106 protein-coding genes, 4 tRNA genes and 2 pseudogenes (2 of these 112 only partly in view) are annotated in these 115,343 nt (G+C 53.7%); 64 read left to right on the forward strand and 48 right to left on the reverse strand.

The window, feature by feature from the left end; genetic code table 11:
- The 3 genes from pglZ to ACXUPB_RS10350 form a co-directional block, all read left to right on the forward strand.
- Positions 1–1,453, forward strand: the 3' portion of a protein-coding gene (gene pglZ, locus ACXUPB_RS10340; protein ID WP_472956544.1) for a BREX-1 system phosphatase PglZ type A. Its footprint begins 1,178 nt before the window's first position; only the last 1,453 of its 2,631 coding nucleotides appear in the window; its start codon lies off the left edge, out of view; it ends in the stop codon at positions 1,451–1,453.
- A gap of 113 nt (positions 1,454–1,566) precedes the next feature.
- Positions 1,567–3,639: a protease Lon-related BREX system protein BrxL gene (gene brxL / locus ACXUPB_RS10345; RefSeq protein ID WP_472956546.1), complete on the forward strand. Its 2,073-nt coding sequence runs from the start codon at positions 1,567–1,569 to the stop codon at positions 3,637–3,639.
- A 289-nt stretch (positions 3,640–3,928) separates the two neighbouring features.
- Positions 3,929–4,339: a transposase gene (locus ACXUPB_RS10350; RefSeq protein ID WP_082072580.1), complete on the forward strand. Its 411-nt coding sequence runs from the start codon at positions 3,929–3,931 to the stop codon at positions 4,337–4,339.
- Positions 4,340–4,446: 107 nt separating this feature from the next.
- Here ACXUPB_RS10350 and ACXUPB_RS10355 read toward each other — a convergent pair whose 3' ends face one another.
- Complete coding sequence (locus ACXUPB_RS10355) at positions 4,447–5,322, reverse strand: LysR family transcriptional regulator (RefSeq protein ID WP_035558489.1); 876 nt, start codon at positions 5,320–5,322, stop codon at positions 4,447–4,449.
- A gap of 138 nt (positions 5,323–5,460) precedes the next feature.
- On the opposite strand from ACXUPB_RS10355, the gene ACXUPB_RS10360 reads away from it, so the two are divergent.
- Genes ACXUPB_RS10360 through ACXUPB_RS10370 form a run of 3 tightly spaced genes read left to right on the forward strand, consistent with a single transcriptional unit; the run spans position 5,461 to position 9,190 of the window.
- Positions 5,461–6,342: a HalD/BesD family halogenase gene (locus ACXUPB_RS10360; RefSeq protein WP_035558486.1), complete on the forward strand. Its 882-nt coding sequence runs from the start codon at positions 5,461–5,463 to the stop codon at positions 6,340–6,342.
- Positions 6,343–6,395: 53 nt separating this feature from the next.
- Complete coding sequence (locus tag ACXUPB_RS10365) at positions 6,396–7,670, forward strand: M24 family metallopeptidase (protein ID WP_035558483.1); 1,275 nt, start codon at positions 6,396–6,398, stop codon at positions 7,668–7,670.
- A gap of 29 nt (positions 7,671–7,699) precedes the next feature.
- Entirely contained in the window at positions 7,700–9,190 is a 1,491-nt protein-coding gene (locus tag ACXUPB_RS10370; RefSeq protein ID WP_472956733.1) for a CoA-acylating methylmalonate-semialdehyde dehydrogenase, read from the forward strand.
- Between the two features lie 57 nt (positions 9,191–9,247).
- Here ACXUPB_RS10370 and ACXUPB_RS10375 read toward each other — a convergent pair whose 3' ends face one another.
- The 14 genes and pseudogenes from ACXUPB_RS10375 to ACXUPB_RS10440 all read right to left on the reverse strand — a co-directional run bounded on the left by ACXUPB_RS10375 (position 9,248) and on the right by ACXUPB_RS10440 (position 22,367).
- Positions 9,248–10,090: a nitrilase-related carbon-nitrogen hydrolase gene (locus ACXUPB_RS10375; protein ID WP_179915169.1), complete on the reverse strand. Its 843-nt coding sequence runs from the start codon at positions 10,088–10,090 to the stop codon at positions 9,248–9,250.
- A gap of 97 nt (positions 10,091–10,187) precedes the next feature.
- Positions 10,188–11,072, reverse strand: coding sequence for a glycine betaine ABC transporter substrate-binding protein (locus ACXUPB_RS10380; RefSeq protein ID WP_179915168.1), 885 nt, complete (start codon positions 11,070–11,072; stop codon positions 10,188–10,190).
- Between the two features lie 42 nt (positions 11,073–11,114).
- Entirely contained in the window at positions 11,115–11,846 is a 732-nt protein-coding gene (locus tag ACXUPB_RS10385) for an ABC transporter permease (protein WP_035558475.1), read from the reverse strand.
- A 2-nt stretch (positions 11,847–11,848) separates the two neighbouring features.
- Positions 11,849–13,009 carry an ABC transporter ATP-binding protein gene (locus tag ACXUPB_RS10390; RefSeq protein WP_035558471.1) on the reverse strand — a complete coding sequence of 387 codons (1,161 nt, stop codon included), beginning with the start codon at positions 13,007–13,009 and terminating at the stop codon, positions 11,849–11,851.
- 42 nt (positions 13,010–13,051) lie between these two features.
- Positions 13,052–13,717: an ABC transporter permease gene (locus ACXUPB_RS10395; RefSeq protein WP_179915167.1), complete on the reverse strand. Its 666-nt coding sequence runs from the start codon at positions 13,715–13,717 to the stop codon at positions 13,052–13,054.
- A gap of 681 nt (positions 13,718–14,398) precedes the next feature.
- Positions 14,399–15,082, reverse strand: coding sequence for an HAD-IA family hydrolase (locus ACXUPB_RS10400; RefSeq protein WP_179915166.1), 684 nt, complete (start codon positions 15,080–15,082; stop codon positions 14,399–14,401).
- A gap of 66 nt (positions 15,083–15,148) precedes the next feature.
- Positions 15,149–16,456, reverse strand: a complete 1,308-nt coding sequence (locus ACXUPB_RS10405) for a TRAP transporter large permease (protein ID WP_179915165.1) — start codon at positions 16,454–16,456, stop codon at positions 15,149–15,151.
- On the reverse strand, positions 16,453–17,076 hold the full coding sequence (locus ACXUPB_RS10410; RefSeq protein WP_179915164.1) for a TRAP transporter small permease: 624 nt from the start codon (positions 17,074–17,076) through the stop codon (positions 16,453–16,455). The genes ACXUPB_RS10405 and ACXUPB_RS10410 overlap by 4 nt, the downstream gene beginning before the upstream one ends.
- Positions 17,077–17,126: 50 nt before the next feature.
- Complete coding sequence (locus ACXUPB_RS10415; protein WP_179915163.1) at positions 17,127–18,134, reverse strand: TRAP transporter substrate-binding protein; 1,008 nt, start codon at positions 18,132–18,134, stop codon at positions 17,127–17,129.
- Between the two features lie 61 nt (positions 18,135–18,195).
- On the reverse strand, positions 18,196–19,287 hold the full coding sequence (locus tag ACXUPB_RS10420; protein WP_179915162.1) for a LacI family DNA-binding transcriptional regulator: 1,092 nt from the start codon (positions 19,285–19,287) through the stop codon (positions 18,196–18,198).
- Positions 19,288–19,379: 92 nt separating this feature from the next.
- Positions 19,380–20,042: pseudogene (locus ACXUPB_RS10425) on the reverse strand (NAD(P)-dependent oxidoreductase); the annotation flags it as partial.
- 14 nt (positions 20,043–20,056) lie between these two features.
- On the reverse strand, positions 20,057–20,482 hold the full coding sequence (locus ACXUPB_RS10430; RefSeq protein WP_179915160.1) for a PfkB family carbohydrate kinase: 426 nt from the start codon (positions 20,480–20,482) through the stop codon (positions 20,057–20,059).
- A gap of 28 nt (positions 20,483–20,510) precedes the next feature.
- Positions 20,511–21,323 (reverse strand): sugar phosphate isomerase/epimerase family protein, encoded by an 813-nt coding sequence (locus tag ACXUPB_RS10435; protein WP_246361683.1) that lies wholly within the window; start codon positions 21,321–21,323, stop codon positions 20,511–20,513.
- Between the two features lie 21 nt (positions 21,324–21,344).
- On the reverse strand, positions 21,345–22,367 hold the full coding sequence (locus ACXUPB_RS10440) for a LacI family DNA-binding transcriptional regulator (RefSeq protein ID WP_179915159.1): 1,023 nt from the start codon (positions 22,365–22,367) through the stop codon (positions 21,345–21,347).
- 255 nt (positions 22,368–22,622) lie between these two features.
- Here ACXUPB_RS10440 and ACXUPB_RS10445 point away from each other — a divergent pair.
- Both ACXUPB_RS10445 and ACXUPB_RS10450 read left to right on the forward strand, forming a co-directional pair.
- Positions 22,623–23,479 (forward strand): annotated as a pseudogene (locus ACXUPB_RS10445) (IS3 family transposase); the annotation flags it as partial.
- 336 nt (positions 23,480–23,815) lie between these two features.
- On the forward strand, positions 23,816–26,482 hold the full coding sequence (locus tag ACXUPB_RS10450; RefSeq protein ID WP_472956555.1) for a bifunctional acetate--CoA ligase family protein/GNAT family N-acetyltransferase: 2,667 nt from the start codon (positions 23,816–23,818) through the stop codon (positions 26,480–26,482).
- Between the two features lie 104 nt (positions 26,483–26,586).
- Here the strand turns inward: ACXUPB_RS10450 and ACXUPB_RS10455 are convergent, their stop codons facing one another.
- The 5 genes from ACXUPB_RS10455 to ACXUPB_RS10475 form a co-directional block, all read right to left on the reverse strand.
- Positions 26,587–28,080, reverse strand: a complete 1,494-nt coding sequence (locus tag ACXUPB_RS10455) for an MFS transporter (RefSeq protein WP_008958060.1) — start codon at positions 28,078–28,080, stop codon at positions 26,587–26,589.
- A 58-nt stretch (positions 28,081–28,138) separates the two neighbouring features.
- Positions 28,139–28,597 carry a universal stress protein gene (locus ACXUPB_RS10460; protein ID WP_008958059.1) on the reverse strand — a complete coding sequence of 153 codons (459 nt, stop codon included), beginning with the start codon at positions 28,595–28,597 and terminating at the stop codon, positions 28,139–28,141.
- A gap of 72 nt (positions 28,598–28,669) precedes the next feature.
- Complete coding sequence (locus tag ACXUPB_RS10465; protein ID WP_179915157.1) at positions 28,670–30,262, reverse strand: MFS transporter; 1,593 nt, start codon at positions 30,260–30,262, stop codon at positions 28,670–28,672.
- Between the two features lie 238 nt (positions 30,263–30,500).
- Complete coding sequence (gene narL, locus ACXUPB_RS10470; protein ID WP_008958057.1) at positions 30,501–31,169, reverse strand: two-component system response regulator NarL; 669 nt, start codon at positions 31,167–31,169, stop codon at positions 30,501–30,503.
- A complete protein-coding gene (locus ACXUPB_RS10475; protein WP_179915156.1) occupies positions 31,169–33,067 on the reverse strand; it encodes a type IV pili methyl-accepting chemotaxis transducer N-terminal domain-containing protein in 1,899 nt (632 codons plus the stop codon). The genes narL and ACXUPB_RS10475 overlap by 1 nt, the downstream gene beginning before the upstream one ends.
- Positions 33,068–33,243: 176 nt before the next feature.
- On the opposite strand from ACXUPB_RS10475, the gene ACXUPB_RS10480 reads away from it, so the two are divergent.
- The 3 genes from ACXUPB_RS10480 to ACXUPB_RS10490 all read left to right on the forward strand — a co-directional run bounded on the left by ACXUPB_RS10480 (position 33,244) and on the right by ACXUPB_RS10490 (position 34,701).
- The gene (locus ACXUPB_RS10480) at positions 33,244–33,813 is read left to right on the forward strand and encodes a hypothetical protein (protein ID WP_281662079.1); all 570 of its coding nucleotides are present in this window, start codon (positions 33,244–33,246) and stop codon (positions 33,811–33,813) included.
- 70 nt (positions 33,814–33,883) lie between these two features.
- Positions 33,884–34,276 (forward strand): hypothetical protein, encoded by a 393-nt coding sequence (locus ACXUPB_RS10485; protein WP_008958054.1) that lies wholly within the window; start codon positions 33,884–33,886, stop codon positions 34,274–34,276.
- A gap of 11 nt (positions 34,277–34,287) precedes the next feature.
- Positions 34,288–34,701, forward strand: coding sequence for a SirB2 family protein (locus ACXUPB_RS10490; RefSeq protein WP_035558440.1), 414 nt, complete (start codon positions 34,288–34,290; stop codon positions 34,699–34,701).
- 14 nt (positions 34,702–34,715) lie between these two features.
- Here ACXUPB_RS10490 and hmpA read toward each other — a convergent pair whose 3' ends face one another.
- The gene (hmpA, locus tag ACXUPB_RS10495) at positions 34,716–35,888 is read right to left on the reverse strand and encodes an NO-inducible flavohemoprotein (protein ID WP_179915154.1); all 1,173 of its coding nucleotides are present in this window, start codon (positions 35,886–35,888) and stop codon (positions 34,716–34,718) included.
- A gap of 158 nt (positions 35,889–36,046) precedes the next feature.
- Between hmpA and ACXUPB_RS10500 the strand changes: the two genes are divergently transcribed.
- Positions 36,047–37,258, forward strand: coding sequence for an NnrS family protein (locus tag ACXUPB_RS10500; RefSeq protein WP_179915153.1), 1,212 nt, complete (start codon positions 36,047–36,049; stop codon positions 37,256–37,258).
- 34 nt (positions 37,259–37,292) lie between these two features.
- On the opposite strand, the gene ACXUPB_RS10505 is transcribed toward ACXUPB_RS10500, so the two are convergent.
- Entirely contained in the window at positions 37,293–37,739 is a 447-nt protein-coding gene (locus ACXUPB_RS10505; protein ID WP_035558431.1) for an Rrf2 family transcriptional regulator, read from the reverse strand.
- 284 nt (positions 37,740–38,023) lie between these two features.
- Between ACXUPB_RS10505 and ACXUPB_RS10510 the strand changes: the two genes are divergently transcribed.
- Genes ACXUPB_RS10510 through moaA form a run of 9 tightly spaced genes read left to right on the forward strand, consistent with a single transcriptional unit; the run spans position 38,024 to position 49,074 of the window.
- Positions 38,024–41,836: a nitrate reductase subunit alpha gene (locus ACXUPB_RS10510; protein ID WP_472956561.1), complete on the forward strand. Its 3,813-nt coding sequence runs from the start codon at positions 38,024–38,026 to the stop codon at positions 41,834–41,836.
- Entirely contained in the window at positions 41,833–43,395 is a 1,563-nt protein-coding gene (narH, locus tag ACXUPB_RS10515) for a nitrate reductase subunit beta (protein ID WP_472956563.1), read from the forward strand. The genes ACXUPB_RS10510 and narH overlap by 4 nt, the downstream gene beginning before the upstream one ends.
- On the forward strand, positions 43,388–44,200 hold the full coding sequence (gene narJ / locus ACXUPB_RS10520; RefSeq protein ID WP_472956565.1) for a nitrate reductase molybdenum cofactor assembly chaperone: 813 nt from the start codon (positions 43,388–43,390) through the stop codon (positions 44,198–44,200). Before narH ends, narJ begins: the two co-directional genes overlap by 8 nt.
- A 13-nt stretch (positions 44,201–44,213) precedes the next feature.
- Entirely contained in the window at positions 44,214–44,897 is a 684-nt protein-coding gene (gene narI / locus ACXUPB_RS10525) for a respiratory nitrate reductase subunit gamma (protein WP_179915152.1), read from the forward strand.
- 39 nt (positions 44,898–44,936) lie between these two features.
- Entirely contained in the window at positions 44,937–45,758 is an 822-nt protein-coding gene (locus ACXUPB_RS10530; protein WP_472956567.1) for a peptidylprolyl isomerase, read from the forward strand.
- 35 nt (positions 45,759–45,793) lie between these two features.
- On the forward strand, positions 45,794–46,372 hold the full coding sequence (moaB, locus tag ACXUPB_RS10535) for a molybdenum cofactor biosynthesis protein B (RefSeq protein WP_035579129.1): 579 nt from the start codon (positions 45,794–45,796) through the stop codon (positions 46,370–46,372).
- Positions 46,369–47,631 (forward strand): molybdopterin molybdotransferase MoeA, encoded by a 1,263-nt coding sequence (locus ACXUPB_RS10540; protein ID WP_472956570.1) that lies wholly within the window; start codon positions 46,369–46,371, stop codon positions 47,629–47,631. Before moaB ends, ACXUPB_RS10540 begins: the two co-directional genes overlap by 4 nt.
- Positions 47,632–47,683: 52 nt before the next feature.
- Positions 47,684–48,088, forward strand: coding sequence for a putative zinc-binding protein (locus ACXUPB_RS10545; RefSeq protein WP_009286657.1), 405 nt, complete (start codon positions 47,684–47,686; stop codon positions 48,086–48,088).
- Complete coding sequence (moaA, locus tag ACXUPB_RS10550; protein ID WP_472956573.1) at positions 48,085–49,074, forward strand: GTP 3',8-cyclase MoaA; 990 nt, start codon at positions 48,085–48,087, stop codon at positions 49,072–49,074. The genes ACXUPB_RS10545 and moaA overlap by 4 nt, the downstream gene beginning before the upstream one ends.
- Positions 49,075–49,220: 146 nt before the next feature.
- Here the strand turns inward: moaA and ACXUPB_RS10555 are convergent, their stop codons facing one another.
- The gene (locus tag ACXUPB_RS10555; RefSeq protein ID WP_008958040.1) at positions 49,221–49,406 is read right to left on the reverse strand and encodes a hypothetical protein; all 186 of its coding nucleotides are present in this window, start codon (positions 49,404–49,406) and stop codon (positions 49,221–49,223) included.
- Positions 49,407–49,876: 470 nt separating this feature from the next.
- On the opposite strand from ACXUPB_RS10555, the gene ACXUPB_RS10560 reads away from it, so the two are divergent.
- Positions 49,877–51,406 carry a UxaA family hydrolase gene (locus ACXUPB_RS10560; protein WP_179915148.1) on the forward strand — a complete coding sequence of 510 codons (1,530 nt, stop codon included), beginning with the start codon at positions 49,877–49,879 and terminating at the stop codon, positions 51,404–51,406.
- A gap of 37 nt (positions 51,407–51,443) precedes the next feature.
- Positions 51,444–52,409, forward strand: coding sequence for a GntR family transcriptional regulator (locus ACXUPB_RS10565; protein WP_035558395.1), 966 nt, complete (start codon positions 51,444–51,446; stop codon positions 52,407–52,409).
- 27 nt (positions 52,410–52,436) lie between these two features.
- On the opposite strand, the gene ACXUPB_RS10570 is transcribed toward ACXUPB_RS10565, so the two are convergent.
- Genes ACXUPB_RS10570 through ACXUPB_RS10590 form a run of 5 tightly spaced genes read right to left on the reverse strand, consistent with a single transcriptional unit; the run spans position 52,437 to position 57,409 of the window.
- Positions 52,437–53,327: an NAD(P)-dependent oxidoreductase gene (locus ACXUPB_RS10570; RefSeq protein WP_179915147.1), complete on the reverse strand. Its 891-nt coding sequence runs from the start codon at positions 53,325–53,327 to the stop codon at positions 52,437–52,439.
- Positions 53,328–53,383: 56 nt separating this feature from the next.
- Positions 53,384–54,430: an Ldh family oxidoreductase gene (locus tag ACXUPB_RS10575; protein WP_472956576.1), complete on the reverse strand. Its 1,047-nt coding sequence runs from the start codon at positions 54,428–54,430 to the stop codon at positions 53,384–53,386.
- On the reverse strand, positions 54,427–55,941 hold the full coding sequence (locus ACXUPB_RS10580) for a tripartite tricarboxylate transporter permease (RefSeq protein ID WP_035558387.1): 1,515 nt from the start codon (positions 55,939–55,941) through the stop codon (positions 54,427–54,429). The genes ACXUPB_RS10575 and ACXUPB_RS10580 overlap by 4 nt, the downstream gene beginning before the upstream one ends.
- Positions 55,942–55,944: 3 nt before the next feature.
- Positions 55,945–56,415, reverse strand: coding sequence for a tripartite tricarboxylate transporter TctB family protein (locus ACXUPB_RS10585; protein ID WP_472956577.1), 471 nt, complete (start codon positions 56,413–56,415; stop codon positions 55,945–55,947).
- 13 nt (positions 56,416–56,428) lie between these two features.
- Positions 56,429–57,409, reverse strand: coding sequence for a tripartite tricarboxylate transporter substrate binding protein (locus ACXUPB_RS10590; protein ID WP_035558381.1), 981 nt, complete (start codon positions 57,407–57,409; stop codon positions 56,429–56,431).
- Between the two features lie 247 nt (positions 57,410–57,656).
- Here ACXUPB_RS10590 and ACXUPB_RS10595 point away from each other — a divergent pair, with 247 nt between their 5' ends.
- Positions 57,657–58,793, forward strand: a complete 1,137-nt coding sequence (locus ACXUPB_RS10595; protein ID WP_179915144.1) for an iron-containing alcohol dehydrogenase — start codon at positions 57,657–57,659, stop codon at positions 58,791–58,793.
- Between the two features lie 30 nt (positions 58,794–58,823).
- On the forward strand, positions 58,824–59,612 hold the full coding sequence (locus ACXUPB_RS10600) for an SDR family oxidoreductase (protein WP_472956580.1): 789 nt from the start codon (positions 58,824–58,826) through the stop codon (positions 59,610–59,612).
- Positions 59,613–59,745: 133 nt separating this feature from the next.
- Here ACXUPB_RS10600 and ACXUPB_RS10605 read toward each other — a convergent pair whose 3' ends face one another.
- Positions 59,746–60,618 (reverse strand): NAD(P)-dependent oxidoreductase, encoded by an 873-nt coding sequence (locus ACXUPB_RS10605; protein WP_472956581.1) that lies wholly within the window; start codon positions 60,616–60,618, stop codon positions 59,746–59,748.
- 282 nt (positions 60,619–60,900) lie between these two features.
- Between ACXUPB_RS10605 and ACXUPB_RS10610 the strand changes: the two genes are divergently transcribed.
- Complete coding sequence (locus ACXUPB_RS10610; protein ID WP_335598099.1) at positions 60,901–61,737, forward strand: DUF6694 family lipoprotein; 837 nt, start codon at positions 60,901–60,903, stop codon at positions 61,735–61,737.
- 101 nt (positions 61,738–61,838) lie between these two features.
- Here ACXUPB_RS10610 and ACXUPB_RS10615 read toward each other — a convergent pair whose 3' ends face one another.
- Positions 61,839–62,039, reverse strand: a complete 201-nt coding sequence (locus tag ACXUPB_RS10615) for a hypothetical protein (protein WP_008958028.1) — start codon at positions 62,037–62,039, stop codon at positions 61,839–61,841.
- Positions 62,040–62,207: 168 nt separating this feature from the next.
- Positions 62,208–63,590, reverse strand: coding sequence for a nucleotide 5'-monophosphate nucleosidase PpnN (ppnN, locus tag ACXUPB_RS10620; RefSeq protein ID WP_035558365.1), 1,383 nt, complete (start codon positions 63,588–63,590; stop codon positions 62,208–62,210).
- Positions 63,591–63,737: 147 nt separating this feature from the next.
- Between ppnN and ACXUPB_RS10625 the strand changes: the two genes are divergently transcribed.
- Positions 63,738–64,646: a LysR family transcriptional regulator gene (locus tag ACXUPB_RS10625; protein ID WP_179915140.1), complete on the forward strand. Its 909-nt coding sequence runs from the start codon at positions 63,738–63,740 to the stop codon at positions 64,644–64,646.
- Positions 64,647–64,671: 25 nt separating this feature from the next.
- On the opposite strand, the gene gcvP is transcribed toward ACXUPB_RS10625, so the two are convergent.
- Complete coding sequence (gene gcvP / locus ACXUPB_RS10630) at positions 64,672–67,566, reverse strand: aminomethyl-transferring glycine dehydrogenase (RefSeq protein WP_472956584.1); 2,895 nt, start codon at positions 67,564–67,566, stop codon at positions 64,672–64,674.
- 84 nt (positions 67,567–67,650) lie between these two features.
- Positions 67,651–68,040 carry a glycine cleavage system protein GcvH gene (gene gcvH, locus ACXUPB_RS10635; protein ID WP_008958023.1) on the reverse strand — a complete coding sequence of 130 codons (390 nt, stop codon included), beginning with the start codon at positions 68,038–68,040 and terminating at the stop codon, positions 67,651–67,653.
- Positions 68,041–68,366: 326 nt separating this feature from the next.
- Here gcvH and ACXUPB_RS10640 point away from each other — a divergent pair, with 326 nt between their 5' ends.
- On the forward strand, positions 68,367–69,773 hold the full coding sequence (locus ACXUPB_RS10640; protein WP_179915138.1) for an alanine/glycine:cation symporter family protein: 1,407 nt from the start codon (positions 68,367–68,369) through the stop codon (positions 69,771–69,773).
- Positions 69,774–69,899: 126 nt separating this feature from the next.
- Complete coding sequence (gene gcvT, locus ACXUPB_RS10645) at positions 69,900–71,012, forward strand: glycine cleavage system aminomethyltransferase GcvT (protein WP_472956587.1); 1,113 nt, start codon at positions 69,900–69,902, stop codon at positions 71,010–71,012.
- A gap of 97 nt (positions 71,013–71,109) precedes the next feature.
- On the opposite strand, the gene ACXUPB_RS10650 is transcribed toward gcvT, so the two are convergent.
- From ACXUPB_RS10650 to ACXUPB_RS10660, 3 genes are all read right to left on the reverse strand, one after another.
- Positions 71,110–71,976, reverse strand: a complete 867-nt coding sequence (locus tag ACXUPB_RS10650) for a murein hydrolase activator EnvC family protein (protein ID WP_472956735.1) — start codon at positions 71,974–71,976, stop codon at positions 71,110–71,112.
- A gap of 32 nt (positions 71,977–72,008) precedes the next feature.
- Positions 72,009–72,890 (reverse strand): acyltransferase, encoded by an 882-nt coding sequence (locus ACXUPB_RS10655; RefSeq protein ID WP_008958019.1) that lies wholly within the window; start codon positions 72,888–72,890, stop codon positions 72,009–72,011.
- A 118-nt stretch (positions 72,891–73,008) separates the two neighbouring features.
- Positions 73,009–73,905, reverse strand: a complete 897-nt coding sequence (locus ACXUPB_RS10660; RefSeq protein ID WP_472956588.1) for a LysR family transcriptional regulator — start codon at positions 73,903–73,905, stop codon at positions 73,009–73,011.
- A 165-nt stretch (positions 73,906–74,070) separates the two neighbouring features.
- Between ACXUPB_RS10660 and ACXUPB_RS10665 the strand changes: the two genes are divergently transcribed.
- Together ACXUPB_RS10665 and ACXUPB_RS10670 are read left to right on the forward strand one after the other, a co-directional pair.
- Positions 74,071–74,769 (forward strand): CoA transferase subunit A, encoded by a 699-nt coding sequence (locus tag ACXUPB_RS10665; RefSeq protein ID WP_035558347.1) that lies wholly within the window; start codon positions 74,071–74,073, stop codon positions 74,767–74,769.
- A gap of 78 nt (positions 74,770–74,847) precedes the next feature.
- A complete protein-coding gene (locus tag ACXUPB_RS10670; RefSeq protein WP_035558343.1) occupies positions 74,848–75,510 on the forward strand; it encodes a CoA transferase subunit B in 663 nt (220 codons plus the stop codon).
- A gap of 88 nt (positions 75,511–75,598) precedes the next feature.
- On the opposite strand, the gene ACXUPB_RS10675 is transcribed toward ACXUPB_RS10670, so the two are convergent.
- Entirely contained in the window at positions 75,599–76,366 is a 768-nt protein-coding gene (locus tag ACXUPB_RS10675) for a VOC family protein (protein ID WP_335598103.1), read from the reverse strand.
- 139 nt (positions 76,367–76,505) lie between these two features.
- The gene (locus ACXUPB_RS10680; protein WP_035558335.1) at positions 76,506–76,769 is read right to left on the reverse strand and encodes a GrxA family glutaredoxin; all 264 of its coding nucleotides are present in this window, start codon (positions 76,767–76,769) and stop codon (positions 76,506–76,508) included.
- Between the two features lie 177 nt (positions 76,770–76,946).
- On the opposite strand from ACXUPB_RS10680, the gene hybE reads away from it, so the two are divergent.
- Positions 76,947–77,372, forward strand: coding sequence for a [NiFe]-hydrogenase assembly chaperone HybE (hybE, locus tag ACXUPB_RS10685; protein WP_035558332.1), 426 nt, complete (start codon positions 76,947–76,949; stop codon positions 77,370–77,372).
- A 55-nt stretch (positions 77,373–77,427) separates the two neighbouring features.
- A complete protein-coding gene (locus tag ACXUPB_RS10690; RefSeq protein WP_472956591.1) occupies positions 77,428–78,201 on the forward strand; it encodes a 3-hydroxybutyrate dehydrogenase in 774 nt (257 codons plus the stop codon).
- 70 nt (positions 78,202–78,271) lie between these two features.
- Here the strand turns inward: ACXUPB_RS10690 and ACXUPB_RS10695 are convergent, their stop codons facing one another.
- Genes ACXUPB_RS10695 through ACXUPB_RS10705 form a run of 3 tightly spaced genes read right to left on the reverse strand, consistent with a single transcriptional unit; the run spans position 78,272 to position 80,549 of the window.
- A complete protein-coding gene (locus ACXUPB_RS10695; RefSeq protein ID WP_035558327.1) occupies positions 78,272–78,811 on the reverse strand; it encodes a response regulator transcription factor in 540 nt (179 codons plus the stop codon).
- A gap of 42 nt (positions 78,812–78,853) precedes the next feature.
- A complete protein-coding gene (locus tag ACXUPB_RS10700) occupies positions 78,854–80,125 on the reverse strand; it encodes an ATP-binding protein (RefSeq protein ID WP_035558324.1) in 1,272 nt (423 codons plus the stop codon).
- A gap of 7 nt (positions 80,126–80,132) precedes the next feature.
- Positions 80,133–80,549: a hypothetical protein gene (locus ACXUPB_RS10705; protein WP_008958009.1), complete on the reverse strand. Its 417-nt coding sequence runs from the start codon at positions 80,547–80,549 to the stop codon at positions 80,133–80,135.
- Between the two features lie 192 nt (positions 80,550–80,741).
- Here ACXUPB_RS10705 and pyrC point away from each other — a divergent pair, with 192 nt between their 5' ends.
- Complete coding sequence (gene pyrC / locus ACXUPB_RS10710) at positions 80,742–81,779, forward strand: dihydroorotase (protein ID WP_472956593.1); 1,038 nt, start codon at positions 80,742–80,744, stop codon at positions 81,777–81,779.
- A 15-nt stretch (positions 81,780–81,794) separates the two neighbouring features.
- On the opposite strand, the gene mtnN is transcribed toward pyrC, so the two are convergent.
- Both mtnN and folD read right to left on the reverse strand, forming a co-directional pair.
- Positions 81,795–82,502, reverse strand: coding sequence for a 5'-methylthioadenosine/S-adenosylhomocysteine nucleosidase (gene mtnN, locus ACXUPB_RS10715; RefSeq protein ID WP_472956595.1), 708 nt, complete (start codon positions 82,500–82,502; stop codon positions 81,795–81,797).
- Positions 82,503–82,540: 38 nt separating this feature from the next.
- Positions 82,541–83,413 carry a bifunctional methylenetetrahydrofolate dehydrogenase/methenyltetrahydrofolate cyclohydrolase FolD gene (gene folD, locus ACXUPB_RS10720; RefSeq protein ID WP_472956597.1) on the reverse strand — a complete coding sequence of 291 codons (873 nt, stop codon included), beginning with the start codon at positions 83,411–83,413 and terminating at the stop codon, positions 82,541–82,543.
- 256 nt (positions 83,414–83,669) lie between these two features.
- Between folD and ACXUPB_RS10725 the strand changes: the two genes are divergently transcribed.
- The 4 genes from ACXUPB_RS10725 to ACXUPB_RS10740 all read left to right on the forward strand — a co-directional run bounded on the left by ACXUPB_RS10725 (position 83,670) and on the right by ACXUPB_RS10740 (position 84,191).
- A tRNA-Pro gene (locus tag ACXUPB_RS10725) sits at positions 83,670–83,746 on the forward strand.
- Between the two features lie 91 nt (positions 83,747–83,837).
- Positions 83,838–83,914 (forward strand) — tRNA-Arg (locus ACXUPB_RS10730).
- A gap of 93 nt (positions 83,915–84,007) precedes the next feature.
- Positions 84,008–84,082, forward strand: a tRNA-His gene (locus ACXUPB_RS10735).
- A 34-nt stretch (positions 84,083–84,116) separates the two neighbouring features.
- Positions 84,117–84,191: transfer RNA gene (locus ACXUPB_RS10740), tRNA-His, on the forward strand.
- A 114-nt stretch (positions 84,192–84,305) separates the two neighbouring features.
- Here ACXUPB_RS10740 and ACXUPB_RS10745 read toward each other — a convergent pair.
- Entirely contained in the window at positions 84,306–86,885 is a 2,580-nt protein-coding gene (locus ACXUPB_RS10745) for an EAL domain-containing protein (RefSeq protein WP_472956599.1), read from the reverse strand.
- On the reverse strand, positions 86,885–87,685 hold the full coding sequence (locus tag ACXUPB_RS10750; RefSeq protein WP_472956600.1) for an ammonium transporter: 801 nt from the start codon (positions 87,683–87,685) through the stop codon (positions 86,885–86,887). Before ACXUPB_RS10750 ends, ACXUPB_RS10745 begins: the two co-directional genes overlap by 1 nt.
- Before the next feature lie 324 nt (positions 87,686–88,009).
- Between ACXUPB_RS10750 and ACXUPB_RS10755 the strand changes: the two genes are divergently transcribed.
- From ACXUPB_RS10755 to ACXUPB_RS10770, 4 genes are all read left to right on the forward strand, one after another.
- Positions 88,010–89,251 carry an NAD(P)/FAD-dependent oxidoreductase gene (locus ACXUPB_RS10755; RefSeq protein WP_472956602.1) on the forward strand — a complete coding sequence of 414 codons (1,242 nt, stop codon included), beginning with the start codon at positions 88,010–88,012 and terminating at the stop codon, positions 89,249–89,251.
- Between the two features lie 141 nt (positions 89,252–89,392).
- Positions 89,393–89,602, forward strand: a complete 210-nt coding sequence (locus ACXUPB_RS10760; protein WP_101147253.1) for a putative motility protein — start codon at positions 89,393–89,395, stop codon at positions 89,600–89,602.
- A 210-nt stretch (positions 89,603–89,812) separates the two neighbouring features.
- Positions 89,813–91,402 (forward strand): peptide chain release factor 3, encoded by a 1,590-nt coding sequence (locus ACXUPB_RS10765; protein WP_472956604.1) that lies wholly within the window; start codon positions 89,813–89,815, stop codon positions 91,400–91,402.
- A gap of 8 nt (positions 91,403–91,410) precedes the next feature.
- The gene (locus ACXUPB_RS10770) at positions 91,411–92,178 is read left to right on the forward strand and encodes a TatD family hydrolase (RefSeq protein ID WP_035558302.1); all 768 of its coding nucleotides are present in this window, start codon (positions 91,411–91,413) and stop codon (positions 92,176–92,178) included.
- 12 nt (positions 92,179–92,190) lie between these two features.
- Here ACXUPB_RS10770 and ygfZ read toward each other — a convergent pair whose 3' ends face one another.
- Positions 92,191–93,177 (reverse strand): CAF17-like 4Fe-4S cluster assembly/insertion protein YgfZ, encoded by a 987-nt coding sequence (gene ygfZ / locus ACXUPB_RS10775; RefSeq protein ID WP_035558300.1) that lies wholly within the window; start codon positions 93,175–93,177, stop codon positions 92,191–92,193.
- Positions 93,178–93,351: 174 nt separating this feature from the next.
- Between ygfZ and ACXUPB_RS10780 the strand changes: the two genes are divergently transcribed.
- The 7 genes from ACXUPB_RS10780 to ACXUPB_RS10810 all read left to right on the forward strand — a co-directional run bounded on the left by ACXUPB_RS10780 (position 93,352) and on the right by ACXUPB_RS10810 (position 101,073).
- Positions 93,352–93,549 carry a hypothetical protein gene (locus ACXUPB_RS10780; protein ID WP_035558295.1) on the forward strand — a complete coding sequence of 66 codons (198 nt, stop codon included), beginning with the start codon at positions 93,352–93,354 and terminating at the stop codon, positions 93,547–93,549.
- Entirely contained in the window at positions 93,549–93,956 is a 408-nt protein-coding gene (locus ACXUPB_RS10785) for an OsmC family protein (RefSeq protein ID WP_035558292.1), read from the forward strand. Before ACXUPB_RS10780 ends, ACXUPB_RS10785 begins: the two co-directional genes overlap by 1 nt.
- 36 nt (positions 93,957–93,992) lie before the next feature.
- A complete protein-coding gene (uvrB, locus tag ACXUPB_RS10790; protein ID WP_035558289.1) occupies positions 93,993–96,017 on the forward strand; it encodes an excinuclease ABC subunit UvrB in 2,025 nt (674 codons plus the stop codon).
- 4 nt (positions 96,018–96,021) lie between these two features.
- Complete coding sequence (gene nei / locus ACXUPB_RS10795; protein WP_472956607.1) at positions 96,022–96,843, forward strand: endonuclease VIII; 822 nt, start codon at positions 96,022–96,024, stop codon at positions 96,841–96,843.
- A gap of 219 nt (positions 96,844–97,062) precedes the next feature.
- On the forward strand, positions 97,063–98,568 hold the full coding sequence (locus ACXUPB_RS10800) for a fumarate hydratase (RefSeq protein WP_472956609.1): 1,506 nt from the start codon (positions 97,063–97,065) through the stop codon (positions 98,566–98,568).
- A gap of 112 nt (positions 98,569–98,680) precedes the next feature.
- Positions 98,681–100,099, forward strand: coding sequence for a cardiolipin synthase (gene cls, locus ACXUPB_RS10805; RefSeq protein WP_101147262.1), 1,419 nt, complete (start codon positions 98,681–98,683; stop codon positions 100,097–100,099).
- Positions 100,100–100,155: 56 nt separating this feature from the next.
- A complete protein-coding gene (locus ACXUPB_RS10810) occupies positions 100,156–101,073 on the forward strand; it encodes a LysR substrate-binding domain-containing protein (protein ID WP_008957993.1) in 918 nt (305 codons plus the stop codon).
- Between the two features lie 37 nt (positions 101,074–101,110).
- On the opposite strand, the gene ACXUPB_RS10815 is transcribed toward ACXUPB_RS10810, so the two are convergent.
- On the reverse strand, positions 101,111–102,205 hold the full coding sequence (locus tag ACXUPB_RS10815; protein ID WP_101147263.1) for a bifunctional nicotinamide-nucleotide adenylyltransferase/Nudix hydroxylase: 1,095 nt from the start codon (positions 102,203–102,205) through the stop codon (positions 101,111–101,113).
- 143 nt (positions 102,206–102,348) lie between these two features.
- Between ACXUPB_RS10815 and ACXUPB_RS10820 the strand changes: the two genes are divergently transcribed.
- The gene (locus tag ACXUPB_RS10820) at positions 102,349–103,248 is read left to right on the forward strand and encodes a YihY/virulence factor BrkB family protein (protein ID WP_472956611.1); all 900 of its coding nucleotides are present in this window, start codon (positions 102,349–102,351) and stop codon (positions 103,246–103,248) included.
- Between the two features lie 27 nt (positions 103,249–103,275).
- Positions 103,276–103,551: an acylphosphatase gene (locus tag ACXUPB_RS10825; RefSeq protein ID WP_472956613.1), complete on the forward strand. Its 276-nt coding sequence runs from the start codon at positions 103,276–103,278 to the stop codon at positions 103,549–103,551.
- 48 nt (positions 103,552–103,599) lie between these two features.
- Here ACXUPB_RS10825 and ACXUPB_RS10830 read toward each other — a convergent pair whose 3' ends face one another.
- Positions 103,600–104,538: a D-2-hydroxyacid dehydrogenase gene (locus ACXUPB_RS10830; protein WP_472956614.1), complete on the reverse strand. Its 939-nt coding sequence runs from the start codon at positions 104,536–104,538 to the stop codon at positions 103,600–103,602.
- A gap of 236 nt (positions 104,539–104,774) precedes the next feature.
- Between ACXUPB_RS10830 and ACXUPB_RS10835 the strand changes: the two genes are divergently transcribed.
- The 13 genes from ACXUPB_RS10835 to ACXUPB_RS10895 form a co-directional block, all read left to right on the forward strand.
- Positions 104,775–105,074 (forward strand): FmdB family zinc ribbon protein, encoded by a 300-nt coding sequence (locus tag ACXUPB_RS10835; protein ID WP_472956616.1) that lies wholly within the window; start codon positions 104,775–104,777, stop codon positions 105,072–105,074.
- Positions 105,075–105,139: 65 nt separating this feature from the next.
- A complete protein-coding gene (gene aspS / locus ACXUPB_RS10840; protein WP_472956618.1) occupies positions 105,140–106,921 on the forward strand; it encodes an aspartate--tRNA ligase in 1,782 nt (593 codons plus the stop codon).
- A gap of 76 nt (positions 106,922–106,997) precedes the next feature.
- Positions 106,998–107,561, forward strand: coding sequence for a crossover junction endodeoxyribonuclease RuvC (gene ruvC, locus ACXUPB_RS10845; RefSeq protein WP_472956737.1), 564 nt, complete (start codon positions 106,998–107,000; stop codon positions 107,559–107,561).
- Positions 107,562–107,673: 112 nt separating this feature from the next.
- Entirely contained in the window at positions 107,674–108,282 is a 609-nt protein-coding gene (ruvA, locus tag ACXUPB_RS10850) for a Holliday junction branch migration protein RuvA (protein WP_472956620.1), read from the forward strand.
- 67 nt (positions 108,283–108,349) lie between these two features.
- A complete protein-coding gene (gene ruvB, locus ACXUPB_RS10855) occupies positions 108,350–109,387 on the forward strand; it encodes a Holliday junction branch migration DNA helicase RuvB (RefSeq protein ID WP_472956621.1) in 1,038 nt (345 codons plus the stop codon).
- Positions 109,384–109,797, forward strand: a complete 414-nt coding sequence (gene ybgC / locus ACXUPB_RS10860) for a tol-pal system-associated acyl-CoA thioesterase (RefSeq protein ID WP_336273090.1) — start codon at positions 109,384–109,386, stop codon at positions 109,795–109,797. The genes ruvB and ybgC overlap by 4 nt, the downstream gene beginning before the upstream one ends.
- A gap of 58 nt (positions 109,798–109,855) precedes the next feature.
- Positions 109,856–110,551 (forward strand): protein TolQ, encoded by a 696-nt coding sequence (tolQ, locus tag ACXUPB_RS10865; protein WP_176302111.1) that lies wholly within the window; start codon positions 109,856–109,858, stop codon positions 110,549–110,551.
- 11 nt (positions 110,552–110,562) lie between these two features.
- Positions 110,563–111,000: a protein TolR gene (gene tolR / locus ACXUPB_RS10870; RefSeq protein WP_176302112.1), complete on the forward strand. Its 438-nt coding sequence runs from the start codon at positions 110,563–110,565 to the stop codon at positions 110,998–111,000.
- 13 nt (positions 111,001–111,013) lie between these two features.
- The gene (gene tolA, locus ACXUPB_RS10875; RefSeq protein ID WP_472956623.1) at positions 111,014–112,189 is read left to right on the forward strand and encodes a cell envelope integrity protein TolA; all 1,176 of its coding nucleotides are present in this window, start codon (positions 111,014–111,016) and stop codon (positions 112,187–112,189) included.
- Positions 112,189–113,475: a Tol-Pal system beta propeller repeat protein TolB gene (gene tolB, locus ACXUPB_RS10880; protein ID WP_336273088.1), complete on the forward strand. Its 1,287-nt coding sequence runs from the start codon at positions 112,189–112,191 to the stop codon at positions 113,473–113,475. The genes tolA and tolB overlap by 1 nt, the downstream gene beginning before the upstream one ends.
- 54 nt (positions 113,476–113,529) lie before the next feature.
- Positions 113,530–114,081 carry a peptidoglycan-associated lipoprotein Pal gene (gene pal, locus ACXUPB_RS10885; RefSeq protein ID WP_336273087.1) on the forward strand — a complete coding sequence of 184 codons (552 nt, stop codon included), beginning with the start codon at positions 113,530–113,532 and terminating at the stop codon, positions 114,079–114,081.
- Positions 114,082–114,161: 80 nt separating this feature from the next.
- On the forward strand, positions 114,162–114,962 hold the full coding sequence (gene ybgF / locus ACXUPB_RS10890) for a tol-pal system protein YbgF (protein ID WP_472956626.1): 801 nt from the start codon (positions 114,162–114,164) through the stop codon (positions 114,960–114,962).
- 70 nt (positions 114,963–115,032) lie between these two features.
- On the forward strand, positions 115,033–115,343 hold the beginning of the coding sequence (locus ACXUPB_RS10895) for a YciK family oxidoreductase (RefSeq protein ID WP_472956628.1). Its footprint extends 451 nt past the window's final position; only the first 311 of its 762 coding nucleotides appear in the window; its start codon is at positions 115,033–115,035; its stop codon lies off the right edge, out of view.

Consider the following 115,343-nt stretch of genomic DNA (forward strand, 5'->3'; position numbering starts at 1 on the left):
GTACCACGCTTACCAAACCGATCTATACCGTTTTGATACGGCTTATCGCCACTACGCGGTGGCTTCCGACGCGACCGGCGTTGAGCTGCTGAAAAACTTGGATACCGCCGTCGAGCGTTGTTACGACGAGTGGTTTTTGGGCCAGCTGACCCGCAACTGGAGTGAGCGTGTAGAGGCCGAGCAGCGGCTGACGCACTGGAAGCTGCCTAACATCCCTAATCAACAAAACTTCTACCGTGACTGGGTGCAACCTCAGTTAGCCGCTAGCCGCCAAAAACGCGTGGTCGTGGTGATTAGCGATGCCTTCCGTTATGAGGCTGCCGAAGAGCTGCGCGAGCGCATCAATGCCAAGCGTTACAGTGAAGCGACGTTGAAAAGTCAGTTGGGGGTAGTGCCTAGCTATACCACGCTGGGCATGGCCTCGCTGCTGCCGCACCGTGAGCTAAGCTATCAACCAGGCAGTGATACGGTGTTGGTAAATGGTCAATCAACTCAAGGTACCGCCAACCGCAGCAAACTCTTGAAGGAAGCGTTGGGTGGTGAGGCCATGGCGGTCACCGCTGATGAAGTGAAAGGGTGGTCTCGGGAAGAGGGGCGCGAAAAAATCAAAGGCGTCCAGCTTATGTACGTTTACCACAATGTGGTGGATGCCCGTGGGGATTCCGCTAACACCGAAAGCGAGACGTTTGCGGCGGTGGAAGATGCCATTGATGAGCTAGATCAGCTGACCCGCAAGATTTTGATGCACTTGAATACTAGCACGGTGCTGGTGACGGCAGACCACGGTTTCTTATTCCAACGTAGCGCCTTGGATGCCACCGATCGCACAGCGCTTACGGACAAGCCTGCCTCTGCGTTCAAAAGCAAAAAGCGCTATGTGCTGGGTGAATTGCTGCCTGATAACTCCAGCGTTTGGCATGGGCATACCCGCGATACCGCAGGCACCACCTGCGCCACCCAATTCTGGATACCCAAAGGCGCGCACCGTTTCCATTTTGTGGGCGGGGCGCGCTTTGTGCATGGTGGCATCATGCCCCAAGAAATCGTTGTGCCGGTGCTCACGATACAGCAGCTGCGTGGCGAAAAAGCCGAGAAACGCAGTACCCGCAAGGTCGAAGTAATCTCACCGAAGGCATCGTTGAAGATGGTCAATAACATTCAGCGCTTCGACCTGCTGCAAACCGAAGCGGTGAGTGAACGCTTGCGGCCTGTCACCCTTTCAGTCGCGATTTATGAAGGCAGTAACGTGGTCTCCAGTGAAGAGGTAATCACCTTCGATAGCGCCAGCGACAATATGAACGAGCGCATGAAGTCGGTACGCCTTTCGCTCTCGGGCACAGCGTTTGACCGTAAAAATGACTACTTCCTGGTGCTGCGCGATAAAGACTTAGGCACTGAGCGGGAGCGCTACCGCGTGGTGATTGACTTGGCGTTTACGGATGATTTCTTCTAAGCCAGTGATCGGCGCGGTGCAGGTATCCTCTTGTCAACTGTGAACGCGTTGCCAGTTAGCTTTCTCACACACAAAATTGTGCTCTTTTTTGCCGTTTAGGAGTGACCGTCTACATGGATTTCGAGCCATCTTCCGCTACGCAAGTGACTGATTCGCTCCACGACGCAGACCTGGACACGCTGCTCAATAGCCACTTTGCTGGCCGAGTGGTGCGCAAGGATCTAACTCAGCGTGTTAAAGAGGGCGCCAACGTGCCGGTGTACGTGCTGGAGTACCTGCTGGGCATGTACTGCGCGTCTGATGATGCGGAGGTGATTGCGAAAGGCCTGGAGAACGTCAAAGCGATTTTGACGAATAACTACGTTCGGCCTGATGAAGCGGAGAAGGTGAAGTCCATCGTTCGGGAACGGGGCAGCTTCAAGGTCATTGATCGTGTCACGGTGCGACTGAATGAGAAGAAAGACCGTTATGAAGCAGCGTTTAGCAACTTAGGCATCAAAGATGCTGAGATCTCCGCAGGCATCGTAAAAGAGAACGAAAAGCTGCTAGTAGGCGGTATTTGGGTCATCGCAACGCTAAGTTACTTCCATGAAGAGGGGCAGACAACATCACCATTCGGCGTCAGCCTGCTCAAGCCGATTCAAATGCCGCACATGAATATGGACGAGCTATTTGAAGGGCGGCGTGGGTTCACCAATTCACAATGGCGTGAAGTACTGATCCGCTCGATTGGCATGGAACCCGCTGAGCTAGACGAGAGCGTGCAGTGGCACTTGCTCGCCAGGATGATCCCGTTTGTTGAAAACAACTATAACGTTTGTGAGCTAGGGCCACGCGGCACCGGCAAAAGCCATATCTATAAGGAGTGCTCCCCCAACAGTATTCTGGTCTCCGGCGGGCAGACCACGGTGGCTAATTTGTTCTACAACATGAGCTCACGGCGCATTGGCTTGGTGGGTATGTGGGACTTGGTGGCGTTCGATGAAGTAGCGGGTATCTCGTTCAAGGATAATGACGGGGTGCAGATCATGAAGGATTATATGGCGTCTGGTTCATTCGCCCGTGGGCGTGAGCAGATGGAGGCATCGGCCTCGATGGTGTTTGTGGGCAATATCAATCAGAGCGTTGAGTCGATGGTGAAAACCAGCCATCTGTTGACACCATTCCCTGATGCGATGATCGATGCGGCGTTTTTTGATCGCTTCCATGCTTACATTCCCGGCTGGGAAATCCCCAAAATGCGGCCCTCGTTCTTCACTCAGCGCTATGGGTTTATCGTCGATTATCTGGCTGAATTTTTCCGCGAAATGCGTAAGCGCAGTTTTGCCGATGCGATTGATCGTTACTTTTCTCTGGGCGACAACCTCAATCAGCGTGACGTGATCGCGGTTCGTAAAACGGTGTCTGGCCTGCTGAAGCTAATGTCCCCCCATGGGGAGTACACAAAAGACGATGTACGGGAGTGCCTGGAATACGCCATGCAAGTGCGACGCCGGGTGAAGGAGCAGCTGAAAAAAATTGGTGGCATGGAGTTTTACGATGTCCATTTCAGCTACATCGACAAGGAGACTCTGGAAGAGCACTTTGTTTCGGTGAAAGAACAGGGCGGCGGTGGTCTGATTCCAGAAGGCCAAGGTAAGCCGGGCGTAGTGCATACTATTGGCCTAAGCGATAAAGGCATGCCGGGTGTTTACCGCATCGAAATGCAGGTAACCGCGGGAAGCGGCAAGCTGGCGATGTCGGGGCTATGGAACTCCACCGCAGCCAAAGAGCAGGTCAAAATGGCATTTGATTACTTCAAGGCCAATGCCAGTCGCATCAGTGGTGCCCGTAAGGTCATGGAGCATGATTTCCACCTCCATGTGGTGGACCTTCAAAATAGCGGTGTCCTGCGCGATTTGTCGTTAGCCAGTTTGGTGGCGTTTTCATCAGGCCTTGTCAGCAAGTCGACGCAAAGCCAAATGGTGGTGCTAGGCGATATGAGCCTGGGCGGAAGTTTAAAACCCGTTCAAAACCTTGCAGAGTGCCTGCAGGTCGCCTTCGATGCCGGCGGTAAGCGAGTCACCCTGCCGATGAGCAGCGCCATGGATATTTCCACCATCCCCGGCGAGCTATTTACCAAATTTCAGACTAGCTTCTATGCAGAGCCAATCGACGCAGTCGTGAAGGCGCTCGGAGTTGATTAAGGATAATCTATTCATTTACACCATGGATGCGTAGTGTATCTCTTGCACGTTTTCGTTCGGTTCTTAGCTCAAATAAAGCCGATGGAGTGACGATTACCGTGCTGCTCACGTTCTTCCAGGGCAAGGGCATCCAGTAGCTTATTCAGGCGAATGGGTAGCCCACGTAAATCCAGTTGATCTAGTGCTGTACGAACGTTCCTAGGCTTTGTACGAAAAGTCTTATCTGCTAACTTTTCCTATGCAATAGCCGCATAGGGGAAAACGATGGTCGGACGTTACGAGATATCTGATGACCTTCACTTTGTCACCCGGCCAACAGTCAGTGTCTCGCCACTTCATCTCTACCTTAGAAAGAATCCACCTGCCAGGTAGAACGGGTCGGCCCCGTAAGCGTAGTCGTTACATAGTGGCGGATAAAGGTTATGACAGCGATGAGCTACGCCGCTATTGTGACAGACACGGTATGAAGCCCGTGATAGCTCAGCGTAATATGCATCGAAGAGCCCGTCCTGGATTACCAAGGCGGTTTGATAAACATAAATATCGGCAACGCAATGCGGTAGAACGCTGCTTTGGTTGGCTGAAAGAGTTACAGCGAATCGCCACACGCTATGAAAAATTAGCCAGTAGCTTTAGAGCGATGGTATGCGTTGCGTGCATCGACCGTTGCTTGCGAGCCAACTTTTTGTACAAAACCTAGCTTTTCTTCCGCCGACTTCGCACAAATGCCATAACAATGGCTCGAAAATGTATGATGAAAATAATAGGGCTGAACGGTGGGGTACGTTGGAAATATAAACAAGTTTACTACGCGCCTAGATGTAGGCATTCAATGCCATTATGGTCAGTAACTGCTGCTTCTAGCGCTTGGCAAAATGCTTGAAAGGCTTCACTGGAATGGCCAGGGCGCTGGTGAAGCTCTATTTCCACATGCCCAAGATCAGGTAATCCATCGGCTTCTGTCACGATACGACAACCTGGCGGAACACTGCGCGGTGTCTTAACGGTTAGCGCAAGTCCATTTTGCACAGGGACATTAATGCCGGTCGGGGATTGGCTAATGTAGCGAAGCTCCCAGGGTTTTTCCTCACGTCCGAGTGCTGACAACGCATGCGCACGAAAAATGCAGCCTTCAGGGTTTAAGGCCAATGGAAGTATTGGCCATTGCGCCAACGGTACATGTTCAGCAATCACCCACACCATTGGCTCCCAACCGAGTAGTTGCCCTGATTGAGTGGGCTTATGTCTAACCGACAGCACGACATCCAACAACCCTTCCTGAAAGCGCTTCACCAGCGCGTCGCTGATATCACACTGTACCTCTAACTGAATATGGGGAAACTGTGCCGAAAAGCGGGGCAGCAGATCTGGCAAGTAGGTAGCCGCTTGTTCTTCAGAAGTGCCTAGTCGAATGATTTCGCCATGTGTCCCTCCTTTAAGTAAGTCTTTGGCTTCATCTTCTAACTTGAGTATGTGGCGTGCGTAGGGCAGCAAACGCTCTCCGGCGGCCGTTAGCAACACGCTGCGGCTAGTGCGCTCAAAGAGTGACTGCCGCATCTGATCCTCAAGGCGCTTTATTTGCAGGCTCATCGCCGATTGGGTTCGATGCAACACCTTACCGGCGGCGCTAAACCCTTGGCATTCCGCCACGGTGACAAAGGCGCGAAGTAAATCCGTATCCATAATTCATGAGCCTTTTAAATGGGTCGTATCTCAACTATTCATTTCTATTATGAGTCATCCATCACTACCCTGTCCAAAACGTTATTCAACGTGACCTTATTCACCAGATTATTCGTTAATTCGACAGGAGTATTTTTCATGCAAGCGACTGCGGTTGCTCCATCGGCGAATACATTAGATGGCCTTATCGATCTCAAAACGTATCCCATTGATGCGCTGGACAGTGAAACCGGACGTGCGTTAATCGCACAGTGTCGCAGTCAGCTAGGTGAAGATGGCTGCGTCGTGCTTAAAAACTTTGTTCCTGAGGAGGCTCTAGCACGTCTTGAACGGGAAACAGAGCGGCTGTCGCCGGATGCTCATTACAACCAAACGGAGACGAACCCGTATAACAGTGAAGGAGACCCTTCACTGCCGGCCACACATCCCAAAAATCGCTTTGACGATCGCACGAATGGTTTTGTGGCAGGGGATCGTATCGGTAGTGACACTATTATCCGACAAGTGTATGAAAATCCAGAATTTCAACGCTTTATCGGGGCCGTGGTGGGAATGGAAAAAATTCACCAGTACGCCGACCCGTTGGCGGACTTAGTGGTAAACGTGTTGCGTGAGGGCTGCCAGCACCCTTGGCACTATGACACCAACGAGTTCATTGTCACGATGATGACGCGTCAATCTCATGGTGGCGGCCGTTTCGAGTACGCGCCGGGGATCCGTAGCCCTGAAGGTGAAAACTTCGCAGACGTTGAGAAAGTCATCGACGGGGATCGCTCACAACTGAAAACCCTTGATCTTCAACCGGGTGACTTACAGGTGTTCTTTGGTCGCTACTCTCTCCACCGAGTGACGCCGGTTGAGGGAGATAAAGAGCGCCACACCGTCATTTTTGCCTACGCCAAAGAGCCAGGCTTTGTGGGTCGGCCGGAACGTGCTCAGCGTATCTTTGGCCGCATGGCACCAGTTCATGAACAAATCCTTAAAGACGGCATGCAGCGTAGCGATAGCCTAGCAGATTAGGAGTCGTTTAGACGTTCCCCGCGACTCCAACCAACCCTGAGGCGAGAGATACCATGAGTATTGTCGAAAGCGAAAACCTTACCGATAACGAACCTGATCAGATTCCAGTGGTGCCGTCGGCGCCGATGGGCAACGGCGATAGCATTCCCACCGCCTTTGATCCTAAACAGCTGCGCGCTGGGCGGCTTCAGCGTCTGCGTGCCATGATGGCGGAAGAAGGGTATGCAGCACTGGTGCTGTTTGACCCGAATAACCAGCGCTATGCGACAGGGTCGCGCAATATGTTTGGTTACTTCCTGCGTAACTCCACGCGATACGTTTATGTCCCGCTGGAAGGGCCAATTATTCTATTTGAGTATCCCGGTAGCGCGCACGTGTCCACTTGGCTTGAGACCATCGATGAGGCGCGCACCTCTAAGGTGGTGTGGTCAGCGGTGAATCAGCGCGATGGCATGTCGTCTGACCCCTTTGGTGTGGAAATTGCCGAATTGGTTAAGGAACACGGCAGGGGTAATAAGAAAGTGGGCCTTGACCGTTGCGCGCTTAATCTCGCGCGTGCATTAGAAGCACAGGGGCTTGATGTCTACGATTGCATGCAGGATACGTTGCACTGTCGTCGCATCAAAACGCCTGAAGAAATCGCTTGTTTGGCTCAGTCGATGGCCGCCAGTGAAGCCGCCGTGGCGGAAGTCGAAGCCGCGATTAAACCGGGCATCACTGAAAACGAGCTGTTTGCGATCATGTACGGCGAGGTGATCAGAGGCGGGGGCGAGTTTATCGAAACCCGTCTTCTCTCTTCTGGGCCGCGTACAAACCCTTGGTTTAATGAAGCCAGTGACCGCAAAATTCGCCCTGGCGAGCTGGTCGCACTGGATACCGACACCATCGGTTGCCACGGTTACTACTCGGATTTCTCGCGCACGTTCCACGTTGGTCCAGGCAAACCTTCGGCCTATCAGCGCGAAATATATCGCATGGCGTACGACCAGGTACACCACAATATGGGCTTGCTTAAACCGGGCATGAGCTACCGTGAAATTGCCGATAAAGCCTGGAAAATCCCCGATCGCTTTATCGACCGCCGCTACCCATCGATCATTCATGGGGTGGGGATGCATGGTGAAACGCCGCTGGTCGCGCACCATATGGATTTTGATAAGTTCTCCAAGGACGGTGTTCTAGAGCCAGGCATGGTGGTGTCGGTCGAAAGCTATATTGGCGAGGTCGGCGCGGCTGATGGTGTCAAACTCGAAGAAGAGGTATTGATTACCGAGACCGGTATCGAAAAGCTCTCACGCTATCCCTTCAACGACGAGCTGCTAAAATAAGGAAGTGTAATCCCGTGATTGATTCATCGCTGACGACTGTTCCCCACTGGATAGGAGGGAGCCCCGTAGAAGCAGCTCGTTACTTCCCCGTGGTAGATCCAGCCTTTGGTAAAACGGTGCGCCAAGTGGCAATGGCGGACACGCAAACGGTCAATTCAGCCGTGAAAATGGCGCTAACGGCGTATCCCACTTGGCGTGATATGCCGCCTAGCAAGCGCGTACAGGTCATGTATCGCTTCAAAATGCTGTTAGAGCGTGATGCTGAGGCGCTGTGTAAGCTGATTAGCGAAGAACATGGCAAAGTGTTGGAAGATGCCATGGGAGAACTCAAACGTGGCATTGAAAACGTCGAATACGCATGCGGTATTCCTGAGCTATTAAAGGGCGAGTATTCCCATAACGCTGGACCGGGTATTGATACGTGGTCAAACCATCAGCCGGTGGGGATTGTCGCGGGCATCACACCGTTCAATTTTCCCACGATGGTGCCGCTATGGATGTTCCCCATAGCGATTGCATGTGGCAACTGTTTTATTTTAAAACCGTCAGAGCAAGTGCCCTCCGTGGCGATCAAAATGGCGGAGCTACTTGAAGAGGCAGGCCTGCCCGCCGGTGTGTTTAGCGTCGTACAAGGAGACCGCGAAGCCGCCGATGCGCTCATCGAGCATTCAAAGGTTAAAGCGCTATCGTTCGTTGGTTCTACGCCGGTAGCCAAAGCAATATACGAGCGTGGTGCCAGCCTGGGTAAGCGCGTGCAAGCATTAGGTGGGGCGAAAAATCATGCGGTCATACTGCCTGATGCTGACCTTGAGAATGCGGCTAATACCTTGATTGGTGCCGCTTATGGTAGCGCTGGTGAACGCTGCATGGCGATTTCGGTGGTTGTTTGTGTGGGAAATCAAACCGCTGATGTGTTGGTAGACAAGATTGCTGAAAAAGCGAAGCATCTCAATATTGGACCCGGAACAGAGCCGGGGTTGGATATGGGCGCGTTGGTAAACCAAGCCCACCGTGATCGGGTGGCAGACTATATCGGTCAAGGCGAATCAGCTGGTGCAGTATTAAGACTCGATGGTCGCAAACATCCGCTAGTGGAAAACGCCCCTGGCTACTTTATGGGCGCGACGCTATTTGACCACGTCACTTCAGCGATGCGTATTTACCAAGACGAGATTTTTGGCCCCGTCTTGTGTGTCGTTCGCGTGGATGACTTTGATCAAGCCATTGAACTCATAAATGCTCACCAGTATGGAAATGGTACCTGCTTGTTTACCCGCGCTGGTGAAGCAGCACGCCGCTTCACCGATGAGGTTGAAGTCGGCATGGTAGGTATTAATGTGCCGCTACCCGTACCGGTAGCCTTTCATAGCTTTGGTGGGTGGAAAGAGTCACTGTTTGGCGACTTGCATGCCTATGGGCCCGACGCTGTGCGCTTTTACACTCGGCGAAAGGCAGTCTCACAGCGCTGGCCGACGGAAAGTGCCCAAGAGACGGCACAGTTTAGCTTTCCCTCCCACTGAACCTACCTTTCCCCCCTGCCCGCCGGATACTTACTCTGGCGGGTGAGTTGGCCGTTGCTAGCGATAACCCGCCATAAGCTCCCTGACCAGTGGTGTATCCGCATCACGATGTGTGGGTAATTCAAAGCGTGCTTTGGCAATCGCGGTACGGGAAAGATCCGCCATAATCAGCACTTCTTCATCGTCGGCTTGCGCAAGCGTCTCACCACCCGGGCCGAGAATGCGTGAGCCGCCCCAGAAGTGGCTGTCACCCTCCGGCCCAAAGCGGTTCGCCATAATGACCGGTGTGCCATAGGTCATGGCGTAAAACCGGGTATTCAATGCCCAATTTTCTTCATTGGAAAAGTCCTCACTAACGATGCCGCTAGCTGAGTTAATCGGCGCGCAAAGCACCGTCGGGCGAGCGAGCAGGGCGGCATGCACTAATGCTGGGTTCCATAAGTCGGCACAAATCAGCTGAGTGGCCGACCAGCCAGGGCAAATATCGGTATGCGTGAGTTCACTGCCATGGGTAAACCACTTGCCTTCTTCCAGCCCGCCATAGGTGGGCAGATTAAGCTTACGATGCACGCCCATTAGCTGGCCGTGCTGAAAGATGGCCAGCGCATTGTAGTACTCACCGGGGCTCGCCTCTTCGACAAAACCCATCACGACCTGCATAGAACCACAGGCATTGGCTAGCGTTTTAAGGCGTGGGTCTTCCAAGGGCATCGCCACCTGCATCACTTGGTTCGCTAGGCGATAACCTGTCAATGACAACTCGGGGAATACCAACAATTCCACCCCTTTACGCTTTGCCTCGGCAATTAGCGATAAATGGCGGTCGATATTGGCGTTCAACTCACCCAATGTTGTATTGATCTGCGCGGCACCGACGCGAAGCTTGTCTTGATAATGCATTGGCGTCTCCATTGAAAAAGCCGCTCAAATAGAGCGGCTTTGCTGTGATGTGATGGCAAGACACTATGCCAGCGCTATGAGCATGTGCCTAGCGGTGTTAGAGCAAATCATTCTCATCTAGGAAGCTCTCTGCCACGTCTTCGATTGACTCACGCTCAACGTCCACGCTGGCATTGAGTTCGGCCATCGTCGCGTCGTTTAAGAGTGCCGAGAGTTTATTCATCTGGTCGGCAAGCTCAGGATTAGCTTCCAGGGTTTCCGTACGCACCACCGGAGCGAGCGCATAAGACGGGAAAAAGCCTTGATCGTCTTCAAGAACATAAAAGTCAAAGGCAGGAATACGGCCGTCGGTGGCAAATACGAGGCCGACGTCGACTTCTTCATTGCGCAGTGCTTGATAGACTAAGCCTGTATCCATGCGGCTCACTTCGCTGCGACCAACACGAAAGTCGTAGGCTTCCATTAGCGGGCGCCAACCATCTTCACGGGCGTAGAACTCGGCATTGAGCGCAAAGGTTAGACCCTGCTCATTATTGACCGCGTCGGCCAGGTCAGAAAGCGTTTCAATGCCACTTTCCTCGGCGGCAGCTTCGCGCATGGCGAGCGCATAAGTGTTGTTGGCCTCCGACGGTTCAAGCCAGGTAAGGCCTTTCTCGGCGTCGAGTTCCTTGACCCGTTGGTAGGTTTCTTCAGGGCTTAGGCTTTCGCTGATGTCGTTGTAGTTGATCAGGGACGTGCCGGTGTACTCCCAATAAAGATCAATCTGACCATTTTCCTGCGCTTGGCGAAGAATGGCCGAGCCCATGCCAGAACGGCTATCAACATCGTAACCGAGGTTGTCCAGATACTGTGTCGTCATGGTGGCCAGTATCTGCTGCTCGGTGAAGTTCTTACCGCCAACGCTAATTTCGTTGGCGTTTGCGAGCGAAACGCTGCTCGCCAAGGCAATACTAGTCAGTGCTGTCGTAAATGTTTTCATCATCGAATCCTTCTTTTGTTAGAAAAGCTTCATGAGTGGCGGGGCTTAAGTGCGACCGGGATTGACCCCACGAGGGACAACTAGAAACGCAATAACCGCGATCAGCGCATCGACCACGATCGCTAACAGCGCGGTCGGAATGGCACCGGAAAGCATCATGACCGGGTCATAAAGATCAATGCCGGTAAAAATAAGCTCACCGAGACCGCCCGCACCGATCAAAAACGCCAGGGGAACAGTGCCCACATTGATCGTTAGTGCTGTGCGCATCCCTGCAAAAATTACGTAGAGGGCATTGGGCAGCTCGACTTTGAAAAGCCGTTGCATCGGTGACATGCCAATCCCCGCAGCCGCTTCCATGAGTGCTGGGTTAACTCCCTTCAATCCCGTATAGGTATTACGGGTAATGGGTAGTAGCGTGGCCACAAAAAGGCCAAAAACAGCCGGTACCGTGCCAATGCCTAAAAAGCTCATCGACAGCGCAAGCACGGCTAGGGTGGGGATAGTGGTCCCAACGTTGAGCACTTGCATGAGTGATTCGGCTACATTCGCCATTTTGGGGCGCGATAGAACAATACCCAGCGGAATGGCAAAGAGAATTGCCAAGCTACCGGACATCACCGTGAGCCAGATATGCTGAACCATCAAATACTGAACGTCAGGTAGATACCACAAAAACTCATCAATAACGCCGCTAGACTGGCTCCACACTCCGGCGAAAAAAATGGCCACCAGCACCAGTACCTTAAGCGCCCCTTTTATGGATCGAATAGGCATGGTTATTCCTTAATGGCCGCAGATGGCTTGCGATCATCCCCTTGGCGAGCGCGATAGCGTGCGCCTAGGTGGCTGGTCATGGCGCGCTGGGTTATTTGGCCGCACACCGTTCCTTCTTGGTTGACGCAGGGCAGCCAAGTTTGGTCGTGAGCAAACATCAAAGAGGCGGCTTTGCGTAGGTCATCGTCGAGATCAACAACCGCAGGAACAGCTTGGAAGTGATCGCGGCAATAGCCTTTAGTAGTGCGGGCGACGGAGCGGCTAATAATCCCGGCGGGCTGCTTCCGTTCATTCACCATCAAAATAGCGTTTTGATAACCGTAGTCGTCAATTTTCGCCAACGCTGTCTCTAACGTATCGCTTGGCAAGACGGTGCCGATTTCGTCGGTAACAATCTCACGCACTTTTACCAGGTTTAACCGCTTAAGCGCACGGTCTTCACCGAGAAAGGATTCCACAAAAGCGTTTTTGGGCGCCGCCAGCAAGTCATCGGGCGTGGAGTACTGAACCAGCTTCCCCTCACGGAAAACCGCTACGCGGTTGCCCATTTTGATAGCTTCATCGATGTCGTGGCTTACGAACATGATGGTTTTGTTGAGTTCCTGCTGCATTTTAAGGAACTCATCTTGAATGACGGCCCGGTTGATCGGGTCGATAGCCCCAAACGGTTCATCCATCAACATCACTGGCGGATCGGCGGCGAGTGCACGGGCCACCCCAATGCGTTGCTGTTGACCACCCGATAACTCACTGGGGAAGCGCTTAAGAAAGGCATCCGGCTCCAGCGCGATCATCGCCATCATTTCGCGTGCCCGTGCTTTGTATTTGGCCTTATCCCAGCCCAATAGCTTGGGCACAATGGTGATGTTTTCCTCGATGGTCATGTTGGGAAACAGACCAATTTGCTGGATCACATAGCCAATATTGCGACGCAGTGTCTGAGTATCGAGGCCGGTTGTATCCTCGCCATTGATAAACACTTTGCCAGCAGTGGGCTTAACGATCCGGTTGATCATCTTCAACGTGGTGGTTTTGCCGCAGCCCGATGGCCCCAAGAGGACACAGATTTCCCCTTCAGGCACTTCCATATCGATATGGTCAGCGGCCACCACCGCGCCTTTCGGCGTATCGAACACCTTGGTCAGGCTATCAAGTCGAATCATATGGGTGTCTCTTATAGTAGCAATTACATCAAGAAAGAGGCGTTAGGTCGCCGCAGCCTCACGGCTCATTCCTTTAGGGGTTAGGCGCTTTTGTAAATACAGTAGTGAATAGTCAACGATAATGGCCAGCAGACTCACAGCAATCGCGCCGACGATTAGCTGGCGTGGATCCGATTGAGAAATGCCCCGGCTAATAAAGGTGCCTAATCCACCGGCGCCGATGTAGGCGGCGATCGCCATGACGCCAATATTGAGCACTACGGCCGTGCGTACGCCAGCCATGATGACCGGGATGGCGAGTGGAATTTCAACCAAACGCAGGCGCTGATTGGGGTTCATGCCAATGCCTCGAGCGGCTTCTCGTAATGCCGGATTAACATTATTAATCGCCGTGTACGTGTTGCGGATGATAGGTAGCTGGGAGTACAGCAATACCGCGATCACAGCTGGCACATAGCCGATGCCATGCCCGATGAGCGATAAAACCGGAATCATGATGCCAAAAAGGGCGATTGAAGGGATGGTAACGATGATGGACGCTAGATAGAGCACACTTTGTGCGACACGCTCATTTTTAGTAATGGCGATGCCGATTGGCACTCCCGTCAAGGTGGCAATGCCAACGGCAACGCCAACAAGGGCAATATGCTCGACTGTGCGTGACAGCAGCAGACCTGCATTATTCAAGGCGAAGTGAAATAGCTCCAAACGCTGCCTCCTGATTATTAATAATTATATAAGAGCCGTTATAAAACTGCTCATGTACGCTAATGGTGGCTAGAGCGCAGTCCGTCAGGGCACACATCTCTTGATGTGTTTAGAACAAAAGTAGTTTAACAAAAGGGACGCGTGATTATTGAGTATTAGTATGATGATGGGTAATAGGCACAATCAGGGAGCGTAATAGTTAATTTTTATGAATCAGTGCACTTTACTTACGCTTCGGCTGTTCTAGTGGCTAAGCCCTTCAGTTTGATTGGGTGGCTAGGCTAAATTATTTAGTAGTGTTTTTTTTATTAATGAAAGCTGAACAACGGAATCTCTTTTTTGCTCCGATAGGGGCCGCATTCTTGGAAGTATAATCTTCACGCAAATATTCGCAGCGAACAGATTGAAGCGCAACAGCGAAAGGTGACTGGCCTTGGAGAGTAGGCATGTAGCACAGGCAGTTAGCCAATGAACAAGAACAGAGTAAGAGGCTCTGCTGAGCAGGGCGAAAGATTTTCCCCGCAAATTATTATCATGACTTATTGGTATGGCCTCTTTCGTTTGAAAACCATGCCGCTATATACCTAGTGCGTTTACGTCGCTACCAGAAAAATCCCAGCCAGCGCCCCGATCAAGCGTTGGCCGAAACCTTTATTGTAGACAGCAGGGTGGCGATGCATGTCAAAGCGGCTGAAGAGCGCTCTCCTTTGCGGTGAGCTGAACCACTGACTTGGGTAGCTCGCTGGCGTGATGGATGACGATGGCACCTTTCGGCGTCTCCTCCTCTTCGGGAAAGCGATTGAGGTGAATTACCTGCATGCCAGCGGCCAATCCAGCGACAACGCCGACGGTGGCATCGTCGATCACTATGCAGCGCTCGGGTGCTTGGCCCATGGCCTCGGCCGCCTGTAGATAGAGTCTCGGATCGGGCTTCCACACACCCAAGGTATAGGCGCTGAAGAGGTTGTTGCCGAAGTGCCGTGCCAGGCCAGCACTTTCCATGGCGCAGCGAATCTTTCGATCCGGGCCGTTGGAAACAACCGCTTTGGGGTGGGCGGCAAGGATTTCCAGAACCTCGGGTATTCCGTCGATGGGCAGCAGCTCGGCGCGCATACGTTGCTCCATCAGGCGGCGCATCTCACTCTCCATTGCCGGGAAGTGCTCTTCGTTCAGGGCACCGTGGCGCTCGCCAAGGCTGTCAACGATGGTACGAAAACGCACGCCGCGGAATTCTTCCATGTATTGACGGGCGGAGAAGGGCAGGCCGAAGGTCGGCAGAATATTGCCCATCACCTCGCCGAGAAGGATCTCGCTATCGACCAGAGTACCGTCGGAGTCGAAGAGCAGGCAGAGAGGTAAGGACATAGAGGTCTCACGATGTTGAACAATGTAGCGCCGGCTCACTTTAACAGCAACCGGCGTCGGGGTAGATCAGACGAAGTCCGGCACCAAGGCACGGGGGATCGCCAGAATTAACTGAGGGTAGACAATCAGCAGCAGGATCACCGCAAGCATCACTGCCAGATAGATCAACGTGGTACCAAGCGCTTTGAGCAGTGGAATACCACCGATCTTTGCCGAGATCATCAAGCACAGCCCGTAGGGTGGTGTAATGAGCCCAAGGCCCAGTGCCATCACGCCAATTACCCCAAACTGCACCGGATGGATGCCCGCTTGCATAGCTAACGGCTGGAAGATCGGTGCCATGATCGCCATGGCCGGTAGCGAATCCATGAAGGTGCCGATGAGCAGCATTACGGCAGTCATCACCAGTAGCAGTATTATCGGATCTGAGATGTTGACCCCAGCCATCAGCTTGGGTGGAATCTGGTAGAAGCTGATTAGGTAACCAAAAATCGCCGCTCCCACCAAGCTGAATAGCGATAGCGAGCAGAGCCTAACGGTCGCCGTGGAGGAATCCAAGACATCGCTGAACGTCAGCTCTCGATAGACAAGAAAACCTAGTGCCAGTGCATAGAGCACGGCAATCATCGCCGCTTCGGTGGGGGTGACAATACCCAACGTAATGCCGCCAATGATCACCACTGGAATGCCTGCTGCCATCAGACCGTCCTTACCTGAGTGCAGCAGCTGGCGGAAGGTGGCACGCGGTCGAATCGGTACGTTATAGCGGCGCACGTAGCCTAGGTTTAACAAGAGCTGGGCTACGCCGATCATGATCCCGGGTAATATGCCGCCGAGGAAGAGGCCAGCGATGGACGTGTTGGTCAAGGCACCCCAAACAATCATGTTGATTGAGGGAGGAATGATGATGCCCATCACCGACGAGGCTGCTGTGACGGCTACGGCGAAGTGTGTCGGATAGCCTTCGCGCTTCATGGCTGGGATTAGCACCGTGCCTATGCCTGCGCTGTCGGCAGTAGAGGAACCGGAAACGCCCGCGAACAGCATGCTGACCATGACGTTAACGTGGGCCAGGGCGCCCTTAAAGTGACCCACTAATAGCATGCACAGCGTGATCAAACGATCCGTGATACGTGCTGCATTCATTAAGTTACCGGCCAGCAGAAAGAGCGGAACGGCTAGTAGCACGAATGAGTCCATGCCGCTGTACATGCGCTGGAAGAGCACCCAAGTGGTCAGCCGCGGGTCGAGGAAGATTAGGCTGAACGAGGTAAGGATGAGCGCCATGGCGATGGGCACGCCTACCACGATGAGCACGGAGAGCAAGCCGAACAACAGCCAGGGCAATAGGAAAATCCAGTCGGCAGGCATCATGGGCGGGGCTCTCCCTGTTCAGTGTGTGTCTTACTTCTGGGGGCCGGCTCAAGGCTTTCCACGCTGTGACCAGACGCGCTGCTGACCTTCAGCGTCTCGATCTCGCTCGGCGTATTGAGTGACGCTTCCATGGCATCCAAGCCGTGAAGAAGTGTATGCAGTAGGCGCTGTATACTGAATAGCAGAATGAACACCCCACTGACCAAGAAGGTGGAGTAGACGTAGATCATTGATAGCCCCGAGGCGGTGGCGCTACGGCGCAGCCCGGATAGGGCAAATTCGTAGCCGTGGAAGACGAAGATAATACCGATGGCCAAACACGCCAGGTCGCGAATCACCCGGGTAGCGAGATCGGCCCGTGAGCCGTGGGGGAAGGCTTCAAGCACAAAGTGGTCGGCGTGAAGCACTCCCACTGCGGCGCCCAGCATTACCATCCACTGGAAGGCGAAGCGGCTGAATTCCTCGGTCCAATAGAGATTTGGCATGAACGCCAGATTTCGGCTGATCACCTGGTAGATGACCATTAATATGAAGCCGAACACTAGCGACAGCAGAATCCAGTGGAGCACACGCTCCAGAAACCGGTTGAGCTGTGCCAAGCCAGCGAGCAGTCGGGACATGGTGATTACCTATGGCAAGCGAGGCGCCGGCCAGGCCGGCGCCGGGTGGGTTATTCCGCGTTGATGATCATCTGGTGGTACTCGGTCAGTCCCATGTCGGCGATCACGCTCTCTAGCGGTCCCGCGACGGCTTCCATCATTTTCTCGCGATCCATTTCGTGCAGGGTGGCACACTCTTCAACCAGCAGGTCGAGCGCTTCGGCATCTTGTTCTAGTTGCACGCTGCGAGCGTAGCTAGCGGATTCGGTGGCAGCCTTCATAACCTGCTCTTGCTGGGATTCGTCGAGACGATCCCAGGTTGCCTGAGAGAGTGTCAGCAGTCGCACCGTAATATCGTGCTCGGAGAGGCCGATGTGTGGGGCAACTTCGTGAAAGCGCATGCGGTGAATCCACTCTGCTTCATTGAGCAGTCCGTCAATGGCGCCCAGTTGCAACCCGGTGTAGATCTCGCTCCACTGCATGACGGTGGGGTCCGCGCCGAGTGCCTCCCAAGCAGTGATCAGTGGTTGGGTGGGGTTCGTGCGGATCTTTAAGCCTTCGAGATCATCAAGGCTCTCCAACGGCTCGGTGCTAACGACCTGGCGCTTGCCGCCACCGTAGAAAGCCAATACGCGCACGTCGGTTTCCGCAGTGATCTGGTCAGCAATTGCGCGGCCCACTTCGCCGTCAAGCACCTGGCTCCAATGATCTTCATCACGATACAAAAAAGGAATCGAGAAAACGTTGGCGGTGGGAGAAAAGTCGGTGATCAGGCCGGGGTTGATGATCGACACGTCCAGTGCGCCAGCCATCTGCTGTTCAAACATTTCAGTCTCGTGGCCGAGCACTGAATTCCCCATGATCTGGACGCCCATCTCGCCATCGCTGGCCTCGGCAAGCAGCTCTTTGAAGCGCTCGGCGCCCAATTGGTAAGCGGTGTCTTCGGTACCGCCGTGGCCGAAGTGAAGATCTAAGGCCTGGGCCGTGCCAGCGAACCCTAGAGCGGCCGTCGCCAGCAGGGCGGAGCCTAACAATCCACGAGTTGAGGTGTTTTTTAGATCGATCCATTTCTTAGTCATAATTCTACCTTTTTGTTATCGCCGCTTTGAGCGGCGTTGAGTTGCAGCATGGGACAGAACGCTAGGCGTGAGTCCCAGCAGCACGGTTGGGCAGGGTTGAGTCTGACGTAGGCCTGGCGGCCCCGCAGGAGTCGCGAATCTGCAGTCGGGGCGCTAATACCACTTGCTCCCGTGCGCCTTCCGGGTTGGCGATGCGTCGCAGCGCTAAGCGTGCCGCCTCTTCGCCGATTGCATAAGGATGGGTGGCGATGCTGGTCAGTGACGGTTCGCTCAGGCTGGCTTCTTCGACGTCATCCGTGCCGATCACCGCGCAGTCGACGCCTGGCACTAACCCTAGGCGCTTCAGGCCAAGCATGGCACCGAAGGCCACCATGTCGTTGTGGCAAACGACCGCTGTGGGCGCTGGCGATTCAGCCATTAGCTGCGTAATCATGTCGACGCCATCGCGGCGAGTCACGGTGGAGCGCAGCAGGCGCTGGTAGGTGAGCTGATGGTGTTCTAATGATTCCCGGTAGCCTTGCCAACGCTCGCGGGTCGCCGAGTGCTCGCTGTGACCGCCAAGGAAGGCGATGCGTTGATGGCCCAGTCTCACAAGGTGATCCATGGCTTGGCAAACCCCTTGGTGAAAGTTGGCGCCAGCATAGTCGAAGGGCGGCTCGGCCACGTGGCGTAGTACCTGCACGCAGGCCATGCCCCAATTGTCGAGAGTGTCGATTAATCCTGGGTCGGTGCCCTCCGCTGGGCATAACAGGATGCCGTCGACGCTGTGTTCGCGCATGCGCTCCAAAAAGCGCTGTTGGCGCGCTGGTGAATCCTCGCTGTTGGCCAAAAAAGAGACATAGCCTTCGCGGTTCAGTGCGGCATCAATACCCGCCACCATAGCGCCAAAGAAGGGATTGGCGATGTCGTAAACTACCACTCCAAGTGTCGAAGTGCGGCTGCCGCGCAGGGCGGCAGCGCCGCGGTTATAGACATAGCCCAGCGCTTTGATGGAATGCTGCACTTTTAGACGGGTTTGCTCGGCGACCAATGGGCTCTCGCGCAATACCAATGACACCGTAGAGCGGGATACCCCAGCGTGGGCGGCGATATCCTTCAGAGTCACACTAGCAGTATCGCGCTGGTTCTGATGGGGTAAGGCATCAAGGTGCATGGTAGCTACCTGTATAGTTGTTTTTAGATTGATCTAAAAGTTAGCTGAGATGATGAGCTTCTACCAATCGTCTTTAGTCTAAGAGTGCCCAATTAAGCACCCCGGCGCGCCTCCCAGGCCTCTTCGTTGACTAGGCTAATAGGTCGGCTGCCGGATAGTGCCAAGGTGAGGTTGTCAACCGCCCGTTGAGCCATGGCGTCGCGGGTTTCGTGGGTCGCCGAGCCGATGTGCGGCAGCGCTACCACATTGTTCATGTGAGGTAGAGGTGACTCCTGCGACAGCGGTTCCCGAGTGTAGACGTCGAGGCCAGCGGCGCAGATGCGTCCTTCCTCCAGCGCCTCAATCAGCGCTGCCTCATCCACTACTGGGCCACGGGCAATATTGATCAGAATCGCCGAAGACTTCATACGGCTGAGCTCATGAGCGCCGATTAGATGATGGGTGGTGTCGGAGAGTGGGACAGTAACGCATACGAAATCGGACTCGGTGAGCAACTCGTCAAGTGTACGGCGTTCGGCGCCCAACTCTTCTTCCAGGGCTGGCTTGGGCGAGGCCATGGCGTAGCGCACCTGCATACCGAAGCCCAATGCGCCGCGCCGGGCCACAGCTGCGCCGATGCGCCCAAAGCCCACGAGGCCGAGAGTCTTGCCGTGTACGTCGCTGCCGAAGTGCTCAGGTCCGATACTCTTCTGCCAGTCGCCGCGCCTGACAAAGTCGGCCAGTTCCACAACCCGGCGGGCGGTGGCCATGATCAGCGTCTTGGGCCCGATCAAGCATGGTCTCGGCGAGCTCGCGGGCGCTCGATGAGAGCGCTGTCGGCGTCCGTCGGTGCCAAGTGGCTGGCGGCACTGCCACGGCGATAGTATTCCACGTGAGGATCTGCACCGCCTTGGGCAAGCTCCTTGAAGACAAGGCCTGTGGGGTGTTCGGGGTCGGTGCGCAGATGGCGGCAGTCGAGCCCCTCGGCCTCCAGGGCTTGGCGAATGAAAGGCCCAAAGCCATCGTCGCCGACCCGGCTCAACCAGCCCACATGAAAGCCTAGGCGGGCTAGGCCGATGGCCACGTTGGTGTCGGCGCCTGCAATGCGACGCTGAAAGTATTCGACGTTGGCCAGCTTACCGGGCGCTTCGGCGACGAGCATTGTCATTGCCTCGCCGAAAGCAAGAATTTCGGGAGCGGCATAAGGTCGAATCATGACGATCTCCTGTGTCGTGGGTGGAAAGTTAGAGGTGGCGCAGTCGCGACAATTGTTTAGCGGTAATGGTCGTCAAATCCTGACCCTGTAAGGGGTATTCGATAGCGCGGGGGACTTGAGTTGGTAAGTGGGCTAGCAACGTATGCCAAGCAGCGAGTTCACCATCGTCGGGCACGCTAGCTCTGAGGTGTCCTTGATCGGACACGACTCCCTTGCAGTGTAGATAGCGCACGAAAGGCCCCAGGCGCTGCGCCGCGGCCAACGGGTCATTGCCAGTCCAGTGCCAGTTGCCAATATCAAAGGTCATGCCTAGCGGGCAGCCCGCTGAAGCGGCGTCTTCCAAGCAGGCGGACAAGGGTTCCAACGTGCCGCCTTCGAGGGTCTGGTCATTTTCTATCAGTAGCGGCGGGGCGGCCGCGAGGCGTTCCCGCAGCGCTGCCCAATCGACCTGACTCCCACCGGGGTAGTGGCCCATGGGGATTTTGACCGCGCCCGCGCCAAGTTCGGTGGCCTCGATCAGTTGCTTATCCAGACACGTAGCGAACCGGTCGACCTCCCAGAGCCTTTCGGGTGCGGAGTAAACGATGGCAAGGCCTAGGTCGGCGCAGGCCTGACCTAGGCCGATGAAGTCCGCGAAGTCAGGCGGCAGCAGCTCACGGCGGATCTCTACGCCGTCGGCGCCAGCCGCGGCGAGCCACGACAGCACTGCGGTATGGCCGTGGGCAGCGATGGCCTCGTGGCCATAGGCAGAGGTGGCGACCAGGGTGGCGGGTGAATCTGTAGTGCCAGAAAGCAACAGTGGGAACGATACCATTCGAGAGCGAGAAAATTGAAGGGACATGAGGAGTCCTGAATGAGTGGATTAGCGGCAGGTAGAGCCACGTGGAATCAGACTGGCCTGAAAATGTACGCGGCGTGCTGGCATGGTGCGGCCACCGGTGTCACGGCGACGCATTAGGCACTCGACTGCAGCACGACCGATCGCCTCGGTGGGCTGGGCCAGCGTGGTGATGCCGGGGCCAACGAGTTCGCACCAGTCGAGCTCGTCGATGCCCAGCAGCCCAGTCTCGCCAAGTCGGGCGCCTAGGGAATGTAGTGCCCGGGTAGCGGCCAGGGTGGCGTTGCCGTTGGCACAGAGCAGCGCCTTGGGTAGCGTGCCGGGACGTGCCAAAAAGTTGCCGATAGCACGGTTCAGAGACTCAGTCTCGCCGAGTGTCTGGCAATGAACCTCACCGGCCAGGGCGCGCGCAGCGACCCCTTGCTGGAAGCGAGTAAGGCGTGCCTGGCGTGGACTGGCCAGGCCCGGGGGTTCGCTCAGGTAGAGCAGTTCTCCATAACCCCTGGCTTGGAGGTGGTCTAGGGCTAAGTCGAGCGCACGAGCGTTGTCTAGGCCCACCACTTCAGCCTCTACCTGGCTCAACTCTCGCTCAAGGAGGACTAGAGGGGTGCCCTGTTCAACCAGCGCCTGCAGTTCGCGGTCCAGGCTGCCGACAGCGTTCATTACCAGACCCTCTACTCGGTAAGAGGTGAGTAGGGCGAGATGTTCGCGCTCTAGTGCCGAGTCATTGTCGGTGTTGCAGACCATCAGTGAGAGGCCGCGCTCGCGGCAGGCTTGTTCCACACCGTGCATCACTGCCACCGAGAACGGGTTCCGAATGTCTGCCACAAGCATGCCTATGATCCGCGAGCGACCACCCTTGAGGCCACTGGCCATCCGGTTGGGGTGGTAGCCTAGGCGCTGGGCCGCGGCGGCGATGCTCGTCTGCAGGTTCGGAGATAGCCGCTCACGTTCTCCACTGAAGTAGCGGGAAACGCTGGTCTTGGAAGCCCCTGCCTCGCGTGCAACCTCAAGGATTGTCGCGTGTTGATGAGTAGGTGTTGTCATTTTATCTCTACTTATGGGACCGTTCCCATCGTAGGCTCCAGATGTTAATAAGGCAAATGCACGTTGTTTAAGTCGTTCGAATGAAATTAGGATTGCATCAGCGTCTTAATGGAGTATTAGCTCTGTCCTCTCACACGTGATAATGATAATCTCATTATTATTAATAGTTTATAGCTATGTAGCAAGGTAATCCCCCGAAAAACCAGGGTGCTCAGAAGTAGAATGTTCCGTAAGCTAAACGAAGGGAGATTCTGCATAAAAAAATCACGTTTTTCAGACAGCCAAATACTGTCGATCCTTAAGCAAGCCGAAGGCGGTGCCCCGGTTCCGGAGCTATGCCGTAAACACGGTATGAGCAGCGCGACCTTCTATTAAGTGGCGAGCTAAATTCGGCGGTATGGATGCGTCCATGGTGGCACGGCTGAAAGAGCTAGAGGATGAAAACCGACGGCTCAAGAAAATGTATGCCGAGGAACGATTGAAAGCGGATATCCTCAAGGAAGCGATCGAAAAAAGTGGTGAAGCCGTCTCGTCGCCGTGAGATGGCGCAGAAAGCCGTCATGGAAAAGCACGTCAGCATCCGCCTGTCCTGCTGGATGTTTAGCCTCAGTGAAAGTTGCTATCGATACCAAGCGAAGCTCAGCGGCGAGAACGATCAAATCGCCGACTGGTTGATCACGCTGACGCATAACCAGAGAAACTGGGGCTTTGGCTTGTGCTTCCTGCACCTGCGTCATGTGAAAGGCTTTCGTTGGAACCATAAGCGGGTCTACCGAATTTACCGCGAGCTGGAGCTGAATCTTCGGAACAAACCGAAGAAACGGTTAATCCGCGAGAAGCCTGAGCCTTTAAAGGTGCCCGAAACGATTAATGACAGCTGGCCTATGGATTTTATGCATGACCAACTGAGCGATGGTCGTCGCTACCGCCTACTGAATGTGACCGACGACTTTAACCGAGAAGGTCTTGGTATCGAAGTAGACATCTCGTTGCCCACTGAACGAGTTATCCGGGCGCTAGACCAGATCATTGAATGGCGTGGTAAACCACACTCTATTCGTTGTCACTACGGGCCAGAATATATCAGCGGTAAGTTATCGGCATGGCCTGAACTCTACTTTTGAAACCCTCTGAAAATAGGGGGATTACCATTGTCTTGGTTTCTCCTGTGAAGTTAAACCTTCTGTGAAGTTAAAACAGTATAAATGTCCTTGGCCTAGCTGCCTTACGCGATACACGATGACTTGACGGTCATCATGGTTCGTTTAAATAATTTCAAGTTAAATTTTATGTAGCCATCTCGGTATACTTTATTAGATAGTCGTCTTGATGTTTTTTCGATGCAAGGCGTGAGAACGGCGATTTAGCTGTAATATTTCTTCCTTAACTAACGTTGATGAACGCGCAGCATACCGCGCTGACCTGCCATTGCTAGACGGAGATGTTTAATGTCAATTCGCAATTTAGATGCGTTGTTTTCTCCCACCACGATCGCTTTGATTGGTGCCAGCAATCGCCCAGGCTCAGTAGGTGCTGTGCTGGCGCGTAACTTGTTTGATGCCGGATTCGAAGGGCCGATCCTGACCGTGAATCCAAGAGAGCGGGCTATCCGCTCGGCTCTCAACTACCACACGGTAAGTGAGCTGCCGCTAGCGCCTGACTTGGCCATTATTGCGACGCCACCAGATACGGTCCCCGGGCTTATTCGCGAGCTTGGGGAGCGTGGGTGCCGGGCTGCAGTGGTGATTACCGCGGGCTTCGGTGAAGGTGAGCATGCCGATGGCCAAGTGCTCAAACAGGCGATGCTTGATGCGGCAAAGCCTTACTTGATGCGCATTGTTGGCCCTAATTGCTTGGGGGTCTTGGCACCGCACCGGGGAATCAATGCCAGCTTTGCGCATATCATGCCCCAAAAGGGGAATGTCGCCTTTGTGACGCAGTCAGGCGCGGTGGCTACTTCTATCCTCGATTGGGCGTCAGCGCGGGGGGTCGGCTTTTCGCATGTGGTGTCCCTCGGTTCGATGAGCGATGTCGATTTCGGCGATATGCTCGACTACTTGGCCCTCGACCCCAAGACGCATTCCATTCTGCTTTATGTTGAGGCCATTACCGAGGCACGCAAATTCCTATCGGCGGCCCGCAAGGCCTCACGTAATAAGCCTGTGGTGGTGGTTAAAGCAGGGCGCAGCGATGCTGGCGCCAAAGCCGCACTGTCACATACTGGGGCGCTGGCGGGTGCTGATGCCGTTTACGATGCAGCGTTTCGGCGCGCAGGTATGCTGCGGGTCAATACACTTGATGAACTGTTTCAAGCCGCAGGCACCCTGGCCACCGGTATTCACGTTAAAGGCGACCGGCTAGCTATTCTCACCAATGGAGGGGGAATCGGTGTGCTGGCAGTGGATGAGCTGGCCGAGATGCAGGGTCGCTTGGCCGAGCTTTCTGAAGCAACGCTAGCGCGTTTGGATAGTGTGCTGCCACCCACGTGGTCGCATGCCAATCCGGTCGATATCCTCGGCGATGCGCCGGGGGAACGCTACACAAGCGCACTTGAAGCCTTGCTTAACGAGAAAGAAGCGGATGCGATTCTTGTTATGAACTGTCCCACCGCGGTCGCAGATAGCCTGGACGCTGCCCAAGCGGTGGTTGATACCCTGGGGTCGCAACGTCCGGCCGTTCTTACCTGCTGGCTGGGAGAAGGGGCGCCAGCTAAGGCCCGCCATTTGTTTGCGGCACAAAAAATTCCAACCTACGAAACGCCTGAGCAGGCCATCCGGGCCTTCTGGCACTTATCCAGCTACTGGCGAAACCAGCAAACGTTGATGGAAACGCCACCGCCCATTTCCACTGACGGTACCATCGATAAAGCCAGCGCGAACGCTATTATTGACCAAGTCCTTAAAGATGAGCGCAACGTGCTGACCGAGCCAGAGGCCTCGGCAATATTGTCGGCTTATGGGATTCCAACCGTCCCTGCCATTGCTGTGCATACACCTGAAGAGGCGAGTGAGGCAGCAAAGCAGTTGGGCTTCCCGGTCGTGCTGAAGATCCTCTCGCGTGATATTTCGCATAAGTCTGATAGCGGGGGCGTGCAGTTGAACCTGGCCTCGCCCGGTGCGGTGGCACAGGCGGCCGAGGATATGCTGGCGACGCTGCGCCAAGTGGCGCCTGAGGCGCGGTTAGATGGTTTTAATGTGCAGCCGATGATTCGTCGCCCTGGGGCGCATGAGCTGATTTTAGGTGTCGCGGAAGATAGCGTTTTCGGGCCGATTATTATGTTTGGCCAGGGAGGCACGGCAGTAGAGCTAATCGGTGACCGGGTGGTGGGTCTCCCGCCACTCAACCCGCTGCTAGCACAAGAAATGATCCAGGCGACACGTATCTCACGTTTGCTGCGCGGCTACCGTGACCGCCCTGCGGCCGACTTGGAAGCGATTTCTCTCACGCTCATTAAACTGTCACAGTTGATCAGCGATCTGGATCGCGTGGTTGAACTGGATATCAACCCGCTACTGGCCGATGCTACCGGAGTGATTGCCTTGGATGCGCGCATCGTGGTCAGGGCCGACCGTGAAGGGCGGCCTCCTTTTGCCATCCGACCCTATCCGCAGCAACTTGAGCAAACTATCGAAACACGCATTGGCCAGCATTATTCACTGCGCCCCATTCGTCCCGAAGATGAGGGTGCGCTGGTGGATATGCTTCGTCATTCCACGTCCGATGATGTGCGCCTACGCTTCTTTGCCGCCATCCGGCGGTTCGACCATGCCTTCGCCGCCCGGCTGACTCAGATCGATTATGATCGGGAAATGGCGTTTATTGCGATGCCACAAGGTAAACAGGAAATCGTGGGTGTTGTCCGTTTGTCTGCTGATCCCGACAAGGAAAAGGCGGAGTTTGCGATCATGGTGCGTAGTGACATGAAGGGCACCGGGCTTGGCTATCGGCTTATGCAGCAGATGATCGACTATGCGCGTGAAAATGGCCTTCAGCAGGTCTTTGCCGATGTTCTGCGAGAAAACCATGCCATGCGAGAAATGGCGAAAGAGTTTGGTTTCGTGGTCCAGTCAACCAAAGATGAAGCAGATACCGTCATGATTGTGCTTAATCTGTAACGCCGCTATCCGGCAACTGCCTGAGTTGGTAACCCAGGGAGCTATCTTGGTCATCTGCTCTGACACCCCGGGTTATGTGTGTTAATTAACGATGGTCTGAATGTTCAAGGTTTCGCATTCTGTAGCGCTTGTTCTTCGATGGCCCTATCGACTGAAGAGACATAGTACTCGTCGTCGAAAGCGCCTTCTGGTTCCTTGAGCCACACTAGGCAGATCACCCAACTGATGAAGGCACCCGTCGCGATGATGTAGAAGAACTGCGAGGGTGTGACAAACGTAAAGATGGTTAGGTAGACCACCGCGCCAACATTACCGTAAGCGCCCGCCATGCCCGAGATCTGCCCAGTGATGCGGCGTTTGATGGAGGGAATGATACCGAAGGTTGCCCCCTCAGCCCCTTGCACGAAAATCGAGGTGCCGATGGTCACCGCAATGGCCAGAATGAGTGGCCAACTCGAATTGAGCATGGCCATCAGCAAGAACCCAACGCTAATGCCAAACATGTAGCACAGCATTACGAAACGCCGGTTACCCATGCGGTCGGAAACCATGCCGCCCATGGGGCGTGCGACCAGATTGACGAAAGCGAAAGACGCCGCGATCAGGCCGGCCGTGGCGGCATTCAACCCCCAGGTCTCCTCAAAGAACATGGGCAGCATCGATACCACCGCCAACTCAGCGCCGAAATTGGCAAAGTAAGTGCTGTTAAGCGCGGCCACGCTGTTGAATGAGTACTTATCATCCTCAGGTACACCCTTGCGTAGAATCGGCAGATTGACCCGTAGGATTTGTACTATCTGATAAATGACGATCGCTACGATGGTGAGGTAAGCGATGACCGCACCAGTGACCGATAAATAGCCCATGTACTGGATGCGCCAGACCAGAATCGCGAGTACGCCGACCAGCGGGATTGTCCAGATAATCAGCTTGATCATATCGCCCCAGGAGCTCACTTCCATAGCGGCGGTTTTGCGTGGCTTGCGGTGGGCTTTAGCGTCCGGGCCATCGGTGATCGCGAACCAGTAGTAAACGCCGTAGGCTGCCATCACAATAGCGCTCTGGGCAATTGCCCAGCGCCAGCCATCGGGGCCGCCGTACATGCTCAAGGCGATGGTCGGCAGCGACATGGCCGCGACGGCGGAGCCGAAGTTACCCCAACCAGCGTAAAAGCCCTCGGCGAAACCGATGTCTTTCGGCTTGAACCACAGCGCGGTCATGTGGATACCGACCACAAAGCTGGCACCAATCGAACTCAGCACCAGGCGCGCCACCAGCAGTTGCGTCATGCTGTTACCGAAAGCGAACGCCAACGCCGGTAGCGCCATAGTGACCATGAGCACCGAGAACACCCGTCGCGGGCCGAATCGATCCAGCGCCATGCCGACGATGATGCGGGCGGGAATGGTCAAGGCCACGTTGCAGATGGCGAACAGCTTGAGATCATCCGTGGTCAGCCAGTCGACGCTCTTGAGCATGCTCGACGCGAGCGGCGCCATGTTGAACCACACGTAAAAGGTAATAAAGAAGGCAATCCAGGTCAGGTGCAAGGCCCGAATCTCGGGGCTGCGAAACTTGAATACAGCGGAAACTTTCATGGTCGTATCGTCCTGTGTCCCAAAGGTGGTTTGTACCAAAAAGAGGGGGAGGGGCTGTTCAAGGGCTGGGTAGGATCAACAAGGGACACTCGGCGCGCCGGGCCAGGAACGAGCTGACGCTGCCGAAAGTCATGTAGTCGAGTTCATCAACAAAATAAGTTAACGACTTGGCGATGATGCCGCCGTCCGGCTGATGGCTATGGCGGGCAATAACCAGTAGGTCTGGCGAGAGTTTGCGAGTGGCCTGCAGCAACATCTTGCGCGCATCCCCTTCGGCGAGAAGCTGCTCGGCCTGGAAGCCCTCGCCGATGGCGAATGCCACACCCTCTTGAAGGTGCCGTTTAACCTCATCGCGTTCCTGCTGAAAAAGCGTTTCGTTGCTATCGGTAGCGTCGAGTGGGTTCTCCACCACGCCGACCAGTACCAGCAGGGGTTGGTTACAACGGAACATAGTGACGACTTGAGCGAGTGCCAGCTTGGCGTTTCGCGAACCGTCATAGGCGATCATGATTTTCATGGTGTCCTCCCGCAGTGGGGTAGGGAGTGAAGACCCGGAGCTTGGCTCCGGGCGTAAAGAGGCAAGTTGTATTCAAGGGTTTTTGACGTAGGCACCCTTGCGTAGGTAGAACCACCAGTTGATGACCAGGCAGATGGCGTAGAAGACCGCAAAACCATACATGGCAAGTTCCGGTGTGCCGGCCTGGATTTGCTCGCCCATTACCCGCGGGGCGATAAAGGCGCCATAGGCAGCGACGGCTGAGGTCCAGCCAAGTACCGGGCCTTTCTGCTGCTGGTCGAAAATAACCCCGATGCTGCGGAAGGTAGAGCCGTTGCCGATGCCACTGGCGGCGAATAACACGATGAATAGCAGCAGGAATAGCCAGAAGAATTGATTTGGATCGGCGGCGTTGTAAGCCAGCATCATCACGTAGCCGGTGGCGATAGAGGCGACCACCATGACCGCGGAGATTATTTGGGTAACGATGGAGCCACCCACTTTGTCGGAGATCCATCCGCCCAGCGGACGGATCAGGGCGCCCACGAAGGGGCCTATCCAGGCCCAGGTTAAAGCGCTGGGCGCCTCTGGGTTAGCCACGCGAATCAGCGTGCCATCGGCAGTGGCTTCCATCATGTTGCCGAAGATCACGTTGATGGAGAGCGGCAGGGCTGCAGAGAAGCCGATAAAGGAGCCGAAGGTTAGAATGTAGAGGATGGTCATTGACCAAGTGTGCTTATTGGAAAATATCGCGAACTGCTTCTGAATATTGGGCTTGATGTCGCCTGGAATCAGGCGCAACAACACTAGAGTCAGAACAATGGTTAACGGCAGGGCAATCCACATATTAAGCCAGCCAAGTGCCAACATACCGACGATGGCGGTCACCAAGCCGACGCCGTAAAGCCCTAATATTTTGCCGAAAGCCGCCAGCGGCGAACCAGGGTTGGGCGTAATAGTGCGAAGATTGTTCATGCCGAACCAACCGGCGAACGCCAGCGGAATCAGAAAAACGAGCCAGATAAAGCCAGCATTCTGGATCCAGGTATCAGTTCCCGCTTCGATGCGACCAATCAAGGTGCCGCTGGCGCTTTGCAATTCCATCGGCGAACCGGCTATAGCGCCGAAAATGCCGACGGTCATTACCAGCGGGATGACAACTTGCATGGCGGTGACGCCGAAATTGCCGAGGCCTGCATTCATGCCCAGGGCGTAACCTTGCTGCTTGCTGGGATAAAATGTGGAGATGTTGCTCATCGAGCAAGCGAAGTTGCCACCGCCGATACCGGAAAGTAGCGCCAACGCCTGGAAAACCCAGAACGGCGTGTCTGGGTTCATCAAAGCGATACCAGTTCCTGCGGCGGGGATCATCAATAGCGCGGTGGTCAGAAAGATAGTGTTACGCCCGCCAGCGATGCGGATCATGAACGATGCTGGGATGCGCAGTGTGGCACCGGCTAAACCGGCAAGTGCGGTCAGGGAAAATAGCTGGTTAACCGTGAACGAAAAACCCAGGTTCTGCATCTGGGTGGTAATCATTCCCCACATCATCCAGACAGCGAATCCCATCAGCAGACTGGGAATGGATATCCATAGATTGCGGTTGGCAATGTGCTTGCCTTCCTGTTCCCAGAATTGGGCGTCTTCGACATTCCATTTCTCAATGTCGGCATTTCTCTTGCTCATGGCGGATTCCCCTTGGCTTCAAACCTTTCTGCGTTTGGCAGTTAGAAGGCAAGATACGCTTGCAAAGGGGATTGGGAAACTAAGAGAAATAACCTATAAATCAGCGACATACCTCTTGAGAGGTAGCCGCTGGAAAGCCCATGTTCATTGTTTTTAAAGACAAAAAATAGAGAGGGGGTAAGCGCGGGTCAGAGCAAAAGTATGCTGTGAGTCTTTGGAGGTAACCACACAGAATCGACTAGTGATCGATACCTTCCTGGACTGCCCAGACGGCGGCTTCGACACGCGAGCGTAAGTTGAGCTTTTTGAGCAGGTGCTTGACGTGAACCTTGACCGTGCCTTCGGTAATATCCAGCTTGCGCGCGATGAGCTTATTGGAGAGGCCGCCAGCAAGCTGTTGCAGAATTTCGCGTTCACGCAGCGTTAAGCTATGAATATCCGGGGTGGTGGGCGCATTGCGCTGATTACGCAGGGCTTCAGCGAGTAGGGCGGTCAGGCTTTCGCTGATGACCATGCGCCCCAAAGCAGCCTGACGCAGCTGGCGAACCATGTCTTCAGGCTCCATATCCTTTAACAGGTAACCGTCGGCACCGTTGCGCAGCGCAGCGACAACATCATCCTCATGGTTGGAAACAGTAAACATCACCACCCGGCCGCTATAGTTAGCTTCCCGTAGGCGGCGCAAGGCTTCTAAGCCATTGACGCCTGGCATGTTCAAATCAAGTAGAACCAGGTCAGGCTCAAGTTTGAGGGCCAGCGCAATGCCTTCTTCTGGGTCGCCCGTCTCACCAACCAATTCAAGGTCGTCTTCTAGTTCAAGCAGTTGAATCACGCCACGCCGTAGTAGCGGGTGGTCGTCGATAATCATCAGGCTGGCGGGTGTATCGTTGGCGGTGGTCAGCGTCATTAAGAAGTCCCTGTACCTAAGTGAGAGTCGGGGGCAGCCGTCACAGGCTGCTGCTGAATTAAGCGAGCGGTCAACGGCGTAAACACAATCTCAACACTGGTGCCGCCCGTGGGGCGATTGGCGATGCTCAGCTTCCCGTTCAGGGTAGTGGCACGGTCGCGAATGATCACCAAGCCGTAGTGCATCGGCGGCGAACTATCGTCTTCAAGGCCGATGCCGTCGTCTTCAATACGCACTAGCAGGCGAGCATCGGCGAAACGCACAGTGACCCCAGCCCAGTGGGCTTGGGCATGCTTGTGGGTATTGGCCAGCGCCTCGCGAATGATCTGCAGGACGTGAATTTCTTCATTGGGGTTAAGCAGATAAGGCGGCACATCGTAGTCAAGGTCGACCGCTACCCCCATGCGCTGGCTAAACTCCTCGATGGTCTGGCGCAAGGCAAACTGCAGCCCCGGTCCCTCAAGTTTGAGCCGGAACGTAGTGAGTAGCTCACGCAGTTGACGATAGGCGCTGTTCAAGCCGGTACGTAGTTCGTCGAATACCGCAGACTGCGCCTCGCGGGTTGCCTCTTTTTGCTGCATGCGTTCGAGACGGGCGACCTGCATCTTGAGATAAGAGAGTGATTGGGCTAGAGAGTCGTGCAGTTCGCGCGCAATGATGGTTCGCTCGTTGATCAACGTGACGTGCTGCTGCTCCTCGATACGCCGCTGCAGGTACACCGCCGTGGCGAGCTGGTCGGCTAACATGGTGAGCAGCCGACGGGTGCTATCGTTGAGCCGCTCCTGGGGATACCACACTTCTAAGGTGCCTAGTAGCGTATCGCCTACGCTGATAGGTAGCAGTAAGCATTGGGACCGGTTATTGGCCACTATTTCCAAGGGGCGGGGATCGATTAGGCAGGCGTGGCATTCCTGGTCACGGCAATACTCTGGTCGGGTACGCGAGTGGGTTTCTAAAACCGGCATTTCCCGTTGATCAAAAGGATCGTTTAGGGAAAGCCGTATCGGGCCAATATCCAGCAGCTTTTCAAGTTCGCGTAACATGGGCGCTGCGCTAGAGCAGAGATCATTACCGCCCCCATACAGCGAGCGGCTGGCATCGTGCATTACCCGCAGCGCCTGATTGCTGCGTTCAAGCTCCTGCTCCTTGCGCGACACCTTGTCTTCTAATGCGGCATAGCTTGTTGCCAACTCGGCAGACATCTTGTTAAAGGTGTGTCCCAACAATGCCAACTCGTCGCTGCCGCGAAGCTGTGAACGCGGCTTGAAGTTGCGCTGAGCCGCCTCGCGGGCAAGTACCATAAGCTGGCGTAAAGGCACTACCAGATTGAAGCGAACATCGTAGAGGGCTATCGAAACGACAATAGCGATCAGTACCAGGAAAAGCACTTGCATCATGCCTAGCAGTCGCACCTTGGCCTCGGTGCTCTGCTCCAGATAGGTCACTAGAATTTCGATGTCACTGACCATCGCCACGATCATCATTTCTAGCGTATCCAGGTCAAGCGCTGTGGCGGAGGGTGGTGTCTCTAATGCCGGGCGAAGCGTGTGCTGCCAGTAGACCTGAAGTTTCTCCAGTTGACGGCGGCGCTCATGGCTATCATCAGCAGGGATTGTTTGTTGTAGCGTTGTGCCATACAAACGCTGATCGAAGCTCGAAATCAGGCCGTCGAGTTGTTCTTCGCTGGCCCCCTCTGGGACATACGCCAGGCGCTGCAAGGCCCCCATGATCTGATAGGCATTCATGCGTAGTGAGCCAGCGACATTGATCGCGGCCGCATCGCCACGGCTGCTGTTAGACATTGCCATGGTCAGGGTGATGCTGATGAGTGCCATCCCGCTAATGGCAAGTAAGGACGCAATGATGCGAGCAACCAGGGAGCGCTGAAGTAATTTCATGGCATTTCCGATAGCGCGGAAGAGGTAAGGGAGTGTGGCACTGTCTGCATTTCGATACGAGGGCTATTCCTTTGGGGATAGCTGGCCTACCTCCGATGTTTTTTGACCTACACCCGGTATTTGCCGACAATTCTGGCATGTCTTCCGATGCCTTTATACCTTTGCTGGGAAACGCCATGCCGTCATCTGTGCCGCCTCCCACGTTGAAGGCATCAATACAGCCAGTTGATGGTTATCAAATGCTGGTCGCTATGCTGTTAATGCCACTGGCAAGCGCTTTAGCGGTGGCTAGCTGGACACTTTATGCCCTGCTCGCAAAACAACCAATCTATGTGCTGATACCGCTGTGTAGTGGTGCCCTGCTGGTGTGGCCGGCTTTGTATATCGCCAGGCTAGGTGACACTTGCCGCTTGGTGCAGTGGCTATTACTGGGGCTAGCGTTGGTGCTGGGCGGGTTTGGGATGGCAAGCCAGCCGTGGGAATTTCTGCTGGTGGGCGTTGGGCTCGGATTAGGAGGCGCGGTGATTGCTACCGGTATCGCCCACGCCAAAGGCTGGATGCCTGGTCGTTGGGTGCATCTTTGTGTGGGGCTTTGTCTTGCCTTAGCGGCAGGGGTAGGGCTTTCCTTGCGGATGGTGCCCCTGGTCGTCCAAGCCTATGGTTGGCGCGCAGCGCCATTCAGTCTGCTGATCCCACTGTTGATGATAATGCTGCTGCTATGGCTTTTTGTAGAGTCACCCGAGTAACGTCATCTACTAGTCTCACCTACTGATTCTTAACTACTGATTCTTAACTACTAGCGATAAGGCTCCTTTTATGACTATAGCGACGTTTGCCGATTTACTGCAGGAAGCACGTAAACAACCTAAGCCCCAGCGACTGCTGTTTGTGTTCGTTCGCGCAGAGCTGCCTGATTTCCCTGATGCTGACCAGCGGCGCCGCTTCGAACAGGGTGAAGGGGGTGTGTTGGTGCCTGTGGTATGCGTAGACAAGTCGATGGAGGCGCTGAGCAGCATGGCTGCTTTGGTCGAGGAGTCTCGCCGTACCGAGATTGAATGGGATCTAGTCTTCGCTGCAGCCATGGACGACCCAGAAGATGATACCGAGGTTGAACGGCAGCTCCAGCGTATGATGGAGTCGCTGCAAATGGGTAATATCACCGCCTATCTTGCCTTCGATCACCACGGCAATGCGGTTAACGTCGGCTAGGGACGGTTACCATGGAGCACTATTTCCTCATCAAGCACCTGCACATGACGGCCGCTGCGCTGAGCATCACGCTCTTCGTAGTGCGCGCCTGGTGGTCGGTGCAGGAAAGCCCGCGACTCAACGCCCGTTGGGTCAAGGTATTGCCCCATCTCATCGACACGGCCTTGCTGGGGCTTGGGGTGACCTTGATGGTATTGCTTTCCGTATGGCCCTGGCAGCTTCCTTGGCTTGGCGCCAAGTTACTGGCGCTGCTGGCCTATATCGGTATTGGCACCATTGCGATTAAGCGCGGGGCAACGCCAACGGTGCGAGCCTTGGCAGCATTAGTGGCGTTGGCCATCTTCGCCTATATGATGGGGGCCGCTATTTGCCACAGCCCGCTTTCCTGGTTGGCATGGGTTAGGGCAATAAACCCTAAGCTCTAACCAGGGGACAGGTGTCAGGCTGCTTCGAGAGGGCGCGATGGGCCAAAGTGCTCGAAGTGGCGGCGATCCTCATCGACACCCAATTCAGACAAAGCACTATTGATTGCCGTCATAAATCCTTGGGGACCCACAAAATAGCAGCGTGTCTTAAGGTCTGGTAGGTAGTGAGCTAATAAACTGCGGTCGATACGACCAATATGCTCGGCTTCGTTGCCGCGCTCATGAATGCGGACAGCCTGAAGGTGTTCAGGGTACTCGCTCTCTAGCGCTTCTAATTCGCCTTTAAAAGCATCATGCTCGGCATCCAAGGCGGCGTGTAGATAGATGACCTGCCGCCCAAGTGACAAGGCATGGCGAGCCATGGGGAGCAGGGGCGTTTGCCCAACGCCGCCGCTGGCAAGCAGCAGAGGCTCGTCACCTTCAATCAGTGTGAGGTCACCTGCTGGCGGTAACAGTTCCAAGGTGTCGCCGGGTTGTAAGACATCGTGGAAATGGCGGCTGACTTGGCCCTGTTCTTCGCGTTTGATCGAGATTCGATAGCTTTGGCCATTTGGCGTGTCTGAGAGGCTGTAATGCCGATAAACCCGCTCGCCATTAATGGTTAGACGTACACCGATATACTGACCTGGCTCGTGATCAGCCACGCGCTCCCCATCCTCGGGCTCAAGAATAAAAGAGCGAATTAAGGCACTTTCCTGCTGGGTGCTGGCGATCTTGAAACGACGTGTACCGCGCCAGCCGCCCGGACGCTGCTCAAACTCACGATAGCGCTGGTCTTCGAGGTCGATCAAAAGAGCGGCGAGCTCGTTATACAGAGCGCCCCAGGCGTCGGCGATTTCTGGTGTCACGGCATCACCGAGTACTTCGCCAATCGCCGCCAGCAAACATTCACCGACGATAGGGTACTGTTCAGGGAGAATGCCTAGCGAGATGTGTTTACTGACCACAACATCCAGCGTGGCCCGCGCCTGAGCTGGGTTGCTGCGTAGTTGGACATAGGCCAAAACAGCGTTGGCCAGGGCACGGGGCTGACCACCGCTTTGCTGATGAACCTCATTAAAGAGCGGTTTGACCTCTGGGTAGCGGGTAAACATTAGCGGATAGAAGCGCTGGGTAATCGCATTCAGGTGTTCGGCCACAACGGGAGCGGTTGCGTTGATCAGTTTTTCCTGCTCATGTGTTAGCACTGTTAATCCCTCGGCATATTAAGAAGTATTTAAAATGAATCTTAATGCCTTGGGTCTGTAAACGCCAGCCATAAGATGTATTTTTGATACATGTCATGGTCTTTGTTGATGGCTAGGCGCACAATCATATTTCCAAGTAATTTAGTCGGGATTACGCCATGCCAACGACCACCTCATCCCAGCCTGCTTCTAAGGTTGAGCATCTGCCATTAATGCGTCTGGCTTTTCGGCCCTTCTTTCTGCTGGCCGCGCTGTTTAGCGTGGTGTCCCTATTGGTGTGGTTGGGCTTCTGGCACGGCAATATTTTGCTGCGCCCTTATGGCGGCCTGGTGTTCTGGCATCAGCATGAGATGCTGTTTGGCTTTGCCACGGCGGTGGTAGCGGGATTTTTGCTTACTGCCGTACGCAACTGGACCGGATTGCCGAGCTTAAGCGGCGCGCCGCTACTGGGTCTGGTGGTGCTATGGCTATTGGGTAGAGTGCTGATGGCTTTTCCCATGGATTTGCCAGGATGGCTGCTGCTGGCGGTTGACCTTGCATTTCTTCCAGTGGTCGCCATTACTATGGCGCGTCTGGTTATTACCGCAAAGCGTTGGCGCAACTTGATCTTTATACCTGTGCTGTTGCTGTTTGCCACGGCTAACCTGGCGATGCACTTAGGGGTGATGCAGGGTGACGCCGAGCTGATCCGCCAAGCCGCCTACTTGGCCGTACTGTTAATCACACTGATGATGACAGTAGTGGGCGGACGTGTGATTGCCATGTTCACTGCCAATCGTTTGGGCCGCACCAAACCTGAACCTATTGCTTTGCTCGAAGGGGTGACGCTGGTGAATACGGCTGGCGTAGTCGTGCTGCAGTTGGTCATCATGTTGGGGGTTGCCATTCCTGCTTTATTAATGGGGGGAGTGATGCTCTTAGCGGCGTTGGCCAACACTGTTCGCATGGCGCGTTGGGGTGGGTTACATAGTTGGCGTGAACCTTTACTTTGGGGGCTGCACGGCAGCTACGCCTGCATTCCGCTAGGGCTTATCATGTGGGTCTTGGCACTCATGGGGCTGATGCGCGTTGAACTTGCCGTGCACGCCCTGACCATTGGTGGCATGGGCACCATGATGCTGGCCATGATGGCCAGAGTTTCGCTAGGTCATACGGGCCGCCCCATACGCACTTTGCCCGGTATTGGTGTGGCGCTGGGCTTAATGCTAATAGCCGCCCTGGTGCGCTCACCTCTATTAGCGTTATTTCCCCAGATCACCCACTGGACTTACACGCTGAGCATTATCTTCTGGTGCGTGGCCTACGCAATATTCCTAGTGCACTACACTTGGCCGTTGATGCAGGCGCGCGTTGACGGGCAGGATGGCTAGAAAGTGCTAAGTGCTAAGTGCTAAGTGCTAAGTGCTAAGTGCTAACGGTAGGAATGCGCATAAGTTGCGCCAATTGAGATTGTTGGCTGCCCAGCAGGTCGGCCAATGTGTAGCGGTCGAGCACGTCTAGAAATGCTGACAGTGCATCATTAAGAATCGGTTGAAGGCGACATGCTGGTGTAATGATGCAGGCATTGTCGCTATGAAAGCACTCCACTAACGCCATGTCATTTTCCATCTCGCGTACCAGCTCGCCTAACCCAATGGTTGCGGGGTCACGTGTCAGCAGTAAGCCGCCATTCTTGCCACGAATAGCGGTAACGTAGTTCTTCTGACTAAGCTCCTGAACGATTTTCATCAAATGATTGCGGGAGATATCAAAGGTCTCTGCGATCTCATTAATAGTTGAGCGCTTTTCTCCCTTTACAGCGAGAAAAATCAATACGCGTATCGAATAATCGGTAAATCGGGTGAGATGCATGGAGTGAGCTTTGCTCCGAGGGCTAGCTAGTTATTAAACAAGTATGTTGTATGAATGTTCAGTAAGTTGCAATGAGAAAAGCCAACACTGGCGCGCGGCGCACGGTGTAATTTCAACAACACCCAGCGTCTATTCCTTTACGTTGGCCGCTCTATCACCTTGGGGGTAGACAGGGTGTATATGGAGGTAATCACGCAGTAATTCGCTTGTCGATCACGCAGAATCCACTCCATGGAACCCGCACTGTCGGGTATGCAAATTTCCGAGGAGCCAGGAGATCGACCATGAGTCACTTCATAGATCGGCTGAATTTCTTCCGCAAGTCCCGCGAGCCTTTTGCCAACGAACACGGTGAGCTACGCAGCGAATCCCGCCAGTGGGAAGATAGTTATCGTGCCCGCTGGCAGCACGACAAAGTAGTACGCAGTACCCACGGGGTGAACTGCACCGGCTCCTGTAGCTGGAAGATCTACGTTAAGAACGGTTTAGTTACCTGGGAAACCCAGCAGACTGACTACCCCCGTACCCGTCCCGACCTGCCTAACCATGAGCCGCGTGGCTGCCCCCGCGGCGCCAGCTACTCCTGGTATCTGTACAGCGCCAATCGCCTGAAGTACCCATTAGTGCGCAAGCCGCTGCTGGCGCTATGGCGCGAAGCGCTGAAGGCTAACCCAGACCCGGTAGACGCCTGGGCGTCTATTGTCGAAGACCCCGCCAAAACTAAACAGTATAAGCGTGCTCGCGGCATGGGCGGCTTCGTTCGCGGTAATTGGGACGAGCTCAACGAGCTGGTGGCGGCCTCTAACGTTTACACCGCCAAGCAGTACGGCCCCGACCGTATTCTCGGCTTCTCGCCGATTCCTGCCATGTCGATGGTCAGCTACGCAGCGGGTAGTCGCTATCTGTCGCTGATTGGTGGCGTCTGTATGAGCTTCTACGACTGGTACTGCGATCTGCCGCCAGCGTCACCGATGACCTGGGGCGAGCAGACCGACGTACCTGAGTCCGCTGACTGGTACAACTCCGGCTACATTATCGCCTGGGGCTCCAATGTGCCCCAGACGCGTACCCCGGATGCCCACTTCTTTACTGAAGTACGTTACAAGGGCACCAAGACGGTCTCAATCACCCCGGACTACGCCGAAGTCTCCAAGCTGACCGACGAGTGGCTGTCCGCCAAACAGGGCACCGATGCCGCCCTGGCGATGGCCATGGGCCATGTCATCCTCAAAGAGTTCCATCTCGATAACCCCAGTGCCTATTTCACCGACTATGTGCGCCGCTATACCGACATGCCGTTCCTGGTGGAACTTGAAGTGCGTGAAGATGGCAGCTTCGCACCGGGACGCCAACTGCGTGCCAGCGATTTTGATGCTGCCTTGGGTCAAGAAAACAATCCCGAGTGGAAAACCGTTGCCTGGGACGAAACTCGCGACCAGCTGGTGGTTCCGCGCGGTTCCATCGGTTTCCGCTGGGGCGAAACTGGCGACGAAGTGGGCAAGTGGAACCTGGAATCGCTGGACGCCGCAGGCACCGAAATCAAACCGCTACTGAGCCTGGCTGACCATCACGACAGCGTCGCGCGCGTGGCGTTCCCTTACTTTGGTGGCATCGAACACGAGCACTTTGAGCATGTCAAAGGAGCTGGCGTGGGTGCTGCTGACGACCTGCTATTTCACAATTTGCCCGCCAAAAGGCTTAAGAGAGCCGATGGCAGCGAAATGCTGGCGGTCACCGTTTTTGATTTGATGTGTGCCAACTACGGTATCGACCGTGGCTTTGTCGGCGACGGCGAAGATGATGGCGCAACCTCGTTTGATCAAATTCGCCCCTATACTCCCGCGTGGCAGGAGAAAATCACCGGTGTCTCAGCAGAGCAGTGCACCCGCATAGCCCGCGAGTTTGCTGACAACGCTCACAAAACCAACGGCCGTAGCATGATCATCGTCGGTGCCGGTATGAACCACTGGTACCACATGGACATGAACTACCGCGGCCTGATTAACATGTTGGTCATGTGTGGTTGTATCGGTCAGAGCGGTGGCGGCTGGGCCCACTATGTGGGACAGGAAAAACTGCGTCCGCAGACTGGCTGGACGCCTTTGGCCTTTGGCCTCGACTGGCAGCGTCCGCCGCGTCATATGAACTCCACCTCGTTCTTTTACAGTCACTCCTCCCAGTGGCGCTACGAGAAGCTGGAGATCAAAGAGATTCTTTCGCCGTTGGCCAAGGCCGAGGATTACCCCGGCAGCCTGATTGACTTTAACGTGCGTGCTGAGCGCATGGGCTGGCTGCCGTCAGCACCACAACTGGACACTAACCCGCTACGCCTAGCGAAAAAAGCCGAAGCGGCGGGCATGTCTACTGCCGACTATGCCGTTCAGCAGCTCAAGAGCGGTGAACTGCGCTTTGCAGCGGAAGACCCGGATGCACCGGAGAACTTCCCGCGCAATATGTTCATCTGGCGCTCCAACCTGCTGGGCAGCTCCGGTAAGGGCCATGAGTACATGCTCAAGTACTTGCTGGGTACTCGACACGGCATTCAGGGTAAAGACCTGGGCGACTTCGGCGGCCAGAAGCCTGAAGAAGTCGTATGGCGTGACGAGGCGCCGGAAGGCAAGCTCGACCTGCTGGTGACGCTGGATTTCCGCATGTCCACCACCTGCCTTTACTCGGATATCGTGCTGCCTACGGCAACCTGGTATGAGAAGGACGATCTTAATACCTCCGATATGCACCCTTTTATTCACCCGTTGACTGCGGCGACCGACCCGGCTTGGGAATCGCGCAGTGACTGGGATATTTACAAGGGTATTGCCAAAGCATTCTCCAAGGTGTGTGTAGGCCACCTGGGCGAAGAGACCGACCTGGTCACGCTGCCGATGCAGCACGACTCGCCTGGAGAGTTGGCCCAGCCGGCGGTGATGGATTGGAAGAAGGGCGAATGCGCGCCGATTCCCGGCAAGACCATGCCATCGCTTATTGAAGTCAAGCGCAACTACCCCGACACCTATGAGCGCTTCACTTCTGTTGGGCCGCTGCTGGAAAGTATCGGTAATGGCGGCAAGGGCATCGCCTGGAATACCGATGCTGAAGTCGAGCTGCTGGGCAAGCTCAACCATCGCAAATTGGATGGCCCGCATAAAGGGCGCCCGTTGATCGACAGCGCTATCGATGCTGCCGAAATGATTCTGACCCTGGCACCCGAAACCAACGGCGCCGTGGCAGTAAAAGCGTGGGAAGCGCTCTCCAAAATTACCGGGCGTGACCATACCCACCTGGCAAGGCCCAAACATGACGAAAAAATCCGCTTTCGCGATGTCGTCGCCCAGCCACGCAAGATTATCTCCAGCCCTACCTGGTCCGGCCTCGAAGATGAGCATGTCTCCTATAACGCTGGTTACACCAACGTTCACGAGCTGATCCCCTGGCGCACGGTAAGTGGCCGTCAGCAGTTCTATCAGGATCACGCCTGGATGCGCGCGTTCGGCGAAAGCCTGCTGGTCTATCGTCCACCCATCGATACCAAGGCAGCCAAAGGTTTCCGGCTTCCCGCCGACAACGGCTTCAAGAGCAAGGCGCTGAACTTCCTCACGCCGCACCAGAAGTGGGGCATTCACTCCACTTACTCCGACAACCTGATGATGTTGACGCTCAACCGCGGCGGCCCGGTGGTGTGGCTCTCCGAGGCGGACGCGGCGGAAATCGATATCGAGGACAACGACTGGATCGAGGTCTACAACGCCAACGGCTCGATTGCGGCACGGGCAGTGGTCAGCCAGCGGGTCAAGGCGGGCATGGTGATGATGTACCACGCCCAGGAGCGCAACGTGAACGTCCCTGGTTCTGAGGTCACCGGCACGCGGGGCGGTATTCACAACTCGGTCACCCGTGTCTGCCCCAAGCCAACCCATATGATTGGCGGCTACGCGCAGCTCTCTTACAGTTTTAATTATTACGGCACCGTCGGCTCAAATCGCGATGAGTTCGTGTTAGTGCGCAAGATGAAACACGTTGACTGGCTGGATGGTGAAGGCAATGACAGTGTTCAGGAGAACGTGGCTCTTAAGAACAGTACTAGGGAGGCCGTGAAATGAAGATTCGTTCCCAGGTAGGCATGGTTCTCAACCTTGATAAGTGCATCGGTTGCCACACCTGTTCGGTGACCTGCAAAAATGTCTGGACCAGTCGCGAAGGTATGGAGTACGCCTGGTTCAACAATGTCGAGACCAAGCCCGGTATCGGCTATCCCAAAGAGTGGGAGAACCAGGCCAAGTGGAAGGGCGGCTGGATGCGCCGTACCGATGGCCGGATTGAACCGCGTATTGGTGGCAAATGGCGGGTGCTGGCGAACATCTTCGCCAACCCAGACCTGCCCGAAATGGATGACTACTATGAGCCGTTCACGTTCGACTACCAACACCTGCATACCGCCAAGATCGGTGAACACCAGCCGGTGGCGCGCCCACGCTCGCTGATTTCCGGCAAGCGCATGAAAAAGATCGAATGGGGACCCAACTGGGAAGAGATCCTGGGCACCGAGTTCGCCAAGCGACGTAAAGACGCCAACTTCGACAAGGTGCAGGCAGATATTTACGGCCAGTTCGAAAACACCTTCATGATGTACCTGCCGCGCCTGTGCGAGCACTGCTTGAACCCCACCTGTGTAGCGGCTTGCCCGAGCGGTGCCATCTACAAACGGGAAGAGGACGGCATCGTTCTAATCGACCAGGACAAGTGCCGCGGCTGGCGGATGTGTATCTCCGGCTGCCCCTACAAGAAGATCTACTACAACTGGAAAAGCGGTAAGTCCGAGAAGTGCATTTTCTGTTACCCGCGTATCGAGGCCGGTCAGCCGACTATCTGCTCCGAGACCTGTGTGGGCCGCATTCGCTATCTCGGCGTGCTTTTATACGATGCTGACCGCATTGAGGAAGTGGCAAGCTCACCTGACGAGCGTGATCTCTACCACCGCCAGCGCGAGATCTTCCTTGATCCCAATGATCCGGAAGTGATTGCCCAGGCCAAACGGGATGGTATCCAGGATAACGTTATCAAAGCCGCCCAGGCCTCACCGGTCTACAAGATGGCTATCGACTGGGGATTGGCACTGCCGCTCCACCCGGAATACCGGACGCTGCCCATGGTGTGGTACGTGCCGCCGCTGTCACCGATTCAGTCCGCCGCCGAGGCGGGGCATGTCGAGTTCGATGGCATCCTGCCCAAGATCGAATCGCTGCGTATCCCGGTGAAGTACCTAGCCAACCTGCTAACCGCCGGCGAAGAGGCGCCCGTGGTGTTGGCACTCAAGCGCTTAATGGCGATGCGCGTTTATATGCGCGGCAAGCATGTGGATGGCGCCCCCAATGCCGAAGTGCTCGATGCCGTGGGGCTGAGCGTCTCCCAAGTAGAGGAGATGTACCGCTACCTGGCCATTGCCAACTACGAAGATCGTTTCGTGATCCCCACCAGCCATCGGGAAATGGCCACCGAAGCCTTCCCCGAGCGGGGGGGATGCGGCTTCACCTTTGGTGATGGTTGCCACGGTGAGAGCCAGCCCAGCCTGTTTAATGGCCGTAAGCAGACCAGCGTTTTGGTAAAACCGGTAGAGGTCTTCGACCCGCAGCCACAACTTGAGGAGTCTCGTCATGACTGAAGCCGCTACCCAATCGCCTACCCCGGTAGAGCCGTCGTTCGAGCCGCTACAGGGCATGCGCAGCCTGCGTGTGTTGGCCCGTTTGCTCGATTACCCGACCCAGGAACTGCAGGATGCGTGTGGCGAGCTAATCGAAATCCTCAATGCCGAGAGCCGCTTGGGGGCGGCTCTCAAGTCGTCGCTAATGGAGTGGTGTCAGCGTCTCCAAGAGGGCGACCTGCTTGAACTGCAGGCCGAGTACGTCGCCATGTTCGACAAGGGGCGCGCTACCTCGCTGCTGCTATTTGAGCACGTTCACGGCGAATCCCGTGATCGTGGTCAGGCCATGGTGGATCTGATGGCCGAATACAGCGCTGCCGGTTTCGAGCTGGATGCCCGTGAACTGCCCGACCATCTGCCGGTGTTCCTTGAGTACCTCTCGATGTGCGATGAAGCCGAGATCGGCCGCTGGCTGGGGGAAATACGCCATATCTTGGCGCTGCTGACCGCACGACTGGAGGAGCGGGGAGCGGATCACGCGCTAATACCGCTGTCACTGTTGGCGTTAATCGGGGCCGAGGACGATGTCGAAGAGCATCGGCCCCAGGTCAAAAAAGAAGCGCCTGACAACACGCCCGAAGCATTGGACGCCGTGTGGGAAGAAGAAGCGGTGCGTTTCTCGGCAACCTCTGACGAAGACTGCGCGCTGCAGTCTGCCGAAGGGCGGCGGCTTGCCGAGCGCAAAAAAGCAGTGCACAGCGACCCCGTCAAAATCATGCCGTCCGCCTGGAGCGCTTCCCCTTCCTCAACCGTGGCCGATCGCTAAAAGGAGAATCGCCATGTTCATAGAATATCTGCAGCATCTTATCTACGGCTATTACCCCTACCTGGCCGGTACGGTGTTCTTGGTCGGCAGTCTCGTGCGTTACGACCAAGGCCAGTTCACCTGGAAGACCGGCTCCAGCCAAATGCTGTCCTCAAAAAACATGCGCCTGGCCAGCAATCTGTTCCATATCGGCATTATCGTGATTTTCTTTGGTCATTTGGTGGGCATGCTCACGCCGCACTGGGTCTACGCGCCTTTCCTGCATGCCGGTACCAAGCAGCTAATTGCCATCGTGGTCGGCGGTATTGCCGGTGCCATGTGCGTGGTGGGCGGCGCCATGTTGCTATATCGGCGATTGGTCAATCCTCGCGTAAAGGCGTCGTCGAGCTTAATGGATACCTTGATCCTGGGTTTGATCGTCTTACAGGCATGCCTTGGCATGGTGACCATCATCTTCTCGTTGGGCCATATGGACGGCGAAATGATGCTGACGCTTTCCAGCTGGGCGCAGTCGATAGTCTTCTTCAGCGGCGGTGCGGCGGATTACATGCAGGAAGTGTCGTGGATCTACAAACTGCATATCTTTATTGGCCTGACCATCATTCTGCTGTTCCCGTTTTCGCGCCTGGTGCATGTGTGGAGCGTGCCGTTCGGCTATTTGACTCGCCGTTATCAGATTGTCCGTAGGCGCAGTTAAAACCGGCTTGTGCACGTCCAGGCCTAGAGGAGAAATAACATGCAGATGATTGATATCGAACAACTACCAGGGGGTGCCGCCCCGCCTCCGGTACGTGTCGGCGACACACCCATCGATGAAGCAACGATTGCGCTGGAGATGCAGTACCACCCCGCCGAAACGGCGGGGGAGGCCCAGCTTCAGGCAGCTCGGGCGTTGGTGGTCAGGGAACTACTGCGCCTGCGTGCTAGCGTCCTGGGCCTACTATCGACACAGGAAGTTAGCGAAGCACAGGAAGATGCGGCGATTGCTGCCTTGCTCGAACAGGAGCTTGAGGTGCCGGAACCGGGGGAAGCCGATTGCCAGCGCTTTTTTGAGACCCACCGCGAGCGCTTCAGCGAACCAGTGCAGTTACGCGTGCGGCATATCCTGCTCGCGGCCGCACCCGATGATTCCCAGGGTCGCGACGACGCTTACCAGCTGGGCGAAAAGCTACTCGAACAGCTTAAGCAGATACCCGAACGTTTTGCCGAATTTGCTCAACACCACTCCGCGTGCCCTTCAAAAGAGCTGGATGGTGATTTGGGCTGGCTGGTATCGGGGCAGACTGTTCCAGAGTTGGATCGCGCTTTGCAGCACTTGCCCGAAGGTCTACACGAGCGCCCCTTGGCGTCTCGCTATGGTTGGCATGTGGTGAGTATTGACGAGCGGCTAGAAGGTAGGGCGTTACCTTTCGATCAAGTGATTGACCGGGTGCGCCATAGCCTACGGGAACAGGCAACGCGACGTGCGCTGCGTCACTATTTGCTGGCGTTAGAGAGCGAAATAGGCGTCGAAGGGATTGTTCTGGATGACGATGCTGGCGGCAGCTTGATGCAATAGCTTGAAGCAATAGCAAAGCTAATAGGAGAGGCTTGATGTCCCATGTTCCTGTAGATGCTCTTTTCACTCCGCTCGGCATCGCGGTGCTAACGGTTTCCGATACCCGTGGTTTCGACGAGGATGGTAGCGGTGACCTGCTGGTTGAACATCTGAGCGAAAGCGGCCATATCTTGGTCGAGAGGCGCATCGTTTCTGATGATATCTACCAGGTTCGTGCCGTGGTCTCGGAGTGGATTGCGCGAACGGATGTCCACGCGATTCTGGTTAATGGCGGCACTGGCTTTACCGCCCGGGATACCACTCCCGAGGCGTTGATACCGCTGTTCGACAAAGCGATTGAGGGGTATGGCGAGCTGTTCCGCCACTACTCCCTGAAAACAATCGGCACAGCGACGATCCAGTCTCGCGCCGTAGCGGGGGTGGCCAACCGAACGATGATATTTGCGATGCCCGGTTCGCCCAAAGCGTGTGCCTTGGCGTGGGACAGGATTATTGCTTTGCAGCTGGACTCCCGCACTCGGCCCTGCAACTTCGCCGCCATGGTGCTGCCTTCAGCGACCCCGTGCAGTGGACGTCACACAGCGACTTCTTCCAATGAGGTGGAGCGCTTATGAACTGTCACTGCGCAGAAATAGTCACGCCCGGCTTGTTAGATCTGTTTGATGCGCGCCAACGGCTTATCGACGCCGCCACGCCCATTAATGCAGTAGAAACCATCACCCTAGAACAATCGACAGGGCGAGTGCTGGCAGAAACGCTGGTCGCTCCTCTCGATATGCCGGGCGTGGACAATAGCGCTATGGATGGTTACGCGCTGTGTCTGGCTGATTACCAAGCGGCACCTCGCGGCGCAGGCTTACCCATTCTCCAACGCGTACCAGCTGGCGCAGGCGTCATGCTGCTACCGGAAGGAGGCTGCGCGCGTATTTTTACCGGCGCGCCGGTGCCCATGGGGGCAGATATTGTGGTGCCTCAAGAGCGGGTGACTCTTGATCCGCGCGGGCATATACACCTCGAGGGTAGCTTGGTGCTAGGCGCTAACATTCGTCGCCAGGGCGAGGAGACTCGCATAGGCACCCCGCTGCTCGCTGCGGATAAGCTTCTTGATGCCGCGTCGATTGCGCTGCTGGCAAGCCATGGAATCAATGCCGTGACTGTCAAACGGCGTCTGAGGGTGGCGCTGCTTTCCACCGGCGATGAGCTGATTGCCCCAGGTACAGTGCGATCACCGGGACAGGTATACGACAGCAACCGCGCCATGCTTAACGTACTGCTAGCGCAAGCTCAGTGCGACGTGCTGGATTTGGGCATCATCGCTGATTCACCGCAGTCATTGCATCAGGCCTTTGAGCACGCACAAACCGTTGCGGATGTGGTGATGTGCACCGGAGGCGTTTCGGTAGGCGAGGAGGATCATGTACGCCCAGTGATCGAGCAGCGCGGTGGCTTACATTTTCATGGTGTCGCCATGAAGCCAGGGAAGCCCTTTGCGTTCGGTTATCTGGGCGCGGAGCCTGCCTCTTCCACACCGTTAATGGCGCTGCCGGGTAATCCTGTGGCCTCCCTGGTGGGCTGGCAGCTGCTGGCGCTGCCGTTTATCCATGCCATGCAAGGTAGAGCCGTAGCGGCTCTACAGCGTTATCCGGTAAAAGCGGGCTTTTCTCAGCGTGGCCCCCAGGGGCGCTGCGAGCTACTACGGGTGGTGATGGATTGGTCACAGGGGGCTCCCGTGGCGCAGCTAGCGGGCGGGCAGGGCTCACATATGCTCAGCGCGGCTAGCCAGGCCCATGGTTATTTAATGATTAACCCCGCCACGGAGGTAACTGAAGGGGCCACCTATCACTATTACCCCATCAATCAGTTCGCCGCTTGAACAGCTTTTCCTATCGTGGCCACTGACCTCGTTTTTTTTCATAGGAGAGGGTATGTCTTCACAACACAAACCCCGCACACTGATTTATGCCTGCTCCGGCTGCTCTGATGTGGCGCAACTTGCCAATAGCGTTGCCCTGCGTCTTGACCATGCAGGAGAGGCAGAAATGTCCTGCATTGCTGGTGTGGGCGGTGGTGTGCCCGGTCTGGTGCGCATTGCCCGCTCCGGGCGCCCTATTGTAGCCATTGACGGGTGCCAGATGCACTGCGCCAGCCACTGTCTCGCCAAAGCGGATGTGATACCCACAGAGCACGTAAAGCTATATGAAAACGGCCTGCGCAAGCGGCGGGGCCAGTTTTATGATGAGCAAACAATCATCGACGTCACCGCAGAAGTAAAAGAACTCATTGCACGGCTGCCCGTTAATGCCAATACCCAAGAGGAACCCATGGAATGAGTGCGCTAGTCGATGGGTATGGCCGTACGGTGCGTTACCTGCGTATATCGGTAACTGATCGTTGTGATTTTCGCTGTGTTTATTGCATGGCTGAGGAGATGACCTTCCTGCCTCGGGCCCAACTGCTTACCCTTGAAGAGATAGCCACGCTGTCGCAGGCCTTCGTCGAGCTGGGGGTGGAAAAAATCCGCCTAACTGGCGGGGAGCCGCTGGTACGCCAGGGCGTATTAACGTTAGTGCAAAAACTCGGTGAATTGGAAGGCCTGCGCGAGCTGGCCATGACAACCAACGGCTCAGGACTGGTCAAACATGCCGATGCATTGCGGCAAGGTAGGTTAGATCGACTCAATATCAGCCTCGACTCGCTTAAGCCCGAACGCTTTAAAGCATTAACCCGGATGGGTGATCTTGGCCAAGTGATTGCGGGTATCCGCGCAGCTCGCCGCGCTGGCTTTCAGTCGATTAAGCTCAACGCCGTATTGCTCAAGGGGCGCAATGACGACGAAATTATCGACTTGGTAAACTTTGCCCGGGATGAACACGTCGATATAAGCTTTATTGAGGAGATGCCGCTGGGCGCTATCAGCGAGCATAACCGTGGTAAAACCTTTCTTTCCACTGATGCGGTACGCGAGACCATAGAAAACCATTACCAACTCCTACCCACCACCGAGACTACCCTAGGGCCATCCCGTTATTACCGCATGGTAGACAGCCAGTCGCGGATTGGCTTTATTTCTCCCCATAGCCACAATTTCTGCGCTGCCTGTAATCGTGTTCGGGTGACGGCTGAAGGGCGACTACTCCTTTGCTTGGGCAATGAGCACTCGGTAGATTTACGCGCCGTCATGCGACGTTATCCGGGGGACACCCAGCGGCTTAAATCGAGCATTGTGGCGGCAATGAAGAAAAAACCTGAGCGTCATCATTTTACTACCGATGGTGAGGTTCAGGTTGTGAGGTTCATGAATGCAACAGGTGGTTAATTTAGTTTTGAGTTTGGCCGCTATTAGCCGTGTCAGTGGTTAGCAATTGCAAGCGCCCTGTCGGGAAAGTAGTCAAAAGCCCTCTTAACAAGTTCTTCTGCGGAAGTTTCAGGTTTCCCATCTATGCAAACCAAGTTGCCTAGCGTTTAAGGACGATTATCGATATTGCCAGGGCGCTGTGCTGTTGTATCGCGAGGGGTAGCCTGCGGCTGTTGAGGCGTCCGCTTTGCATCATTGCGACTACGAACATCTTTCCAAGCGTCCTTGGCTTTCTGTCTGTTTGCTGGCTTACGCAGCCAATTGACGACTGCCATTACGATCCATTTCCTCATGCGAACCTCCTGGTACCTAACTGCTTAGGAGCATATTCGTTATAGCATTGGTGTTAAGTCCCAGCCATTCAAGATGGACTAGGGTTTGTAACAATATCCGATGCGCCGTATTCCTCTGAGTTCCTGATTTTCTACTTCAACCTACCTCAGGCTAAGTTTTCAGCCATCCATATGCTATTTCACTATTCTCTATGCGGTCATGCCCTTAATCTTCCTTTTTCGCTCCTTAAGCGTAGCAGAGAACCCATTTTACACCTGTGTGGCTAACCAGCTTCCTCGCTCTGTTTTATAGCTATCGACATGCGCTTCGGGAGAAAGTAAACTGACTTTGATTGAATATTGCACACAATGATCATTAAATCGACGATAGTATAATATGCCCAGTACAACAATTCTAAACGCGCTGGTGAAAGACTGATGGCGGGGTACTGAGTGATTTGCAAACGTCATAGAGGCTTAGGGAGAAAATAATGGAGCTTATCAATAGTGTACCTGCGGTCATTAGGTTGAATCTTCATGACAATGTTGGCGTGGCGAGCAGGGCTGTTCCGAAGGGATACCCCATAGACGATGAACAGCACACTGCCCATGAGAATATTGATGCTGGTCATAAGGTTGCGTTAACGGTCATTGAGCCAGAACAGCCCATCTTCAAATATGGTCAGATTATTGGGCTGGCAACGCGGCGTATCGAGGCCGGTGAACATGTGCATACGCACAATATTGTTATGTTGGAACGTGACACATCACTGGAGCATTTCAAGCCAGCGCCAAGGACATCGGTGACTGACAGCCAGCGCACCTTTAATGGCTACCATCGTGCCAATGGACAAGTAGGCACCCGCAACTACATCGGCATTCTTTCCACCGTGAACTGTTCAGCCACGGTCTCAAAAGTGGTTGCAGAGCGGCTCAATGCCAGCGGTGAATTTGAGGCATTAGGCTTTGATGGCGTCGTGCCGGTCACCCATGGCTCAGGCTGCGCAATGAATACGGAGTCTGAGGGGTTTGCTTTTCTTGAACGGGTATTGAATGGCTATGCGATCAATCCGAATTTTGCCTTTGTGCTTATTATTGGTTTAGGTTGCGAAGCGAATCAGGTTAAGCAACTGGTTGAAAAATATGAACTGACCGATACATCAAGAATATTTTATTTCAATATTCAGAGCGCTGGCGGTACCCGAGCGAGCATTGAGAAGGCGTCGGAAAAAATCCGTCAAATGTCGAATGATTACCGTCATGCCGAGAGACGCCCGGCCCCGTTGAGCCACCTTACCGTGGCACTGCAGTGTGGCGGGTCAGATGGTTACTCTGGTATTACTGCCAACCCCGCCCTGGGACATGCGGCTGATCTTATCGTCCAACATGGCGGTAGCGTTATATTGAGTGAAACGCCTGAAATCTATGGTGCCGAGCATTTGCTTCTCGATAGAGCCATCAATGAAGACGTTGCGCGTAAGTTGCTTGAAAGGATCGAGTGGTGGAAGCACTACACGCAAATCAATGGGGCAGAATTAAACAATAATCCTTCACCTGGAAATAAAGCAGGGGGGTTATCCACCATTCTTGAAAAATCGCTGGGCGCCGTGGCTAAGAGTGGCTCCTCCAGCCTGAATGACGTGCTTGAGTATGCCCAGCCGTTGAAAGAGCCCGGTTTTAATTTTATGGATAGCCCTGGCTATGATCCGGTATCCGTCACGGGTCAGATTGCTTCAGGCGCAACCGTCGTGTGTTTTACCACGGGACGCGGCTCTGTCTCCGGGTTTAAGCCCGCGCCGTGTATTAAGCTGGCTACCAATACGCAGATGTACGAAAGCATTCTCGAAGATATGGATATTAACTGTGGCACCATTGTGGATGGTACCGCCACAGTAGAAGAAGTGGGCGAGCATATTTTTGAGAAGATCATTGCGATTGCCTCGGGCGAGCAGAGTGCCAGTGAATCGTTGGGTTATGGTAACAATGAATTTGTGCCGTGGATGGTGGGTGCCGTTACTTAACAACCCTTAACTAACACCTATGTAATGAGTGGCTTGAATGTCGCAGTCGTTAAAAGACCAGCTTTACGAGGCGCTTAAGCGAAGTATCAACAGTGGCCACCTTGAGTCAGGCTTAGTGCTGCTCGAAGGCAATATTGCAGAAATATTCGGTATGAGCCGCTCTCCTGTTCGCCAGACATTAGGACGTTTGCATGATGAACAGTTAATTTGCCGTTTCGATGGCCGTGGTTACTTGGTGGGGGCAACGGCCGTTGAGCCTATCAGGCGGAATCTAACCACGGCCGATTTCAGTGCGTTGGGCGAGGACGCCAAGATTGAGCGCACGGACACTTGGCGCGCTATAGCTGATGTTGTGGAACATGATGTTGTCTTGAGTTCGATGAAGGGCAGGTTCGAACTCAACGAGCTCCAGCTGGCAAGAAAATACAGTGTCAGCCGTACGATTACGCACCGAATTCTACTCTATCTGCAGTCCATTGGGGTGGTTGAAAAAGTGAAGTACACCAGTTGGTCCATTGTGCCGCTGGACAATGATCGATTGCATAACCTTTATGAAGCGCGTAGGCAGTTGGAGCCCTTTATGATTGCCAGGGCGACGCAGATTATGCCCGAGCAACAAATCTCCCATTTCATTGAGAAGTTAGAGCAGACGGCGGCGAAGTATCCTAACGTCGCAGGCGCGACACTGGATGAACTTGAAAGCGATCTGCACTACAGAACCGTGAGCATGGGTGGCAATCAAGAAATTTTTGACATGCTAAGGCGCACCCATCCTGTTCTGCTTATGAGCAAGCATCTGCTGGGCTCTAGCATGGCACTGCCAGACAAAGATCCGTTCTTTCATGACCATCTGAAAATCTTCGACAGAATGCGTCATAAAGAGGGTGAGCAAGCAAGCCAAGCGCTCTCTGCTCACTTGGCAGGCTCCGAAGCCAAGGTTCAAGAACGTCTTAGCGATTTTCGTGACCACGGCGTTCTCGACATCCCCGATTACTTGCGCTAACGATCACGATAAAGATAGTTTGCGTCGTTAATCGAGGGGCATTTCGTTTCGACGCCGGAGTTCTCGAATCAAGGCACTATGGTCGAGCTCTCCATCGCCATGGGCAACAAGGTCCGTGAACAGGCTATTCACCAGCGATGTGACGGGCAGGTCAAGCGACAGCTCTTTGGCGAGCGCAATGGCCGTTTGGGTATCTTTTAGTTGCCATTTGGCGGGGCCGCCCGGTGCGAAGTCATTGGCAATCATACGGGGGGCATGGGCGCGCAATATGGTGGAATCCGCGAACCCGCCTAAGAGAGCCTCGCGAACTTTAGCGGGATCAGCGCCACCGTGCTCTGCAAGAAGCACCGCCTCTGAGACAGTGGCGATCGTATTGGCGACGATTAATTGATTGGCTAACTTCGCCAGTTGCCCGGTACCTGCAGGGCCGACATGAACCGGGTTGCCCATTATCCTAAGTAGGGTACTTGTGCGCTCGAATGTGGCTACTTCACCGCCGACCATAATCGCCAAATTACCCGCTTGGGCACCTTTTTCACCTCCTGATACGGGGGCGTCCAGATAACCGATCCCGCGCTCAGCCGCGGCCTTGGCTTGCTGCTGTGCAGTTTCAACCGGGATCGAGCTCATCACCACCAGCGTGCTGTGCGGCTTCATGGCTGCCAATAGACCGTTGGGTCCCAGGATCACCTCATCGCAGACAGGGCCTGAACTGAGCATGACCACCACAACGTCTGCTTGCTCAGCCGCCTGCTGGAAAGTCTCGCTTACCTCGATGCCCAGTGAGGTAAGGGATTGTGCTTTATCCGGGGTGCGATTCCAGACGCGCACCTGATGTCCCGCCTTGGCAAGATTGGCGGCCATCGGCCCACCCATAATGCCTGTGCCAATAAAGCCTATTGTTGTTGGTTCGCTCATGATGATTGCCTCACTGCTCTGGTCCTACGATGATCAATTTTTTGCCGCAGCTATCTTTAATAACGACCCTTCAGTGATGAGTCATCAATCGCCTTTTGTAGCTCAGTCACCACATCGTCAGGCAGCGGAATACCTTGTTCCAAGTACTTATCTCGACGACTAAGCCCTGCTTGTCCAGGCATTCGCACCGGATACTGTGGGTTGACCGGCGTGGAACTCAGGCATGCTTCGATTAAATGATCTGTTTCATCAAGGAAAGCACTCTGTCCCGAGAAAAGGGTGGGGTCGATCACCATGACTGTCACCGAGGCCCCCCAACCAGTGGGCGCATCTTTACGCCCAAACCCGCCTAATGCGGAGGTCAGTGCTTCCACCATCAACCCCATCGCAAAACCTTTATGACCGAACTCCTGGCCGCCGAGCGGCAGGATGCTACCTTGTGGGTCGCTGAAAAAATCCGCTGGATCGTCGCTGGCAAGCCCCGTATTGGTAAGGATGACGGGATGCGCCATTTTGGTTTTCTCAGCGTGTGCTTTACCCACGCTGCCGTTAGTGACGGTCGACATGCTGACGTCCATCATGATCGGTTGGACGCGACTAGGGATGCCCATGGCAATTGGGTTCGGTGTGTAAACTGGCGAAACGCCTCCATAAGGGGCGACCGATTTCACTGCTGGATCCGAGGTCATAATGATCGGCATCAACCCTTGCTCAACAAAAGGCTGTAAATACGAGGCCAAGCAGGCGATATGGTGCGAACGTTTTATGGTCACAATACCAATGCCAGACTCTCGTGCTGCATCAGCACTTCGCTCAAGCGCTTTTTGCACTAAGTAGGGGCCAAGAATATAGTGGCCATCAACAAGGGCAGCGACTGAGCTGATCTCTTTTGAGGTCATCGCGTTGTGATCACCGCACGCATGCCCCGATTTCAAATCTCTTAAGTAACCGTTCGCCAGTTTGACGCCATGGGTATGGTGCCCCAATAAATCCCCTTCAATAAGAATACTGCTGGTTGTCTCACTTACTTCACGTGAAGCACCGGCCTCCATGAACAGGGTAACCAGTACCTCTTCCAACCAGTTTTTTGTATAGCGTTTCATGAAATCCTCGGCGCTTTGTGCTGACTGTTATGTTTGAATTTTTTGTAGGCCATGGTGATTAGCGGAGAGAGCCATAGCAAAATAACGAGGGCACCTAGACCTGCACTAATAGGGCGGGAGAAGAAGCTGAGTAGATCGCCATTGCTTTTGAGCATTGAGCTCATAAAACTGTTTTCCAATGTCGTTCCTAACACCAAGCCAAGAATCGCAGGCGCCATGGGAAAGTCACATCGGGCGAGAATTGAGGCGATAAAGCCGATTAGCAACATAATCCATACATCAGTAATCGAATTATTGATGGAGAAGGCGCCTACAATGCAGAAGCATAAGATGATCGGCATTAGGATTTTACGGGGCGTTAAGATAAATACCTTGGCGGATTTTATCGCCGCATAGCCAATCGGCAACATGATTAAATTGGCAAGAAAGAACACGATGAAAAGGGCATAGATCAAGCCGGTGCCATCCATAAAAATGGTGGGGCCAGGATTCATACCTTTCATATAGAGTACGCCGATAACAATGGCGGTTATCGAGTCACCCGGAATCCCGAATACCAGGGCCGGCACCCAAGCGCCGCTAATCCCCGAGTTATTGGCGGAGCTGGCATCGACAATGCCTTCAATATGGCCGGTGCCGTAGGCCTGTTTCTGTTTAGAGCGGCCTTTGCCAACGGCATAAGAGATCCACGCCGCAATGTCAGCCCCCGCGCCGGGAAGTGCGCCAATCAGTGTTCCAATCGAGCTCCCTCTTATCATGTTCGGCCAATAAGCTTTTATATGCTTTGGTGCCTGTTTGAAAACGCTGTCTTTGGATAACGACGGCAGCTCTCTTCCTTCATTGCGTGAACCATAAAACAGCATGAGTTCGTTGAGTGCGAACATGCCGATCATGACGGGAATGAAGTTAATGCCCCCCATCAAGTCTGGAATGCCGAAGGTGAAGCGGGGCGCGCCACTCATCATATCCAGACCGACCGTCGATAATAGCAGCCCGATCATTAAAGAGAGGAAGGCTTTAACCCTGGAACCAATTGCAATAAAGATCGAACAACTTAACCCCAGCAGCGCCAACCAGAAGTATTCATAAGAACTAAACTGGAGCGCCACCTCGGCTAATGAAGGGGAAACAAAGACCAGGATTAATGTTCCGAATAGACCGCCAAACACTGAACAGATTAAGTTCATGCCCAGTGTTTCTCTGGCTCGGCCCTTATGCGCCAATAGATGTGAATCGGCGACATAGGCAGCCGAAGAGGGCGTACCGGGAATGTTCAAATAGGTGGCGGGAATATCACCAGCAAAGATAGCCATGGCCGATGTGGTCACAATAGCGGCAATAGCGGGGGTCGGATCCATGTAGAAGGTAATCGGTACCAAGAGTGCAACCGCCATTGTGGCAGTTAGGCCTGGCACCGCTCCCACGAACACACCAAATATGGCGGCCGCAAAGATAACCAGCATTGTTTCTACATTAAAGACGAGCTGCAGCCCTAACAGGAATGCTTCCATAATCTAACCCCAGAAATTCATTAGCCCTTCAGGAAGGGGGATCAGCAGGTATCGCGAGAATAGGAAATAAATCGTTAGCGACGCGACGAAGGAGACCAGCAGTGCTAAAGGTAGGGACGTTTTTCTCACCAGCATCAGTACGAACATAATGATGGCTAGGCAAAGGGCCGCGCCAAGAAACTCGCTCGCGAATATATAAAAAATAATGAGTGTTATAGGGAGGAGCGAGACAAGCACGGAGCGTAAGTCGAAGAAATTTCCCACATTCGCATCGGTGCCTGACAGTTGACGTTTTAGTGTAGGTAGCTGCGTTGCCGAAAGTACTAGGCCCCCTATGAGAAACCCTCCCCCAATGAGGGAGGGAAACAGAGATGGACCATATTGAAGACTCGCCATTGTTGGGTACTGACTAGCGACAATTAACACGACGGCGCCAAGCAGCATGAAGGCTAGCCCCAAGAGGAGATCTCTCATGTTGATTATCCCCTTATTGGCTCAGACCAACGCTCTCAACAATGTCGCCATACACGGCATCCATTTCGACCATTAGCTCACCAAACTCTTCGGCATTGCGCCACTCAGTACCAAAGCCTTGTTTAGCCATGAAGCCTTGATAGGTATCGCTGTTGTAAGCGGCCTCTAGCGCTTCCTCAAGGGTCGCTACGATTTCCTCATCCATCCCCTTAGGACCGGTGATGCCACGCCATTCACCGACGAGATAATCGCTTCCGATCGCTTCATTAATCGTAGGGACGTCGGGGAAGCTGTTAATGCGCTCTGGTGCCATTACGCCAAGGCTTTTGGCACGCCCGGCTTCGATCATTGAGCGACCTTCGGGAACAGAGCTCGGCACAATATCGATACCACCGGCAGCAAGTTCCGTCATTGCTGGCGCCGCGCCCTGGCTGGGGATCCAGGTCACACGGTTGGCTTCAAGCCCCTGATCCATTAAGAAGCCTGCAAAGGCTAGATGCCATACGCCACCTTGACCTGTACCTGAGGCTTTAAAGGTGCCCATGGGTTGCTCAGCAATAGCATCAACGAGTTCTTGGACTGAATCGTAAGGCGCATCGGCGGCTACTTGAATGCCGGCGTAATCAAAGTTGATCTGGCCAATCGGAGTGAAATCTTCATACGTCAGGTCGGTCAGGCCCTGCCAGTGCATCATATTGAGCTCACCGGTAGCCAAGCCCAGGGTATAACCATCCGGTTTGGCACTCGCCATAGCACTGTGGCCGACCACACCGCTACCACCGGTACGGTTAACCACATTCACCGTTTGACCCAATTGTTCTTCTAACGCCGCGGCAATAGTACGCGCGGTTGCATCGGTGCCGCCACCTGCGGCCCATGGAACGATGATAGTGATGGGTTTTTCAGGGTAGGCCGCCAGCACCGAGCTGGATGCCGTCAGCAGTAGCAGAGCAGTAATGCGCTTGAGCGATTTTGTTTTGGTGCTTGTTTTCATGTGAGCCTCGGGTTTTTGTGTATTTGTAGGTTGGCAAAACAAATCTAGCATTAACGACCATTGTGTTCAATAATCATATTTTGTAGACTTTAGTTCAATTTTGACGCTACTTCTCTGACTTGATTGAGCGGGAATTGGTCGAGATTACGCTTCGCGATATCGGCTTGTGGCGTTGCATCAACAGGCTTGTTAGCAGAGCGAGAGTAAGTTATTACTTAAAAACACTAACAATTCCAAAGGTAATGAAATGGCAATAATCAACTACGTCACTCAAATTCAATTTGATTTCGGGGCCGCCTCGTTGCTGCAGCAGGAGTGTGACCGCCTGGGTATTCGACATCCCATGGTGGTGACCGATGCGGGAGTGCGGGCTGCGGGTATTGTCGACCAGGTACTGAAGCATCTCCGTGATCCTCATCCAGCCATTTATGATCAAACGCCCCCCAACCCCAATGAGGCCGCCGTTCGTCAAGCCGTTGCGCAATACCGTGAGGGTGGTTTCGATGGCATCATTGCCATTGGTGGCGGCTCCTCCATTGATCTTGCTAAAGGCGTGGCTATTTGCGGTACCCATGAAGGCCCTTTGAAGTCCTTCGCTGTGGTTGAGGGAGGCTCAGAGCGAATTACCGCTGCGACGGCACCGGTTATCGCGATTCCAACAACGGCAGGCACCGGGAGTGAAGTCGGCCGGGGGGCGATTCTGATACTCGAAGATGGGCGTAAAGTCGGCCTGTTATCACCCCACTTGGTACCTAAATCCGCTATTTGCGACCCCGAGTTAACGTTGAGTCTGCCCGCACAAATGACGGCAGCCACGGGGATGGACGCCTTATCCCATTGCCTTGAGACGTTTATGTCGGCGGCCTTTAATCCACCTGCCGACGGCATTGCGTTGGATGGTCTGCGCCGCGGCTGGCTGAATATTGAGCAGGCGACACGAAACCCCGATGATCGGGAAGCACGCATGAATATGATGAGTGCCTCAATGCAGGGGGCGATGGCCTTTCAGAAAGGATTAGGCTGCGTACATAGTTTGAGTCATTCGTTAGGCGGTATTAATCCGAGGCTTCACCACGGCACGCTCAACGCCATTTTCCTGCCCGCGGTTATTGAGTTCAACTCCAGCTGCGATTCTGTAAAGCATGAGCAAAAGCTTGAACGCATCGCTCAGACGATGCAGCTCAATAGCCCTACTGACATTGGGCCTGCTATTAAAGACATGAGTAGGCGTCTCGATTTACCCATGGGGTTAGCGGAATTGGACGTGTCTGAAGAGTTATTCCCCCGAATTATTAAAGGCGCCTTGGCTGATCACACTCATAAAACGAATCCCCGCGTTGCGAGTGAACAGGATTATCAGTGGATGCTTGAGCAATCCCTATAAGTCGATCACTGGCGAAACAGGAGCAGAATAATGGAACTGGGAATTGAAGGACGTTGGGCACTCGTGTGTGCCGCGAGTAAAGGTCTCGGAAAAGGGTGTGCAGAGGCGTTGGTCATGGAGGGAGTGAATGTCGTCATCAACGCACGCTCCTCCCAGTTGTTGGAAGAAACAGCGGCACATTTGCGGCACCTGAATCCGAACGTGACGGTGCTCACCGTGGCGGGGGATATTTCACAAGAAACGACACGCCAAGCGGCGCTAGCCGCTTGCCCGCAAATAGATATATTGATTAACAATGCAGGTGGTCCGCCCCCAGGGGACTTTCGAGATTGGTCACGTCAAGACTGGTTAGACGCTGTCGATGTCAATATGATCACACCGATTGAGCTCATCAAGGCAACGGTTGATGCAATGGCGCAACGGGGCTTTGGCCGGGTGATTAATATCACCTCTGCAGCCGTTAAAGCGCCCATCGATATTTTGGGGCTATCCAATGGGGCCCGCAGTGGATTGACGGGCTTTATAGCGGGCTTGGCTCGTCAGCCTCAACTTGCCGGGCGAAACGTAACCATTAATAATTTATTGCCCGGCTCATTTGATACTGATCGCTTAAAGAGCACTCATCAAAACGTCGCAAAATCGTCCAACCAGGAATACGAGAGCGTACGGGAGACCTTTCGTAAAAAAGTGCCTTCCCAGCGCTTCGGCACTGCGGAAGAGTTTGGCGCCTTCTGTGCGTTTCTCTGTAGCACTCAGGCCGGTTATATGACCGGCCAAAATATACTGCTGGATGGTGGCAGTTACGCGGGTACGTATTGAGCAACACGCGTAGCGGATAGTGCGATTTAACAACATCGACGTGGCGAATTTAGTTAATGTGCATTCGTTAAGCCGATGTTGTATCTGCTTTTAATCAGCAGACATCCAATGTCGGCTCGCTGAACGGGGCGGCTTACTGATTTTGCTCATTACGCAGCATGCTTGCGTCGTAAAGCCGGGGCACATATTGATCGTTGCCCAACGCCTGTTCAGCTTGCTTTAAAACCTCGCGCAAGGCGGGCAGCATCATACTATCAAAACCAGACGCAGCTATCGTTTCGCTTAAATACCCCATGTCCTTACCGGCATTACCCAAGCTAAAGCGCAAGCGCGTTTCATCTGCTTCAAGCACCCAGGGCATAACGGCGTTGAACATGGCGCTATTAGCGCCACCTTGCGAACAAACTTCATATAACTTGTGTTGATCAACCTCCATATTTGCTGCCATGGCCGCGGCTTCCGCTGCTAAGGCGGCGGCACTAAGCGATAAATAGTTATTGATCAGTTTGAGTTTGTGCGCTGAACCTAGCTCTCCAACATGAAATATATTTTCAGCAAAGGCTTCTATGGCTGGCCAGGCCTGGTCCACTATCTTTTGGCTACCTCCCACCATGACATTGAGGCGTCCTTCGCGTGCCTCCTTTGGCGTTCTTAGCAGGTGGCATCCTGCGGCTTCGATACTCGCGGATAACCGTTGTGTCGATTGAGGTAGCGATGTCGAGCAATCGACGATAATTAAACCAGGATTCGCGCCAGCAAGAAGACCCTCAGTGCCCAGAGTAATGTTTTCCATTTGCTCACTGGTACTGACACAGACAAAAACTAAATCACTTCGTGAGGCAACTTCAGCAGGAGTTCCTGCCTCGTTTGCTCCCAACTGACATAGTGCTTCGATTGGTGCACGATTTCGATGCGCCATGATAGTCAAAGGAAAATTATGCTTAATAAGGTTGGTGGCCATACCCTGGCCCATCAAGCCAAGTCCTATAAAGCCAATTTTTAGCATTTTCTTACTCCCTTTTATAAGGTTGTTAGGGTGGCAATAAGAGTAAAAAGAGAAGGTGGCTGTGCATCGCTATGAATTCAGGTTACACCCTCTTAGGCAAGCCAGCATCTCACTTTGATTTTGTTTGTTCTGCAACGTAACTACTAGTAAAGAGAATACGATGACGGCGTGCCACTATGGTGATGGCAAATTCATCCTGCTAGCACCAAAGGGTAGTGATAAATAGTACTTTCCGTTAAGCTCCTCAGCAATTTTTACCATTGTCTGCGTTGAGGTGAGTGTATGTGTAGCCTTCTAAGGCTGTCTGCAATAGCACTATCAGTACTCATGATAGCGGGTTGTTCAGACCCTAAAATTGACACAAGCTCCATGCCAGCGTCAGTCGTCTCGGTCGAAAAAGTGCGCAACTCGCTGCCTACTTATAAGCGCGACGATTTTGATCAAGGGCTCATCATTATTTCGACGGCATCGACATTTAACAGCATTGACATTCTTAATCCTAACCGTATGAACGCGGCGGAGATTGCTGAGTCAGCCAATATGCAAATGCATGGATTGACTGGCGATCAGGTTATTCAGCGCGCCGATCAAATACTTCGCGAGCGCCGGTCACGAGAGCGTGAGCAGGCTATGCGTACGCTAACACGACTGGAAGAGAAGCAAGCTAAGGCGAACAGCGACCAGCAGCAGTTAGCGCGTTTCAGTATTGATAATGCTCGCTATTACATGAGTGAGAGCCCTTATGGTGCTCCTGAGCCGGTAATTGATCTTAAAGTAACGAATGCCACTGATAAGGTCATATCCGCGCTTTCTTTAAGAGGGGTCGTTATCAGTCCTGACCGCTCACAGCCTTGGATCGATGAGCAATTCTACTACGTTATGCCAGGGGGAATTGAGCCGGGAGAGACGCTGGCCTGGAGTCTTGCGCCTAATCGTTTTGGCCCCTGGGGAGAACCTCAGATACCTAGTAATGCAGAACTGACAGTTAGCTTGGAAGGCCTGCGAGGAGCTGAAAAGCAGCCATTATGGGACTCCCCAGCGCTGAGCGAAAGCGAAGTTACCAAGCTAGAGCGTCTTCGGGAGGAGTATGGCGGTGTGGCGTTATCGAACGTGGAATAAGCATCGTATGGAATACATAAGGGAGGCTGTACTATAAAACGCCCTAACGTTTGACTGTTAGGGCGCATATATTTTAGCGGTTACCCGCTATTTGAAGTTATTTACTCTTTGGCTTCATGATCTGCCAACGCAGCCACTATGGCTTCTTCCCACTGTCCTTCCGTTAGCCCCCAATGTTCCATTTCTGCTTGGTCGGGGCTGCCTTCGGCGGCATCGCGTAATTTATCAACGCTACTGCTTTCATAGCAGTGTTTGGCAAAATCCTTTGTTTTTACGTCTTGTAACTGATTAATCATCGACATGGTGAGTTCCTTTCAATAGTGATGGGGGCAATAGTGACTGGTGCATTGTCCACGCTAAGTGTAGCTAATCAGGCCAATTTTTTCTGAAATGGTTCCTGTTGCCAGGGGCTGATCGCGCCAGTAGCACACAGCCGCCACCTAATCGGCGGCTGTGGTACGGTTTTGCTGTTATTTAAGAACATAGCAGGGCGTGTAAGGCTGCCCATCTAGCTTCATGCGACCCTGTGCCACAAATGAGGTCAACAGCTCATCCAAGCGCTGCATCAGCTCAGGCTCAGCTGTCAGCACAAAGGGGCCATGGGCTTCAATGGCGCGAATACCGTCTTCTTTAACATTGCCCGCTACAATCCCGGAGAACGCCCGGCGGAGGTTAGCGGCTAGCTCATGAGTCGGTTGTAGGCGGTGAAGCGCTAGCGCTCGCATCGCTTCATGGGTCGGTTGAAACGTTGCCTGAAAATCGCGCGCAATGGTTAACCGCCAGTTGTAGTAGAACGCATCCTGGTGCGTACGCCGGAATTCAGCAATTTCGTCGATGCCATGGCGCATGGTGCGCGCCACCGCCACCGGGTCGCCGGTGATAATCGTGTAGTAGCGACGGATTTCTTCACCGAGCGTATAGACCAGGAATTCATCGATTTTCTGAAAGTAGGCGGCAGAATCGGCAGGGCCAGTGAAAATTAATGGGAAGGGAATATCTTTATTGCTTGGGTGCAGCAAAATACCCAATAAATAGAGAATCTCTTCCGCTGTGCCAACCCCGCCTGGGAAGACGATAATGCCGTGGCCGAGGCGCACAAATGCTTCCAGGCGTTTCTCAATGTCCGGCATTACCACTAGTTCATTAACGATGGGATTGGGCGCTTCGGCGGCGATAATGCCAGGTTCTGAAATACCTAAATAGCGGCCCTCTTTACGGCGTTGTTTTGCATGGGCGACATTTGCGCCCTTCATGGGACCTTTCATAGCCCCTGGCCCACAGCCGGTACAAATATCTAAATCACGCAGACCTAAGTGGTAGCCGACGTCTTTGGTGTACTCGTACTCTTCACGAGAAATAGAGTGGCCGCCCCAGCAGACCACTAGGCTAGGGTCGCGGCCAGGTTTCAACGTGCCCGCTTTGCGCAGAATATGGAAGACCGCATTGGTAGTGCCTTCGCCAGTGCTAAGGTCAAAGCGGTTGTGATGTTGAATTTCGTTATAGACGTAAACGATATCGCGAATGATCGAGGAGAGGTGTTCGCGGATGCCGCGGATCATACGACCATCCACGAACGCTTCCGCTGGCGCGTTAGTCAGCTTTAAGCGAATGCCGCGATCTTGTTGCAATACTTCAATATCAAAATCTTTATAGGCTTCTAAAATCGCCAGACTGTCGTCACTTGGGTTACCACAATTTAAAACCGCTAGTGCACAACGCCGAAGTAAATCATGAAGGCCACTTTGAGAGGTTTTATGTAGGCGATTAACTTCATGCTGAGAAAGTACTTCCAGGCTTCCTTCTGGGGAAATGATGCTGGAAAGGGTGGCGCGGGGTTGAGCAGTTGCGGTCATCAGTGGGGCTGTCCCTAGTCGTTTGAGTGCTATTGGCAGTTTACCATGCCCTGGCAGCCGGTACAGCGGCGCATCGGCTACCCAGGCCGCTGTGCTACTATGAACCCTGTTTAAAAGGATGGCTGCTAAAGACAATGGTTCTTTACTATGTTTAACGCTCAATACTTCCGTACGTTTATTACGTTAGTGGAAACAGGCAGTTTTACCCGTACCGCTCATCGTTTGGAAATGACGCAGCCCGGCGTAAGCCAGCATGTTCGCAAGCTAGAAAGCTACTTAAATAAAGAGCTGCTGGAGCGCAAGGGGCGTAGTTTTACGCTAACGGAAACGGGGCGGCGAGCTTATGATTATGCGTTGAAGTTGTTTGCTGAGCATGAACAGTTTCGTCATGGCTTAGATGACGACTCACTAGACAGTGGCGACTGCCGTATTGCGTCACCGGGAAGCGTGGGTCTGATGTTTTATCCGTATATTTTGGGCCAGCAGCAAATGCACCCCAATTTAACGGTCAACTATAGTTTCGCTTTTAACCATGAAATTGTGAATGATCTGTTAGATGGACGCTACGATATTGGCATCGTCACGGAGGCGATGAACCATCCTGAACTTCATTGCTCTATTTGGCACCAGGAGCCTCTCTGTTTAGTGGTGCCCGCTGATTTTGCTGGCAGCACACTGTCAGATCTAATGGGCATCGGCTTTCTCAATTATTACGACGGCATCAACCACGCTAACGCGCTATTACGGGCTAATTACCCGGATGAGTTTCGCTCCATGACGCATTTCCGCCATCAGGGCTTTACCAATGAAGTCAGTATGGTGCTGGATGCGGTCGCCAGGGGGCTAGGCTTTACTGTTGTTTCGAGACTGGTGCTGGAAACGTCTCCTTGGCAGCGCCAAGTCAAAGCACTCAATCTGCCCAATGCGGTCAGTGAAGTGCTTTACCTGCTTCGCCGTCGCGACTCGGTACTGCCGAAACGCTACGAAAAGCTGTTAAACGGTTTTCACGCCCAGCGTGTGCAAGAAAAAACGCCCCTGATGCCATCGAACAGTTAAGGCAGCAGGGGCGTTTGAGTGGCGTTTAATCGCGATACTCGTCAATGCTGGGGCAAGAGCAGATCAACTGACGGTCGCCAAACACGTTATCAACGCGGTTAACGGCGGGCCAGTATTTAGCGGCTTGCACAGCAGCGGTTGGGAAGGCTGCCAGCTGACGGTTATAAGGCCGCTCCCAGTCACTATCCATCAGATCCGCCTGAGTGTGCGGGGCATTGACCAGCGGATTATTATCCAGCGGCCATTCACCGTTTTCCACCCGGGCGATCTCGTCACGAATGGCGATCATGGCATCGCAGAAGCGATCAATTTCATACAGTGACTCCGACTCGGTCGGCTCGATCATTAGCGTGCCTGGCACCGGGAATGACATGGTCGGTGCGTGGAAGCCGTAATCCATTAAGCGCTTGGCAATATCCTCTTCGCTAATCCCGGAGGCCGCTTTGAGCGGACGAATATCGATAATGCATTCGTGGGCGACGGTGCCGTTCTGGCCGCGATAGAGAATGGGGAATGACGCTTCCAAACGCTTGGCAATGTAATTGGCGTTTAGGATGGCAAGCTCGGTGGCTTCACGCAGGCCGCGCGCACCCATCATCTTAATGTAGGCCCACGAGATAGGCAGAATAGAGGCGCTACCAAAGGCCGCCGCGGAGACAGCACCGCTATCGCTATTCACACCGTTGATCGGCGTAACCACATGATTGGACACATAGGGCGCTAGGTGCGCTTTAACGCCGATAGGGCCCATGCCTGGACCGCCGCCGCCGTGGGGAATACAGAATGTTTTATGCAGATTGAGGTGGGACACATCGCCGCCGAAATCGCCGGGACGCGTCAAGCCCACCTGAGCGTTCATATTGGCACCATCAATATAGACCTGGCCGCCATTGTCGTGAACGATCTTGCACGCTTCGCGCACGCTGGTTTCAAACACGCCGTGGGTCGACGGGTAGGTGAGCATAATGGCAGACAGCTGATCGCGATGCTGCTCGGCTTTCGCGCGTAAATCTGTCATATCAATATTGCCATTTTGATCGCATTCAACCACGACCACTTTCATCTGCACCATCGCCGCGGAGGCAGGATTGGTGCCGTGAGCGGAGCTAGGAATCAAGCAGACATCACGATGACCTTCGCCCTGGGCCGCTTGGTAACGGCGAATCGCCACTAAGCCTGCATATTCCCCCTGCGCGCCGGAATTAGGCTGCATGGAGAGATGATCATAACCGGTGACTTCGACCAAAAATGCCGAGAGCTCATCGATCATCTGATGATAACCAGCTACTTGGTCGCGAGGTGCGAAGGGGTGCAGGTGGGCAAACGATGGCCAGGAAACGGGGATCATTTCGCTGGTGGCGTTGAGCTTCATGGTGCAGGAGCCGAGCGGGATCATCGCGTGAGCAAGCGACAGATCCTTATTCTCCAGGCGCTTCAAGTAGCGCAGCATTTCAGTTTCGCTGCGGTAACGGCTAAAGGTCGGGTGGCTTAAAAAGTCGCTTTCGCGCTGGCAGGTAGCGGGAATACCTGTGGTGCCGTTCGCCACCACCTGCTCGTCCAATACGGCAACGGCAAGGCCGTGCTCATCGCCCAACAGCACATCAAACAAGGCGGCTACGTCGTGAGCGGTGGTGGTTTCATCCAAGCTGATGCCCACATTGCCATTGGCGAAATAGTGCAGGTTAATATCATGGGTCATGGCGCGGCCATGAATCTTGCCTGCATCTACGCCCGTCAAACATAGCGTATCAAACCAGCTGTCATGAGCGAGCGTGACGCCTGCCTGCTTAAGGCCTTCAGCCAGTAGGGTGGTCAAACGGTGAACGCGGCCCGCAATTTTGCGCAGCCCCTCAGCGCCGTGATAGGTGGCATAAAAGCCGGCAATATTGGCCAGCAACGCCTGGGCGGTACAGATATTCGAGGTCGCTTTCTCACGGCGAATATGCTGCTCGCGAGTTTGCATCGCCATGCGCAGGGCGGTATTGCCGCGGCTATCTTTGGAGACGCCGATAATCCGCCCTGGGATTGAGCGCTTGAGCTTATCTGACGTGGCAAAGAACGCTGCATGAGGCCCACCAAAACCCATGGGTACGCCAAAACGCTGGGAGTTGCCCACCACAATGTCGGCGCCAAACTTGCCGGGCTCTTTCAGCAGCACCAAACTCAAAAGGTCGGTCGCCACGCAGGTCATGATGTTGCGATCGGCGGCCGCGCTCAACAGCGGTGCCAAATCACGAACTTCACCGCTGGCAGACGGGTATTGTACCAGGGCTCCAAACACATCGTGGGCTGCCAGCTCTTCAGCTGGGCCCATAATCAGTTCGAAACCAAAGAACTCCGCACGGGTTTTAACCACGTCCAGCGTTTGTGGGAATACATCGTCGGCAACGAAGAAAGCGTTGGATTTGCTTTTCTTATTGCCGCGCTTACACAGCGCCATGGCTTCGGCGGCAGCGGTGGCTTCATCAAGCAGTGAAGCATTCGCAAGCTCCATGCCAGTTAAATCCATTACCACTTGCTGGAAGTTCAGTAGGCCTTCCAGACGGCCTTGAGAGATTTCCGGTTGGTAAGGCGTATAAGCCGTGTACCAACCGGGATTTTCCAGCACATTGCGCTGAATGACCGCTGGCATGTGCGTGCCGTAATAGCCCTGGCCAATATAGCTTTTAGCCACGCGATTTTGCCGCGCCAGCTGAGCTAAGTACTCTAACGCTTCGGATTCACTGCGCGGATCGTCTAGCGACAGTTCGCGCCCAAGGCGGATATCGCTCGGCACGGTCTGCTCGATCAGATCTTCCATGTGCTGCATATTGAGCGCTTTTAACATCGTGGTAACGTCATCACTACTTGGACCATTATGACGTTTGATAAAAGCATCGTGGTCGGCCAGCTCGGCCAGGCGGCGTGTTTCAAGAGACATGAAGAAGATTCCGAACGTTAAGAGAGAGCCGTGCAGGATAATAAGCGAAGCGCCTGCCAGAAAAGGCAAGCGCCTGAGTATGCTTTATTCGTCAGCGCTGAGCGTTGCCTGGTAGGCATCGGCGTCTAACAGGCCATCAATGGCATCGCTGTCTAAGCGAACTTTCATAATCCAGCCGCCTTCATAAGGCGCGTCATTGACTGTTTCGGGAGCGTCTTCAAGGGCTTCATTCACTTCAATCACTTCGCCCGCAACGGGGGAGTAAAGATCAGAAGCGGCTTTAACCGATTCAATCACACCAAACTCTTGGCCTTTTGTCAGCGCCGCGCCCACTTCCGGCAGTTCCACAAAGACGACATCACCCAGTGCTTGTTGGGCGTGATCGGTAATACCGACGGTAACGGTGCCATCTTTGTGGTCAAGTACCCACTCGTGGCTTTCAGCGTAACGAAGATTGGCAGGAAGGTTGCTCATGATGTTTTCCTATATGAAACAGTTTTCTGGACCCGGGCATACTAGCGGTTGTCGCTCGCCTTGGCGACTGTCGGCTAGCGGAAAGCGAGCGAATAAAGATGCATGTTAACGTGTTTCCAATCGGAAACAAATTTCTTATCTGCTCCCTTCTAAACGTAGTAGAGCGAGGTATTTTGATTCCGTTATTCCTTTGTGTTTGGTTATGAAAAAAGCGGCATCCTCTATGCGCAAGCGACATCACCATAGAAGACCACTAGCTACATAGTGTAAAACATGCAGATTCTGGGTTAACAAATGCAACAAACTAACAGGGTGAGGAGAAGCACATGGAAACATTAACTAGCCTCTTGGGGGCAATCAACGGCGTGGTGTGGGGACCCATCATGTTGATCTTGCTCCTGGGTGTAGGTATCTACCTGCAGATTGGCTTGAAACTGATGCCGATTAGAAAACTCGGTATGGGTTTCAAGCTAATGTGGGCAGGACGTGAGCCAAAACCCAGCGCTGATAAAGCGGTGAGTAAAGAGGGCGATGAGGGGGAAATATCTCCCTTTGATGCGTTGATGACAGCGCTGTCGGCGACCATCGGTACCGGTAACATTGCTGGTGTCGCCACCGCGATTGCACTAGGTGGCCCTGGCGCGGTTTTTTGGATGTGGATTACCGCGCTAGTAGGGATGGCGACGAAATTTGCCGAAGCGGTATTGGCTGTCCGTTACCGTGAAACCGATAGCACTGGTTTCCACGTCGGTGGGCCAATGTTTTATATCAAAAACGGCTTGGGCAAAAAATGGCTCTGGCTGGGCGGTGTCTTTGCTTTCTTTGGCGCCGTGGCTGCTTTCGGTATTGGTAATACCGTGCAGTCGAACTCGGTAGCCGATGCCATGGATGCCACTTTTGGTGTGCCGCACTGGATCACGGGTGTGATCATTATGGTGCTGGCAGGGGCGGTAATTCTAGGTGGCATCAAGCGTATCGCTAAGGTGGCGGGTAAACTGGTCCCCATCATGGGCATTGCCTATGTGGTGGCAGGCCTGCTGGTATTGATCATTAACGCCGGCCAGATTGGCGAAGCTTTTGGCTTAATCTTTTACTACGCCTTTAATCCGATGGCGGCGGCCGGTGGTTTTGCCGGTGCAGCGGTTATGGCGGCGATTCGCTTTGGTGTGGCACGAGGCATCTTCTCTAACGAAGCGGGTTTAGGTAGCGCGCCGATTGCCCACGCAGCGGCAAAAACCAAAAATCCGGTTCGCCAGGGCTTAATCGCGATGTTGGGTACCTTTATCGATACCATTATCGTCTGCACGATTACCGCGCTGGTGATTTTGACTTCTAGCGTATGGATCGACGGTGAAGCCGGCGCATCGCTGACCGCGCTCTCGTTTGACGCCGCACTGCCAGGATTCGGTAATCAAATTGTCGCGGTCGCCTTGGCAATCTTTGCCTTTACCACCATTCTTGGCTGGTCATTTTATGGTGAGAAGTGCTGCCAGTTTCTGTTTGGCACGCGTTCTATCATGATCTATCGCGTGCTGTTTGTGCTGGCGATCCCGCTAGGCGCCATCGCTCAGTTGGGCTTTATCTGGTTAATGGCGGATACCTTCAATGCCATGATGGCCATTCCCAACCTGATTGCCTTGGCACTGCTTTCGCCGGTAGTCTTTAAGCTAACCAAGGACTATTTCGATGGCAAAGATGTGCTGCCGGGTGAAGAGCTGGAACACGATCAATAAAACCTTCAGCTTATTAGATGAGCTGCAAGTATATGTTTGATGTATAGCTAAATGGAGTCGGGAAGGCACACAGGTGGCTTCCCGTTCTCTTTTGAGAGTGAAGAATTTCTAAGTGAGGAATCCCCCATGTCTGAATTAAAGCAAACGCCGCTGCACGCGCTGCACCTCAAACTGGGTGCCAAAATGGTGCCTTTTGCTGGCTACGAAATGCCTGTGCAGTACCCGCTGGGGGTCAAAAAGGAGCATGAACACACTCGCCAGAAGTGCGGCCTGTTTGACGTCTCACACATGGGCCAGATTAGTGTGTCCGGCAATAATGTCGCTGAAGCGCTGGAAACCTTGATACCCGCTGATTTAGTGGGGCTTACAAAAGGCGCTCAACGGTATGGGCTATTCACCAGCACTGAAGGCGGCATTATTGATGACCTGATGGTGGTCAACGCTGGCGATCATTTTTATCTCGTAGTGAACGCTGCTTGCAAAGATCAGGATTTAGCGCATTTGCGTTTAAATTTAGCTTCCACCCATGAGGTTGAGACATTAGACCGTGGCTTGCTGGCGCTCCAAGGGCCCCAGGCGCGAGATGTGATGCAGCGGTTGTGTCCTGAAGCGTGCGAATTAGTGTTTATGCAGCATGGCCGCTTCACTATTGCGGGGCAGGAAGTGTGGGTGAGCCGCAGTGGCTATACCGGTGAAGATGGCTTTGAAATTTCAGTCGCGGCTGATGCCTGCGAAGCCTTCGCCGAGCGGTTGCTGGCAGAACCTGAAGTAGAGGCTATTGGCTTGGGCGCACGGGATTCATTGCGTCTGGAAGCAGGGTTATGCCTCTACGGGCACGATATGGATATGCAAACGACGCCTGTTGAAGCCGGGCTTATTTGGGCGATTGGTAAACCGCGTCGCCACGGTGGCGAGCGTGCAGGCGGTTTCCCAGGCGCTGACGTTATCCTGCATCAAGTTGACGCCAAAGATCATACCCGTAAGCGCGTTGGTCTGTTAGCCGACGGTCGTGCGCCTGTAAGAGAGGGGGCAACCCTGGTAGACGAAGCAGGCAATGAGATTGGGGTGGTGACATCGGGCAGCTTTGGACCGAGCATCGGTAAACCGGTGGCGATGGGCTATGTGAGCCGTGAGCTGGAGGCACCGCAAAGCACTGTGTATGCGGTAGTGCGTGGTAAGCAGTTACCCATGGTGGTTACCCCTATGCCGTTTGTTAAACCTGGCTACTATCGCGGCTAACAAAACGGCAGACACTAGCCTAAACCCCACGGCCCCTGTTTAAGCAGGGGCCGCTTGGTTTTTAACAAGTGCTTTAACCAGTGTTTAACGAAGAGCTTTAGCGCAGCACCTGCCTAGGATCGATGGGTTTACCACCCTGGCGCAGATCGAAGAGGAGATCGTAGCGCTGGGTGGCATCACTTTGGCCTACTTCGCAAAGCGCATCACCCGCGCTCACCTGCTTACCCACCTCGACCAATATGCGATCACAAAGGGCGTACACGGTTTGAAGGTTGTCGGCATGGTGCACAATCACTACTTCGCCAAGCTGGCGCATCCCATCAGCAAAACGTACTTCGCCGGCGGCGACGGATTTTGCCTGGGCGCCCGCTTGTGTTGCCAGCAGCATTGGCTGCAGAGTGCCACGGCTATCTGGGCCAAAGCGGCGAACCACACGATAATCGTCCAATGGCCAGGGCCAGCGTCTAGCTGAAGCGGGCAGTGCTTGATTGGGGGCACTACTGGGCGCAGCGGCGGGCCGATTAGGGCTAGATGAACCATTACTGCTAGCAGCGGTTCGAGGCGCAGAACCGCCAAGCGGAACGCTAATGACTTGGCCTACTCGTAAGTTAGTGGGCGTGACGCTAGGGTTGGCGCTCTGAATACGGCCGCTGGTGGTGCCAAAATGGCGGGCGATACTCGAAAACGTATCTCCGGGGCGAATTTGGTAACGATAAGGACCGCCGGCAGGCGCGCGCTCTTGCTGAGTGGGGATCAATAACCGTTGGCCTACCTCTAGCCGTCGTGCATTCACGCCTGGGTTAAAGCGTTGTAACCGTTCTAGCGGCACATTAGCGCGGGCCGCCATTTGCCCGAGTGTGTCCCCGCGCTGTACCTGCACCCAATTGCCACTAATCTGAGTAGCACTAGGAGCCGCCGCACGCTGAGATGACGATTGAGGCGCATTGGCACAGCCGACAAGCATTCCGGCTAATAGGCAGGTGCTTAACAAGCCAATCAGTCGTGATCGGTTTTGCCGTCCAACAGGCCATCTTTTTCCCGCCAGAGTGAATTGATCCATGTGTGGAAACGTTCCTTATGCTGCTTTTCGTCGTGGTTATTAGGTGCGTACATCCACTGAGGAATATCTAGTTGCCGTGCGTGCAGCGTAATGGGGGCTTCATTACCGCACAAAAAACCCCAAAAAGTGGGGGATGGGTTGGTATAGCTAATCGTTACATCCAGAATACCATCTAATTGACTGCCTAGCAGGCTAAGTACCTGGGCAACGCCACCTGCTTTGGGGCGCAACAAGTGACGATAAGGGCTTTGCTGGGCATCGCGCTTGGCGACGCTAAAACGCGTGCCTTCGACAAAATTAAAAATCGCAATCGGGGCATTACGTGCCTGTTGGCACATACGCTCGGTAGATGTACGGTCAATGGTGGCAAGTTTGGGGTTTTTAGCTATTTGTTCACGGCTAAAGCGGCGCATGAAGGGAAATTCAAGTGCCCAAAAAGCCAAGCCCACGATAGGAATCCAGATTAATTGACGTTTGAGAAAAAACCGTGGCATCGGTATGCGGCGGTGTAGCGCCATGAATAGCATAAAGATATCCGTCCAACTGCGGTGATTGGATATCACCAGCCACCATTGATGGGGGCTCAACTGCTCGGGAACAGTGATCGATACGTCAGGCTTAAGCCAGCGCCGCATCCACCACAGATTAAAGCCAATCCAGTTGAGTGCCACGGCATTTAAACCCAGCAGCACCTTCTGTTTTAGTCGCTGCCCGGGAACAATGAGTTTGAGTAGCGTCAACAGAATCAGAGGTACGCCCCAGAATAGCGTGTTGAGGGTTAGCAGCAGAGCGCTGACAAGCCCTTTTAAAATAGGCATACCACGTTTCCTTACCGTCAGACGAATAGCGTAATACTGAATGCTAAATGATCCTAGCCACGCTGCCCAGCAGAAACCCAGTTCGTCTCATCAACTGTCTCAACAACATAGTAGGGGGTTAGTCGCCAGAGAGAGACGGTGCTTGGACAGTCTCAAGCAGTACAGTGCGAAGCGCATGGGCGGCAACGGAAAGCTCTTGATGCGTCAAAATACCCACTCGGCAAGAGATGGCTGGGGCTGTTAGCGGTATGCACCGGGCGCCCAGCTCATGCATTTGTCGAATACACATAGAAGGCACCGCGCTCACCCCTAACCCGTCAGCAACCATTCTTCCGACGGTGGAGAGCTGGTGGCTTTCAAACGCCACAGGCAGTTCCATGTGTTGTTTCCGCAGCTCCTGTTCCAGCAAGCGGCGCACCATAGAAGGGCGCTGCAGCGTGATAAAGTCGTGATTGAGAAGGGTTGGCCAAGTTAGCTGCGAGGCTTTATTGAGCGTGGAAGTTGGCGGTACAACAGCGACAAAATGATCTTCAAACAGGGGGGTGAACAGTAGGCTGCCCGCGCCTTCCGGTGAAAAAGCGATACCCATTTCCACCTGTCGAGAGCGCACCATTTCAGTGACTTCTTCATTGATCACGTCGTGCACTGTGATATTGATTTTGGGATATTGCTGGCGAAACTTAACTAACGCTGCGGGTAATAAATTACAGGCGAAAGCAGGCATGGCGGCGACGCTTAACCGGCCCAGCTGAAGCGTGAAGCGCTGGCGCAACCGCTCTTCGGTATTATCCCATTGGGCCAGCAAGTGTTTGGCCAGCGGTAGCAGCGACTCGCCTTCTGGGGTTAGCCTAACGCTCCGGGTGCTCCGGATTAACAATTTCCCCCCCAACGACTCTTCTAACCCCTTGATCGCCAAGCTGAGCGCTGGCTGGGATAAATGCAGCCGCTCACAGGCCTGGGTAAAACTGAGCGTTTGGGCGACCGCGAGAAAGGCGCGCAGCTGTTTGACGGTCATAAAGTGCCTTTTATAATTTTTACCAATAAATTGATAAGAAAAACAAACTTAACAAATATATCATCTGGCACAACACTGGCACTATCGTAAGGGGCGGTCTATGTATTATTGACAGCCCATATCAATGACCACTCATATTTAATGACAACAACGTGAGGCACAACAATGGCAGGATTCGATAAGCGAGTATCTTCCTACAAAGAAGCGATGGAAGGCATTGAGAGCGGTATGACCGTCATTGCTGGCGGCTTTGGCCTATGTGGCATTCCCGAAAACCTGATCGCGGAAATCAAGCGCCGCGGCGTTCATGATCTCACCGTGGTTTCAAATAACTGTGGTGTGGATGGTTTTGGCTTGGGGATACTGCTTGAAGATCGTCAAATCAGTAAAATTCTGGCCTCTTACGTAGGTGAAAACGCGTTATTTGAGAAGCAAATGCTGAACGATGAAATTGAGGTGGTGTTAACGCCTCAAGGCACGTTGGCGGAAAAAATGCGCGCAGGTGGCGCGGGTATCCCTGCTTTTTACACTGCCACCGGCTACGGCACGCCGATTGGCGAAGGCAAGGAAGTACGTGTCTTCAATGACCGGCACTATATTTTAGAAGAAGCCATTATTGGTGACTTTGCCATTGTGAAAGGCTGGAAAGCGGATCGCTATGGCAATGTGATGTATCGCCATACAGCACAAAATTTTAACCCCATGGCCGCCACCGCGGGGAAAATCACCGTGGTAGAAGTTGAAGAAATTGTGGAGCCGGGTGAGCTTGAGCCTAGCCAGATCCATACGCCAGGCATTTATGTGGATCGGATTATTCAAGGCACGTTTGAAAAGCGCATTGAAAAACGCACGGTGCGTAGTTAAGTCACCGCTTTTTTAAAGACTTAAATTTCAAATATCTCACTCGCTTCCCATTTAACGATTCAACAAGAGGTAGTCACCATGGCTTTAACACGAGAACAGATGGCCCAGCGTGTCGCTCGCGAACTTCAAGATGGCTTTTACGTCAATTTGGGCATTGGTATTCCCACCTTGGTTGCCAATTACATTCCAGACGGCATTGATGTCATGCTGCAATCCGAAAACGGACTGCTGGGGATGGGCCGTTACCCCACCGAAGAAGAGCTTGATGCGGATATGATCAATGCGGGTAAAGAGACCGTGACGGCGCGCCCGGGCGCGGCGATTTTCTCTTCAGCTGAGTCCTTTGCCATGATTCGTGGTGGGCATGTGGATTTGACCGTACTGGGCGCCTTCGAGGTTGATCAACAAGGCAATATCGCCTCGTGGATGATCCCCGGCAAGCTTATCAAAGGCATGGGCGGCGCGATGGATCTGGTGGCTGGCGCTGACAATATTATTTGCACCATGACGCATGCCTCTAAACATGGTGAATCCAAACTGCTGGAAAAATGCGAGCTGCCGCTGACGGGGGCGGGTTGTATTAACCGTGTTTTGACCGATCTCGCTTATCTGGAAATCAAAGACGGTGCATTTATCCTCAAAGAGCGTGCGCCCGGCGTTAGCGTTGAAGAAATTGTCGAAAAAACAGCGGGCAAACTAATCGTGCCAGACCACGTGCCTGAAATGAGCTTTGACGCTTAATAAGGCACCCCGTCAGCTTTTAAGTCGAGTAGCATTAGAGATAGTGAGATAGTGAGATAGTGAGTCGCTAACTGAAAGAGTTAGCGACTCATGCCATTTCACAGCGTGTGTGATGGGGTAGAAGGACGTCGGCTAGGCGCTCGTGACTATGCTCTACATGCTTTTGGACGAGCGCCAGCCCCCCTAAGCAAAGGCGATGCTCATCGCCATCGGCGAATACGGCTTTCTGCGGTGTCGTTGGGTAAAAACGATGGTCAAGCAGCGGTGACACCGTAAAAACACCGTTCTGCTGCTCTTGCAGGCTCAGCATACCTACCTCTTTGAGACGTTGATCCAAAACGGCTAACGGTTCGCCAAGCTGACCACAATCAAAGCCCGCATGGTGCAAGCGGGGCCCCATCACTGCAAGCCATGCGGCTAGCGGATGGGCCTGCTGCAACTGCTGATAAAGTGCCCAGGAGGGCATTGGCCAGGGTCTACCGCGACAGAGTAAATTATGCCCTTTGCAATCCTGAGGATGCGATTGACGCACCAGTCCTTCAATTGCTTCTCGCGGCGCTTTAGAAAGGGTGCCTATTTGCAATTCGGCAAGCACCAGCCAGCTACTGCCATCGCTGGGGGCTAGTAAGTGCACGAGTAGGCCTTTGTCCGCCATGGCGTAGTGACTCATAGCGCGGTAGCCCATGTGGGCTAAATTGCTGCTAAGCGCGGTAGCCGAAAAAGGACCGTAGTTGAGTGTGACTAACGTTAAATATTCGGCTGCGGCCGAGAGTGGCCACAGCCTCAATGCCCCAATATCGGGGTGTGTATGTACGTAGTCTAGCCACAGCTGCTGAACAAACTCCTGACGCTGCATGGTGAACTCCTTGCCCGAAAGTGGCACACCTCGCGTGGGCCATGAGTAACTGCACAGTATAGGCAAGCAAGGCAGGCAAGGGTTCAACGGGTATTAACGAGGGTTTTAACGGCAGCACAGTGCCAAACGCCAATTACTATTAAACGGCGAGGAGCTGTTTGTCGCGGACAAACTGATCAAACTCGGTAAAGCCACCGACATGAGTTTGATCCACGAACACTTGCGGTACGGTATGAATGGGTTTGCCAGCGGTCTTGGCAATATCTTCCTTAGTAACGCCTTCAGAAGGCATATCGACATAGCGGTACCCTTCAATTTTTCCGGCTTTTTCCAGGTGATCTGCAAGGTGTTTAGCACGTACACAGAAGGGGCAGGACATCCGACCAAAAATAACCACAAACATAGGTGGCGCTCCTTTACGATAAGCAGAATAAGTTACAAAGTGGAACGTAACCGAGTGAAAAGTCTTTGCGGCACGATAATCTGCGCCCATTGTGGCTTAGCAACGCTTATTTCGCCAATAGCAGCTCGCTACATTGCCCATTAATGCCTGTTATCACCTGGAAAAAATCACACGTTTATGTATACGCTGACTGCTGACGAATACGCCCTTCTTGCTGAACTGGCGAAGGCCTATCGAGATGTGCATTTACCTTCCATGAAACAACAGGAGGGATGGAATCCGCGCTTAGGATTTGATGCGCTATGCTTTCAGCATCATTGTGCAGGAAATATGGTGGGCGCGTTGATTACACCCTGTGAGCTTTGGCTGGTCGTGGTGCCTGATCAATCCCATCTTACGGAACCTTTGGCAGATTCGCTGACACTTTCCTTACCTTCAGGCGCCTATCAGCTATCTCTTGAGAGCCTGCCTGGTGGCTATGAGCTCTATAAGCGCGCCATCTTGCACAATCTAGAAGAGCTCGAGAATATGCAGGAGGCTGCTAGGTTGGCGCAGCAAATGATGGCGCGTTTAATGCAACCGGTCGATGAGCCTGACGCTTAACCACGTACCGCTATACTGAAAACACCTTCTGACCACTTATGACAAGGAATTGCCCATGACTTCCTCATCCGTTTCAACGCCGCGTGTAGCGCTGGTCACCGGAACCAGCAGTGGTATCGGTGCCGCGGTTGTTAAGCACTTTTGCGAGCTAGGCCATCAAGTGCTTGCGGTCGACTTTAACCCGGCGGGAAAAGCGATAGCTGAACAGGCTGGCGCTGCCTTTTTTGAAGCTGACCTGACAGACCCAGATGCCTGCCGTGCGGCGGTAGCCGATGCGGTTAAGCGTTTTGGCGGAGTTGATATATTGGTCAATAATGCCGGTATTCAGCATGTAGCTTCGATTGAGACCTTTCCCGAGGAAAAATGGCGGCAGATTATGGATCTGATGCTGACCGCTCCCTTTCTGCTCACGCAAGCGGCCTGGCCGCACATGCGCGAAAAAGGCTGGGGACGCATCGTTAACGTGGCTTCAATACATGCCCAGGTGGCCTCGCCTGGTAAAGCAGCCTACATCAGCGCCAAGCACGGGATGATTGGTCTGACCAAAACCGCAGCGTTGGAAGGGGGGGAGCAAGGGATTACCGCAAACGCTGTTTGCCCCGCCTATGTGAAAACGCCACTGGTGGATAATCAGATCGCCGATCAAGCTAAGTTGCACGGTATGGATGAGCAGGAAGTGATTGAGAAAGTCATGCTCAAACAGGCGGCGATCAAGCGCTTGATCGAGCCTGAAGAGGTGGCGCAACTAGTCGCCTATCTGGTGTCCGATGCCGCGGGTGCGGTGACCGGGTCAAGCTTTAATATTGATCTAGGCTGGACAGCGCATTAAGCGTTCAGGCCTCTGCCATAAAACATTTTAGTGTGGTGGGGCTTGGACTAGCGGGCAATTAACCAACAATCTAACGCCGCACCGGGCGTTTTTGTAATTTGCGCTGCAGAGTACGGCGGTGCATGCCCAGTGCTCGGGCGGTGGCCGATATATTGCCGTCGTGCTCCTGGAGTACCTTCTGAATATGCTCCCAGGTAATGCGGTTAATTGAAGGTGGATTATCAGCCAACTCAATATCAGGGTCGCCACTTTGGCGCTCAAAGGCCGTTAGCACATCATCAGCATCTACCGGCTTGCAGAGATAATTAACTGCACCAAGCTTAATGGCCTCAACGGCAGTCGCAATGCTGGAGTAGCCTGTCAGCACCACAATGCGACACTGGGGTGAAATGGCCAGTAGCTCGGGAAGCAGCTTTAAGCCTGAACTATTTTCCAATTTTAGATCAAGGGTCGCCATCGTGGGCAAGTACTGGGCGGCCATTGCCAGGGCCTGATCGGCATTATGGGCAACAATGACTTCGTAACCACGCCGCGTTAAAGCGCGATTTAGCACATGACAAAACATTTCATCGTCATCAACAATCAGCAGGCGTTGGTCTCGCGTTTGCATGTTGTCCTCAATCCATTAAAGGCGATGCTTGGGCAGCCGGGTTTAATGCGGTGCCGCGCAGCGGGGCAGCGTAACTTCCGTTAGCGTACCCCCTTCCGGGTGATTATACAGGCTTACCCCGCCTCCAAAGCGATTGATAGTGGCGTGGGTTAAAAACAACCCTATGCCCATGCCTTTGCTTTTTGTGGAGATAAACGTTTCCCCTAACTGGTCGGCAATCGACATGGCCACCCCTGGGCCATGGTCGCGTATATCAATGACTACACTCTCATCCTGCCAGTCTAAACGAATCGCAATGTGCTCAGGGTTGGCGTCGGCGGCGTTGTTCAATAGGTTCGTTAACGCTTGGTCAAGCGTGGCATCAACCGCAAGCCATGGCCTGCTACGCTTCTCGGCCACCTCGAAATGATGGCTCACATCCGGCCTTAGCACTAGCCAGCGCTGCACAACGCCTGCTAGCCAAACTTCTGCGTCAAGCACTTCAGGCTCTGCCATCCGGCGCCTATCCGCATTAGAGACTAAGTTTTGCAGCCGTGATTTGCAGACGTCCACCTGCTGGCGCAGCAGGGTAATGTCTTCATGCAGCTCAGAATCAGGTAGCGCGTCGGCCTGCATTTCCTTGAGTAGCACCGCCATGGTAGAGAGCGGCGTTCCCAATTCATGCGCTGTGCCAGCGGCTTGAGTGGCTACTGCCAATACCTGTTCATTACGCAACGCGGCTTCCCGGGTGCGGGAAAGTGCCTGGTCCCGGCTACGCAATGCGTGGGCCATTTTGTAGATAAAAAAGGTCACCAATCCTGCTGAGAGGCCAAAGTTAAGCCACATGCCCAATATGTGCAGGCTCAAGGGGCTGTCGCTATTAATATGACCCAATTGCGGGATGGGGAAGTAAGAGAACATTAAAAAGGTATAACCCGCCATAGCGCAGGCGGCAATGATCCAGGCGTGGCGCCAGGGCAGGGTGGCGGCAGCAATAGTAACCGGCACTAAGTAGTAGGTAATAAAAGGGTTGGTGGAGCCCCCGGAAAAGTAAAACAGCAGTGTAAGGCCTGCAATATCGGCCAGTAGGTGCAGTAGATACTCCAGGTGGGTAACGGCCCGTGGGCGACCCAGCCGCCACCAGGTGGCGATATTAAGGATGCCCATGGCTATCACCACGCTTACCACAGCAGTCACTGGTAAATCGAAGGCGAGCAATTCGACACCCACAATAATTGCCAGTAAAAAACCGGTCCAGGTGATACCGCGCACGATAGTGAGCCGCACTAAATTACGGTTGGGCGTAGAGAGCGGAAGTGGTAGAGCCGTTGGCATGATGAACTTACTTAGTCCTGGTTTTTAGGCCATGAATAACAAATTTAATAAACAACGTCATGACGTAGGTGGCCCAGCCGGCAGAGGCCAGGATATTAAATAGCAGCATTTTCGGCGGCAGCCAGGCACTGCCTAATAGGGCTTCCAGCATAATGTGGAAGAACATCGCCAACAGCAGTGGCAGGGCTAAAATATGAATCCACATGTCGGTACGGCGTTTGCGAATATGGTAACGACCCAACAAATAACGCAGCGGACGATGCGCCCAACAGAACACCACGAGAGCACCAATCACTAACAAACTGGCGAGGGTAGGTTCCGTGCTGCCCATATGGACAGACAGCGAAATTGACCAAGCTAGGCTTAGCCATAACACGCCCTCCAGGCTGGCAATGACATCCGCATAACGCCGCACATTCTGCATAAACAATCGGGCCCTTAACGTTAACCGCGAGCTATCAACCCTAGTCGTTAAGACGGGTTCATTAAGAAAAGTGCCGCCATGATACGACACTTGGGCAAATGTGTGGTGCTCGAAGAGTGGATTTATCCAATCGCGCAATTGCGTATACTGTCGCTATCATTTTTCCGACATCACTCCAGTACAGGACTCGCCGTGGACACTGTAACACTGACCCGCCCCGATGATTGGCATCTTCATTTACGCGATGGTGAAGCGCTAAAGGCGGTGGTAGGCCATACCGCCGCACAGATGGGGCGTGCCATTATTATGCCTAATCTAACCCCGCCGATCACCACAACCTCGCAGGCTATTGATTACCGTCACCGTATCCTAGACGCCTTACCAGCGGGCAGTGCTTTTGAGCCCTTAATGGTGCTTTACCTTACCGATACCACGCCCCCCGAAGAGATTGAACGCGCAGCGCAGAGCGGCATCGTCAAAGCGGTCAAGCTTTACCCAGCGGGTGCCACTACAAATTCTGAGTCAGGTGTGACCGACTTGGCCCATTGTGATGCCACCATTGCCAAGATGGTTGAAGTAGGCATGCCCCTGTTAGTGCATGGCGAGGTCACTACCGCTGAGATTGATATTTTTGATCGCGAAGCGGTATTTATTGAAAACGTAATGAAACCGTTACTGGAGCGCCACCCAACGCTGAAAGTGGTGTTTGAACATATCACTACTCAGCAGGCCGCAGAGTTTGTCGCACAAGCGCCGGACAGCGTGGCCGCTACCATTACCGCCCATCACTTACTGTTCAATCGCAATAAAATGTTGGTCGGTGGTATTCGCCCTCACTACTACTGCTTGCCGATTCTCAAGCGTGAGCAGCATCGTCAGGCGCTTTTGAAAGCAGCCACCAGCGGTAGCCACAAGTTCTTTTTGGGTACCGATAGCGCGCCTCACTCTCAGGGTGCTAAAGAGTCAAGCTGCGGCTGTGCGGGTGCTTATACCGCCCCCGCCGCCATTGAGCTTTACGCTACTGCTTTCGATGAAATGAATGCCTTGGACAAACTGGAAGCCTTTGCCAGCCTTAACGGGCCGCGCTTTTATGGCCTGACGCCTAACGCTGACACCATGACGTTAGAACGACGCGAATGGCGACTGCCGGAGAGCTACTCCTATGCCCAGGGCGAGGCGATTATTCCGCTATTGGCGGGCGAATCGCTTGGATGGGCCATTAAGGCATAGCCGTGAGATGCCCAGCTAGCCTTGGCTAAGCTGCTTCAGCATTTGATCGACCATGCGCGATGAGTGGTCGGCAGCTACTTCCAAAAACTCATCAAAAGAGAGGTGGTTGTCGCCGCTGCCAGGAATGTCAGAGAGCGCGCGGATCACGACGAAAGGGCACTCATAGAGATAGCATGTCTGAGCAATCGCAGCGCCTTCCATCTCGACGGCCAGCATGGTGGGAAACTGGGCGCGGGTTGCTTCTACGCGCGCGGGATCGGCCATAAAGGCGTCTCCCGTGGCGATCAGGCCTTCGCGGACGTGGACCTCGCCTAATGATGCAATGGCGTTACGGGCAATGTCTCGTAGCGCCGTGTCGGCCTGATAGGCGGCGGGCATCCCAGGCACTTGGCCAATCTCATAGCCAAATACGACGGCGTCAACATCATGATGGCGTACTTCATCAGAGATGATCACGTCACCAATCTTTAAATCGGTGGCAAATCCACCCGCCGAACCGGTATTGATAATGGCGTCGGGTTGGTGGCGCTCCAATAAAATAGCGGTGCCCACTGCCGCGTTGACTTTGCCAATCCCTGACTGCAAAACAATGACCTCAAGGCCGTAACGCGTGCCAGTATGAAAAACAAAGCCCGCATGCTCATAGCGTTCTGCATTATCTAACTGAGCTACCAAGGTGCTTACTTCCTGCGCCATTGCGCCAATAATACCAATACGTTGCACTGCGCCATGCTCCTGCATAAAAAAGGGGGGTATATGAATCAGGCGTGATCCTGGGGCGTCAAATCGTGCCATTCGGCGGCTTCAAGCGTATTTTCGAGCAGCGTTGCGACGGTCATGGGTCCCACGCCGCCCGGAACTGGGGTGATAAAGCTGGCGCGTTCAGCGGCGGCGGCGAAATCAAGGTCGCCTTTTAGCGTGCCATCTTCCTGGCGATTAATACCTACATCAATCACAACAGCCCCTGGCTTAATCCATTCCCCTTTAACGATGCCTGGCTTGCCGACGGCTACCACCACAATGTCAGCGCGGCTAACGTGGTCTTTAAGGTTCTGGGTAAAACGGTGGCATACGGTAGTGGTACAGCCCGCCAGCATCAGTTCAAGCGCCATAGGGCGGCCGACAATGTTAGAAGCGCCGACCACGGTGGCATCCAGGCCGCGTAGTGGGATATCGCTTTGCGCCAGTAAGGTCATGATGCCTTTAGGGGTGCAAGGGCGTAGCGCGGGCATACGCTGCGCTAAGCGACCAATGTTGTAAGGGTGAAAGCCATCAACATCTTTATCAGGACGAATACGCTCTAAAATAGGGCCGGCATCTAAGTGCTTGGGTAGTGGCAGTTGAACCAGTATGCCGTCTATGGCCGGGTCGCTATTGAGCTGATCAACCAGCGTTTCTAAGTCATGCTGAGAGGTTGCAGTAGGCAGAGTGTGCTGGAAGGAAAGAATGCCTGCCTGTTCGCAGGCGCGGTGCTTATTACTGACGTAAACGTGAGAGGCGGGATCATCTCCTACCACAACTACGGCTAGGCCCGGTGCTCGTGCGCCTGCATCTTTACGTGCGGCAACCTTCTCGGCAACCTGTTGGCGAACAGTAGCAGCGATGGCTTTGCCATCGATTAGTTGGGCAGTCATGTAGAGAAATCCCTGTGGACGTGGAAAAGGACTAGGCGGTGTCTCGAAGCCTTTTGACGAATAGCTTTTAAGGCAGTACCTAGTGCTACTAGCGCAGTTGGCTGCACTTTCTGAGGCAGCAATTTTCGCACGCTAGGACATCCAGGCAAAGCGCCTTCACGAACAATCACTTTAATGGTTGACTTTAAAATTAAAAATAGTAATATATGCCTCGCTTGAGACGGACCAAGCGGTAGCGTCTAGGGTGATGAAAAATCGGGATGTAGCGCAGTCTGGTAGCGCGCCTGCTTTGGGAGCAGGATGTCGGGGGTTCGAATCCCTCCATCCCGACCACACCTAAACGTGAAAGGTAGTAGCTTGCTTTTTCAAGCTTTGGTTGTGGTCTAGTGCTCATCAGTATTCGTTATTTCTGAATGCTTTTTGTGCGCCCATAGCTCAACCGGATAGAGCAACGGCCTTCTAAGCCGTAGGTTGCGGGTTCGATTCCTGCTGGGCGTGCCACCTAATTTCAGTGGTAACAACCCGTCAGAGAATCATATCTTCAAGCATGTGCTTATCGTTTCTGCATAAGGTTTCAACGTAAGATTGTCTATGGTGGGTGTAGCTCAGGGGTAGAGCCCCGGATTGTGACTCCGGTGGTCGTGGGTTCAAATCCCATCATCCACCCCAGTGACAATGTTTGCGTTTCCAGTTTTAGGTTGTGGTGGGTGTAGCTCAGTGGTAGAGCCCCGGATTGTGACTCCGGTGGTCGTGGGTTCAAGTCCCATCATCCACCCCATTACCCCGCATTTCCTCTTTTTGTTATTTCTTCCTATTTCAGTTTCTATTTTCCAGTTCTTAAGCCCTTAATTGGGATTTTTTTGTTTTCAATTTTTAAGCGCTTACGTTTTTGCTAACGCGGCATCACTCTAATGCGGTTGCCTGCCATATTGGTAAGCGGTTCGGGCATTCCAAGTAAATATCCTTGCGCATAATCAATACCCATCTTGTGCAGTGTGTCCAGCGTCACCTGGGTTTCAACAAACTCTGCAATCGTCTTTATCCCAAGCGTTTTACCTACGGCATGAATAGCTTCAACCATTGCCCGGTCAATCGGGTCTTGATGCACGTTGCGAATAAAATTGCCGTCAATTTTTAAATAATCGACAGGCAACTGCTTTAAATAACTAAAAGAAGAGAGTCCAGTACCAAAGTCATCTAGCGCAAAACGGCAGCCGTAAGCTCTCAGGGTATGAATGAGAGTCTGTACGCTTGAGAGCTGGGCGATGGCGGTGCTTTCCGTTATTTCAAAACACAGCGTGCCGTGGGGTAGGTCTGCCGTGGATACTTGGGTAATAAGATCCTGACAAAAATCAGCATCAGATAGCGAAGCCCCTGATAGATTGATTCCCCACAGGCTATGCGTTCGTGGTGCAGAATGACGGTTTTGATCGCCTAACCATGCCAGGGTGTTACGTATGACCCATCGATCAATGCGCACCATAAAGTGGTAGCGCTCAGCGGCGGGTAAAAAGCTTCCAGGGGCGATCAGCTCACCATGCTCTTCCATGCGAAGTAAAATCTCACGATAGGCGGGAGCATCGGCGCAGATGGCTTTTATCGGCTGGGCAAAAAGTCGAAAAGCATCGTTATCTAAGCCATTTTGCAACCGCTGAACCCACTGTAGCTCCCCATGTCTCTCCAGTAATGAATGGTCATCGGGTTGATAGCAGTGGATGCGATTTCGCCCCGCCTCTTTGGCGGCGTAGCACGCGGCGTCAGAAGCATGTAATGCTTGGCTAAGCCGCATTGGGTGGGCTGAGTTGAGTTCAACCAAGCCAATGCTGACCCCAATCCCAAAGGTGTGTTCTTGCCAGGCAAAACGATAATTTTCGATATCGCAGCGCAGGGCTTCGGTAATGGTCAGCGCTCTATCAAGACCGCAGTCCGGTAGCAGCAAGGCAAACTCATCGCCGCCCAGGCGAGCAGCAATATCGCTACTGCGCACATGGGATTTCAGCTTTAATGACACTTGCCGTAACAGCTCGTCCCCTGCCAGATGGCCGCAGGTATCGTTAACTATTTTGAACTGATCAAGATCCAGGTAGCACAGGACATGCTGACCATCATCGCGATTCAGCAGCGCGGTAAGTGCTGATTCAAAAGCACGCCGATTGAGTAAGTCGGTTAGATTATCGTGACTTACTTGGTAACTCAGCTGTTCTGTCAGTTGACGAGTGAGACTCACATCTTGAAAGACAACGACAGCTCCAAGAGTGATACCACTACGAGATCGTATCGGTGAGGCGCTGTGCTGGATGGGAGTGCGCGATTGGTCACGCTGTATCAGCAGGCAATGCTCGGTGGAGTGCACGGGGGTTAATTGCGTGAGCACTTGCCGGGCTGGGTTGCTTAATAGCTCGCCACTGGTTTCCTCGAGTAACTGATATACCACATGAATGGGTTTATCCATTGCCTCATCGAGTGACCATCCCGTTAAGCGTTGCGCTTCTTTATTGAGGAACGTGATGTTGCCACTGGCGTCGCAGGTGATAACGCCATCACCGATTGACGCAAGCGTAGTGCGGGCAAGATCACGCTCCCGGTTTAACTGCTCTTGAAGCTGTTTGCGCTCAGTAATATCGCGCACCATGCCAGAACGCTCTGATGCCGATCCGCTAGCACCTTCGCTAACCTGAATTTCCAAGTAGCGAATACGCTTATCATCGGTGCGTCGTTTAATTTCATGGCGCGCGCCGGGGGTTAGCGTGAAACCAGGCAGTAAGTGTGAGACGGGCTGTCCAATAAGCTTGGCTGCATTGACATTGAAAAGCTGCTCCGCTCCAGGATTGAGGCTGGTTAGCGCTCCATCTGCCTGCCAAGTAATTACGCCATCGCGCAGGTTGCGAAGCATTACGCGGGTATGTCCCACGGCTGTTTCAAGCGCTGCCGTTACCCGATTGTAACTGGCCGCGATTTCACCCACTTCGGTAAATGGGTCGGCTTCAATGCGTTGGCGCATATCGCCCTGTTGTTCATGCTTACGCATGTGTTCGAGCAGCTGGTTCAGTTCGTTGTTGGCGCCATGCTCGGCTAAATTAAGGCCCATTTTTTCCGCCTCGGGCGAGACGCGCAAAGGGAGGAAGCGCCAAGTGATACGAAAAAGTAGCCATGCGCTGCCAAAGCTCCAAACACCGCAGACGACAACGCCAAGCAGTTGAATGCCAAACTGAGCAGGCCGAGACAAGCCGCTGTCCAAAAGCGTTAAGTCCGCCACCCAGGGTAAAGCCAGCGTGCCCCAAATCCCCGACACCAGATGGGAGGGGATAGCACTCACGGCATCGTCAATGTGCTTTCTTAGTAACCATTCGCTGGTTAGTACCATGAGTACTCCACTCACCGCGCCTAATCCAAAGGCGGCCTGTAGCGAGATTGCGTGGGCGCTAGCGGTGACGGCGACCAGTCCTGCAATGGCACCATTAATGGCGTACATCACATCGGCATAGCGTCGTGTGCGAAACCCATCAACATACCCGAGAGTATCCCGCCTACGGCCCCGAGAACGGTATTGGCCAATATGCTGGGTATTTGATCTGTCACCGCCAGCGTGCTGCCGCCGTTAAAGCCGAACCAGCCAAGTATCATAAACAGAGCGCCCAACATGGCGAGCGGCAAGTTGCCGGAGGGAAAGGCGGTGGGCGGCTTACCTTGGGAGAAGCGCCCATTGCGTGGGCCGATACTAAGTACTGCTGCCAGTGCTACCCAGCCTCCCACGCTATGAACAACCGTCGAGCCAGCAAAATCGACAAAACCCAACGATACTAGCCAGCCTTCCGCGCCACCTAAAAGCCCACCCCATGCCCAGTGACCAAAAATCGGATAGATAATTAAAGCAATCCATAAGGCTGTCCAGGTATAAGCCAGAAAGGGCATTCTCTCCGCCACCGCGCCAGACACAATGGTGGCGGCGGTGGCGCAAAACATTGCTTGAAATATAAAAATAGTAATTACCCAGCTGCCGGCAGCGTCAAGTTGCCAGCCAAGCAATGACGTACCAATAAAGCCGTGGTAGGAGTCACCAAACATAATGCCAAAGCCCACTAACCAAAAAACACTGACGGCAATGGCAAAGTCCGCTACGTTTTTCATAGCGACATTGATTGCATTCTTGGTTCGTGTAGTGCCTGCCTCTAAACAAAGGAAGCCAGCTTGCATCACAAATACCAGGGCCGCCGCCCAGAGTACCCAGAGCGTATCGATCAGCGAGCTATCCAGATTTAGCGTGGCAGACATGGTGTTTTCCTTTGTCACTAGTACGAGGGCATCTTTTGGTGCGAGCGCTTCTTTTTGGTGCTTTATGTGTTTTTCGCAGAGGAGGAGAGGCCGTTACGACGTCTTCAATTGCATACCGTTCAGGTTGCCTAATAGAAACTAAGCAATTGTTATGCCGCTAATAGTGTTGTCATCCTTTTTAGCTCGCTATGGAGCATTAATTACTTATTTTTGGCTCTAAAACAGCGTTTTCTACTATATTAATGCAGTTGGTTTGGTGATATTTTTCAAATAGTTATTACTTACCAATCATGGTGCTGAATCGACAGCGGGGAGTGCATCAACATGGCGCGTCAAACGGTAGTTTTAGGAGCAGGGATGGTAGGTGTCAGCATTGCCTGGCATCTGCGTCAGCGCGGTCATGACGTCACCGTGGTAGACCGCCTCCAGCCTGGTCGAGAAACCTCGTTTGGCAATGCAGGCATTATTCAGCGTGAAGCCGTTAGGCCTTACCCCTTTCCACGGGATGTTAAAACGCTCCTGAGCGTGTTGCCTAACCGCCGGGTTGATATTCGCTATCGTCCTGCGGGCATGGTGAATGCCGCTTCTCCACTGTTGCGCTACTGGATGAATTCAGCGCCGAAGGCTTACCAGAAAATCGTGCCGGAATATGCATCTTTGATTCAGCAGTCACTGAAGACTCACGGCCCGATGATTGAGGCTGCCGGAGCGGAACACTTAGTGCGCAGGCAGGGATGGCTTGAGCTTTACCGTACCCCTGAAAAGTTGGCCGCACGGTTAAAAGATGCCGAAGAGGCGCGCCGTCTTTATGGTGTTCAATTTGAGCAACTGGATCGGGCTGCGCTGATGGAGAAAGAGCCTTCCCTTAGCGAACATATTATTGGTGCGATTCACTGGCTCGACCCTTGGACCGTGGCCGACCCCGGTGCGCTGGTCGAGGCTTATGCCCAAGCATTCAGCAATGATGGCGGGCGCATTCTGCAGGCGGATATCACCTCGGTTCAGCAGGTGGGTGGCCGGTGGCAGGTAAGTACTGCCGCTGAAACGTTAGAAGCAGACGACGTCGTGGTGGCGCTAGGGCCTTGGGCGGGTAGCTGGCTGAAGGAGCTTGGCTACCATTTCCCTACCTTTGTGAAGCGTGGCTATCACATGCACTACGCCCCACAAGCAGAGGCCAAGCTAAGTTACTGGGTCATGGATGCTGAAATTGGCTACCTGCTGGCGCCGATGAATGCGGGTATCCGCTTGACCACCGGGGCAGAGTTAGACCGCCTTGATGCCCCCGCCGACGTTAACCAACTGGGCGCGGCAGAGAAAGTGGCGCGCAGTGTGTTTCCGTTAGGGGAGCGCCGCGATGAAGCCCCTTGGAAAGGTGCGCGGCCGTGCCTGCCCGATATGAAGCCAGTGATTGGCCCAGCGCCACGCCACCCAGGTTTATGGCTCGCCTTTGGGCATGGGCATCAAGGGTTTACTCTTGGTCCTGCAACGGGTCATTTGCTGGCAGATATGATGGAAGGGCAGCCTACCGCAATTGATATGAAGCCGTTTCGCGCTGACAGGTTTTGAACGGGCGCTATATTCGTTAATGATTCGGCGAGTTAAGCCGATAGTTGTAGATGCTGGCATTAGTAATAGTGACGATATCTTTGCGCGTGATCTAATGCTTTGCTAGTTTGTAAGTACATTTGCATACCATTAGGTGAAAATATGGATGTAGGCATCAGCAGTTCAGTCAGTGCCTCGCTTTATATGAATCAGGCGCAAACAGCCGAACAGGCGCAGATGCAGGTGTTCAAAGAAGCCTTGGACACCCAGGCTGAGCAGGTGACAGAAGTTTTAGCCTCTGCCAACACCGGTGCACAACCGGACTTGGCCAAAGAAGGCAGCGTCGGTACTCAGGTGAACACCTACGCATAACGCCTAGAAGCAGCATCTCGTTGCATGCTTCGTTAAAAACGCTGAATTCGTCAGCGTTTTTTTTGGCCTCTCCAATTGCTTAGTCACTCATAAAGCCAGCCGCGACAAAAGCAGTCTCTAGGCGTTACAATTGTCTCAATGGACATTGCTCACCGCGTGCTAATCAATCACTGGAAAGCGGCGCGGAGTAAACATTTTCAAAGAGGCACAATGAAAGAGACTCAGTTAGCCCATGAGGCGGGGCTTAGACGCACCTTTGCGATCATTTCGCACCCTGACGCTGGTAAAACCACCATTACTGAAAAGCTGCTGCTGTTTGGCAACGCCATCCAGTTGGCCGGTTCGGTCAAGAGCAAGCGTAACGATCGGCACGCAACGTCGGATTGGATGAAAATGGAGCAGGAGCGGGGTATCTCTGTCACTACCTCGGTAATGCAGTTCCCCTATGGCGGGCGCATCGTCAACCTGCTGGATACACCTGGCCACGAAGACTTCTCCGAAGATACCTACCGTACGCTTACAGCGGTAGACTCTGCCTTGATGGTGATCGACGGCGCAAAGGGCGTCGAGGATCGTACTATCAAGTTGATGGAGGTATGTCGTCTGCGTACAACGCCGATTCTGACCTTTATCAACAAAATGGATCGCGATATCCGTGACCCCATTGAGGTAATGGATGAGGTCGAAACGGTACTCAATATTCAGTGCGCGCCAATGACCTGGCCGATTGGCATGGGGCGCCACTTTAAGGGCGTTTATCATCTGTATAACGATGTGGTTCACCTCTACACCCAGGGGCAGGGTAGCCGTATCCCCGATGATAAACGCATTGAAGGCCTAAATAATCCTGAAGTAGATGCCGTGTTGGGTGAAGACCAAGCAGAAGAGCTGCGCATGGAAGTGGAACTAGTGCGTGGTGCCTCCCATGAGTTTGACCTGGACGCCTATCGTCGTGGTGAGCTTTCGCCGGTCTATTTCGGGACTGCGATGGGTAACTTCGGGGTGCGTGAAATGCTAGATGGCTTTGTTGAATACGCGCCGCCCCCCCAGGCCCATGAAACCGATACCAGAGAAGTCACTTCTGATGATGATCGCTTCACCGGTTTCGTGTTTAAAATTCAGGCCAATATGGATCCCAATCATCGCGATCGCATTGCCTTCTTGCGGGTCTGTTCAGGCAAGTACGAAAAGAACATGAAGATGCGCCATGTGCGCATTGGCAAAGACGTCAAAATTGCCGATGCGTTGACCTTTATGGCCTCTGACCGCTCGCAGGTCGAAGAAGCGTGGCCCGGTGACATTATCGGTCTGCACAACCACGGTACCATTCAGATCGGCGATACCTTTACCGTCGGTGAAGATATGCGCTTTACCGGTATACCGCACTTTGCACCAGAGCTCTTTAAGCGCGTGCGGTTAAAAGACCCGTTGAAAATGAAAGCGCTGCAAAAAGGCTTGCAGCAGCTTTCTGAAGAGGGCGCTACCCAGGTCTTTATGCCGATGGACAATAATGACCTGATCCTTGGCGCTGTGGGCACCCTGCAGTTCGATGTGGTTGCTCATCGCCTGAAAGAGGAGTACAAGGTCGACTGCTTGTATGAAGGCGTCAATGTGCAGACTGCCCGCTGGGTCTACTGTGAGGATGCTAAAAAACTCGAAGAGTTTAAGCGTAAAGCCAGCACTAATCTGGCGATTGATGGCGGTGGCTATCTCACTTATATCGCGCCGACTCGGGTTAACCTGCAGATGACTCAGGAGCGCTGGCCGGACATTCGCTTCCAACCCACCCGCGAACACTAAGTATTGATATGTTAATCGACGCGCACTGCCATCTCGATTTTTCTGAGTTCGATCATGATCGAACTGAGGTGTTTGAGGCTGCCAAGGCGGTGGGTGTGGTGCGCTTCGTGGTGCCGGGTACAACCCGGGCCCGTTGGCAACAGGTGCTGGCGCTGGGCGAGCGGGATGACACCTCGGTTTGCCTGGGGCTTCATCCGTACTTTATGCAACAGCATCAAGAGGCCGACCTTGAGGCGCTCGACCTAGCTCTGAGCGAGCATCCTGAAGCTGTTGCGTTGGGCGAGTGTGGAATTGATGGCCGCTTTAGCGACACGCTGGACGCGCAGTGGCATTACTTTGATGCTCAATTGAGGCTCGCTAAGCATCACTCACTGCCGATAGTGGTGCACTGCGTTCATGCTAACGATAAGGTCGCCAAGCGACTTCGCCAGCTTGCGCTACCTCAAGCTGGGTTAATTCACGCTTTCTCAGGCTCTATTGAGCAGGCGACGAAATTTCTCGATTTAGGTTTCAAGCTGGGGTTGGGCGGCGCGGTAACCTATGAGCGTGCCAAGCGGTTGCAGCGAACCGTTGAGGCACTGCCCGATGACGCTTTTGTGCTTGAAACCGACAGCCCTGATATGCCGCTTAGCGGCTACCAGGGCAAGCGTAATGAACCGTGCCGGGTAGCGGAAGTATGTAGTGTGGTGGCTGCCCTGCGCGGTCAAACGCTGGAACAGGTCGCGACCATGAGCAGTCATAACGCCACAACGCTGTTTGGCTTACCTCACGCTTAGAAAGCGGCAAGGCTAGTTATTCAGGCCAACCGCCAACTGTTCGGGGTCAACTCGCTCAATCGTATAGGGTAATGGTAGTAAAGTGGCTGGCGCCCCTGCGAGAAATACGGGCACTGTTTCTTCCATGACCTTGGTGCTCATTACTGCAAGCAGCTCGACGTCGCCTTGCTCGTTAAATGCGCTTACCACGACTTCGCCCACCGCTTTATCGTCACTGTTCGTCAGGTTGGCGCCTACTTCGGGTAGCGCTTGTGCCCCCACGCTAATATGCATCAGACGCTTTTTAACCTGCCCGCGAAAGTGGGCGCGAGCGACAACTTCCTGGCCGGTATAGCAGCCTTTCTTGAAGCTAATCCCGCCTAACGCTTCCCAGTTAAGCATTTGCGGTAAAAAGTGATCTTGCTGGGCGTCGGTTAGCCACGCTAAGCCACTGCGAATATCCTCAAGCTGCCATGCGTTACGGCCTTCATCGTCGTCCTGTATCGATATTTTATCGCCGTTGATATCGTGATCGAAACACAATAGCCATCTCGGTGTCCTACCGGGGTAACGCAACGCGCAGAGCTGGTCATTGTTGCTGTGAGTGCCAACCTGCTCAGGAAAGTTCTGCTCAGGAAAGTGCAGGCCAAGCTGGTCAGCAGGTGATTGGGCATTGTCGCCAGTGCCGATGAACGTAAGGTTAGGCAGTGCCGTCAATTCGGCCTTATAGAAGGCGGCGAATTTTTTAAGATGGTTGGCTAAACTCTCTAACAGGGTGCTGCTTAGTAGCAGCCGAAAATGGTTTTCCCCCATGCGCAGCAATTGGGCATTGGCTAGCATGCGGCCCTTAGGCGTGCAGAAACAGGTCAGCGGCGCAAAGTGTCCATCGGCTAGGTTGACTTGGGCGCTAGTCTGCCCTTGAAGGAACTTTTCTGCATCGGCGCCTTTCACATCCAGCGCGGCTAAGTGAGTAAGGCGGACGCTGCCAAGGGCGGAAGTGCGTGAGGTAACGGTCGCCATAAAAAACTCCTGATCAAAGTGGTGATTTGTCAGCCATTCTAAGCTTGCGGACAAATGAATATGCATGTATTGCCCTTAAGTGCGGGCAGTCGGCATTAATTGCAAGGCACTATTAGCGTGCTAGACTCTTTCCCTCGTAGGAGTCTTGCATAGGCCAATAGGCAGGGAAACGGTATGGCGCAGCAATCATTAACATTCCAGGGTGTTAAATCGGTCGAGCAGGTTAATAAAATTACCACAGCACTCATGATGCTGGACGGTGTTGACAGCGCCGAGGTCGGCCGCCACGGGGCTGATATCGATGGGCGTGCAAAGCGTGAAACGCTGATTAACGCCATTGAAAAACTCAAGCTTGGCATCAAGGTATCCTAATGCACATACCCATTAGCGTCATTAGTGAGCGCAACCATGCCTTTAGGCTGCGTGTTGAAGTCGATGGTCTGGAAGCTTTGTATGCCGATGTACCGCCAGTGGTTGGCGGCGAGGGCAGTGCCCCTGATCCGCACGACTATTTCGATATCGCCTTGGGCACGTGTAAAGCAATTACCGTGCAAATGTACGCCAAGCGTAAGGGATGGCCGCTTGAAGGAGTGACCGTCACGGTACAGCGCGATGATAGTCAGGAAAGAAAAGGTATTTACAAACTGGGTGTCGCCTTAACACTGCACGGTATTAATGACCCTGTGCAGCGCGCCAGGCTTGAAGAAATCAGCCATCGTTGTCCCATCCAGCGTTTGATGACCGAGTCCACGGTTGAGATAGAGACACGTCTTGTTTAGTTACCCTTAAAATAGTTTTCTTTTTTTGGAGCATCGATGAGCAAAGCCTTTCGATTACAGTCAAAATTTCAGCCTGCCGGTGACCAGCCAGCCGCCATTAAAGGGCTGATTAGTGGCCTGGAATCAGGGCTTGCTCATCAAACGCTGCTAGGCGTTACCGGCTCGGGCAAAACTTTCACCATGGCCAATATCGTCGAACAGCAGCAGCGCCCGACCATTGTGATGGCACCTAACAAGACCCTTGCTGCCCAGCTTTACGGTGAGTTCAAGGCGTTTTTCCCGGATAACGCGGTAGAGTATTTCGTTTCCTACTACGACTACTATCAGCCGGAAGCCTATGTGCCTTCGTCTGATACGTTTATCGAGAAAGATGCCTCTATCAATGACCACATTGAGCAGATGCGCCTCTCGGCCACTAAGGCGCTACTGGAGCGCCGGGATGCGCTGATTGTGGTGTCGGTGTCAGCCATTTACGGTCTGGGTGACCCGGACCAGTATCTAAAGATGCGTCTCCACTTTACCCGTGGTGAATTGATCGATCAGCGCGCCTTCCTGCGTCGGCTGGCCGAGCTGCAATATACACGTAATGATATGGACTTTCGGCGCGGTACCTACCGGGTACGTGGTGACGTGATCGATATCTTCCCCGCTGACTCTGATGAAGAAGCGGTGCGTGTCGAGCTGTTCGATAGCGAGATCGATACGATTCGCTTGTTCGACCCGTTGACCGGTGCCGTCAAGGGCGAGGTGCCGCGTATGACCATCTACCCTAAATCGCACTACGTGACGCCGCGGGAAACCATTCTAGGCGCCATTGATGCCATTAAAGAAGAGCTCAAACAGCGACTTGAGTGGATGCGCAAGCATGAGCGTCTAGTCGAAGCGCAACGCCTGGAGCAACGTACGCTTTATGACATCGAGATGATGCTGGAATTGGGCTACTGCAACGGCATTGAAAACTATTCCCGCTATCTATCTGGGCGTGCGCCCGGCGAGCCCCCGCCGACATTTTTCGATTACCTGCCCGATGATGCGTTGCTGTTTATCGATGAGTCGCATGTGAGCGTGCCCCAAGTAGGCGGCATGTATAAAGGTGACCGTTCGCGCAAAGAAACATTGGTGGAGTATGGTTTCCGACTGCCTTCAGCGCTGGATAACCGACCCATGAAGTTTGAGGAGTGGGAAGCGATTTCCCCGCAGACTATCTTTGTCTCTGCCACTCCTGGGCGCTACGAGGGCGAACACGCCAGTCAAATCGTTGAGCAAGTGGTACGTCCTACCGGTCTGTTGGACCCTGAAATTGAGGTGCGCCCGGCCAGCACCCAGGTAGATGATTTGCTTTCGGAAATTGGTCTGCGTACCGCCGTAGGTGAGCGGGTACTGGTCACTACGTTAACCAAGCGCATGGCAGAAGACCTGACCGAGTACTTTGACGAGCACGGTATTCGGGTTCGCTATCTGCACTCGGATATCGATACCGTTGAGCGTGTTGAGATCATTCGTGACCTTCGTTTGGGCAAGTTTGATGTGCTGGTGGGTATTAACCTGTTGCGTGAAGGGTTGGATATTCCCGAAGTGTCGCTGGTGGCCATTTTGGATGCCGATAAAGAGGGCTTTCTCCGCGCTGAACGTTCATTGATACAAACGATTGGTCGCGCTGCCCGTAACGCCCACGGCAAGGCGATTCTCTACGGCGACCGGATTACTGACTCGATGCGCAAAGCCATCGATGAAACCGAGCGTCGGCGAGCGAAGCAGACTGAGCACAATCTAGAGCATGGTATTACGCCGACGACGATAACGCGCTCGGTGTCCGATATTCTGGAAGCCGCCCAAGCGCCGGGCAAAAAGAACAGCCGTCGGCGCGGCAGTGAACGTAAAGTGGCGGAAAGTGCCGCTGAATATGATGTGTCCACCATGAATAAGCATGATCTGCTGGGCGCAATCAGCAAGCTTGAAGATGCCATGTTCGAAGCAGCGCAAAACCTGGAGTTTGAAGAGGCGGCGCGGCTACGCGATCAGCTCCATCAAATGAAAGAAAAACAGCTGGCGCTGGGCTAGCAGTATGCCAGAAGGGCCAGAAATTCGTCGGGCGGCCGATCGTGTTCAGCAGCAGATAGGCGGGCGGGTAATTGACAAAGCTTGGTTCGCCTTTCCCGAGCTGGCCAGCCAAGCAGACTCTTTCACTGGTGTTCAGGTGTCCCGGGTAGAGACGCGTGGCAAAGCAATGCTGATCCGGTTTGCTGATGAGCGGGTACTTTACTCACATAATCAACTCTATGGGGTTTGGAAGCTGCATAGTGAGGATAAACCTCCCGACACAAAGCGCACGTTACGCGTTCGTTTGACGGCAGAAGGGCGCTGCGCAAGTCTTTACAGCGCTTCCGATATATCGCTTTGGCATTGCGACAATCTCACCGAGCACCCTTTTTTGGCCCGTTTAGGGCCTGATTTATTGAGCCAGGATGTAACCCCCACGGATGTTCTGCAGCGGTTAAATCTCAAGCAGTTTCACCGGCGAAGCTTGGGTGCGCTGTTGCTCGATCAAGGATTAGTGGCAGGGCTCGGCAATTATCTGCGCTCTGAAATCTTATTCTTTACCCAGTTGCCGGCCAGCGCTCGGCCGGTAGATCTCACCACCCATCAACAACAATTGCTTGCGCACTTTATTATCGAGACAACTCGGCAAGCGTACCAAACCGCAGGTGTGACCAATCAAGAGGCCTGGATTGAACAGGCTAAAGCAGCGGGTGAGTCACGTAAGCAGTGGCGTTTTGCGGTATTCGATCGCGCAGATCTCGAGTGCCACCGCTGTGGTGCGGTGATCGAGCGCCGAATGATGGGATCGCGAAGGCTCTACTATTGCCCGCATTGCCAAGGCAGTTAATAGCTTCGAAGAGTTAATACCACGCTTTATTGAGCATTTATACCGTTATCTTGTTTTCTGCCAAGAATTACTAAAGCACTAATTTCTGTAGCCAAGACACTACCGAGGAGTGCTGCCGACAGCAGGGCAATACGGTATACTGGCTACACGCTAAGACGGCACCTGCGCCGATGCGCAAGAATGCCGCTGACTAGACGATAACCTAGGAGCTGTTAGTCCATGACCGTGATTCGCCAGGACGACGTTATTCAAAGCGTTGCCGATGCTCTTCAGTACATCTCTTACTACCATCCCAAAGATTTCATCGACGCCATGGCGGCCGCCTACGAGCGTGAAGAGAACCCCGCTGCGAAAGACGCTATTGCGCAAATTCTGATTAATTCGCGTATGTGCGCCACCGGGCATCGCCCGATTTGCCAGGACACCGGCATCGTCACCGTGTTTGTTCACGTGGGCATGAACGTTACCTGGGAAGCGGACATGAGCCTGGACGACATGGTCAACGAAGGTGTCCGTCGCGCTTATTTGCTGCCTGATAATGTCCTGCGCGCCTCAGTACTGGCCGACCCTGACGGTAAGCGGGCCAACACCAAAGACAACACTCCCGCCATTATCCATCATCAGATTGTGCCTGGTGACAGCGTGGATATTCACGTGGCTGCGAAGGGCGGTGGTAGTGAAGCCAAGTCAAAATTTGCCATGCTTAATCCTTCCGACAGCGTCGTGGATTGGGTAATGGAACAGCTGCCGAAGATGGGCGCAGGCTGGTGTCCGCCCGGTATGCTGGGCATTGGCATCGGCGGCACCGCTGAAAAAGCGATGATGATTGCCAAAGAGGCGCTACTGGATCCCATCGATATTCAGGATCTACAGGCTCGCGGGCCCAGTAATCGCGCCGAAGAGATACGCCTAGAACTGTTTGATAAGGTCAATAAGAGCGGGATTGGCGCGCAAGGCTTAGGCGGCTTAACCACCGTTCTGGATATTAAAGTAAAAGACTATCCAACCCATGCCGCCAATAAGCCTGTAGCGATTATTCCCAATTGCGCAGCAACCCGTCATGCCCACTTCACCCTGGATGGCACAGGCCCAGCGGCGCTAAAAGCCCCGAAGCTTGAGGACTGGCCGGAAATCACTCGCGAAGCAGGCGATAACGTCAAGCGTGTCAATCTTGACACCGTAACGCCCGCTGAGGTCAAAACCTGGCAGCCAGGCGATACGCTACTGCTGAACGGTAAGCTGTTAACCGGCCGTGACGCTGCCCATAAGCGTATGGTGGATATGTTAGCCAAAGGTGAGCCGCTGCCTGTTGATATGAAAGGGCGCTTCATTTATTACGTGGGCCCGGTTGATCCTATCGGTGATGAAGTGGTGGGGCCCGCAGGCCCAACAACCGCCACGCGAATGGATAAATTTACCCGCACCATGCTAGAAGAAACTGGCCTGTTAGGTATGGTAGGAAAGGCAGAGCGTGGCCAAATCGCCATTGATGCTATTCGTGACAATGAGGCGGTGTACTTAATGGCGGTAGGGGGTGCAGCTTATCTGGTTGCCCAAGCGATTAAAAAATCCCGAGTCGTCGGCTTTGAAGATTTAGGCATGGAAGCGATCTACGAATTCGAGGTCGAAGATATGCCGGTGACGGTAGCTGTCGATAGTCTGGGCACATCAGTGCATCAAACCGGACCTGCGAAGTGGAAAGAGATTATTGCTCAGTCAGCGTAGCAAAAGTGGTAAGAAGGTTGATTAGGCTTTGAACGCCTAGCTTTTTAAGCGCATAAAGGCCTCGCTGACGGCGAGGCCTTGTTCTTTGTGAGGGCTTTTTAAGGACGTGGCTATGACCTCCTGGTTGCTAGGGACCAGCATCTTATTGATTCATCTGCTGGGAATCGTTTCGGCGATTATGGCATTGATGTCCAGTCGCACCTCTCAAGGGGCCGTTGCGTGGATTATATCGCTGCTGACTTTCCCTTACGTGGCGCTTCCTGCTTACTGGTTTTTTGGACGGCCGCGATTTTATGGCTATGTCTCTGCACGGGGGCAGCGTGACACTGTTCTACGCCGCGTGCTAGTACGTTACCGAGCTAATGTAGAGCCTTTTGTGGCACCCTCGAGTAATGCGGATATTCAAGCGGTTGAGCAGCTTGCCATGATGCCCTTAACCCATGGTAATCACGCCACGTTATTAATCGACGGCCCCGCGACCTTTGAAAGCCTTTTTGATGGCATTGATCGTGCCGAACAGTATGTATTGATACAGTTTTTTATTGTTCGCAGCGATGCCCTGGGGCAGCGCTTGAAACAGCATTTACAACGCGCTGCCCAGCGTGGCGTGCGTGTCTATTTCCTCTACGATGAGGTAGGAAGTCGTCAATTAAACGATGGTTACCTAAATGATTTAATCAGCGATGGGGTGGCCGTCAGTGCTTTTCGCTCATCAAGGGGCTTCAAACACCGCTTTCAGCTTAACTTCCGGAATCATCGCAAAGTAACAGTCATTGATGGCAAAGAGGGTTGGATAGGGGGCTTTAATATTGGGGTTGAATATTTAGGCGAAGATCCTCGGCATGGCCCCTGGCGTGACACCCACCTAAAGCTTGAAGGACCCAGTGTCTTAGGCCTGCAAGAAGCGTTTTGGGAAGATTGGCACTGGGCTACCGATGAGGTGATTAGCCTGAACTGGATGGCTGAAACGTCTTCTTCAACTGATCATCATGTTGTTATTGTGCCCTCTGGGCCTGCAGATCGTCAGGATACTGCCAGCCTGCTGGTACAACAGGTTATTCATAGCGCAAAACAGCGCCTATGGGTGACCAGTCCTTACTTTGTTCCTGACCAAGGGGTTCAGGATGCACTGCGACTTGCGGCCATGCGCGGGGTAGATGTACGCGTCATGATTCCCGAACGACCAGATCACTTATTGGTTTTCCTATCCGCCTTCTCGTTTTTACCGGATATGTTAAGAGCAGGTGTAAAAATATACCGTTATCTTCCTGGGTTTTTACATCAAAAAGTAATGCTTGTAGATAGCAGTGCAGCCACGGTTGGCACTGTAAATCTGGATAACCGTTCATTTCGGTTAAATTTTGAAATAACTGCTTTTATTCCAAACCAAGACTTTGCTGCCAGCGTGGAAAGTATGCTGGAAAATGACTTTTCACAATGCCGCCGGGTCAGCATTGATGAAATCAACCAGCGCTCAATGTGGATGAAAGTCGTATCACGTGCTGCCTATTTAATGGCGCCCGTCCAATAGACCGCAAAATAGGAAAACAATATGCGTGCACAAAGGGTGAGACAAGGAGTCCCGGGGTGAATCTCGAAACAAAATGGCTAGAAGATTTCGTAGCACTCGCCAGCACACGCAGCTTCTCTGCGTCAGCACGACAGCGCCACGTAACGCAGCCTGCATTTAGTCGTCGCATTCGTGCACTGGAGCAGGCTGTGGATGTCACTCTTGTCGATCGATCAACTACCCCTGTTGGGCTAACACCGGAAGGGCAGCTGTTTTTGGTTACCGCCCGTAATTTGGTCGAACAGTTAAACGAATCGCTTAGTCATTTGCGCGGCCTTTCGATTGCCAATGAAGCGTTGGATATCGTCGCCGCTCACTCCCTGGCATTAAGCTTTTATCCGCCCTGGATCTCCCGTTTACAACAGGGCTTAGGCGAATTGCCGACACGCCTAGTGGCAATGAACGTAGGTGAGGCGATACATGTGCTACGTGAAGGCAATTGCGATTTAATGCTGGCTTATTACGATCCCTTTGCCACCATGCAGCTCGATGCCGAAGTGTTTCCCTCCTTCTCGATCGGTAAGGTCAATATGCTGCCTGTCTCGCTGCCGGATGCACAGGGAAAAGCCAAATTTTCCCTTCAGCATGACACTTCCATCCCTTACCTTTCCTATACGCAGGGTGCATTTTTGGGGCGCAGTGTGCGTATGCTGCTGAAGAATGATCCGCTACGTATGAAGCTGCGTACCGTGTATGAAACGGCCATGGCCGAAGGCCTGAAAGGGATGGTGCTGCAAGGGGTAGGCGTTGCCTGGATACCGGATTTCTGTATTCGTGAGGAATTGAAAAGCGGCCGCTTGGTCAGGGCGGGCGACCCGAGCTGGGACATTCCCTTAGAAATTCGCTTATACCGCTGCTCAATGGTGCATAAGCCCGGCGTGGAGCGTTTATGGCGGCAAATGATGAAATTACCCAGGGATTTCCTGCAAGCATGAACGTCCCAAGCGATTGCCGCCCTAATTCCTGGAATTTCTAGCTGCTTCCAAAATCGGCAGGCAGGCCTAGAAAATTCTGAATAATAAAAAAGTGGTCTTCAAACAGGCTCTCAGGTTCAAGGTCTGCAAGTGCTACCCAGCGCGCATGATCTCCCCCTTTAACAGGTTTTAAGCGAGGCAGCTGTTGGTCTGGGCGCAACGCAAAGTAGAAAGCTTCTGCCAAAGTGCGCCCCCGCCAACTGCGGTGGGGTTCATCAAACAGACGCTGGCCACGCAGTGACCCCTTAAGCACAGGCTCGGGGACTTTTAATCGCAACCGTTCGCGCAGTTCACGCAAACAGGCATCGAGTAAACGCTCATGAGGGTTAATAAATCCGCCTGGCAGGGCGTAAAGCCCTTTACCCGGTGCCGCCATACGCCGTACCAGCAATACATGACCCGACTGCACCACGACAGCATTTACTGTGACAAAAATAGGCGGGTAGGGGGCATGAGCCCACGCCTGACGGTATTGATCCAATAACTGCTGCTCTTCCAACAGGCGCTTATAGGCGCTGACGTGGCAAAACTTCTTTACACTTTCGACAACGCCAGGGGGCAGGTCGTGGTAAGCCCCCGTACTTAAGTAGTCATCGGTGGAGCTGGGCGAACGGAACAGGCGCTCTCGAATTTGACTCGCTGAAATCCCTTCTACCGACGGCACGCTGACCGACTCCCATTGAGGGAATAGCGACAGGTAGTAGCTAGACTGCCCGCGGCTGGCTCCAATCAAACCAATGCGTGGTAGGCGGGCATTGGCAGGGGCGGCTAAATCACGCACTTTGCGCTGAACATCGCGCACCCAGACATCATCATTGTAGAGTGCGTCCAGTAGCGGGGTAATCTCTAAGCGTCGATTATCAGCCTCATCAAACCCTGAGCGGAGCATGGTTTGACGTTCGTCAAATCGCCACGGGTTACGCAATGAGCGTGCTTGCCACGCAGACCCCACCAGTACAATCACTTGCCGCGCGCGTTTTAGTGCTTCTCGAATAATCGCCAAGTGGCCAAGGTGAGGCGGTTGAAAGCGACCAATAAACACCAAACAGTCGAAATCGCAGGCGGTTGTAGAGCGCGCAATATCGGTGGCCATCCAAGCTTCCTTTTGGTTTGGTGATATTAGGGGGTCAACGTACCAGAAAACTGCGCTAAACGCTGTGGTTAGGTATGCTAGAAAAAATAGGCTATTGATTACGTTTAAAATTGGCCTTAGTACCAACGACACAGGGAGTGGATATGATAAAACGTGCGGCTAATTTTTGGTGGAAAGTCACCCAAGACGCCACCGCATTATGGCTGGAACGTAATGCGTTTAGCTATGCGGCTTCGCTCGCGTTTTATACGCTTTTCTCACTGGCACCCACGATTATTATTGCAGTCACTGTCATCGGTGTTGTGATGGGAGAAGAGGCCGCTCAGGGACAAATAGTCGCTCAACTACAAGGCACTTTAGGCACGGATGCCGCCGTCGCGATTCAAGAAGCCGTTGCTCAATCCAGAATCGAAGAGTCTGGCCTTTTGCCCACGCTATTAGGTGTCGGCGCGCTTGTGATAGGCGCCACCACTGTTTTTGCACAAATGCAGTTTTCACTCAATACGATTTGGGGCGTGACAGCCAAGCCAACCTCTAACAGTGCGTTAAGGTTTATCAAAAGCCGCTTGCTCTCGCTGACTGTAGTGCTGTCTATTGGATTTATACTGCTAGTGTCATTAGTGCTAGGGGTTGTGTTGCGTGGCATGCTGCTTGCGGCGGACAATCTATTCCCATTCGCTAGCCTGTTTACCACTACCCTTGAGTCGCTCATCTCTGTCGCTATGGTGACCCTCCTATTTGCGACTATTTTTAAGGTGCTTCCCGACGTGGTGCTGCGCTGGCAAGATGTGTTGATTGGTGCCGTTGTTACCGCTGTACTATTTACGCTCGGCCGCAGCGTAATCGCGATCTATCTGGCTTATACGGCGACAGCGTCTACCTATGGCGCTGCCGGTTCAGTGGTAATGATCTTGCTGTGGGTCTACTACAGTTCGCTAATACTGTTGTTCGGTGCGGCATTTACACGTTCCTTACTGCTGCGCCGTGGCCGCCCACTGGTGCCGCGTAATAGCGCAGTGCTGATTAAGCATGAGTTTGTGTAATAGTGTGTATGGTACGAGGAGGGAAGGATGACTGACTGCTGTGTACGAGCCTTGGTCACTGGTAAAGTGCAAGGTGTCTGGTATCGCCGTGCTACTCAAGAGAAAGCGCTTCAGCAGAGCCTTACCGGTTACGCTAAAAACCTGCCTGATGGGCGTGTCGAAGTGTTGATGTGTGGCCACTCCGATGCCGTCAAGTTGCTGAGCGAGTGGTTATGGCAAGGCCCCGAGGGCGCGCAAGTCACCCACGTCGAACTTGAAGTCTTGGATAATTGCCACGCCCCTAGCCATTTTGCTACTCACTAGGGCCTGCTTAGACCCTAGCGCTATCACATAATGCTCTAATACTGCTTTTTAAGCATTTTTCCATTCGCGGATATTATTCGCCGTCAGGCTGACAATATTCTGGCGCGCTTCCGGTGTAATCCAGGCGTTGTGGGGCGTTACGATTAAGTTGAGCGGCTCGTGAAGTGCATCGAGCAGTGGATGGCCGTCTCTGGGCGGTTCTGCAGGGAGTACATCAACGCCCAAGCCGCCCAGCTTGCCACTACGCAGCGCCTCTAGTGCAGCGACTTCGTCGATAACTCCGCCGCGGGCGCAGTTGATCAGCAGTAGTGATGGCTTTGCACTGGCCAGACGCTGTCGATTAATCAAATGCTTAGTGGCGTCACTAAGGGGGCAGTGAAGGCTGATCACGTCTGCTTCTGGGAGCAGGTCATCCAGCGCAGGGCGCTTATCATTGGCTTCATTACCCGGCCTGGCGGCGAAGGTCACGCGCATGCCAAACGCCTCCGCTAGGCGTGCCACTTCTGTGCCTAGTTCACCTTGCCCTACCATGACTAAATGTTTATCCGACAATTGCAGTGTCGGGTAGTCCTGCAAACAGAAAAAGGCGCTACGCTGCCATTCGCCTGCCGCGACATCACGCTGATAAAGCGGAAGTCGATTGGCTAATGTCAGCATCAGCATCAAGGTATGCTGGGAAACACTGGCGGTGCCGTAAGCCGCGACGTTTTTAACCTCGATACTCTGCTCTTTTGCCGTTTCAAGATCGATGTTATTAAGCCCCGTAGCGAGCACACATATCAGCTTGAGTTTAGGCAATTGCTGCAACGTTTCAGCGTCTAGTACCACCTTGTTAACAATGGCGATGTCGGCATTCGCTAGGCGTTCAAGTGCCTGCTGGGTGGTGCTTTGCTCAAACACCTCAAGATGTGTGACTGACTCTTTAATAGCGCTTAAGTTGATCCCAGGGCCGAGGCTTTGCGCGTCCAGTGTTACTGCATGAGACATTTTATTCTCTCCATTAACTGCCGAAGGCTGCATAACCTTGCTCGGCAGGGGTCACAAAAGGGTATAATGGCGGCGCTTATCAACCGCAGCCTTGGAATTTATCCTGACTGGCCACATATTGGCAGCTTGGCAGCGTTTGTGTTCGCCACTGTTCTTTTCTTTCAGTACTTGGTCTTATAGGACTGGGTCTGTCAGTACTGAATCTGTCAGGGTTGAGCTTTTTAGGAGCCAATAACATGCCCATCTATGAATATGAGTGCAAGGCCTGTGGCCATCGCCTGGAAAAATTGCAAAAAATTAGTGCCGATCCGTTGAAGGATTGCCCTACATGCCAAAGCGATGGCTTGGAACGGCTGGTCTCGGCCGCGGGTTTCCGCTTGGCCGGCGGCGGTTGGTACGAAACCGATTTCAAAACGGGTAGCAAAAAGAACTTGGTTGCTGACAGTAAAGCTGCATCCACAGAGACCGCTAAATCAAGTGATTCCAGTGCTACTCCCAAGAGCGTTACTCCCAGTGACAAAGGCGCCGCAGCATAACTGCGGCAGTCAGGGTCGGGACGCCCGCGACACATTAATTGCCACGTAACAGAACAGGATTTGACATGCGCAGCCATTATTGCGGCCAGCTAAACGAAACTTTGGTGGATCAAACGGTTACGGTATGCGGGTGGGTTCATCGCCGCCGCGACCACGGTGGGGTAATTTTCCTCGACATGCGCGATCGCGATGGCATCGCTCAGTTCGTGGTCGACCCTGATACCGCCGAGGCGTTCGCCACTGCCGACCGTGCCCGCAGTGAGTATGTCCTGCGTATCACTGGACGTGTTCGGCTGCGCCCTGAAGGTACTCAAAACGCCACCATGCCCACAGGCATGATTGAAATATTGGCGAAAGAGGTCGAAGTACTCAACACTGCGATTACACCGCCTTTCCAACTGGATGAGCATGGCAAGGTAGGCGAAGAGGTGCGCTTAAAGCACCGTTATATCGACCTTCGCCGCCCGGATATGATTGAGAAGCTGCGCTTGCGTTCAAGCATTTCTCACAACGTACGTGCTTATCTTGAAAGCCAGGGCTTCCTGGATATCGAAACGCCGGTACTCACGCGTGCCACGCCTGAAGGGGCCCGCGATTACCTAGTGCCAAGCCGCACTCACGCGGGAAGTTTCTTTGCGCTTCCCCAGTCACCACAGCTCTTTAAGCAGCTGTTGATGGTGGCCGGTTTTGACCGCTATTACCAAATCGCCAAGTGCTTCCGCGATGAAGACCTACGCGCCGACCGTCAGCCTGAGTTCACTCAGATTGATATTGAAGCGTCGTTCGTGGAAGAGAACGACATCATGGGCATTACTGAATCCATGATTCGTCAATTGTTCCAAGATGTGCTTAACGCTGAATTGCCTGAATTCCCGCGTATGACCTGGCAGGAAGCGATGGATCGTTTCGGCTCTGATAAGCCGGATCTACGTATTCCGCTAGAATTGACCAATGTCGACGATCTGATGCAGCAAGTCGATTTCAAAGTTTTCTCTGGCCCGGCCAGCGCGGATGATGGTCGTGTAGCGGCGCTGAAAGTACCCGGTGGCGCTAAGCTGTCGCGTAAAGAGATCGACGAATACACCAAGTTTGTCGGCATCTACGGTGCCAAGGGCTTGGCGTGGATCAAGGTCAACGAGCGCGCTAAAGGGCTTGAGGGTCTGCAGTCGCCGATCGTTAAGTTCATGGAAAATATCGTTGAAGAATTGCTCGATCGGGTAGGCGCTGAAGATGGCGATATCATCTTCTTTGGTGCGGATAAGACCCGTATCGTCAACGAAGCCATTGGCGCGCTGCGCGTCAAGCTGGGCGCTGACCTTGAGCTCTACACTCAGGAATGGGCACCGCTGTGGGTCGTCGACTTCCCAATGTTTGAAGCTGACGACAATGGCCGCCTTAGCCCGCTTCACCACCCCTTTACCGCGCCTTCTTGCAGCCCGGAAGAGCTAAAGGCCGACCCAGCGAGCGCACTTTCGCGCGCTTACGATATGGTGCTCAACGGTACCGAATTGGGCGGCGGCTCTATTCGTATCCACGACCAAACCATGCAGAGCACTGTGTTCGAGATCCTCGGCATTGGTGAAGAAGAAGCTCAAGAAAAATTTGGCTTCTTGCTGGATGCGCTTCAGTACGGCGCGCCGCCTCATGGTGGCTTAGCCTTTGGTTTGGACCGCCTCGTCATGCTGATGGTGGGTGCTAAGACTATTCGTGAAGTCATCGCCTTCCCGAAAACCCAAAGCGCTGCTTGCTTAATGACGAATGCCCCAGGCGAAGTCAGTCCTGAACAGTTAAAAGATTTAAACATCCGTCTACGCCAGAAGGCCAAGCCGGAAGCAGCCACCGAATAACGTGGCTGGTTAAGTGCCTAACACCGACGCCCCGGCGTCGGTGTTTTTGTATAAAGCCCCAACGAGTGTCGACGACATGGATGAGAAAAAGCCTGCTAATCCTGTCCGTATCCTAGGTATTGACCCAGGGTCACGCGTGACAGGGTATGGGGTAATCGACGTGGTCGGTGTGAAGCCCTGCTACGTGGCAAGTGGTTGTATTCGCACGGCGGAAGGGGCGCTAGAACAACGGCTGGCACAGATTTATGCCGGTCTTAGCGAAGTCGTCGGGTTGCATCGGCCCAACCAAGTGGCTATTGAGCGCGTGTTTATGGCCAAAAACCCTGATTCGGCGCTCAAGCTGGGCCAGGCGCGGGGTGCGGCGCTTGTCTGCATGGCCAATCATGGATTGAGCCTTGCCGAATACGCCGCGCGGCAGATTAAACAGGCGGTGACAGGCCAGGGCGGCGCGGACAAAGAGCAAGTCCAGCATATGGTGACCGCTATTTTGCAGCTTTCCGCTACTCCCCAGGCTGATGCGGCGGATGCGCTAGCAATTGCATTAACGCATGCCTTTAGTGGTTCTGTCTTTAGCAGCCATGGCCTACCCGCCGCGTCAACACGGGCCCGTCGTCGCTCTACCGGTCGCTGGCGGCTGTAGCGGTTGCTCTGCGTGTGGCTGAACTACTGGTCACCTGTACAGAGTCGCTTTATAGTAAACGTCTGTTTTCACCCTCTTGTTTTATTATTTCAACACCTGTGCGAGCGACTTTATGATTGGACGTCTAAGTGGCCAGTTACTGGCAAAGCAACCTCCCTGGATTGTGATCGACGTTCATGGTGTAGGCTATGAGCTGGAAACCTCGATGAATACGCTGGTAGCACTGCCTGCCGTCGGTGAAAGCGTTTCATTATTTACTCATCTAACAATTCGTGACGATGCCCATTTGTTATATGGGTTTGGTAGAGAGCATGAACGAGCGCTTTTCCGCGCGCTGATCAAAGTCAATGGGGTGGGGCCCAAGCTGGCGTTGGCGATTTTATCAGGTATGGATGAAGACGCCTTTATGCGCTGTGTGCGTGATGATGACAGCAAGGCGCTGACAACACTTCCGGGGGTGGGCAAGAAAACCGCCGAGCGGCTGATTATCGAAATGCGTGACCGCTTCCCCGAATGGGAAGATGGCAGTAACGCACTACTGCCTCTAGAGGCAACTAATGGCCGAGCATCCGCCCGTGATAGCCTTGCCGATGCAGAAGCCGCCTTAGTAAGCTTGGGGTACAAGCTGACTGAGGCATCGAAAATGCTTGCCGACATTGACCCTAATCAGTCCACCGAGGCACTGATTAAAGCCGCGCTCACCCAACGCATGAGTGGCTAAGCGAGCTCGCATTAGAAAACGTCAATTCGACACTGTCATTTTGTAATCGTTATTAAGAAGAGCACTTATGCTAGAACACGATCGGCTGATCGCCGCTGAGCCCGAACAGGGGGAGGTGCGTATTGATTATGCAACTCGCCCTAAGCGGCTGGATGACTATATTGGCCAGCCGCGTGTCCGCGAGCAGTTGGAAATCTTTATTGGCGCTGCACGGCTGCGTGAAGAGAGCCTGGACCACACGTTGGTATTTGGTCCGCCTGGGTTAGGTAAAACGACACTCGCGCATATTATTGCCACCGAGATGGGGGTCGGAATGAAGTCGACCTCTGGCCCGGTGTTGGAGCGGGCGGGGGATCTCGCTGCCATGCTGACCAATCTTGAGCCTGGCGATGTGCTTTTTATCGATGAAATTCACCGTTTGTCGCCGGTGGTCGAGGAAGTGCTTTACCCCGCCATGGAAGATTTCCAACTGGATATTATGATTGGCGAAGGGCCCGCGGCACGTTCTATTAAGCTGGATCTTCCCCGCTTTACGCTGGTGGGGGCAACCACCCGGGCCGGTTTATTGACCTCTCCGCTTCGTGACCGGTTTGGGATCGTCCAGCGGCTCGAGTTTTATAACCTCGAAGAGCTGACCGAAATTGTTTCTCGCTCAGCGCGATTGTTGGGTGTAGAAACCAGCCAAGAAGGGGCGATTGAAGTTGCCCGCCGCTCGCGTGGAACGCCGCGAATCGCTAACCGGCTGCTACGGCGTGTACGTGATTACGCAGAGATGAAAGGTAACGGCGTTGTGGATGTCGCCATGGCCGATGCCGCACTCAATATGCTCAATGTTGATCACCACGGCCTGGACCATATGGATCGGCGGTTACTGCTGGCCATGATCGATAAATTCGATGGTGGGCCGGTGGGGATTGATTCGCTATCAGCTGCTATCAGTGAAGAGCGCGATACGATCGAGGATGTCATTGAGCCCTATCTGATTCAGCAGGGCTTGATAATGCGCACGCCACGCGGGCGCGTCGTCACTCGTCAGGCGTGGCTGCACTTTGAACGTGTGCCCCACGAGCAGGCGACCGACATGGAAGGGGAGCGCCGTCCGTGAGTGATTTGGCTAACAATCGTTATCGTCTGCCGCTGCGTGTTTATATGGAAGATACTGACGCAGGCGGCATTGTCTACTACGTTAACTACTTGAAGTTTATGGAGCGGGCGCGTAGCGAATGGCTGCGCCAATTGGAGCTAAATCAGCAAACGCTGCTAGACGAAGGCACACAGCTAGTGGTATACCGCTTGGCCTGTCACTATGCTAAACCGGCTTGCCTCGATGACATGCTGGAGATTAGTACTCATGTCACCGACATTGGGCGCTGTCGAATGACATTTGAACAGCAAGTTTGGCGTAATGAGGAACTCCTCTGCTCAGCGACAGTCGAGATAGCCTGCTTGAGCGTCGAGCATATGCGACCTAAAGCATGGCCAGAATCGCTTAATAGTTTGATACGGGCCTCTTAACCAAGAGGTCATTCACTGCGTCGGCAATACCGACCCTAATAGATTGATGAGGGCACCTGTGAACGATAACACCATGTCCATTCCCCACTTAATAATGAATGCCAGCACCGTGGTGCAGCTGGTTATGTTGCTACTGTTGGTGGGGTCGATCCTCTCTTGGGTGGTGATTTTCCAGCGTAGTATTGCAATGCGTCGTGCCAAGCAAGAGTACAACCAGTTTGAGGAGTCTTTTTGGTCGGGTGTCGACTTAAATGAACTCTACCGTGAAATTCCCGCTGATGATCCACGCCATGGTGCCGAGCATATTTTTCAAGCAGGGTTTCGCGAGTTTAACCGCTTAATGCCTAAAACCCGGGATGCAGATACCGTATTGGAAGGCGTGCAACGCAGCATGCGCGTTGCCTGGTCGCGTGAAGAAGATCGTCTAACCCAACATCTGGTGTTTCTGGCGACGGTTGCTTCTGCCAGCCCCTATATCGGTCTTTTCGGTACCGTATGGGGCATCATGGGGTCATTCCAAGCACTGTCACTGACCCAACAAGCGACGCTCGCAACGGTTGCTCCCTGGATTGCGGAAGCATTGATCGCAACGGCTATGGGTCTGTTTGCGGCTATCCCGGCGGTGATTTTTTATAATCGACTGTCCAATACATCTTCTCGCTTACTCGGCAAATATGAAGATTTTGCCGAGGAGTTCCACGCTATCCTGCACCGTAATTTACAAGGTCGTGATGGCAAGCCAAGCGCGGGTTAAGGGAGACAGCCATGCAAGGACCTTTCAATCGCAGTGGTAAAGGCAAACCAATGGCGGAGATCAATGTGGTCCCTTTCATTGACGTCATGCTGGTACTACTCGTTGTGTTTATGATTACGGCGCCCATGTTAACCCAGGGCGTACAAGTTGAATTGCCACAAGTCACCTCTCAACCTATAGAGACGCAGGAAGATAATGACCCCATTGTCATTTCGGTTGATAGCGAGGGTGCGTATTTCATCACGTTGGGGGAAGACTCCAACTCAGTCTCGCTGGACGAGATGGCCGCGCGGGTAACCACGATCTTAGAGCGACGCCCCGGCACGCCAGTAATGGTGCGTGGTGACCGCAATGTGGCCTATGGACAAATTGTTGTCTTGATGAGCACGTTACAAGGCGCTGGTGTGGCTAACGTGGGGCTGCTTTCTGAGCCGCCGCAAGATGGGTAAGGGCAGCGCGCACATGGCAGTAAATTCACCACGTGATCCTCAAGATGTCGGCTATAAGTGGCCGACTGTTCTGGCGATAGCCGTGCACGTTGCGATTGTCGTGTTTAGCTTAATCAGTTTGCCGACCCGCAACGCGGAGCCCGATAGCTCTTCGATTGTTCAGGCGACGCTGGTGAGTACGGAAACGTTTACCGATCAGGCTCAGCAGGCAACGGAACAACAAGCGGCGATGAATGCACCGGCTGAAGCGCCTACTGAGCCCGATGCACCAGAAGAGCCGTCGGCCAGTGAACAGCAAGCCGCTGCCGAACAGCAAGCGGCCGAAGAAGAAGCTGCCCAGCAGGCAGCCGAAGAGGAAGCGCAAGCATTAGAAGCCGCGCGCGAGGCAGCTGAAGCAGAGGCAGCGCGCCGGGCTCAAGAAGTGGCAGAGCAGGCTGAGCAACAAGCCGCTGAAGCTGCCGAACGTGAGGCCGAGGCGGAAGCCGCTGCTGAGCGTCAACGTGAAGTCGAAGAGGCGCGCCGCCAGCAAGAGGCTGCCGAGCAGCAACGCCAGGAAGAGGCCGAAGCTGAACGCCAGCGTGAAGCAGAGGAACAGCAGCGCCGCGAAGCGGAAGAAGCCGAACGTGAGCGTGAGCGTGAAGCGGCAGAACAACAGCGCCAGGAAGAAGCAGAAGCCGAGCGTCAACGTGAAGCAGAAGAAGAGCGTCTTCGTGAAGAGGAGGCGGCTCAACGAGAGCGCGAGGCAGAAGCTCAGCGTCAACGCGAAGCGGAAGAGCAGCAGCGCCGCGAAGCCGAAGCGGAGCGCCAACGCCAAGCCGCAGAAGCAGCAGAGGAGGCCATGCAACGACAGCTGGCGGGTGAGGCAGAAGCCGCGGCCAATGCTCAGCAGGCTGAGCAGGCAGCCAATAGCTTTATCAATATTGTCCGTCGCGCTGTTGAGCAGGCGTGGTTGATTCCTGCCGGTGCAAGTGATTCGATGAGTGCTACCCTACAAGTGAGGCTAGGACCGTCTGGAGAAGTATTGGCAACATCGATCGTGACATCCAGCGGCGATAGTGCTTTTGACCGGTCTGTGATGCAGGCCGTGGAACATGCTGCACCGTTTGGTGAATTGAGAGATTTGCCAGCCGATCAGCAGCGTAATTTACGTCAGTTTAATCTGCGATTTACCCCGGGGGATGTTCGCTGATGCAAAGCTTGAGCAAAGTGTGGTTGTTCTGTGTGCTGCTGCTAGTCAGCAGTGTAGCGAGTGCCAATTTAACCATTGAAATCACGCGAGGTAGCGATCAAGCGCTGCCTATCGGCGTAGTACCGTTCGCAGGTTCAGACGGAATGCCCGAAGATGTTGCGCAGATTGTCCAAGATGACCTTGAGCGTAGTGGCTATTTTGATCCGCTAGAGCGTAGCGCGATGTTTGAACAGCCCAATCAATCTGACGATGTTCAATTCGATACTTGGCGTTCATTAGACGTACGTTACTTAGTCGTAGGTAGCGCAGAACAGACCAACGGCGGTTTTGAAATACAGTTTGAGCTCATGGATATTAGCGGTCAGCGGCGGATGATTGGTGAAACCGTGACGGTGAGAGGCAATGACCTGCGCGGCGCCGCTCACTATATCAGTGACCAAATCTTTGAAGCGATTACTGATATTCGTGGTGCGTTTTCAACTAAAATTGCCTATGTCACCGCACAAGGTATTGGAGACAATATGCAGTTCGGCCTGTACGTTGCCGACGCCGATGGACGTCGCAGTGAACAGGTATTGACCTCTGACGAACCCATTATGTCGCCCGCATGGTCACCGGATGGCACTAAGCTTGCTTATGTCTCGTTTGAAACTGAGCGCCCAGCTATCTACATTCAGGATGTAGCAACGGGCCAGCGGATAAAAGCAACGTCATTTGATGGTATCAATGGCGCGCCAGCCTGGTCACCAGATGGCCGCCGTATCGCGATGTCTCTCTCCAAAGACGGCCAGCCAGAAATTTATACCATGGATGTGGCTAACCGCTCCGTAGAGCGTATTACCAATAACAACAGCATTGACACTGAGCCCGCTTGGGCACCTGATGGTCGTAGCTTGCTGTTTACCTCTGATCGCAGTGGTGGCCCCCAGCTTTACCAGTACTCGATGGGCGGTGGCGAAGCCGAACGCTTGACGTTTACAGGTAATTACAACGCCCGTGGGCGCTTCTCTCCAGACGGCGAACAGATATTCTTGATCCACCGCTCTAGCCGCGGTTATCAAGTGGCAAGACAAGATTTGAGCGGCGACCGCTTAGTAATATTAAGTGAATCAACAAGAGATGAATCTCCTAGTGTTGCGCCGAACGGGACCATGGTAATCTTCGCTACCCAACAGGGTAATAGTGGGGTGCTAAGTGCTGTTTCTGCCGATGGCCGCTCATCTTTTAGACTGCCATCAGCACAAGGCGATGTACGTGACCCAGCTTGGTCACCCTTCTTAAATTGATCAACAACATTGATTAATATCGAAATTTTTAGTTTTCAGGCAAGGAGTCTGATTATGCAACTTAAACCGTTGGCTCGCTCATTAGCAGCAGCGCTATCTATCGTGGTAATCGCTGGCTGTTCCAGCACCGGCGGAACCCAGGACGGTGACTCGTACGGTAGCCAGGATGGCAGCACTACCGGTTCCAGCACCTCTGGTACAGGTACGGGTAGTCAATATGGTTCTTCCTCTGGTTCAGGTTCTGGTGCTAATGCAGGCCAGCAAGCTGATTCGCGCATTCCAGAAGTACGCACCATCTATTTCGATTACGACCGCGATACGATCAAGAGCGAATATGAGTCTGTCGTAATGTCGCATGCACGTTACTTGCGTGCCAACCCGAGTGCTCAGGTGGTTCTACACGGGCATACGGATGAGCGCGGCACTCGTGAATACAACATGGCGCTGGGTGAGCGTCGTGCTAATGCTGTAGAGCGCTTTCTAAACATTCAGGGCGTCTCTCCTTCACAAATGAGCGTTGTTAGCTATGGTGAAGAGCGTCCGGCCGTTAATGGCCAAGACGAGAGCGCCTACTCGCAGAACCGTCGTGTTGTATTTAACTATTGAGCATTTAACGATTGAATGCTTAGCCACTGATGAATTCGGCGTGCGGCTTATCGCACGCCGTTTACGTCTACGGAGTCATCATGAATCACAGTCTCAAGCGTTACGTTGAGAGGCTGTGCGGTGCGGGAGCCTTAGCGCTCCCGCTGTCCGTATTGCCTTTAATGGCCGTCGCTCAACAGCCGCTCGTCCAAGATCTTTCCAACTCTGACGCTTCCAGCAGTAGCTTCTATCAGCAGACGCAGCGTCAGGAAGCCTCCAGCGGTAATCTGGTGTTATTTAACCAGGTACAGGAGCATCAGCAGGAAATCCAGCAACTGCGCGGTCAGATTGAAGAATTGCGTCACCAGTTAGAGCAACTGCGTCGTCAATCACAGCAGCAGTATCTCGATATTGAAGACCGGCTGATGAGCAGTGGGCCAACGCAGATTGAGCAATCAACCCCAGCGGTTGAACCCGAAGCTGCCGAGGAAGTGGTTAACACGCCTTCTACTAGCAATGTGAGTGAAGAGGCGCAAGCCGATTACCAAGCGGCCTTTGCACATGTTCAAGCACGCCGTTTTGAGGAAGCTATCGCGGCGTTTGAAACCTTTGTCAATGATCATCCTGATACCAGTTTAACGGCCAATGGCCACTATTGGCTGGGTGAGTTATATTCGGCTGAAGGTGAGTTGGACGCTGCTGACCAAGCGTTTAGCCGCGTCATTGACGAGTATAGCGGTAGCAGCAAAGTACCTGATGCGATTTATAAGTTAGGCTTAGTAAAAGCGCGTCAAGGCGAAGCGGAACGTAGCCGTGAGCTACTAGAGCGAGTGCGTGACGACTACCCGCAAAGCAGTGCCGCGGGCCTTGCCAGTGACTTTTTACGCCAGTCAGCAAGTTAAACTTTGCTCTTTATAGCTTTTACGAATAGTTTTTATGAACAGCTTCTAAGAATCGTTTCAAGGAATCAGCATGAGCTGCAAGATCGACTATCAACCAGCGCCTAACCTATTGGAAAATCGCATCGTGTTGGTAACCGGCGCAGGAGACGGGATTGGCCGTGCGGCAGCATTAAGCTATGCCCAGCATGGGGCCACCGTGATTCTATTGGGGCGCACCATTGCCAAATTAGAGCGTGTTTACGATGAAATTGAAGCGGCAGGCGGGCCTCAGCCCGCGATTTTTCCGCTCAATTTTGAAGGCGCTACCCTCAAAGATTTTCATGATATGGCCGAAACGCTGGATCATGAGTTTGGCCGCTTAGATGGTTTGCTGCATAACGC

Source organism: Vreelandella sp. DA03-1M (assembly GCF_055725665.1).

Coding starts and splice junctions, on each gene's coding strand:
- brxL (WP_472956546.1), top strand. CDS start 1,567: ATGGATTTCGAGCCATCTTCCGCTACGCAAGTGACTGATTCGCTCCAC.
- ACXUPB_RS10350 (WP_082072580.1), top strand. CDS start 3,929: ATGACCTTCACTTTGTCACCCGGCCAACAGTCAGTGTCTCGCCACTTC.
- ACXUPB_RS10355 (WP_035558489.1), bottom strand. CDS start 5,322: ATGGATACGGATTTACTTCGCGCCTTTGTCACCGTGGCGGAATGCCAA.
- ACXUPB_RS10360 (WP_035558486.1), top strand. CDS start 5,461: ATGCAAGCGACTGCGGTTGCTCCATCGGCGAATACATTAGATGGCCTT.
- ACXUPB_RS10365 (WP_035558483.1), top strand. CDS start 6,396: ATGAGTATTGTCGAAAGCGAAAACCTTACCGATAACGAACCTGATCAG.
- ACXUPB_RS10375 (WP_179915169.1), bottom strand. CDS start 10,090: ATGCATTATCAAGACAAGCTTCGCGTCGGTGCCGCGCAGATCAATACA.
- ACXUPB_RS10380 (WP_179915168.1), bottom strand. CDS start 11,072: ATGATGAAAACATTTACGACAGCACTGACTAGTATTGCCTTGGCGAGC.
- ACXUPB_RS10385 (WP_035558475.1), bottom strand. CDS start 11,846: ATGCCTATTCGATCCATAAAAGGGGCGCTTAAGGTACTGGTGCTGGTG.
- ACXUPB_RS10390 (WP_035558471.1), bottom strand. CDS start 13,009: ATGATTCGACTTGATAGCCTGACCAAGGTGTTCGATACGCCGAAAGGC.
- ACXUPB_RS10400 (WP_179915166.1), bottom strand. CDS start 15,082: ATGTCCTTACCTCTCTGCCTGCTCTTCGACTCCGACGGTACTCTGGTC.
- ACXUPB_RS10405 (WP_179915165.1), bottom strand. CDS start 16,456: ATGATGCCTGCCGACTGGATTTTCCTATTGCCCTGGCTGTTGTTCGGC.
- ACXUPB_RS10410 (WP_179915164.1), bottom strand. CDS start 17,076: ATGTCCCGACTGCTCGCTGGCTTGGCACAGCTCAACCGGTTTCTGGAG.
- ACXUPB_RS10415 (WP_179915163.1), bottom strand. CDS start 18,134: ATGACTAAGAAATGGATCGATCTAAAAAACACCTCAACTCGTGGATTG.
- ACXUPB_RS10420 (WP_179915162.1), bottom strand. CDS start 19,287: ATGCACCTTGATGCCTTACCCCATCAGAACCAGCGCGATACTGCTAGT.
- ACXUPB_RS10430 (WP_179915160.1), bottom strand. CDS start 20,482: ATGATTCGACCTTATGCCGCTCCCGAAATTCTTGCTTTCGGCGAGGCA.
- ACXUPB_RS10435 (WP_246361683.1), bottom strand. CDS start 21,323: ATGTCCCTTCAATTTTCTCGCTCTCGAATGGTATCGTTCCCACTGTTG.
- ACXUPB_RS10440 (WP_179915159.1), bottom strand. CDS start 22,367: ATGACAACACCTACTCATCAACACGCGACAATCCTTGAGGTTGCACGC.
- ACXUPB_RS10450 (WP_472956555.1), top strand. CDS start 23,816: ATGTCAATTCGCAATTTAGATGCGTTGTTTTCTCCCACCACGATCGCT.
- ACXUPB_RS10455 (WP_008958060.1), bottom strand. CDS start 28,080: ATGAAAGTTTCCGCTGTATTCAAGTTTCGCAGCCCCGAGATTCGGGCC.
- ACXUPB_RS10460 (WP_008958059.1), bottom strand. CDS start 28,597: ATGAAAATCATGATCGCCTATGACGGTTCGCGAAACGCCAAGCTGGCA.
- ACXUPB_RS10465 (WP_179915157.1), bottom strand. CDS start 30,262: ATGAGCAAGAGAAATGCCGACATTGAGAAATGGAATGTCGAAGACGCC.
- narL (WP_008958057.1), bottom strand. CDS start 31,169: ATGACGCTGACCACCGCCAACGATACACCCGCCAGCCTGATGATTATC.
- ACXUPB_RS10475 (WP_179915156.1), bottom strand. CDS start 33,067: ATGAAATTACTTCAGCGCTCCCTGGTTGCTCGCATCATTGCGTCCTTA.
- ACXUPB_RS10480 (WP_281662079.1), top strand. CDS start 33,244: ATGCCGTCATCTGTGCCGCCTCCCACGTTGAAGGCATCAATACAGCCA.
- ACXUPB_RS10485 (WP_008958054.1), top strand. CDS start 33,884: ATGACTATAGCGACGTTTGCCGATTTACTGCAGGAAGCACGTAAACAA.
- ACXUPB_RS10490 (WP_035558440.1), top strand. CDS start 34,288: ATGGAGCACTATTTCCTCATCAAGCACCTGCACATGACGGCCGCTGCG.
- ACXUPB_RS10500 (WP_179915153.1), top strand. CDS start 36,047: ATGCCAACGACCACCTCATCCCAGCCTGCTTCTAAGGTTGAGCATCTG.
- ACXUPB_RS10505 (WP_035558431.1), bottom strand. CDS start 37,739: ATGCATCTCACCCGATTTACCGATTATTCGATACGCGTATTGATTTTT.
- ACXUPB_RS10510 (WP_472956561.1), top strand. CDS start 38,024: ATGAGTCACTTCATAGATCGGCTGAATTTCTTCCGCAAGTCCCGCGAG.
- narH (WP_472956563.1), top strand. CDS start 41,833: ATGAAGATTCGTTCCCAGGTAGGCATGGTTCTCAACCTTGATAAGTGC.
- narJ (WP_472956565.1), top strand. CDS start 43,388: ATGACTGAAGCCGCTACCCAATCGCCTACCCCGGTAGAGCCGTCGTTC.
- narI (WP_179915152.1), top strand. CDS start 44,214: ATGTTCATAGAATATCTGCAGCATCTTATCTACGGCTATTACCCCTAC.
- ACXUPB_RS10530 (WP_472956567.1), top strand. CDS start 44,937: ATGCAGATGATTGATATCGAACAACTACCAGGGGGTGCCGCCCCGCCT.
- moaB (WP_035579129.1), top strand. CDS start 45,794: ATGTCCCATGTTCCTGTAGATGCTCTTTTCACTCCGCTCGGCATCGCG.
- ACXUPB_RS10540 (WP_472956570.1), top strand. CDS start 46,369: ATGAACTGTCACTGCGCAGAAATAGTCACGCCCGGCTTGTTAGATCTG.
- ACXUPB_RS10545 (WP_009286657.1), top strand. CDS start 47,684: ATGTCTTCACAACACAAACCCCGCACACTGATTTATGCCTGCTCCGGC.
- moaA (WP_472956573.1), top strand. CDS start 48,085: ATGAGTGCGCTAGTCGATGGGTATGGCCGTACGGTGCGTTACCTGCGT.
- ACXUPB_RS10555 (WP_008958040.1), bottom strand. CDS start 49,406: ATGAGGAAATGGATCGTAATGGCAGTCGTCAATTGGCTGCGTAAGCCA.
- ACXUPB_RS10560 (WP_179915148.1), top strand. CDS start 49,877: ATGGAGCTTATCAATAGTGTACCTGCGGTCATTAGGTTGAATCTTCAT.
- ACXUPB_RS10565 (WP_035558395.1), top strand. CDS start 51,444: ATGTCGCAGTCGTTAAAAGACCAGCTTTACGAGGCGCTTAAGCGAAGT.
- ACXUPB_RS10570 (WP_179915147.1), bottom strand. CDS start 53,327: ATGAGCGAACCAACAACAATAGGCTTTATTGGCACAGGCATTATGGGT.
- ACXUPB_RS10575 (WP_472956576.1), bottom strand. CDS start 54,430: ATGAAACGCTATACAAAAAACTGGTTGGAAGAGGTACTGGTTACCCTG.
- ACXUPB_RS10580 (WP_035558387.1), bottom strand. CDS start 55,941: ATGGAAGCATTCCTGTTAGGGCTGCAGCTCGTCTTTAATGTAGAAACA.
- ACXUPB_RS10585 (WP_472956577.1), bottom strand. CDS start 56,415: ATGAGAGATCTCCTCTTGGGGCTAGCCTTCATGCTGCTTGGCGCCGTC.
- ACXUPB_RS10590 (WP_035558381.1), bottom strand. CDS start 57,409: ATGAAAACAAGCACCAAAACAAAATCGCTCAAGCGCATTACTGCTCTG.
- ACXUPB_RS10595 (WP_179915144.1), top strand. CDS start 57,657: ATGGCAATAATCAACTACGTCACTCAAATTCAATTTGATTTCGGGGCC.
- ACXUPB_RS10600 (WP_472956580.1), top strand. CDS start 58,824: ATGGAACTGGGAATTGAAGGACGTTGGGCACTCGTGTGTGCCGCGAGT.
- ACXUPB_RS10605 (WP_472956581.1), bottom strand. CDS start 60,618: ATGCTAAAAATTGGCTTTATAGGACTTGGCTTGATGGGCCAGGGTATG.
- ACXUPB_RS10610 (WP_335598099.1), top strand. CDS start 60,901: ATGTGTAGCCTTCTAAGGCTGTCTGCAATAGCACTATCAGTACTCATG.
- ACXUPB_RS10615 (WP_008958028.1), bottom strand. CDS start 62,039: ATGTCGATGATTAATCAGTTACAAGACGTAAAAACAAAGGATTTTGCC.
- ppnN (WP_035558365.1), bottom strand. CDS start 63,590: ATGACCGCAACTGCTCAACCCCGCGCCACCCTTTCCAGCATCATTTCC.
- ACXUPB_RS10625 (WP_179915140.1), top strand. CDS start 63,738: ATGTTTAACGCTCAATACTTCCGTACGTTTATTACGTTAGTGGAAACA.
- gcvP (WP_472956584.1), bottom strand. CDS start 67,566: ATGTCTCTTGAAACACGCCGCCTGGCCGAGCTGGCCGACCACGATGCT.
- gcvH (WP_008958023.1), bottom strand. CDS start 68,040: ATGAGCAACCTTCCTGCCAATCTTCGTTACGCTGAAAGCCACGAGTGG.
- ACXUPB_RS10640 (WP_179915138.1), top strand. CDS start 68,367: ATGGAAACATTAACTAGCCTCTTGGGGGCAATCAACGGCGTGGTGTGG.
- gcvT (WP_472956587.1), top strand. CDS start 69,900: ATGTCTGAATTAAAGCAAACGCCGCTGCACGCGCTGCACCTCAAACTG.
- ACXUPB_RS10650 (WP_472956735.1), bottom strand. CDS start 71,976: ATGCTTGTCGGCTGTGCCAATGCGCCTCAATCGTCATCTCAGCGTGCG.
- ACXUPB_RS10655 (WP_008958019.1), bottom strand. CDS start 72,890: ATGCCTATTTTAAAAGGGCTTGTCAGCGCTCTGCTGCTAACCCTCAAC.
- ACXUPB_RS10660 (WP_472956588.1), bottom strand. CDS start 73,905: ATGACCGTCAAACAGCTGCGCGCCTTTCTCGCGGTCGCCCAAACGCTC.
- ACXUPB_RS10665 (WP_035558347.1), top strand. CDS start 74,071: ATGGCAGGATTCGATAAGCGAGTATCTTCCTACAAAGAAGCGATGGAA.
- ACXUPB_RS10670 (WP_035558343.1), top strand. CDS start 74,848: ATGGCTTTAACACGAGAACAGATGGCCCAGCGTGTCGCTCGCGAACTT.
- ACXUPB_RS10675 (WP_335598103.1), bottom strand. CDS start 76,366: ATGCAGCGTCAGGAGTTTGTTCAGCAGCTGTGGCTAGACTACGTACAT.
- ACXUPB_RS10680 (WP_035558335.1), bottom strand. CDS start 76,769: ATGTTTGTGGTTATTTTTGGTCGGATGTCCTGCCCCTTCTGTGTACGT.
- hybE (WP_035558332.1), top strand. CDS start 76,947: ATGTATACGCTGACTGCTGACGAATACGCCCTTCTTGCTGAACTGGCG.
- ACXUPB_RS10690 (WP_472956591.1), top strand. CDS start 77,428: ATGACTTCCTCATCCGTTTCAACGCCGCGTGTAGCGCTGGTCACCGGA.
- ACXUPB_RS10695 (WP_035558327.1), bottom strand. CDS start 78,811: ATGCAAACGCGAGACCAACGCCTGCTGATTGTTGATGACGATGAAATG.
- ACXUPB_RS10700 (WP_035558324.1), bottom strand. CDS start 80,125: ATGCCAACGGCTCTACCACTTCCGCTCTCTACGCCCAACCGTAATTTA.
- ACXUPB_RS10705 (WP_008958009.1), bottom strand. CDS start 80,549: ATGCAGAATGTGCGGCGTTATGCGGATGTCATTGCCAGCCTGGAGGGC.
- folD (WP_472956597.1), bottom strand. CDS start 83,413: ATGACTGCCCAACTAATCGATGGCAAAGCCATCGCTGCTACTGTTCGC.
- ACXUPB_RS10745 (WP_472956599.1), bottom strand. CDS start 86,885: ATGTACGCCATTAATGGTGCCATTGCAGGACTGGTCGCCGTCACCGCT.
- ACXUPB_RS10750 (WP_472956600.1), bottom strand. CDS start 87,685: ATGTCTGCCACGCTAAATCTGGATAGCTCGCTGATCGATACGCTCTGG.
- ACXUPB_RS10755 (WP_472956602.1), top strand. CDS start 88,010: ATGGCGCGTCAAACGGTAGTTTTAGGAGCAGGGATGGTAGGTGTCAGC.
- ACXUPB_RS10760 (WP_101147253.1), top strand. CDS start 89,393: ATGGATGTAGGCATCAGCAGTTCAGTCAGTGCCTCGCTTTATATGAAT.
- ACXUPB_RS10765 (WP_472956604.1), top strand. CDS start 89,813: ATGAAAGAGACTCAGTTAGCCCATGAGGCGGGGCTTAGACGCACCTTT.
- ACXUPB_RS10770 (WP_035558302.1), top strand. CDS start 91,411: ATGTTAATCGACGCGCACTGCCATCTCGATTTTTCTGAGTTCGATCAT.
- ygfZ (WP_035558300.1), bottom strand. CDS start 93,177: ATGGCGACCGTTACCTCACGCACTTCCGCCCTTGGCAGCGTCCGCCTT.
- ACXUPB_RS10780 (WP_035558295.1), top strand. CDS start 93,352: ATGGCGCAGCAATCATTAACATTCCAGGGTGTTAAATCGGTCGAGCAG.
- ACXUPB_RS10785 (WP_035558292.1), top strand. CDS start 93,549: ATGCACATACCCATTAGCGTCATTAGTGAGCGCAACCATGCCTTTAGG.
- uvrB (WP_035558289.1), top strand. CDS start 93,993: ATGAGCAAAGCCTTTCGATTACAGTCAAAATTTCAGCCTGCCGGTGAC.
- nei (WP_472956607.1), top strand. CDS start 96,022: ATGCCAGAAGGGCCAGAAATTCGTCGGGCGGCCGATCGTGTTCAGCAG.
- ACXUPB_RS10800 (WP_472956609.1), top strand. CDS start 97,063: ATGACCGTGATTCGCCAGGACGACGTTATTCAAAGCGTTGCCGATGCT.
- cls (WP_101147262.1), top strand. CDS start 98,681: ATGACCTCCTGGTTGCTAGGGACCAGCATCTTATTGATTCATCTGCTG.
- ACXUPB_RS10815 (WP_101147263.1), bottom strand. CDS start 102,205: ATGGCCACCGATATTGCGCGCTCTACAACCGCCTGCGATTTCGACTGT.
- ACXUPB_RS10820 (WP_472956611.1), top strand. CDS start 102,349: ATGATAAAACGTGCGGCTAATTTTTGGTGGAAAGTCACCCAAGACGCC.
- ACXUPB_RS10825 (WP_472956613.1), top strand. CDS start 103,276: ATGACTGACTGCTGTGTACGAGCCTTGGTCACTGGTAAAGTGCAAGGT.
- ACXUPB_RS10830 (WP_472956614.1), bottom strand. CDS start 104,538: ATGTCTCATGCAGTAACACTGGACGCGCAAAGCCTCGGCCCTGGGATC.
- ACXUPB_RS10835 (WP_472956616.1), top strand. CDS start 104,775: ATGCCCATCTATGAATATGAGTGCAAGGCCTGTGGCCATCGCCTGGAA.
- aspS (WP_472956618.1), top strand. CDS start 105,140: ATGCGCAGCCATTATTGCGGCCAGCTAAACGAAACTTTGGTGGATCAA.
- ruvC (WP_472956737.1), top strand. CDS start 106,998: ATGGATGAGAAAAAGCCTGCTAATCCTGTCCGTATCCTAGGTATTGAC.
- ruvA (WP_472956620.1), top strand. CDS start 107,674: ATGATTGGACGTCTAAGTGGCCAGTTACTGGCAAAGCAACCTCCCTGG.
- ruvB (WP_472956621.1), top strand. CDS start 108,350: ATGCTAGAACACGATCGGCTGATCGCCGCTGAGCCCGAACAGGGGGAG.
- tolR (WP_176302112.1), top strand. CDS start 110,563: ATGCAAGGACCTTTCAATCGCAGTGGTAAAGGCAAACCAATGGCGGAG.
- tolA (WP_472956623.1), top strand. CDS start 111,014: ATGGCAGTAAATTCACCACGTGATCCTCAAGATGTCGGCTATAAGTGG.
- tolB (WP_336273088.1), top strand. CDS start 112,189: ATGCAAAGCTTGAGCAAAGTGTGGTTGTTCTGTGTGCTGCTGCTAGTC.
- pal (WP_336273087.1), top strand. CDS start 113,530: ATGCAACTTAAACCGTTGGCTCGCTCATTAGCAGCAGCGCTATCTATC.
- ybgF (WP_472956626.1), top strand. CDS start 114,162: ATGAATCACAGTCTCAAGCGTTACGTTGAGAGGCTGTGCGGTGCGGGA.